General features: G+C 45.1%; 117 protein-coding genes, 3 tRNA genes, 2 pseudogenes, 1 riboswitch and 1 other annotated feature (2 of these 124 cut by a window edge). Of the genes and pseudogenes, 81 read left to right on the plus strand and 41 right to left on the minus strand.

The features are described 5' to 3' along the window. The 7 genes in view from P404_RS0111565 to lysA are tightly spaced (at most 25 nt apart) and all read left to right on the plus strand, a layout consistent with a single transcriptional unit that may run on beyond the window. Positions 1 to 5: the end of an aspartate-semialdehyde dehydrogenase gene (locus P404_RS0111565; RefSeq protein WP_026830862.1), read on the plus strand. Its footprint begins 988 nt before the window's first position; the window shows 5 of its 993 coding nt (coding positions 989-993); the start codon falls outside the window, past its left edge; its stop codon occupies positions 3 to 5. 21 nt (positions 6 to 26) lie between these two features. Continuing rightward, positions 27 to 908 (plus strand): 4-hydroxy-tetrahydrodipicolinate synthase, encoded by an 882-nt coding sequence (gene dapA / locus P404_RS0111570; protein WP_014969497.1) that lies wholly within the window; start codon positions 27 to 29, stop codon positions 906 to 908. Beyond that, on the plus strand, positions 905 to 1,651 hold the full coding sequence (gene dapB, locus P404_RS0111575; protein WP_014969498.1) for a 4-hydroxy-tetrahydrodipicolinate reductase: 747 nt from the start codon (positions 905 to 907) through the stop codon (positions 1,649 to 1,651). The genes dapA and dapB overlap by 4 nt, the downstream gene beginning before the upstream one ends. After that, entirely contained in the window at positions 1,638 to 2,345 is a 708-nt protein-coding gene (gene dapD / locus P404_RS0111580) for a 2,3,4,5-tetrahydropyridine-2,6-dicarboxylate N-acetyltransferase (protein ID WP_014969499.1), read from the plus strand. Before dapB ends, dapD begins: the two co-directional genes overlap by 14 nt. A 25-nt stretch (positions 2,346 to 2,370) precedes the next feature. Further along, complete coding sequence (locus P404_RS0111585; RefSeq protein ID WP_014969500.1) at positions 2,371 to 3,303, plus strand: branched-chain amino acid transaminase; 933 nt, start codon at positions 2,371 to 2,373, stop codon at positions 3,301 to 3,303. Further along, positions 3,300 to 4,358, plus strand: a complete 1,059-nt coding sequence (gene alr / locus P404_RS0111590) for an alanine racemase (protein ID WP_026830863.1) — start codon at positions 3,300 to 3,302, stop codon at positions 4,356 to 4,358. The genes P404_RS0111585 and alr overlap by 4 nt, the downstream gene beginning before the upstream one ends. A gap of 12 nt (positions 4,359 to 4,370) precedes the next feature. Beyond that, complete coding sequence (gene lysA / locus P404_RS0111595; protein ID WP_014969502.1) at positions 4,371 to 5,684, plus strand: diaminopimelate decarboxylase; 1,314 nt, start codon at positions 4,371 to 4,373, stop codon at positions 5,682 to 5,684. 44 nt (positions 5,685 to 5,728) lie between these two features. Here the strand turns inward: lysA and P404_RS0111600 are convergent, their stop codons facing one another. Continuing rightward, on the minus strand, positions 5,729 to 6,748 hold the full coding sequence (locus P404_RS0111600) for a LysM peptidoglycan-binding domain-containing protein (RefSeq protein WP_026830865.1): 1,020 nt from the start codon (positions 6,746 to 6,748) through the stop codon (positions 5,729 to 5,731). Positions 6,749 to 6,954: 206 nt separating this feature from the next. Here P404_RS0111600 and P404_RS0111605 point away from each other — a divergent pair, with 206 nt between their 5' ends. Together P404_RS0111605 and P404_RS0111610 are read left to right on the plus strand one after the other, a co-directional pair. Next, complete coding sequence (locus tag P404_RS0111605) at positions 6,955 to 8,082, plus strand: ABC transporter ATP-binding protein (protein WP_026830866.1); 1,128 nt, start codon at positions 6,955 to 6,957, stop codon at positions 8,080 to 8,082. After that, positions 8,079 to 9,662, plus strand: a complete 1,584-nt coding sequence (locus tag P404_RS0111610) for an ABC transporter permease/substrate-binding protein (RefSeq protein WP_014969505.1) — start codon at positions 8,079 to 8,081, stop codon at positions 9,660 to 9,662. The genes P404_RS0111605 and P404_RS0111610 overlap by 4 nt, the downstream gene beginning before the upstream one ends. A 146-nt stretch (positions 9,663 to 9,808) precedes the next feature. On the opposite strand, the gene P404_RS0111615 is transcribed toward P404_RS0111610, so the two are convergent. Together P404_RS0111615 and P404_RS0111620 are read right to left on the minus strand one after the other, a co-directional pair. Beyond that, a complete protein-coding gene (locus P404_RS0111615) occupies positions 9,809 to 10,006 on the minus strand; it encodes a hypothetical protein (RefSeq protein WP_014969506.1) in 198 nt (65 codons plus the stop codon). Positions 10,007 to 10,114: 108 nt separating this feature from the next. Next, on the minus strand, positions 10,115 to 10,654 hold the full coding sequence (locus tag P404_RS0111620; RefSeq protein WP_014969507.1) for a gamma carbonic anhydrase family protein: 540 nt from the start codon (positions 10,652 to 10,654) through the stop codon (positions 10,115 to 10,117). A 125-nt stretch (positions 10,655 to 10,779) separates the two neighbouring features. Between P404_RS0111620 and ade the strand changes: the two genes are divergently transcribed. Both ade and P404_RS0111630 read left to right on the plus strand, forming a co-directional pair. Then, positions 10,780 to 12,510 (plus strand): adenine deaminase, encoded by a 1,731-nt coding sequence (gene ade / locus P404_RS0111625; protein WP_026830867.1) that lies wholly within the window; start codon positions 10,780 to 10,782, stop codon positions 12,508 to 12,510. A gap of 193 nt (positions 12,511 to 12,703) precedes the next feature. Further along, a complete protein-coding gene (locus P404_RS0111630) occupies positions 12,704 to 12,961 on the plus strand; it encodes a hypothetical protein (RefSeq protein ID WP_014969509.1) in 258 nt (85 codons plus the stop codon). Positions 12,962 to 13,048: 87 nt separating this feature from the next. Here the strand turns inward: P404_RS0111630 and P404_RS0111635 are convergent, their stop codons facing one another. Continuing rightward, positions 13,049 to 14,683, minus strand: a complete 1,635-nt coding sequence (locus P404_RS0111635) for a peptide ABC transporter substrate-binding protein (protein ID WP_026830868.1) — start codon at positions 14,681 to 14,683, stop codon at positions 13,049 to 13,051. 108 nt (positions 14,684 to 14,791) lie between these two features. Next, positions 14,792 to 15,475 carry an MgtC/SapB family protein gene (locus tag P404_RS0111640; RefSeq protein ID WP_014969511.1) on the minus strand — a complete coding sequence of 228 codons (684 nt, stop codon included), beginning with the start codon at positions 15,473 to 15,475 and terminating at the stop codon, positions 14,792 to 14,794. A gap of 119 nt (positions 15,476 to 15,594) precedes the next feature. Here P404_RS0111640 and P404_RS0111645 point away from each other — a divergent pair, with 119 nt between their 5' ends. Further along, entirely contained in the window at positions 15,595 to 16,989 is a 1,395-nt protein-coding gene (locus P404_RS0111645) for a basic amino acid/polyamine antiporter (RefSeq protein ID WP_014969512.1), read from the plus strand. Positions 16,990 to 17,084: 95 nt separating this feature from the next. Here P404_RS0111645 and P404_RS0111650 read toward each other — a convergent pair whose 3' ends face one another. Then, the gene (locus P404_RS0111650; RefSeq protein ID WP_026830869.1) at positions 17,085 to 19,124 is read right to left on the minus strand and encodes a sensor domain-containing protein; all 2,040 of its coding nucleotides are present in this window, start codon (positions 19,122 to 19,124) and stop codon (positions 17,085 to 17,087) included. A 171-nt stretch (positions 19,125 to 19,295) separates the two neighbouring features. On the opposite strand from P404_RS0111650, the gene P404_RS0111655 reads away from it, so the two are divergent. From P404_RS0111655 to nagE, 5 genes and pseudogenes are all read left to right on the plus strand, one after another. Beyond that, positions 19,296 to 20,498, plus strand: a complete 1,203-nt coding sequence (locus P404_RS0111655; RefSeq protein ID WP_026830870.1) for an ornithine--oxo-acid transaminase — start codon at positions 19,296 to 19,298, stop codon at positions 20,496 to 20,498. Between the two features lie 101 nt (positions 20,499 to 20,599). Then, a complete protein-coding gene (locus P404_RS0111660) occupies positions 20,600 to 20,797 on the plus strand; it encodes a CsbD family protein (protein ID WP_014969515.1) in 198 nt (65 codons plus the stop codon). Between the two features lie 81 nt (positions 20,798 to 20,878). Further along, on the plus strand, positions 20,879 to 21,388 hold the full coding sequence (locus P404_RS19115) for a helix-turn-helix domain-containing protein (protein ID WP_051590468.1): 510 nt from the start codon (positions 20,879 to 20,881) through the stop codon (positions 21,386 to 21,388). After that, positions 21,373 to 22,216, plus strand: a pseudogene (locus P404_RS19120) (IS3 family transposase). Before P404_RS19115 ends, P404_RS19120 begins: the two are co-directional and overlap by 16 nt. A 177-nt stretch (positions 22,217 to 22,393) precedes the next feature. Continuing rightward, positions 22,394 to 23,902: an N-acetylglucosamine-specific PTS transporter subunit IIBC gene (gene nagE / locus P404_RS0111675; RefSeq protein WP_014969516.1), complete on the plus strand. Its 1,509-nt coding sequence runs from the start codon at positions 22,394 to 22,396 to the stop codon at positions 23,900 to 23,902. Positions 23,903 to 23,925: 23 nt separating this feature from the next. Here the strand turns inward: nagE and P404_RS0111680 are convergent, their stop codons facing one another. From P404_RS0111680 to yhfH, 5 genes are all read right to left on the minus strand, one after another. After that, positions 23,926 to 24,831 (minus strand): EamA family transporter, encoded by a 906-nt coding sequence (locus P404_RS0111680; protein WP_014969517.1) that lies wholly within the window; start codon positions 24,829 to 24,831, stop codon positions 23,926 to 23,928. A 93-nt stretch (positions 24,832 to 24,924) separates the two neighbouring features. Then, positions 24,925 to 25,575 (minus strand): YkyA family protein, encoded by a 651-nt coding sequence (locus P404_RS0111685; protein ID WP_236624392.1) that lies wholly within the window; start codon positions 25,573 to 25,575, stop codon positions 24,925 to 24,927. Positions 25,576 to 25,608: 33 nt separating this feature from the next. After that, positions 25,609 to 26,022: a hypothetical protein gene (locus P404_RS0111690; protein ID WP_236624393.1), complete on the minus strand. Its 414-nt coding sequence runs from the start codon at positions 26,020 to 26,022 to the stop codon at positions 25,609 to 25,611. A gap of 200 nt (positions 26,023 to 26,222) precedes the next feature. Continuing rightward, positions 26,223 to 27,071 (minus strand): polysaccharide deacetylase family protein, encoded by an 849-nt coding sequence (locus P404_RS0111695; RefSeq protein WP_236624394.1) that lies wholly within the window; start codon positions 27,069 to 27,071, stop codon positions 26,223 to 26,225. A gap of 205 nt (positions 27,072 to 27,276) precedes the next feature. Then, positions 27,277 to 27,423, minus strand: coding sequence for a protein YhfH (gene yhfH / locus P404_RS18265; protein WP_251135546.1), 147 nt, complete (start codon positions 27,421 to 27,423; stop codon positions 27,277 to 27,279). A 192-nt stretch (positions 27,424 to 27,615) separates the two neighbouring features. On the opposite strand from yhfH, the gene P404_RS0111705 reads away from it, so the two are divergent. Both P404_RS0111705 and P404_RS0111710 read left to right on the plus strand, forming a co-directional pair. After that, positions 27,616 to 28,242, plus strand: a complete 627-nt coding sequence (locus P404_RS0111705; RefSeq protein WP_026830874.1) for a nitroreductase family protein — start codon at positions 27,616 to 27,618, stop codon at positions 28,240 to 28,242. A gap of 161 nt (positions 28,243 to 28,403) precedes the next feature. Next, positions 28,404 to 28,476 (plus strand) — tRNA-Val (locus P404_RS0111710). Positions 28,477 to 28,514: 38 nt separating this feature from the next. Here the strand turns inward: P404_RS0111710 and P404_RS18270 are convergent. Continuing rightward, positions 28,515 to 28,661 (minus strand): DUF1541 domain-containing protein, encoded by a 147-nt coding sequence (locus P404_RS18270; protein WP_081809597.1) that lies wholly within the window; start codon positions 28,659 to 28,661, stop codon positions 28,515 to 28,517. Positions 28,662 to 29,036: 375 nt separating this feature from the next. On the opposite strand from P404_RS18270, the gene P404_RS0111720 reads away from it, so the two are divergent. From P404_RS0111720 to P404_RS17655, 4 genes are read left to right on the plus strand one after another with little or no spacing between them, the layout of a single operon-like run. Then, positions 29,037 to 30,398 (plus strand): sensor histidine kinase, encoded by a 1,362-nt coding sequence (locus tag P404_RS0111720; RefSeq protein WP_026830875.1) that lies wholly within the window; start codon positions 29,037 to 29,039, stop codon positions 30,396 to 30,398. A 4-nt stretch (positions 30,399 to 30,402) separates the two neighbouring features. Next, positions 30,403 to 30,843 (plus strand): response regulator transcription factor, encoded by a 441-nt coding sequence (locus P404_RS19065; RefSeq protein WP_312846199.1) that lies wholly within the window; start codon positions 30,403 to 30,405, stop codon positions 30,841 to 30,843. Continuing rightward, positions 30,837 to 31,082, plus strand: coding sequence for a winged helix-turn-helix domain-containing protein (locus P404_RS19070; RefSeq protein ID WP_312846198.1), 246 nt, complete (start codon positions 30,837 to 30,839; stop codon positions 31,080 to 31,082). Before P404_RS19065 ends, P404_RS19070 begins: the two co-directional genes overlap by 7 nt. Positions 31,083 to 31,095: 13 nt before the next feature. Continuing rightward, the gene (locus tag P404_RS17655) at positions 31,096 to 31,656 is read left to right on the plus strand and encodes a histidine phosphatase family protein (RefSeq protein ID WP_034774487.1); all 561 of its coding nucleotides are present in this window, start codon (positions 31,096 to 31,098) and stop codon (positions 31,654 to 31,656) included. A 48-nt stretch (positions 31,657 to 31,704) separates the two neighbouring features. Here the strand turns inward: P404_RS17655 and P404_RS0111735 are convergent, their stop codons facing one another. Continuing rightward, complete coding sequence (locus P404_RS0111735) at positions 31,705 to 33,192, minus strand: phytoene desaturase family protein (protein WP_026830876.1); 1,488 nt, start codon at positions 33,190 to 33,192, stop codon at positions 31,705 to 31,707. Positions 33,193 to 33,214: 22 nt separating this feature from the next. Further along, on the minus strand, positions 33,215 to 33,760 hold the full coding sequence (locus P404_RS0111740) for a methyltransferase family protein (protein WP_014969523.1): 546 nt from the start codon (positions 33,758 to 33,760) through the stop codon (positions 33,215 to 33,217). 231 nt (positions 33,761 to 33,991) lie between these two features. Between P404_RS0111740 and P404_RS17660 the strand changes: the two genes are divergently transcribed. Both P404_RS17660 and P404_RS0111750 read left to right on the plus strand, forming a co-directional pair. After that, entirely contained in the window at positions 33,992 to 34,804 is an 813-nt protein-coding gene (locus tag P404_RS17660) for a D-alanyl-D-alanine carboxypeptidase family protein (protein WP_034774489.1), read from the plus strand. Positions 34,805 to 34,896: 92 nt separating this feature from the next. Beyond that, positions 34,897 to 35,373 (plus strand): hypothetical protein, encoded by a 477-nt coding sequence (locus P404_RS0111750; protein WP_026830877.1) that lies wholly within the window; start codon positions 34,897 to 34,899, stop codon positions 35,371 to 35,373. Between the two features lie 48 nt (positions 35,374 to 35,421). On the opposite strand, the gene P404_RS0111755 is transcribed toward P404_RS0111750, so the two are convergent. Further along, the gene (locus P404_RS0111755; protein WP_014969526.1) at positions 35,422 to 38,529 is read right to left on the minus strand and encodes an efflux RND transporter permease subunit; all 3,108 of its coding nucleotides are present in this window, start codon (positions 38,527 to 38,529) and stop codon (positions 35,422 to 35,424) included. A 174-nt stretch (positions 38,530 to 38,703) separates the two neighbouring features. Here P404_RS0111755 and P404_RS0111760 point away from each other — a divergent pair. Then, positions 38,704 to 38,776, plus strand: a tRNA-Val gene (locus P404_RS0111760). A 95-nt stretch (positions 38,777 to 38,871) separates the two neighbouring features. On the opposite strand, the gene P404_RS0111765 is transcribed toward P404_RS0111760, so the two are convergent. After that, positions 38,872 to 39,894 (minus strand): PTS sugar transporter subunit IIC, encoded by a 1,023-nt coding sequence (locus P404_RS0111765; protein WP_014969527.1) that lies wholly within the window; start codon positions 39,892 to 39,894, stop codon positions 38,872 to 38,874. Between the two features lie 337 nt (positions 39,895 to 40,231). Between P404_RS0111765 and P404_RS0111770 the strand changes: the two genes are divergently transcribed. Further along, positions 40,232 to 40,966 carry a metallophosphoesterase family protein gene (locus P404_RS0111770; RefSeq protein ID WP_026830878.1) on the plus strand — a complete coding sequence of 245 codons (735 nt, stop codon included), beginning with the start codon at positions 40,232 to 40,234 and terminating at the stop codon, positions 40,964 to 40,966. A 60-nt stretch (positions 40,967 to 41,026) separates the two neighbouring features. Here the strand turns inward: P404_RS0111770 and P404_RS0111775 are convergent, their stop codons facing one another. The 4 genes from P404_RS0111775 to P404_RS0111790 form a co-directional block, all read right to left on the minus strand. Further along, positions 41,027 to 41,305 (minus strand): hypothetical protein, encoded by a 279-nt coding sequence (locus tag P404_RS0111775; protein ID WP_026830879.1) that lies wholly within the window; start codon positions 41,303 to 41,305, stop codon positions 41,027 to 41,029. A gap of 72 nt (positions 41,306 to 41,377) precedes the next feature. Beyond that, positions 41,378 to 41,938, minus strand: coding sequence for a TetR/AcrR family transcriptional regulator (locus P404_RS0111780; RefSeq protein WP_014969530.1), 561 nt, complete (start codon positions 41,936 to 41,938; stop codon positions 41,378 to 41,380). Then, positions 41,925 to 44,366, minus strand: a complete 2,442-nt coding sequence (locus P404_RS0111785; protein ID WP_051590515.1) for a YhgE/Pip domain-containing protein — start codon at positions 44,364 to 44,366, stop codon at positions 41,925 to 41,927. The genes P404_RS0111780 and P404_RS0111785 overlap by 14 nt, the downstream gene beginning before the upstream one ends. Before the next feature lie 193 nt (positions 44,367 to 44,559). Continuing rightward, positions 44,560 to 45,546 (minus strand): quinone oxidoreductase family protein, encoded by a 987-nt coding sequence (locus P404_RS0111790; protein WP_026830881.1) that lies wholly within the window; start codon positions 45,544 to 45,546, stop codon positions 44,560 to 44,562. Positions 45,547 to 45,645: 99 nt separating this feature from the next. Between P404_RS0111790 and yidD the strand changes: the two genes are divergently transcribed. Next, entirely contained in the window at positions 45,646 to 45,912 is a 267-nt protein-coding gene (gene yidD, locus P404_RS0111795) for a membrane protein insertion efficiency factor YidD (RefSeq protein ID WP_014969533.1), read from the plus strand. Between the two features lie 80 nt (positions 45,913 to 45,992). On the opposite strand, the gene P404_RS0111800 is transcribed toward yidD, so the two are convergent. Together P404_RS0111800 and P404_RS0111805 are read right to left on the minus strand one after the other, a co-directional pair. Next, complete coding sequence (locus P404_RS0111800; protein ID WP_014969534.1) at positions 45,993 to 46,382, minus strand: tautomerase family protein; 390 nt, start codon at positions 46,380 to 46,382, stop codon at positions 45,993 to 45,995. Between the two features lie 61 nt (positions 46,383 to 46,443). After that, positions 46,444 to 47,928 (minus strand): aldehyde dehydrogenase family protein, encoded by a 1,485-nt coding sequence (locus tag P404_RS0111805; protein ID WP_026830882.1) that lies wholly within the window; start codon positions 47,926 to 47,928, stop codon positions 46,444 to 46,446. A 194-nt stretch (positions 47,929 to 48,122) separates the two neighbouring features. Here P404_RS0111805 and P404_RS0111810 point away from each other — a divergent pair, with 194 nt between their 5' ends. The 6 genes from P404_RS0111810 to P404_RS0111835 all read left to right on the plus strand — a co-directional run bounded on the left by P404_RS0111810 (position 48,123) and on the right by P404_RS0111835 (position 52,731). Then, a complete protein-coding gene (locus P404_RS0111810) occupies positions 48,123 to 49,328 on the plus strand; it encodes a DUF2254 domain-containing protein (RefSeq protein WP_081809598.1) in 1,206 nt (401 codons plus the stop codon). 63 nt (positions 49,329 to 49,391) lie between these two features. Next, positions 49,392 to 49,874, plus strand: coding sequence for a DUF456 domain-containing protein (locus P404_RS0111815; RefSeq protein ID WP_014969537.1), 483 nt, complete (start codon positions 49,392 to 49,394; stop codon positions 49,872 to 49,874). Between the two features lie 143 nt (positions 49,875 to 50,017). Further along, entirely contained in the window at positions 50,018 to 51,403 is a 1,386-nt protein-coding gene (locus P404_RS0111820) for a hemolysin family protein (protein ID WP_110418080.1), read from the plus strand. A 146-nt stretch (positions 51,404 to 51,549) separates the two neighbouring features. Beyond that, entirely contained in the window at positions 51,550 to 51,990 is a 441-nt protein-coding gene (locus P404_RS0111825; RefSeq protein WP_026830885.1) for an Ohr family peroxiredoxin, read from the plus strand. Positions 51,991 to 52,018: 28 nt separating this feature from the next. Beyond that, a complete protein-coding gene (locus tag P404_RS18605) occupies positions 52,019 to 52,189 on the plus strand; it encodes a hypothetical protein (RefSeq protein ID WP_014969540.1) in 171 nt (56 codons plus the stop codon). Between the two features lie 29 nt (positions 52,190 to 52,218). Then, entirely contained in the window at positions 52,219 to 52,731 is a 513-nt protein-coding gene (locus tag P404_RS0111835; RefSeq protein WP_026830886.1) for a type 1 glutamine amidotransferase domain-containing protein, read from the plus strand. Between the two features lie 63 nt (positions 52,732 to 52,794). Here the strand turns inward: P404_RS0111835 and P404_RS0111840 are convergent, their stop codons facing one another. Further along, positions 52,795 to 53,202, minus strand: coding sequence for a VOC family protein (locus tag P404_RS0111840; RefSeq protein ID WP_026830887.1), 408 nt, complete (start codon positions 53,200 to 53,202; stop codon positions 52,795 to 52,797). A gap of 289 nt (positions 53,203 to 53,491) precedes the next feature. Between P404_RS0111840 and P404_RS0111845 the strand changes: the two genes are divergently transcribed. The 7 genes from P404_RS0111845 to P404_RS0111875 all read left to right on the plus strand — a co-directional run bounded on the left by P404_RS0111845 (position 53,492) and on the right by P404_RS0111875 (position 59,918). Next, positions 53,492 to 54,931 carry a murein hydrolase activator EnvC family protein gene (locus tag P404_RS0111845; protein ID WP_026830888.1) on the plus strand — a complete coding sequence of 480 codons (1,440 nt, stop codon included), beginning with the start codon at positions 53,492 to 53,494 and terminating at the stop codon, positions 54,929 to 54,931. A 207-nt stretch (positions 54,932 to 55,138) separates the two neighbouring features. Next, a complete protein-coding gene (locus P404_RS0111850) occupies positions 55,139 to 56,416 on the plus strand; it encodes a murein hydrolase activator EnvC family protein (protein ID WP_026830889.1) in 1,278 nt (425 codons plus the stop codon). A 59-nt stretch (positions 56,417 to 56,475) separates the two neighbouring features. Then, a riboswitch (TPP riboswitch) is annotated at positions 56,476 to 56,586 on the plus strand. A 116-nt stretch (positions 56,587 to 56,702) separates the two neighbouring features. Beyond that, positions 56,703 to 57,512, plus strand: coding sequence for a bifunctional hydroxymethylpyrimidine kinase/phosphomethylpyrimidine kinase (gene thiD, locus P404_RS0111855; RefSeq protein WP_026830890.1), 810 nt, complete (start codon positions 56,703 to 56,705; stop codon positions 57,510 to 57,512). Further along, positions 57,493 to 58,263, plus strand: a complete 771-nt coding sequence (thiM, locus tag P404_RS0111860) for a hydroxyethylthiazole kinase (RefSeq protein ID WP_026830891.1) — start codon at positions 57,493 to 57,495, stop codon at positions 58,261 to 58,263. Before thiD ends, thiM begins: the two co-directional genes overlap by 20 nt. Further along, entirely contained in the window at positions 58,253 to 58,891 is a 639-nt protein-coding gene (thiE, locus tag P404_RS0111865) for a thiamine phosphate synthase (protein ID WP_026830892.1), read from the plus strand. The genes thiM and thiE overlap by 11 nt, the downstream gene beginning before the upstream one ends. A gap of 20 nt (positions 58,892 to 58,911) precedes the next feature. After that, entirely contained in the window at positions 58,912 to 59,358 is a 447-nt protein-coding gene (locus P404_RS0111870) for a hypothetical protein (protein WP_014969548.1), read from the plus strand. 149 nt (positions 59,359 to 59,507) lie between these two features. Beyond that, the gene (locus P404_RS0111875; RefSeq protein WP_371818616.1) at positions 59,508 to 59,918 is read left to right on the plus strand and encodes an ArsR/SmtB family transcription factor; all 411 of its coding nucleotides are present in this window, start codon (positions 59,508 to 59,510) and stop codon (positions 59,916 to 59,918) included. Between the two features lie 312 nt (positions 59,919 to 60,230). Here P404_RS0111875 and P404_RS0111880 read toward each other — a convergent pair whose 3' ends face one another. Further along, entirely contained in the window at positions 60,231 to 60,890 is a 660-nt protein-coding gene (locus P404_RS0111880) for a CHASE3 domain-containing protein (RefSeq protein WP_014969550.1), read from the minus strand. Between the two features lie 167 nt (positions 60,891 to 61,057). Further along, entirely contained in the window at positions 61,058 to 61,873 is an 816-nt protein-coding gene (locus P404_RS0111885; RefSeq protein WP_236624395.1) for a YitT family protein, read from the minus strand. Between the two features lie 194 nt (positions 61,874 to 62,067). Here P404_RS0111885 and P404_RS0111890 point away from each other — a divergent pair, with 194 nt between their 5' ends. Further along, a complete protein-coding gene (locus tag P404_RS0111890) occupies positions 62,068 to 62,676 on the plus strand; it encodes a hypothetical protein (protein WP_236624396.1) in 609 nt (202 codons plus the stop codon). A gap of 184 nt (positions 62,677 to 62,860) precedes the next feature. After that, positions 62,861 to 63,697 carry a formate/nitrite transporter family protein gene (locus tag P404_RS0111895; protein WP_014969553.1) on the plus strand — a complete coding sequence of 279 codons (837 nt, stop codon included), beginning with the start codon at positions 62,861 to 62,863 and terminating at the stop codon, positions 63,695 to 63,697. A gap of 105 nt (positions 63,698 to 63,802) precedes the next feature. Here P404_RS0111895 and P404_RS0111900 read toward each other — a convergent pair whose 3' ends face one another. Further along, positions 63,803 to 64,222, minus strand: a complete 420-nt coding sequence (locus P404_RS0111900; protein ID WP_014969554.1) for a DUF1232 domain-containing protein — start codon at positions 64,220 to 64,222, stop codon at positions 63,803 to 63,805. A gap of 98 nt (positions 64,223 to 64,320) precedes the next feature. Between P404_RS0111900 and P404_RS0111905 the strand changes: the two genes are divergently transcribed. Beyond that, positions 64,321 to 65,544, plus strand: a complete 1,224-nt coding sequence (locus tag P404_RS0111905; RefSeq protein ID WP_026830896.1) for an aminopeptidase — start codon at positions 64,321 to 64,323, stop codon at positions 65,542 to 65,544. Positions 65,545 to 65,607: 63 nt separating this feature from the next. Here the strand turns inward: P404_RS0111905 and murB are convergent, their stop codons facing one another. Then, positions 65,608 to 66,540, minus strand: coding sequence for a UDP-N-acetylmuramate dehydrogenase (murB, locus tag P404_RS0111910; RefSeq protein WP_026830897.1), 933 nt, complete (start codon positions 66,538 to 66,540; stop codon positions 65,608 to 65,610). Between the two features lie 264 nt (positions 66,541 to 66,804). Between murB and P404_RS0111915 the strand changes: the two genes are divergently transcribed. From P404_RS0111915 to P404_RS0111930, 4 genes are all read left to right on the plus strand, one after another. After that, positions 66,805 to 67,320, plus strand: coding sequence for a GNAT family N-acetyltransferase (locus P404_RS0111915; RefSeq protein ID WP_014969557.1), 516 nt, complete (start codon positions 66,805 to 66,807; stop codon positions 67,318 to 67,320). A 31-nt stretch (positions 67,321 to 67,351) separates the two neighbouring features. Next, positions 67,352 to 67,819: a GNAT family N-acetyltransferase gene (locus tag P404_RS0111920; RefSeq protein ID WP_026830898.1), complete on the plus strand. Its 468-nt coding sequence runs from the start codon at positions 67,352 to 67,354 to the stop codon at positions 67,817 to 67,819. Positions 67,820 to 67,875: 56 nt separating this feature from the next. Beyond that, the gene (locus P404_RS0111925) at positions 67,876 to 68,235 is read left to right on the plus strand and encodes a hypothetical protein (RefSeq protein WP_014969559.1); all 360 of its coding nucleotides are present in this window, start codon (positions 67,876 to 67,878) and stop codon (positions 68,233 to 68,235) included. A 116-nt stretch (positions 68,236 to 68,351) separates the two neighbouring features. After that, positions 68,352 to 69,284: a hypothetical protein gene (locus P404_RS0111930; RefSeq protein ID WP_026830899.1), complete on the plus strand. Its 933-nt coding sequence runs from the start codon at positions 68,352 to 68,354 to the stop codon at positions 69,282 to 69,284. On the opposite strand, the gene P404_RS0111935 is transcribed toward P404_RS0111930, so the two are convergent. Beyond that, positions 69,273 to 70,112, minus strand: a complete 840-nt coding sequence (locus P404_RS0111935; RefSeq protein ID WP_026830900.1) for a GNAT family N-acetyltransferase — start codon at positions 70,110 to 70,112, stop codon at positions 69,273 to 69,275. The two genes, P404_RS0111930 and P404_RS0111935, sit on opposite strands and share 12 nt — an antisense overlap. A 112-nt stretch (positions 70,113 to 70,224) precedes the next feature. On the opposite strand from P404_RS0111935, the gene P404_RS0111940 reads away from it, so the two are divergent. Continuing rightward, positions 70,225 to 70,485, plus strand: coding sequence for a hypothetical protein (locus tag P404_RS0111940; protein ID WP_026830901.1), 261 nt, complete (start codon positions 70,225 to 70,227; stop codon positions 70,483 to 70,485). A gap of 66 nt (positions 70,486 to 70,551) precedes the next feature. Here P404_RS0111940 and P404_RS0111945 read toward each other — a convergent pair whose 3' ends face one another. Then, complete coding sequence (locus P404_RS0111945) at positions 70,552 to 71,463, minus strand: hypothetical protein (RefSeq protein WP_014969563.1); 912 nt, start codon at positions 71,461 to 71,463, stop codon at positions 70,552 to 70,554. Between the two features lie 143 nt (positions 71,464 to 71,606). Between P404_RS0111945 and nfsA the strand changes: the two genes are divergently transcribed. The 5 genes from nfsA (at position 71,607) to P404_RS0111970 (ending at position 75,525) form a co-directional block, all read left to right on the plus strand. Then, positions 71,607 to 72,353 (plus strand): oxygen-insensitive NADPH nitroreductase, encoded by a 747-nt coding sequence (nfsA, locus tag P404_RS0111950; RefSeq protein WP_026830902.1) that lies wholly within the window; start codon positions 71,607 to 71,609, stop codon positions 72,351 to 72,353. Between the two features lie 14 nt (positions 72,354 to 72,367). After that, positions 72,368 to 73,591, plus strand: a complete 1,224-nt coding sequence (locus P404_RS0111955; RefSeq protein WP_026830903.1) for an LCP family protein — start codon at positions 72,368 to 72,370, stop codon at positions 73,589 to 73,591. Positions 73,592 to 73,670: 79 nt separating this feature from the next. Next, entirely contained in the window at positions 73,671 to 74,381 is a 711-nt protein-coding gene (locus tag P404_RS0111960) for an NAD(P)H-binding protein (protein WP_014969566.1), read from the plus strand. Between the two features lie 144 nt (positions 74,382 to 74,525). Continuing rightward, a complete protein-coding gene (locus P404_RS0111965) occupies positions 74,526 to 75,071 on the plus strand; it encodes a TlpA family protein disulfide reductase (RefSeq protein WP_026830904.1) in 546 nt (181 codons plus the stop codon). Positions 75,072 to 75,075: 4 nt separating this feature from the next. After that, positions 75,076 to 75,525 carry a hypothetical protein gene (locus P404_RS0111970; RefSeq protein WP_026830905.1) on the plus strand — a complete coding sequence of 150 codons (450 nt, stop codon included), beginning with the start codon at positions 75,076 to 75,078 and terminating at the stop codon, positions 75,523 to 75,525. A 91-nt stretch (positions 75,526 to 75,616) separates the two neighbouring features. Here P404_RS0111970 and P404_RS0111975 read toward each other — a convergent pair whose 3' ends face one another. Then, entirely contained in the window at positions 75,617 to 75,826 is a 210-nt protein-coding gene (locus tag P404_RS0111975) for a hypothetical protein (RefSeq protein WP_026830906.1), read from the minus strand. A 240-nt stretch (positions 75,827 to 76,066) separates the two neighbouring features. Here P404_RS0111975 and P404_RS17665 point away from each other — a divergent pair. Continuing rightward, positions 76,067 to 76,318: pseudogene (locus P404_RS17665) on the plus strand (helix-turn-helix domain-containing protein); the annotation flags it as partial. 67 nt (positions 76,319 to 76,385) lie between these two features. Here the strand turns inward: P404_RS17665 and nhaC are convergent. Beyond that, complete coding sequence (gene nhaC / locus P404_RS0111985; RefSeq protein ID WP_026830907.1) at positions 76,386 to 77,759, minus strand: Na+/H+ antiporter NhaC; 1,374 nt, start codon at positions 77,757 to 77,759, stop codon at positions 76,386 to 76,388. A gap of 493 nt (positions 77,760 to 78,252) precedes the next feature. Here nhaC and argC point away from each other — a divergent pair, with 493 nt between their 5' ends. The 7 genes from argC to argF are packed head-to-tail and all read left to right on the plus strand — an operon-like array spanning position 78,253 to position 87,403. After that, the gene (gene argC, locus P404_RS0111995) at positions 78,253 to 79,284 is read left to right on the plus strand and encodes an N-acetyl-gamma-glutamyl-phosphate reductase (RefSeq protein WP_014969570.1); all 1,032 of its coding nucleotides are present in this window, start codon (positions 78,253 to 78,255) and stop codon (positions 79,282 to 79,284) included. 14 nt (positions 79,285 to 79,298) lie between these two features. Beyond that, a complete protein-coding gene (gene argJ / locus P404_RS0112000; protein ID WP_014969571.1) occupies positions 79,299 to 80,516 on the plus strand; it encodes a bifunctional glutamate N-acetyltransferase/amino-acid acetyltransferase ArgJ in 1,218 nt (405 codons plus the stop codon). After that, complete coding sequence (gene argB, locus P404_RS0112005; protein ID WP_026830908.1) at positions 80,513 to 81,286, plus strand: acetylglutamate kinase; 774 nt, start codon at positions 80,513 to 80,515, stop codon at positions 81,284 to 81,286. Before argJ ends, argB begins: the two co-directional genes overlap by 4 nt. Further along, positions 81,252 to 82,394, plus strand: coding sequence for an acetylornithine transaminase (locus tag P404_RS0112010; protein ID WP_026830909.1), 1,143 nt, complete (start codon positions 81,252 to 81,254; stop codon positions 82,392 to 82,394). Before argB ends, P404_RS0112010 begins: the two co-directional genes overlap by 35 nt. After that, a complete protein-coding gene (locus P404_RS0112015; protein ID WP_026830910.1) occupies positions 82,391 to 83,443 on the plus strand; it encodes a carbamoyl phosphate synthase small subunit in 1,053 nt (350 codons plus the stop codon). Before P404_RS0112010 ends, P404_RS0112015 begins: the two co-directional genes overlap by 4 nt. Further along, a complete protein-coding gene (carB, locus tag P404_RS0112020) occupies positions 83,433 to 86,465 on the plus strand; it encodes a carbamoyl-phosphate synthase (glutamine-hydrolyzing) large subunit (RefSeq protein ID WP_026830911.1) in 3,033 nt (1,010 codons plus the stop codon). Before P404_RS0112015 ends, carB begins: the two co-directional genes overlap by 11 nt. Beyond that, positions 86,435 to 87,403: an ornithine carbamoyltransferase gene (argF, locus tag P404_RS0112025; protein ID WP_034774496.1), complete on the plus strand. Its 969-nt coding sequence runs from the start codon at positions 86,435 to 86,437 to the stop codon at positions 87,401 to 87,403. Before carB ends, argF begins: the two co-directional genes overlap by 31 nt. A 56-nt stretch (positions 87,404 to 87,459) precedes the next feature. Here the strand turns inward: argF and P404_RS0112030 are convergent, their stop codons facing one another. Continuing rightward, the gene (locus tag P404_RS0112030) at positions 87,460 to 88,269 is read right to left on the minus strand and encodes an MBL fold metallo-hydrolase (protein WP_014969575.1); all 810 of its coding nucleotides are present in this window, start codon (positions 88,267 to 88,269) and stop codon (positions 87,460 to 87,462) included. Between the two features lie 172 nt (positions 88,270 to 88,441). Continuing rightward, a tRNA-Gly gene (locus P404_RS0112035) sits at positions 88,442 to 88,515 on the minus strand. A gap of 172 nt (positions 88,516 to 88,687) precedes the next feature. Here P404_RS0112035 and P404_RS0112040 point away from each other — a divergent pair. Together P404_RS0112040 and P404_RS0112045 are read left to right on the plus strand one after the other, a co-directional pair. Further along, positions 88,688 to 89,233 (plus strand): imm11 family protein, encoded by a 546-nt coding sequence (locus tag P404_RS0112040; protein ID WP_236624397.1) that lies wholly within the window; start codon positions 88,688 to 88,690, stop codon positions 89,231 to 89,233. Then, entirely contained in the window at positions 89,230 to 89,649 is a 420-nt protein-coding gene (locus P404_RS0112045; protein ID WP_014969577.1) for a hypothetical protein, read from the plus strand. Before P404_RS0112040 ends, P404_RS0112045 begins: the two co-directional genes overlap by 4 nt. A 56-nt stretch (positions 89,650 to 89,705) precedes the next feature. Here P404_RS0112045 and P404_RS0112050 read toward each other — a convergent pair whose 3' ends face one another. Then, positions 89,706 to 90,674, minus strand: coding sequence for an alpha/beta fold hydrolase (locus P404_RS0112050; RefSeq protein ID WP_026830913.1), 969 nt, complete (start codon positions 90,672 to 90,674; stop codon positions 89,706 to 89,708). 10 nt (positions 90,675 to 90,684) lie between these two features. Next, positions 90,685 to 92,364, minus strand: a complete 1,680-nt coding sequence (locus P404_RS0112055) for a formate--tetrahydrofolate ligase (RefSeq protein WP_014969579.1) — start codon at positions 92,362 to 92,364, stop codon at positions 90,685 to 90,687. Between the two features lie 167 nt (positions 92,365 to 92,531). Here P404_RS0112055 and P404_RS0112060 point away from each other — a divergent pair, with 167 nt between their 5' ends. From P404_RS0112060 to P404_RS0112080, 5 genes are all read left to right on the plus strand, one after another. Next, complete coding sequence (locus P404_RS0112060) at positions 92,532 to 93,422, plus strand: carbohydrate ABC transporter permease (protein WP_014969580.1); 891 nt, start codon at positions 92,532 to 92,534, stop codon at positions 93,420 to 93,422. Further along, complete coding sequence (locus tag P404_RS0112065; protein ID WP_014969581.1) at positions 93,419 to 94,306, plus strand: carbohydrate ABC transporter permease; 888 nt, start codon at positions 93,419 to 93,421, stop codon at positions 94,304 to 94,306. Before P404_RS0112060 ends, P404_RS0112065 begins: the two co-directional genes overlap by 4 nt. 142 nt (positions 94,307 to 94,448) lie before the next feature. Continuing rightward, positions 94,449 to 94,708: a binding site (T-box leader), on the plus strand. Between the two features lie 67 nt (positions 94,709 to 94,775). Further along, positions 94,776 to 95,750 (plus strand): aspartate--ammonia ligase, encoded by a 975-nt coding sequence (gene asnA, locus P404_RS0112070; protein ID WP_026830914.1) that lies wholly within the window; start codon positions 94,776 to 94,778, stop codon positions 95,748 to 95,750. A 182-nt stretch (positions 95,751 to 95,932) separates the two neighbouring features. After that, a complete protein-coding gene (locus P404_RS0112075; protein ID WP_014969583.1) occupies positions 95,933 to 96,154 on the plus strand; it encodes a hypothetical protein in 222 nt (73 codons plus the stop codon). A 17-nt stretch (positions 96,155 to 96,171) separates the two neighbouring features. After that, positions 96,172 to 96,765, plus strand: a complete 594-nt coding sequence (locus tag P404_RS0112080; protein WP_014969584.1) for a DedA family protein — start codon at positions 96,172 to 96,174, stop codon at positions 96,763 to 96,765. 78 nt (positions 96,766 to 96,843) lie between these two features. Here the strand turns inward: P404_RS0112080 and P404_RS0112085 are convergent, their stop codons facing one another. After that, entirely contained in the window at positions 96,844 to 98,307 is a 1,464-nt protein-coding gene (locus P404_RS0112085; RefSeq protein ID WP_026830915.1) for a potassium/proton antiporter, read from the minus strand. Between the two features lie 188 nt (positions 98,308 to 98,495). On the opposite strand from P404_RS0112085, the gene P404_RS0112090 reads away from it, so the two are divergent. Continuing rightward, positions 98,496 to 99,782, plus strand: coding sequence for an ABC transporter substrate-binding protein (locus P404_RS0112090; RefSeq protein ID WP_014969586.1), 1,287 nt, complete (start codon positions 98,496 to 98,498; stop codon positions 99,780 to 99,782). Positions 99,783 to 99,833: 51 nt separating this feature from the next. Here P404_RS0112090 and P404_RS0112095 read toward each other — a convergent pair whose 3' ends face one another. Next, entirely contained in the window at positions 99,834 to 101,126 is a 1,293-nt protein-coding gene (locus P404_RS0112095) for an NCS2 family permease (protein WP_026830916.1), read from the minus strand. A 210-nt stretch (positions 101,127 to 101,336) separates the two neighbouring features. Here P404_RS0112095 and P404_RS0112100 point away from each other — a divergent pair, with 210 nt between their 5' ends. From P404_RS0112100 to P404_RS0112150, 11 genes are all read left to right on the plus strand, one after another. Next, positions 101,337 to 103,094: a cache domain-containing sensor histidine kinase gene (locus P404_RS0112100; RefSeq protein WP_026830917.1), complete on the plus strand. Its 1,758-nt coding sequence runs from the start codon at positions 101,337 to 101,339 to the stop codon at positions 103,092 to 103,094. After that, positions 103,094 to 103,798: a response regulator transcription factor gene (locus tag P404_RS0112105; protein ID WP_034774497.1), complete on the plus strand. Its 705-nt coding sequence runs from the start codon at positions 103,094 to 103,096 to the stop codon at positions 103,796 to 103,798. The genes P404_RS0112100 and P404_RS0112105 overlap by 1 nt, the downstream gene beginning before the upstream one ends. A gap of 25 nt (positions 103,799 to 103,823) precedes the next feature. After that, positions 103,824 to 104,531, plus strand: a complete 708-nt coding sequence (gene deoD / locus P404_RS0112110) for a purine-nucleoside phosphorylase (protein ID WP_014969590.1) — start codon at positions 103,824 to 103,826, stop codon at positions 104,529 to 104,531. Positions 104,532 to 104,632: 101 nt separating this feature from the next. Next, positions 104,633 to 106,015 carry an aldehyde dehydrogenase gene (locus P404_RS0112115; protein ID WP_026830918.1) on the plus strand — a complete coding sequence of 461 codons (1,383 nt, stop codon included), beginning with the start codon at positions 104,633 to 104,635 and terminating at the stop codon, positions 106,013 to 106,015. A gap of 102 nt (positions 106,016 to 106,117) precedes the next feature. Then, positions 106,118 to 107,302 (plus strand): CDP-glycerol--glycerophosphate glycerophosphotransferase, encoded by a 1,185-nt coding sequence (locus tag P404_RS0112120; protein WP_026830919.1) that lies wholly within the window; start codon positions 106,118 to 106,120, stop codon positions 107,300 to 107,302. Beyond that, a complete protein-coding gene (gene tagD / locus P404_RS0112125; RefSeq protein ID WP_014969593.1) occupies positions 107,299 to 107,688 on the plus strand; it encodes a glycerol-3-phosphate cytidylyltransferase in 390 nt (129 codons plus the stop codon). The genes P404_RS0112120 and tagD overlap by 4 nt, the downstream gene beginning before the upstream one ends. Positions 107,689 to 107,762: 74 nt before the next feature. Further along, positions 107,763 to 108,893, plus strand: coding sequence for a CDP-glycerol glycerophosphotransferase family protein (locus P404_RS0112130; protein ID WP_236624398.1), 1,131 nt, complete (start codon positions 107,763 to 107,765; stop codon positions 108,891 to 108,893). A 180-nt stretch (positions 108,894 to 109,073) separates the two neighbouring features. Continuing rightward, positions 109,074 to 109,781: a Crp/Fnr family transcriptional regulator gene (locus tag P404_RS0112135; RefSeq protein ID WP_014969595.1), complete on the plus strand. Its 708-nt coding sequence runs from the start codon at positions 109,074 to 109,076 to the stop codon at positions 109,779 to 109,781. Positions 109,782 to 109,986: 205 nt separating this feature from the next. Further along, the gene (locus P404_RS18405) at positions 109,987 to 110,100 is read left to right on the plus strand and encodes a cytochrome C oxidase subunit II (RefSeq protein ID WP_236624399.1); all 114 of its coding nucleotides are present in this window, start codon (positions 109,987 to 109,989) and stop codon (positions 110,098 to 110,100) included. A 12-nt stretch (positions 110,101 to 110,112) separates the two neighbouring features. Then, on the plus strand, positions 110,113 to 110,583 hold the full coding sequence (locus tag P404_RS0112145) for a cytochrome c oxidase subunit II (protein ID WP_014969597.1): 471 nt from the start codon (positions 110,113 to 110,115) through the stop codon (positions 110,581 to 110,583). After that, complete coding sequence (locus P404_RS0112150) at positions 110,584 to 112,275, plus strand: b(o/a)3-type cytochrome-c oxidase subunit 1 (RefSeq protein WP_034774498.1); 1,692 nt, start codon at positions 110,584 to 110,586, stop codon at positions 112,273 to 112,275. Between the two features lie 135 nt (positions 112,276 to 112,410). On the opposite strand, the gene P404_RS0112155 is transcribed toward P404_RS0112150, so the two are convergent. The 4 genes in view from P404_RS0112155 to P404_RS0112170 are tightly spaced (at most 59 nt apart) and all read right to left on the minus strand, a layout consistent with a single transcriptional unit that may run on beyond the window. Beyond that, on the minus strand, positions 112,411 to 113,040 hold the full coding sequence (locus P404_RS0112155) for a response regulator (protein ID WP_014969599.1): 630 nt from the start codon (positions 113,038 to 113,040) through the stop codon (positions 112,411 to 112,413). After that, positions 113,037 to 114,062 (minus strand): sensor histidine kinase, encoded by a 1,026-nt coding sequence (locus P404_RS0112160; RefSeq protein ID WP_014969600.1) that lies wholly within the window; start codon positions 114,060 to 114,062, stop codon positions 113,037 to 113,039. The genes P404_RS0112155 and P404_RS0112160 overlap by 4 nt, the downstream gene beginning before the upstream one ends. Continuing rightward, positions 114,059 to 114,778, minus strand: coding sequence for a cell wall-active antibiotics response protein LiaF (gene liaF, locus P404_RS0112165; protein WP_014969601.1), 720 nt, complete (start codon positions 114,776 to 114,778; stop codon positions 114,059 to 114,061). The genes P404_RS0112160 and liaF overlap by 4 nt, the downstream gene beginning before the upstream one ends. A 59-nt stretch (positions 114,779 to 114,837) precedes the next feature. Next, positions 114,838 to 115,343 carry the 3' portion of a PspA/IM30 family protein gene (locus P404_RS0112170; protein ID WP_014969602.1) on the minus strand. 118 nt of this gene lie beyond the right edge of the window, so 506 of the gene's 624 nt are visible here — the last part of the coding sequence; its start codon lies beyond the right edge, outside the window — the gene reads right to left on this strand; it ends in the stop codon at positions 114,838 to 114,840.

Genomic DNA, 115,343 nt, shown 5'->3' on the forward strand with positions numbered 1-115,343 from the left:
CTTAAAAAACCGAGGAGGAACCTGATATGTTTAGAGGAGCAGGAACAGCACTCGCCACACCGTTCACATCAACGGGTGAACTGGACTTAACGGTATTTGAACAACTGATCGAACAGCAACTCGCAGCAAACATTCAAGCACTTGTCGTCGGTGGGACGACAGGAGAAGGATCGACGCTGACGAACACAGAATTTGAGACGTTGCTGACGACGGCTGTCCGTGTGACAGCTGGACGTGTCCCGGTCATTGCCGGAACAGGGACGAACAATACGGCTCAAACGATTGAAAAAACACAAACAGCGGCACGCCTCGGAGCAGATGCGGCGATGCTCGTGACACCTTATTACAATAAGACGTCGCAAGCAGGGCTCGTGGCTCACTTTACGGCTGTTGCCGATGCTGTTGACCTACCGATCATGTTATATAACGTCCCGTCCCGAACAGGTGTCGCAATTGCTGTCGAGACGGCAGTGACGTTATCGAAACACCGAAACATCCAAGCGTTCAAAGAAGCGAGTGGGGATGTCAGTTTCATGGGAGAACTGATGACGGCCTTACCAAAAGACTTTGCTGTTTTCTGTGGCAATGACGACCAGATCCTGCCGTACATGGCATGGGGGGCACAAGGTGTGATTTCCGTCTTGTCGAATCCATACCCAGCGGAAACGCAGGCACTTGCAGAAGCCTTGCTCGAAAATGATTACGAAACGGCTCGTCGCCTCCAGAGTGATCTGATGCCCGTCATTTCCGCCTTGTTCAGCGATGTCAATCCGATCCCGGTCAAAGCAGCTCTTGAAGAAATCGGAATTGCCGTTGGAGCACCTCGTCTGCCGCTCGTCCGTCAGTCGGATGCGGGACATGCTCACTTGATTGAGACGATGCGAAGTTATAAAGGAGTGGTTGGATGAAACTTGCCATTCACGGATACGGCGCAACGGGACATTACGTCCATGAACTGGCACCGGACGCGGTCGTTGCGGTAATTGATAAAACAAAGACCGCTGCAGATGTTCCCTCATACGGAACGCTCGCAGAGCTAGAGGAATCAGTCGATGCAATCATTGACTTTTCGCATCCAAGTTTGTTGCCGGACTTACTGGAATACGGTCTGAAGACGAAAACACCACTCGTCATCGCGACGACCGGTTTCTCGGAAGCGGAATTGCAGACGATTCGCGACGCCTCAAAACAGATTCCAATTTTCCAATCGTATAACATGTCGTTTGGGATTGCGATGATGCAACAGTTGTTAAAGACACTGGTGCCGCTCGCCGGAGCATTCGACATCGAACTGCTTGAGAAACACCATAATCAAAAAGTCGATGCACCAAGCGGGACAGCGGAACTGTTGTTGCGGACGATACAAGACCTGCGGGATGTCAAACCGGTCTACGAACGGGAATCGACACGCGAGAAGCGGGAAGCAAACGAAATTGGGATGCACTCGATGCGTGGCGGAACGATCTTCGGGGAACATGAAGTATTATTCGCCGGCGTCGATGAATTGATTGAAATCAAACACACGGCGTTATCAAAAAAAGTTTTTGCTTCAGGTGCCATCAAAGCGGCGGAAGCGCTCATTCAAAAATCAGCGGGACTCTATACACTGGAGACGCTTTACACACAGGAGGATTCACATGTTATTAACTGATGCTTATGAAATTGCGAAATTCATTAAAGATGCTAAAAAACAAACACCGGTCAAACTGTATGTCAACGGGGACCTGGCAGGACTGACGATTGAAGGTGCAACAGCCTTCGGAACGGATCAATCGAAAATTTTCTTCGCCGATGCAGGACTTGCTTCGACATTCTTAGAAGAGAATGCAGACCGGATTACTGAGGTGCACGTCGAATATGACCGTCGCAACAGTGCCGTGCCGATGCTCGATACACGCCATTTGAATGCCCGGATCGAACCAGGTGCATGGATTCGGGATCATGTCGTCATCGGCGATAACGCGGTCATCATGATGGGTGCAATCATTAATATCGGTGCATCAATCGGAGATGGTACAATGATAGATATGAACGCTGTCGTCGGTGCACGCGGGACGATTGGTAAAAACGTTCATGTCGGTGCCGGCGCCGTGGTCGCAGGGGTCCTTGAACCACCTTCGAAAACACCGGTCATCATTGAAGACGGTGTCTTAATCGGAGCGAATGCCGTCATCTTAGAAGGTGTTCGTGTCGGAAAAGATGCGGTCGTCGCAGCAGGCAGTGTCGTCACAGAAGACGTCCCTGCCGGCAGCGTAGTGGCTGGTACGCCAGCACGTGTCATCAAACAGAAAGATGCAAAAACAGCAGAGAAGACGCAACTGGTGGATGATTTACGTTCACTCTGATTGACGTCGAAGAGGAGGAAAACACATGGCAGTGGATACACAGTATGGAGAAGCAATTTGGTTAGACGGGGTTTTTCATGATCCAAAAGAGGCAACTACGAGCGTCATGTCCCATGCGATTCATTACGGAAGCGGATTCTTCGAAGGCATCCGTGCGTATGCGACACCGGATGGTCCGGCGATTTTCCAATTGACGGAACATATTGAACGTCTGTTCCGCAGTTGCGCGTTTTATCATGTGACGATTCCTTATACAGTGGAAGAACTTGTCCAAGCGACGATTGATCTTGTCGCCAAAAACGGCTTTGAATCTTGTTACATTCGTCCATTTGTTTTCCTCGGTACACCGTGGCAAGCATTGATGGCTAAAGATACGACGGTCCACGTCGGAATTTCTTGCTGGGAACTCGGTGAATACTTTGATAAAGGTGTTGGCATCCGGGCGAAAGTCGCTTCATACCGCCGCGTTTCATCGACAATGATGCCGATGCAAGCAAAAGCAGCTGCCAACTATATGAACTCGCAACTCTTAAAAGGAGAAGCACTTCGTGATGGATTTGATGAAGCGATTGCCCTCGATATGAACGGAAACGTCAGTGAAGCGAGTGTCGCGAACTTGTTTATGTTGAAAAACGGAACGATCTATACACCATCGCTCGATTGTTCGGTTCTTGATGGCATCACGCGTCAAGTGGTCATGCGTCTTGCACAAGATCAGGGATATCCTGTCGTCGAACGTCATATCGGTCGGGATGAGTTGTATGTTGCGGATGAAATCTTCTTAACAGGAACGGCTGCAGAAATCACAAGTGTCGGTGAAATTGATCATATCGTCATCAACGGCGGAACACGGGCTGTCGCGGATGAATTACTTGATCTCTACCGTCAAACCGTCTCGGGTCAATTGCCACAATATGCATCGTGGTTGACTTACGTGACGCCAGCCATCGCAGAATGAGTTCAAGAACAATCGTTACAATCGATCGGGAAGCGGTGCGACGAAATGTCGCATCGGTTTTCGCCCGGTCCAATAAGCAGATTTTTGCCGTGGTCAAAAATAATGCCTATAATCTAGGGATGATTGAAATGGTCGCCACATTGATGGAAGCCGGTGTTCGTCATTTTGCCGTCGCGGAAGTCTACGAAGCAATTGAAATTAAAACGAATTTTCCAGACAGTTATGTACTGGCGATGAATCCGGCGTCGCACTTCAAAGAAGTCCGCCTGCACGGTGTTGCCCTTGGAATTCCTTCGCTCGATTGGCTGACACGTCATCAGGCTGATTTGTCGGGAATCGAACTCCATCTCAAAGTGAATGTCGGGATGAACCGTTTTGGTGTCAGTTCGCTTCAAGAAGCGTTATCAGTGCTTGAGACAGTACGCGAACAAGATCTTGCGTTGACAGGTCTCTATACACATTTTCCACTGGCGGATGAACCGGGGGCCGATCACGATGGTCAAGTCGAACGGTTTTTAGAAATCACCGATGTGTTACGAACAAAACAATCGTTCCCTTACATTCATGCAGAAAACAGTGCAACGATCGTCAAACATGATCCACGGCTCGCATTTTGTAATTATGTCCGTCCTGGTATTTTCTTGTTTGGTTACTCACCGATTGAAAAAATGGATTGGTTGATTCCTTCACTCCGGATGACGACGGAAGTCGTTGAGATTCGTCAAGTGGAAGCAGGGGAACACGTCGGATATGGTACGTCTTATACGGCGCCAGAAACGATTCGTGTCGCCGTTCTGCCGGTTGGATATGGAGATGGGGTTGTCCGCGGACGCTCATCGCTTCCAGTCATCATCAACGGGAAAAGATATCCGATCATCAGCAAATTGTTCATGAGTCATACGTTCATCGCCATCGATTCAACGGTTCAAATCGGTGACAAGGTTGTGCTCTATGGGGACGGCATCGAAATCGATGATATTACCCGGACCGGGACAGCCAACAATTCGGAACAGATGTGTGCCCGCTCATGGCGTTTGACACATCGTTATTTATAAGGGGGAATCCAGATGTACGGAAGCCAATATTTGACGGAACAAGAGAATGAATTACAAATCGATGGTGTGGCGGCAACGGCGCTTGCAAAACAATACGGGACACCGCTTTATGTCATGGCAGAACGTGAATTGACAGACCGTCTGGCGACCGTACGGGATGCCTTTTTAGAGAAATATCCGAACACGTATGCCTCGTTTGCTTCCAAAGCGTTGACGATTGGTGCGGTGTACCAGCAAGTCGTAAAGCATGGTCTCGGCATTGATGTCGTCACTGGCGGTGAACTATATATTGCCCGTAAAGCGGGTGTGCCGGCGGAACGAATCTACTTCCATGGCTCGAACAAATCGACACAAGATTTACGGTATGCCGTGGATGAGGGAGTCGGGAAGATTGTTATCGATCATTATGGAGAGATCGCCCAACTCAATCAAATTGCGGCAGATGCCTGTCAAACCGTTCAGGTATTGATTCGGATTGTACCGCAAGTCATTGGCGGTGCGCACACGAAAATTCAGACCGGCGGTGTCGATACGAAGTTCGGTTTCTCGACGCATGATGATTCGTATCTTGAAGCGATCGAAGCGATTCTTGCATCCGAACACTTAGTCTTGCTTGGTATTCATTGTCACGTCGGTTCACAAATTCAAGAGATCGAACTGTTTGAACGGACGGCGCGGACGATGATGGGGTTTGTCGAAACGATCCGGGAGCGGACGTCCTTCGTCGCAAGCGAAGTCAATCTCGGCGGTGGTTTTGGGATTGCCTATACGCAAGACGATCAGCCGCTTGATTTTGAACAAACGATCGAGCGGGTCATGACCATCATCGACGTCGAGACGACACGTCTTGCAATCGACCGACCACGAATCGGCATCGAACCAGGTCGTTGGGTTGTGGCTAATGCCGGAACGACGCTTTACACGGTCGGGGCGATCAAGGAAGTGCAGGGTGTCAGAACGTACCTGTCAGTTGATGGCGGTATGGCCGACAATATCCGTCCTGCTTTATACGGGGCCGTGTATGAAACCGTCATCGCCAATCGAATCAAAGGAGAAACACGACATGTGACGGTCGTGGGTGCAGCTTGCGAGTCCGGTGATCTGGTTGCCGAGTCGGCGAACGTGGCAGATCCGGTCAGTGGCGATACACTGGCTGTCTTTGGGACGGGTGCCTACAACTATTCGATGGCAAGCAACTACAATCAATTTTTACGACCGGCCGTCGTCTTCGTCAACAAAGGAGAGTCCCGCGAAGTTGTTCGTCGACAGACCTATGCCGATTTGATCCAGTGTGATCTCGGACTGGAAAACATTCCATCCTCTTAAAACTAAAAAACACCTTCGTCTTCAACGGACGAAGGTGTTTTTGGTTACTTCGGAATGACGAGGACTTGTCCCACCGAAATCAAATTGACATTGGTGATTTTGTTGGCACTGGCGAGAGCGGTGACGGTGACACCATATTTCGTTGCGATCGAATATAACGTATCTCCTGCTTTGACCGTATAAGTGACGGTCGCAGGCGGAGGTGTCGTTCCCGGAATGACAAGAACTTGACCAACGTTGATCAAATTATAGTTCGTGATATTGTTTGCTTTGGCGAGAGCTGCGACGCTGACATTGTAGAGGTTAGCGATTTTGTAAAGGGTATCGCCCGATTTGACGGTGTAGGTTTTACTGCCACTTGGAGGCAGTTTCAGCAATTCTGAAATCGTGACGAATTTATACCCTTTGGCTTTGAGTTGTGAAATCATCGAAGGTAGGGCAACAGGTGTTCCGGGGGCACCGGCACCAGTATGCATCAGAACGATTGAACCCGGGACGACATTGGGGACGACACGCGCCAAAATAGCGCTTGAACTGATACCTTTCCAGTCTGTCGTATCAATGTTCCACTGAATCGTTTTTGTATAACCGGCATTTCCGACGGCTGCTAAGACGGCACTGTTACTTGCACCAAACGGCGCACGGAAGATTGGTTTGGTTGTTCGACCGGTCAGCGATTTGATTAACGTTTCTGTCTTAGACAGTTCGCTCGTCATTTGTGCGGCGGTCAATTTCGTGAAGTCTGGATGCGTGTAGGAGTGATTTCCGATTTGATGAGTGGGGGTGGCGGTCGCGATGTTTTTAATCCGCTGAGGGTGGTTGTTGGCTCCAGTACCCGTCAGGAAGAAGGTGGCTTTGACATTGTTACTTTTTAAGATGCTCAAAATTTTTGTGATGTTCCCACCGTCTGACCCATCATCAAATGTCAACGCGACGACTTTACTGGTCGTTGAACCTTTCGTGACGAACGTCGAACTTGCTGCATCTGCTGTCAAACCGTAACTGAAGAAAGGAAAAAGCGATATCAGCACGATCATGATGATTCGAATCCACTTCGTATGCATGTGTATTTCGCCTCCTTTTTCTAGGATGACTGTCTCTCACTTGTCTCTACTTATCTATTACCCTTTTTGAGCAATAAAACTAAAAAAGAGGGAAATAATTCCCCAATCATTGTTGGTTCAAACGGAATAAACTGAGATAATTGTTTAATCATGAAATGAACAGGGAAAACATGATATATGGAAATAGTAAAAGGAGTGGAATATGAATGATTGAATTTAAAAACGTTGGCAAGCAATTTAAAGATAACGTTGTCTTAAAAGGCTTGACCCTCGAAATCAAAGAGGGTGAACTGGTTGTCTTCATCGGACCAAGTGGTTGTGGGAAAACGACGTCCCTTAAAATGATCAACCGATTGATTGAACCATCGTCAGGTACGATTTTAGTGAACGGGAAAGATATCATGAAAACGGATACGATTGAATTACGTCGTCATATGGGATACGTCATTCAGCAAACTGGTTTATTTCCACATATGACCGTTCGGGAAAACATTCAGTTGATTGCCGGTCTCGAAGGAAAAGATCATGATCAAATGGACCTTCGGACAGAAGAATTGCTTCAAATGGTCGGGCTGGATCCAAAACAATTCATTGATCGTTATCCAAGCGAATTGAGTGGTGGACAACAACAGCGGGTTGGTTTCGCCCGAGCGTTGATGAATGACCCAGATGTCATCTTAATGGATGAACCGTTTAGTGCGCTTGACCCCGTCACACGAAATGACCTCCAAGAAGAATTATTCAACCTCCAAGAAGAAGTCAAAAAAACGATTGTATTCGTCACCCACGATATGGATGAAGCGATTAAGTTAGCCGATCGGATTTGTATCATGCGTGATGGGGAAATTGTTCAATTTGATACACCGGAAGAAATCTTACGTCACCCGAAAGACGAGTACGTCGAATCATTTATCGGGAAAAATAAGATTTGGAGCAGCCCGGCGTTTATCAAAGCAGAGGACATCATGATTGAAGATCCTGTCTCAATCAGCGGAAAACGAACGTTATTACAAGGGATTGAAATCATGCGTGGACGCAAGGTCGACAGTCTGTTGATTACGGATCGCGACCGGATCCTGCAAGGAATCGTCAAGTTGAAAAACATTCAAACTGCACCTGACAAGGGAGTACGAATCGAAGACGTCATGGAAGGTGAACTCGTCGCCGTCGATGAACAAGACTCGTTGCTTGATGTACTTGAAGTCATGAACCATGAAGAAACAGGTTATTTACCTGTCACCAACAAATCGGGTCAATTACGTGGATTAATTACAAGAAGTAGCTTACTTTCCGTCTTGAGTGAGCAGTTCATTCAGGAGGAGGAAGTACAATGAGTGGATTTTTAGATTATGTGCAAAATAATACCGGTCAGATTTTTGACTTATTACTTGAACACCTACAGTTAACTGTGTTTGCCGTCGTCATTGCGGTCATACTCGGTATTCCAATCGGGATTCTGATTACACGGTATCAGCGGTTTGCAAAACCCGTACTCGCCTTGACGAGTGTCGTCCAAGCCGTTCCGAGTCTTGCTTTACTTGGATTCTTGATTCCATTTATCGGCATTGGATCAACACCAGCCATTATCATGGTCGTCTTGTATTCCTTACTTCCGATCGTCAAAAATACGTATACAGGTTTATCAAGTATTCCAGGAGATATGTTGGAAGCTGCAAAAGGGATTGGACTGACCGAACGACAAGTTTTAGGAAAGGTTCAAATTCCGCTTGCTTTACCAATCATGATGGCTGGAATTCGGATCTCGGCCGTGACGGCTGTTGGTCTGATGACGATTTCTGCCTTTATCGGTGCCGGTGGACTTGGTTATCTTGTCTTCTCGGGTATCCAGACAGTCGATAATAATCAAATCCTTGCCGGAGCGATTCCTGCAGGTATCTTAGCCCTTGCGATTGACTTCATCGTCAGTCGGATCGAATATTCTGTCGCACCAAACGGAATTCAGCTGGCAGACGGTCGAATCAAAAGTAAAGCCCGTAAACGCCGGAAAGCGATGACGGCCGGGAAGAAAATTGCCATCGTGAGTATCATTTTCCTGCTGATTGGTGGAACGGTCGCGTATTCGTTCTTAAAAACGGATAAGATCGTCATCGGTTCAAAAAACTTTACCGAACAATTGATTTTAGGAAACATGTTAGCAGACTTGATCGAGGAGAAAACCGATCTCGAAGTCGAACGTCAACTCAACCTGGGTGGGACGAAAGTTGCCTATGGTGCTTTAGAAACGGGCGAGATTGATGCCTACGTCGAGTATACAGGGACGTTATTGATTGATGTCTTGAAACAGGATGTCGAGACTGATCCAAAAGCCGTTTATGAAAAGGTAAGTAAGATGATCCCGGCGAAAAGTCAGGTCGATGTTCTCGATTCAATTGGTTTTAATAACACGTATGCGTTGGCGATGACAAAAGAAGATGTCGAAAAATACGATTTGAAGACCGTATCCGATATGGCAGCAGTCAGCAATCGTCTTATTCTCGGATCGACGATCGAATTCGCGAACCGTGAAGATGGATACCTCGGATTGAAAGAGAAATACCCTGATATGAAATTCCAAGATGTTCAGCCTGTTGATGGGGGACTTCGTTATACCGCATTGACGAACGGGAAAACGAATGTCATCGATAGTTTCTCGACAGACGGTTTGTTAAAGAAATTTGATTTGACCGTTCTCGAAGATGATAAAGAATTTTTCCCGCCGTACTATGCAGTCCCGATTGTGCGTCAAGAAACGTTGGAAGAACATCCGGAACTGAAGGAAGTCCTGAATCTGTTGAAGGATAAAATCACAGATGAAAAGATGCAAGAATTGAACTTTAAAGCGGATGTCGAAAAAGAGCGTCCGGAAGACGTGGCACGTGACTTCTTGATTGAAGAAGGATTAATCAAAAAGTAACGAAAAGAGAGCCGAGGCGGGAATCCGCTTCGGCTCTTTGTTATGCGCGCTGACGCGCTATATCGTTTTGGAAAATAGGTAATCCGGATTAGATCATTATTTTTTGATTCGACTAGCGAGCCAAGCGCGAACTGTACTTTGTTGGATCATACATGTTCTTCCTCTCTTGATTGAATTATTCCTAAACTCAAGGATTTTTGCTCGGCATCATTAACAATACGGTCTTGTAGCTCTTTCGTCAACCAATCTGTTTCTTGCTCCGGTAAAGTCGGCAAACCGTAACTTGGATTATTTGTGGATGAAAATAGATCTGCCATCAACCGTTCTTCGAATAATGGTGTCATTTCAAATCCCCCTCGGTTTCGAATCCTGTCCTACACTTCTAGTGTAAGGGAGAGATGTAAACAAACGAGAGGCAAATTGTTAAAAACAGGTGAACTTTGTAAGCGTTTTCACATTGTCGTCAAATCTTCTTCGATTATTCGACAATCAGCTGCGTATTGTTGACCCCGTTTGACGTACTTTCGGATGGTTCGCTCCATGATGAACCGATCATGGTCATTGATTTCACGGACGACCTTAGCCGGTACACCCATGACCATCGAATTGGGTGGAACCACCATCTTTGGAGGGACGACACTGCCTGCCGCGATGAAGGAGCCACTGCCAATCTCCGCTTCGTCAAGAATCGTTGCCGACATACCGATCAAAGCTCCTTGGCGGATGATGCCCCCATGGATCATCGCCATATGTCCGATCGTCACGTCATCTTCAATGATGGTCGGGTATCCTTCATACTGGTGAATCATCGATCCATCCTGAATGTTGACGCGTTCCCCGATTGTAATCGGTCCTTCATCCCCGCGGATGACGGTATTGAACCAAACGGTCGAATCCTGACCGATCTGGACTTCACCGATGACTTTAGCTCCGTCTGCGATATAGACACTGGGATCGACGTTTGGGACGAGTTGACCTACACGATATTTCATGCTGAATTCCTCACCTTCTCATTTAAATGTACGTTTTCATCTTGACCTGCCGAAAAATAAATTGCAACTGCTTACAATCTAATTGTAAGATGGTAAAAATACCGTTCACCACAGGAGGAAACAGGATGGATCAGACAGTTCGAGCACGCCTCATCACGATTGCTGCGAAAAAAGAGAAAGCAGCGGTCGTTTATCAAAATATTCAAGTCATCGATGTCATGACACGCGAAACCTATCAGGCAGATGTCGCGGTCGATTCAGGTTACATCGTGGCCGTCGGAGAAGGATACGAAGGGGTCGAGACGATTGATGGAACAGGAAAGTTCATCGCCCCAAGCTTCATCGATGGACATGTTCATATCGAGTCTTCGATGGTGACGCCAAGTGAATACGAACAGGCGATTTTGCCACTTGGTGTGACGACCATCATTGCCGATCCACATGAAATTGCAAACGTAAAAGGAGCAGAAGGTCTTCAGTTCATGTTAGACGACGCAGAAGGGTTGTCGCTTGACGTCCGGATGATGTTACCGAGTTGTGTGCCAGCGACTTCATTTGAGCACGCTGGTGCGTCGTTAGACGCCAAGGCGTTAGAACCGTTCGTGAACCACCAAGGGGTACACGGTCTAGGCGAAGTCATGGATTATCCGGCCGTCGAACGGGCCGATGCGGATATGTTGAAAAAAATCGAACAGATCGAAGCAGCTGGAAAGCTCGTGGATGGTCATGCAGCGGGACTTGGCGTCCGTGAACTGAATATTTATGGAGTAGCGGGTATTCGAACGGATCATGAATCAGTTAGTAAAGAAGAAGCGATTGCCCGAGCGCGGCGTGGGTTGTATGTCGAAGTACGGGAAGGATCTGCGGCACGGAATCTTCGAGAAGTGTTAGATGCCGTCACCGAAAGTAATGCCAGCCGTTTTCTGTTTTGTACGGATGATAAACATTTGGATGATACGTTACGTGAAGGGACGATCGACTATAATATCCGTTATGCCATCCGTCATGGGATCAAACGGGAAACAGCCTATGCGATGGCATCGCTCCATGCGGCTAATGCCTACCAGTTACACGACCGGGGAGCAATCGTCCCGGGTCGTCGTGCCGACTACGTGATTTTGAGTGATGCGAATCAAGTGGTGATCGACGAAGTCTTCGTAAAAGGAGAGTCTGTCGCCCGTAACGGAAAAACAACCGTTTCGTCTGAAAAGACACCTGTTCCAGCAACACTTCGTGGTGAATTGAAAACAAAGCCGATCACGGATCGTCTATTTGAACTTTCCCTAGAGGAACCGAAGGCACATGTCATCGGAATCATTCCGAAAAGTATTGTCACGGAACATTTGATTTTGGATGTACCGCTTCAGGATGGAAAATTCCTAGCTGTTCCGGAACAGGATTTGTTGAAGATTGCAGTGATCGAGCGTCATCATGCGACAGATTTTTCAGCGGTCGGCATCGTCAAAGGATTCAAGATGAAGCGAGGAGCGATTGCTGCGACGGTTGCTCATGATTCCCATAACTTGGTCATTGTCGGAACATCCGATGCAGAGATGAAGCTTGCGGCAGAACGGTTGGTCAAAGCCGGTGGAGGCGTCATCGCAGTGAACGGAACGGAAGTTTTGGCAGAGTTACCACTTGAGATTGCAGGTTTGATGACCAGTCGGCCCTTCCAAGAGGTAGGGGATACACTCGAAGCACTCAATGATGCACTTGATGTACTTGAAGCGGATCGTTCGTTTAATCCGTATTTAACGATGTCCTTCCTCTGTTTGCCAGTCATCCCGAATTTAAAGTTAACGGATAGTGGCTTGTTTGACGTTAAAACGTTCCAACATATTTCCGTTCAAGCTTGATCTATAGGTAAAGTCCAGTACAAATCATCGACTGGACTTTACCTTTTCTTAATAGTTTTCCGGTTGAATCATTATTTGATCCTTGTTATAGTAGGTCTTATCATCTTACTGAAATTAGCTGTTCAGCTGAAACTTTTTATCGTTTTGTTCGTAAAAAGTAATATAGTTTTTAGAATAAGAAAGGATTGATTCAATGGATAAGTCATATTTTGAAGGGCATGAAAAGTTGATTGCTGATGTATATCGTTCTTTCATCGATCAATTTCACGAATTACCAATGAACCGTCGAACGAAACGTCAGTTGCGTAATCTTGCGTTTTCAGTAATACGACAAGCGGGTCCGACCTATCAGGAACGTACCGTCTTGTATGCATTTTTTGCAGAATTTTTCCGCGCTGTCGAAGAAGGACAGCGAGAAGAAATCGAGTTTTATAAACAAATCGCACAGTAAAGACCCCGATCGGCTCCGGCAGAAGGGGTCTTTGTTGTATAGAAAAACCGGTAATCAAGTTCAACTTGATTACCGGCAGGAATCCTCTTATTTCACTTCCATCCACTTGAAGCTCATATCTGCTCCGAACGGGTGACGGTATAATTTATCGATGTTTGCACGTTGCAAGTAGGCTTCACCTTTTTGATAGATTGGAGCAATCGCATAATCGTCCGCTAAAAGCATTTTCTCTGCTTCTTGGAGTGTCGACCAACGTTTCGCTTCATCCGGCTCTGCCTTCGCTTCTTTGATCATTTTGTCGAACTCTTTGTTCGAATACTCCATCCGGTTAAAGCTTCCGTCCGTCAACCACATATCGAGGAACGTCATTGGATCCTGGTAGTCAGGTCCCCAGCCGGCAGCTGAGATATCGTAATCGCCTTTCGCTTCAAGATCGAGGAAGTTTTTGAACGGTTGTTGTTTGATGTTGATCGTCAGACCCGGAAGATTCTTCTCAAGGTCACCTTTTAAGAATTCAGAAACCTTTTTGAAGGCATCTTCATCACGTGAAAGCATATCGACTTCAATCGTTTTGACACCAAGTTCTTTGAGACCGGCATCCCATGCTTTTTTCGCTTCTGTTGCATCGAAGCTTTGAAGATCCGGATATTTTGTACGGAAGTCTTCTCCATCCGGTGTGAACGTAAAGTCTTTTGCGACGATGAAGTTAGCTGGTTTTGAACCATCATTTAAGATGACATCTGTAATTCCTTGTTTTTCAAAACCAAGTGCAAGTGCTTTCCGGATATTTTCGTTTTTAAGAGATTTATTTTTTTGGTTGAAACGCAGGAAGTTGATCCGGGCGTCCGGGCGAGTTTTATAGTCTTCCGACTGTTCGTATTGTGAGACGAACTCGGATGTGATAGGTGCAAAATCAACGTCTTTGGATTCAAACAAGTTAACACCCGTCGAAATTTCCTTGACGACCTTCACATCGATTTTTTCCATTTTAACATTCGCTTTATCCCAGTAATCCGGGTTCTTTTTGTATGTCCATCCGGCGTTCGATTGCCACTTATCAAGGATGAAGGGTCCGTTGAAGATCATCGACTCGACATTGGTCGCGAACTTATCACCTTTTTCTTCAACAAACGATTGCTTGAGCGGCAAGTAAGTAGGGAAACTTGTCAAACCGAGGAAGTAAGGGGCTGGAGCTTCCAGTTGTACTTCAAGTGTTTGATCATCAACCTTCTTGACACCAAGTGAATCAAGTTCAGCTTCACCCGCTAAGATTTTGTTGGCATTTTTTAAATCTTGAAGAATATAGGCATACTCGGCTCCCGTTTTCGGGTCGAGTGCACGTTTCCAAGAATAGATGAAATCGTCAGCCGTGACAGCCGAACCATCAGACCATTTTGCATCTTTCCGGAGTTTGAATGTATAGGTTTTTTTATCGTCAGACACTTCGACACTTTCCGCGATACCAGGAGTCGGTTTATTTTCTCCATCAAGACGGTACAACCCTTCAAAGACGTTGTTCGTGACGATGATGGACGTCGAGTCTGTTGTTTTTGTTGGATCGAGTTGTGGAACATCCGTTGTTGAGATGAGCGTCACTTCTTGCTTCTTTTCTTTTGATGAGGATGATTTTCCATCTGATTCGTTGCTTTGGCCACAAGCTGCTACTGCCAGCAGCGCCATGCTAGATAATCCAGCAAAGGCAATTTTTGTTTGTTTTTTCATGTGAACGATGACCCCCTGATTAAATTAAAATGATTTCAGAAAAGTGTGAACATAATGTAAATTTAAGTGAAAACGAATGAAAATGCAACATAAATTTTCTGACAATTCTCACTGATCAAGGTCTATATGCTCAATTCCCAGTGTTTTCAAGTAGTCATAAAGTATGAAAATCGTCAGTTTATGTGGCGAATACATCCGTAATGTCAACTGTTGCGGATGACCGCGTAACCGAATGTTAGTGATTCGGATCCCTTTTTGTTCCAAGGCTTTTTTAACAGTCTGGGCATCGGTTTCTTTAGATAAAGTGAGATGAGCGACGATCACATTCGCTTCGAAGCGACTATTGTTAAATCGTTTCATGATCCAGGTGATGCCTTCTAACGAGAAAAATAAGAAGAGGACTAGAAACGTCGCTTCCATGATAAAACCGGCGCCGACTGCGATGCCAATCCCACTAGCAGCCCATATAATCGCGGCTGTCGTCAAACCACTGACGATATCATGCGGACGTCTTAAAATCACGCCAGCACCAATGAAACCAATCCCGGCGACGACTTGAGCGACGAGCCGCATCGGATCCATTTGAACATTCGGGGCAATCGTGCTGTAGAGAATGACCGATTTGATGGAAACGATGGTTAACAGACAACTGATCAGGGTAATTACGAGGCTAGTACGTATACCAACGGGCTTATTTTTGATTTCACGTTCAAAGCCGATGATGATTCCAAATATCGCGGCAATCATCAATTTCAGAAAGTCTTCCAGTTGGAACGAATGGATCCAATTCATGATAACCAAATCCTTTCTTTACAATGGTTCTGATTTTGTTATAATGAGTTTTGTGTCTTTCGAATGAATATACGTTTGATATGAATAGATATACAAGAATTAAAGGACGTGTGTAGAGAATGAATCAACAAAAAATTGGCTTTTTCGCATTAGCCGCAATGGTCATCGGTTCAATGGTCGGCGGGGGAGCATTTAATCTTCCTGGAGCGATGGCTCAAAAAGCGAGCGCAGGACCGATTCTGATCGGTTGGGGAATCACGGGTCTCGGTATGATCATGTTAGCACTCGTTTTTCAACACCTTGCGAACAGTAAACCGGAACTTGAAGGTGGCATCTACGCCTATGCACGCGAAGGGTTCGGACGGTTTATCGGCTTCAACAGTGCCTGGGGATATTGGGTCTCCGCTTGGATCGGGACAGTCGCCAACATCACGTTGGTGTTTAACGCACTCAGTTACTTTTTCCCGATTTTTTCATCAGAAAATCGTGTATTTTTACTGGCAATGAGTGTTGTCGTCGTCTGGGGATTGTTCTTTATCGTCTCCAGTGGAATCAAGGAAGCGACACTCGTCAATTTAATTACGACGATCGCCAAATTGGTTCCAATCTTGATTTTTATTTTATTGGTGGCAATCGCCTTTAACGTCAAGACGTTTAACCTCGACTTTTGGGGAGAAGGAACGGAATTAGGAAGTATCTTTACGCAAGTCAAAGGAACGATGCTCGTCACCTTATGGGCCTTTGTTGGAATTGAAGGAGCCGTCGTCTTATCAACCCGTGCGAAAAAACGGAGTGATGTCGGAAAGGCGACAGTCATGGGACTTGTCGGTGTACTCGTCATCTATATCCTGATTTCTGTTTTGTCACTAGGTGTCTTGAGTCAAGCAGAACTGGCCGGATTACAAGAACCGACGATGGCATATGTGCTCGAAGCAGCGATCGGTCCGTTTGGAGCAACACTCATCATGATCGGTCTGATCATTTCTTTGTCAGGTGCTTTACTCGGATGGACGATCCTTGCCTCTGAGATTTCCTATCTCGTCGCAAAAGATGGTGCCTTCCCGAAATTCTTTGCGAAGACGAACCGGAAAGGGGCTCCAGTCGGGGCGTTGTTGATTACGCAAATCGCGACACAACTGGTTGCAGGAATCGCCTTATTCTCTGCGCAAACCTACTTGGTGTTATCAAGTATCGCAGGTATCTGTGCCTTGTTGCCTTATTTACTGTCAGCCATCTACAGTGTCCGTTTCTCAAAAGCAGAACGTAATCAAAAAATGTTGATTTTCTCAACGATTGCGGCACTCTATTCACTTTGGCTTGTTTATGCTTCAGGTATTTGGTATATCGTCATCGCAGCGCTTGTCTATGCGCCAGGCATCATTGCTTACCTGATGGCAGAACGTGAACAAAAACGTGGAGGCATGTCGCGTTATGAAATGATCGCGAGTGGTATCCTTGTCCTTTTAGCGGCAGTTGCCGTATACGGAATGGTCGTTGGACAGATTCAATTGTAAGAAAAACCTGTAGAGACTAACTGAAGTCTAAAGAGAATGCTCCCATCCAACTAGGATGAGAGCATTTTTTTATGCCGAAAACCCGCAAGATTGGCTCAAATTTCAGGAGTCGACGGACCAAACCGCTCTTCAATCTCTGTGACAGACAACGGTTCTGAGAAAATGAAGCCTTGCATTTGCTGACACGCAGTTGCTTCTAGGTAGCGTAGTGCACTTGCCGTCTCGACGCCTTCCGCCACAAGATTCAAGTTCAGATTCCGACCAAGTTGGATGATGGAATCCAGTAAACCGTTTTCCCCTGAATCGATTCCATCAATGAAGACTTTATCGATTTTTAGTTCATCAATCGGAAAGGCACGTAAATATTGGAGAGAAGAATACCCTGTTCCGAAATCATCGATCGAAAGTCGGAAACCAAGCGACTTGATCAACTGCATCCGTTCAACCGTCCGTTGTGTCTGAAGGATGGCGATATTTTCAGTCATCTCCAGAGTGACGAAACGTGGATTGATTTTTTTTTGACCAACGATATGCTGTAACGTCCGAACGAATGAGTCACTTTGGAACTGATGCGGAGAGATATTGATCGCCATCGTCAAATCATCTGAAATACGTTCTTGCCATTTTGCCAGCTGCTCACACGCTTCAAGGACGACCCAGTTATTGATCGGGGTGATCAAAGCAGCTTCTTCAGCTAGAGGAATGAACTCGTCAGGGGGAATGCTGCCGAGAGCGGTATGGTTCCATCGTAGCAAAGCTTCGAATCCGTCGACCTGTTTCGTTTTTAAATTGATGATCGGTTGATAGGCTAAATGGAGAGAGTGATCCTCAAGTGCTGTAAACAATGAGCGTTCCAGTTGCAGTTTCCGTGTGAACTGTTCGTCCATTTCATGGGTCAAGTATTGAATCGTACCTGTCCCGATAGCTTTTCCGGCATATAAGGCCATTTCCGAACGGCGATACAGATCATCTAACGATTTGGCCTCGGACGGGTAGGTGGTGATTCCAAAGGTACACGAAATAATCAAGGAATGACCATTGATATAGTAGGGACGTTGAAGAGCTTGTTGTAATTTTCGCGCATACTGGAACAAACCATTCCGATCCGTGACCACCACCAGTAAACCAAACAAATCGCTTGTCGGGTGAAAGGTCAACTTTTGTTCAGCATGTTGTGAAAGGCGTTTCGCTAACGCCTGAAGCAGCTGATCTCCTACATGGGTCCCAAAAGAATCATTGATGACTTTGAACCGGTCGATATCAAATAAGATGAGCGAGATTGGAGTTTGATCTGTCGCTTCTGAAAATAAAGTATTGCCTTCACGGAGAAATCCACGTTTATTCAACAGATGGGTCATCTCATGATGATGGACAAGAAAATCGAGTTCCTGCTCTAGCTGTTCGGTTTCGGTGATATCAGTACCGATGAAGATATGCTGGAAACGGACGCCGTTCACATCATAGATTGGAATTAGAGTGGCTTGAAGGACTTTTTCTTGATCACCGTTCGTCAGGATGGGCAGCTTTCCGGACCACGCTTTTTTCTGCTTGATTTGTGAGCGGATCGTCGAAAGGACCTCTTCGGACGAATTCAACAACATCGTCCACGGTTGGTCGAGTAACGTCTGCGGACAAAAACCGGTGAGGTCTGTCATGTTGGTATTGGCATATTGAATCGTGCCGCGTGCATCAAGGACGAGGACGCAAGCGATTTGGTCAAAGGCATACCGTAAATCCATCAGTCCTTGAAACAGCGGTTTACTATTTGTCTGCTGATCCGATGAAGGGAGCTGGCAGAAAAACGCCCCAATCACCTCATTTTGTTCATCGAAGAGTGGTGAGACAAGTAACGTTGCCGTCAGCTGTTCGCCAGATTTATGCAGAAATGTCGTGTTCGGCAGTTGCATCGATTGACGTCGTTCTAAAAACGACTGCCAGATTTGTCGACTAAAGGCGGCATCCTCTTGATCGAGGAGGGGAACAAGCCGGCCCGTGATTTCTTGGGCAGACCACCCCCAATAGGATTCAGCAGCTTCGTTCCAAGAATGAACGGTTAAATCCACACGTAAGATGAATGCAGGTAAAGGGAACCCTTGCATGACAGTTTCATAGGAATTGATGATCGGACGATCCATTACGGGCGCACACTCCTTTTAGTTAACAGAGATGACGGTTCACTTGTCTTGTCTATTCCCAATATATTCAATTCTCATGCAAAGAAGTCCTGTATTTCGATTGAAGATTATCGCGTAGAATCTGTTATAATCATCTTGAAAGCGTTTTCTAAGTAAAAAGGGGGACTATTCATGAATCAAACAGAGAAAATCATCACACAGACAGAAAAATTCGGGGCTCACAACTATCATCCACTGCCAATCGTTATTTCAGAAGCAGAAGGTGTCTTCGTCAAAGACCCAGAAGGTCGACAGTATATGGACATGCTCAGCGCCTATTCGGCGGTAAACCAAGGACATCGTCATCCAAAAATCATTGATGCCTTAAAACGCCAAGCCGATAAAATTACGTTGACGTCACGTGCTTTTCACAATGATCAGCTCGGTTTCTTCTATGAGAAGGTCGCACAACTGACAGGAAAAGATATGGTCTTGCCGATGAATACAGGGGCAGAAGCGGTCGAAACAGCCGTTAAAGCGTCGCGTCGTTGGGCATATGAAGTGAAACAAATTCCGGGAGATGCAGAAATCATCGTCTGTGAAGGCAACTTTCACGGACGAACGATGACGGCTGTCTCGATGTCAACGGAAGCAGAGTATCGACGTGGTTTCGGACCGCTCTTGCCGGGAATCAAAACGATTCCATATGGCGATTTAGAAGCATTAAAAGGAGCAATCACGGAAAATACAGCAGCGTTCATCATCGAGCCGATCCAAGGCGAAGCAGGGATCTTGATTCCGTACGAAGGATTCCTGAAAGACGCACAAGACGTGTGTAAGGAACATAATGTCTTGCTTGTCTCGGATGAAATCCAATCAGGTCTTGGACGTTCAGGAAAATGGTTTGCGTCAGACTGGGATAACGTAGTACCGGATATGTATATCTTAGGTAAAGCGCTTGGTGGTGGCGTCTTCCCTATTTCATGTGTCGCGGCGAATCGTGACATCTTAAATGTCTTCAACCCGGGATCGCACGGTTCGACGTTTGGTGGAAATCCATTAGCCTGTGCCGTCTCTGTCGCTTCACTCGAAGTATTAGAAGAAGAAAAACTACCAGAACGTTCACTTGAGCTCGGCACGTACTTCATGAATCGTCTCAAAGAGATCGATAATCCGTTGATTAAAGATGTTCGTGGTCGTGGGTTGTTTATTGGCGTTGAACTGACGGAAGCAGCCCGTCCGTATTGTGAAGCTTTAAAAGAAAAAGGATTACTCTGTAAAGAAACACACGAAACGGTTATCCGCTTTGCACCACCACTCGTCATTACGAAAGAAGAATTGGACTGGGCATTTGAACGGATCGAACAAGTACTCGGTGTATCAGTCGCACAGTAACGGAGAACTCCCTGTCGGAAACGATGGGGAGTTTTTTAGGTTTGAATCTGTTTCAGTTGGGAACATACTATTATGCGGTAAAAAAATAAGGGGGAATGAACATGTCAAACGATAGTGGGTTAAACAAAAAAGCAGATGGTATGGTTGATAAAGTTGCTGGAAAAGCGAAAGAAGCGCTTGGAAAAGCAACGGGGGATAAGTCAACAGAACGTGAAGGCAAAAAAGATCAGCTGAAAGGCGACGCGAAAAAGACAGTTGGGAATGTTCAACAAAACCTTGATGATATGAATCGTCGTTAATGTAGATCCAATAAGGTCCCTTTTCATGAACTGCCCCATAAAAGTTGGACATAAAAATCCAACTTTTATGGGGTGTTTTTTATGGTCAAATATACGAAGGCGTTTAAGATCAAGGTTGCTGAACATTACCTGACGGGACGAGACGGATACCAGATTATGGCGGAGGAATTCGGGATAGCACGTGAACGAATCCGTGAGTGGTCGCGTCTCTATGAGCGATGGGGAGAGACGATCTTCGATCCTTCCTATACAACACACTCGCCGGCATTTAAACTGGAGGTATTAAACGACATGGCGACCAATGAGCTGTCCTACATAGAGGCGGCCATAAAATACAGAATCTCCTCCCCAGGGATGATCTCGAACTGGCGAGCGACGTATGAACGGAAAGGGACCGCAGGTCTGGTCGCCAGACCGAAAGGACGTGCCCCGATGGCGAGACGCAAGAAGAAGGATTTTGAAGAAATGACAGAAGTCGAGAAGCTCAAGGAGCGGGTCGAGTATCTCGAGATGGAGAACGCTGCGTTAAAAAAATTGAGAGCCTTGGTTCAAGAAGAGAATGCGCGACGAACCGGATCAAGGCGCAAGTAATCGACGAGTTGCGGGCGGTCTATCCCGTCCTAGGACTCCTCCGCGTGCTCGGTATGGCCCGGAGCGTCTACTACTATTGGCGGACGCGCCTGACGGGCGAAGACAAGTATGCGGAGGTGAAGGCTGCCATCCATACCCTCTTCCACGAACACGAGGGTCGATGTGGCTATCGTCGCATCCACGCACTTCTCGAACGCCAAGGCTTCCGGCACGATCCGAAGACCGTGCGCCGTCTCATGGACGAGCTCGGGCTCAAGTGTCTCGTTCGCATGAAGCGATATCGCTCTTACAAGGGACGGATCGGAGAAATCGCACCGAATCTTCTCCAACGTGACTTCAAGGCCTCCGGCCTGAACCAGAAATGGGTGACTGACGTCACTGAGTTTCACCTCTTCGGGGAGAAGCTCTACCTCTCGCCGATGATGGACTTGGGAAACCGTGAGATCATTGCCTATACGATGTCGGACCGCCCTACATACCGATTCGTCGGCGAAATGTTGGACCAGGCAATCGGGAAGCTCGACGGGAAGGAACGGCCAATCCTCCATTCCGATCAAGGTTGGCATTATCAGTACCGAGCGTTCATACGAGCACGGCATCACGCAAAGTATGTCCCGTAAGGGCAACTGTCTCGACAACGCAGCCATCGAAAGCTTCTTCGCCGTGCTCAAGTCAGAGCTCCTGTATCTCAAGGAGTTCGATGACATGGACCACTTCAAATGTGAGCTCAAGCGTTATATCGAGTACTATAACCATCGTCGTATCAAGAGACGCCTAAAAAACCTGAGCCCGGTGGAATACCGGACTCAGGTCCTCAAGGTCGCCTGACAAATTATTTATTGTCTAACTTTTTTGGTTCAGTTCATTCAGAGGGATCTTTTTTTGTTAAAAAATTTGTATAAAGGTCTAGTCATTTAGATGTGTATGTGGAATAATAATAATAAGTGTTAAAGCGTTTTCATCGTCATGTCATTATTAGTTTTTTATCCAGAAAGGGTGAAGTGTATGTTGCAGTTTCTTCAACGAATCGGTAAAGCATTGATGTTACCGATTGCCGTTTTACCAGCCGCAGGAATTGTCCTTCGACTCGGATCAGCAGATATGTTAGATGTTCCACTGATGGTTGCTGCCGGTGGGGCGATTTTTGATAACTTGCCGCTGATTTTTGCGATTGGTGTAGCGATTGGTTTATCGATTGATGCAAGTGGAGCCGCTGGTTTAGCGGGAGCGGTCGGGTATTTGGTTCTAAAGACGGGCGTCGACTCGATGAATAAAGATTATTCGGATGCTCAGATTCAGGCGAAGTATGATGCGATTGCCGCCATCGTCAATGATTCCTCGACCAAGGTCGATGGGGCGACCTTGAGTTCCATCGCCAGTCAGGCGACTTTAGGTTCGATGGTCAACATGGCAGTGTTTGGCGGAATCATCGCCGGTATCGTCGCCGGACTGTTATACAACCGTTTTTATAATATTAAATTGCCGGATTGGTTAGCCTTCTTTGGGGGACGTCGTTTTGTTCCGATCGTTACTTCAGCAGCGATGCTAGTTCTAGCATTTGTATTTGGTTACTTATGGCCGTTCATCGAAGACGGGATCAACAATGCAGGAGAGTGGATGGTCAGCCTTGGAGCCGGAGGAGCCGCCCTGTTTGGTTTCTTCAACCGACTCTTGATTCCTGTAGGTCTTCACCATGTCTTAAATAATATTTTTTGGTTCGTCTTTGGTTCCTACGAAAAAGCAGACGGAACGATTGCGAACGGAGATATCGCCCGGTTCTTCGCCGGTGATCCGACGGCCGGTATTTATCAAGCTGGATTCTTCCCAATCATGATGTTTGCCTTGCCGGCCGCTGCTGCCGCAATGGTCATGGCAGCACGGAAGGAAAATCGTAAAGCGGTCGCGGGAGCGATGATTGGTTTAGGATTAACCTCGTTCTTGACCGGAATCACGGAACCGATTGAGTTTTCGTTTATGTTCTTGTCACCTGTCTTGTACGTGATTCATGCTGTTCTGACCGGTGTGTCAATGGCCGTCGTCAACTTACTTGGTATTCTGCACGGCTTCTCCTTCTCAGCAGGATTCATCGATTATGTCTTGAATTTTGGGATTGCGACCAAACCCTTACTGTTACTTCTCGTTGGTCTGGCGTTCGCGGTCATCTATTACTTCCTATTCTACTTCATGATCACGAAGTTTGATCTGAAAACACCGGGTCGTGAAGATGAATCACTCGTAACGGACACGGGACTTGTCGCAGGAGTGTCTGATGACAAGTATGAGCAACAGGCAGCCCGGATTTTTGCAGGATTACAAGGAACGGAGAACGTGACGGCGATTGATAACTGTGCGACACGCCTCCGTCTTCAAGTAAAGGATGCAAGCATCATTGATGAAGCAGCGATTAAAGCTGCAGGAGCAAAAGGTGTCATGAAGATGGGCGCAACAAATGTCCAAATCATCATCGGTACCGATGTCGAATTCGTAGCAGATGCCATGAAACGGCAAAAATAAAAAAACGGCCTTTCCTGATTTTTTCAGGAAAGGTCGTTTTGACGTTGAACAGAAACAGTAGGTTGTTTAAGACTACTCACATAAATCGGGTAGAAGATCCCGATTAAGATGATGATGATCCCGATCCACTGGGAAGCGGATAGGTGTTCACCCAAGATGAGGACCGAACAGATGACAGCTGTCGGGAGTTCTGCAGCTCCTAACAACGAGACACTAGCAGAACTGAGATGTGGTGCTCCTGCAGCAAACAGAAGCGGTGGCAAAATCAAGGCAAACAATCCAAGCGGCAGCGCGTACCAAATCAACCCTTGTTCAAAATTCGAGACAGTCAGGAAGGTTGTTGGGGGATACATAATCATCACGAACAGGAGTCCACCGGTCATCATATAAAAACTTTTTTTGATGACCGGGACATGATTGGCGACTCGACCACTCGCTAATAAGAAAATCGAGAAACTGATGGCCGCACCCAGTCCAAACAAAGTGCCGCGAAGATCAAGTGGACTTGAGTAAGCAGCACTGGCTAAGACTGCTCCACCAATCAATAAGACGGCCGATAAAAAGTGTGGACGTGATGGAAGACGTTTTGTCAAAAGCGAATCAATCACGACACCAATCCACGTGAATTGGAACAGCAGAATGATGGCAACAGAAGCTGAAACCGTTTGGAGACTTTGGTAATACAAGTAGCCGGTCGTCCCGCTTGAAATTCCGATCGTGATTAAGGTAAGCGCCGTTGTCGGGGCTAACCGTAAATTTTTTGTCAGTAACGCTAAGATAAAAATCATCAACCAACCGAAAAAGAATTGGCTGCCAGAAACGGCAGCCGAGTCGAAACCAGCACCATATGCTAGTTTGACGATGGTGGATAAGACACCATAGCTGATGGCACCAATTAAGACGAAAAGTGTTGCTTTAGAACGATTCATATAGGTTCCTCCATGTTTTAGAACGCACAAAAAAGGTTGCAACGGGGCCTTGTCCAGGTTTTTTGGACAGGGTTTGGTTGCAACCTGTGTGAGTTATTTAATGTTGAGTCCAACCTTTTCATAAAAGGCAGGCTTTAATTCGTTGTACCGGACCGTCAGTTGATTAAACGTCTTTAAAGCATCTGTCGCTTGACGAGAAGTTTGGTTTAAATCCGCTGTTGCTTCGTCAATCTTAACGAAATTCGGTTTTTCGGTCAAGTAGGAGAGCACTTTCTTTTCAGAGGTGATCACCGCTTCGTAACGTTTTAAAAAGGTGTTAAAGGCTTTTTTTCTCTGATCAAAAATGTCCAGTAACGCCGTACCATCTTTTTTTGCATCAGCCGGTAAGGTCGCTATTTCATCCGTCAATTCCTGTCGATCGAACTCTTCGAACGCACGGCTCCGGATTTTTTGTTCTTGTTTTAATAGATCAACCCGCTTTTGGTTCAAATCCGTCAGTTCATCACGTTCATTTTGAGCACGTTTGATGTCGTCGGCTCCAGCCTCTAGCACCGCCTGATACGTGTTGACAGAAACTTCATCTTGCCGTGTTCGTTGCTCTGCGATGGTTTCCGCTTTTTGTTCGAGTTGCGCCTGCTTCTCTAACTGGTCGTAAATCGAGGAAGCCGGATCAGTCGAACACGCACTGAGTAGAAGGATGCTGAGACCGGTCAAACTACTAGCTAAAAACATCCGTTTTTTCATTGTTTATAGGGTGGCGGAGACCCGTGACTTCAGTCATGGGAGGAGCCGACCCTCACCTCCTTCTGGTTGGATGTCGACGAGCCATGTCGTCGCTCTCTCAAGTAGTATCAGTTTCTTATGCGAAGCGGATTTATGAACGCGGACTCCTTGTAACGTCCTAAGGTCGAAATAGCCGGTCTTACGTCTTCCGAACACGAAACACGTCTGTCCCTCGTACTGCACCTTGTCGAACAGTTGATAGCCGTGGACAAGGCGCTCCGCTTTGTTCGCCTTTCTTTTACCAGCCTTTCCGATGGTCATCTGATGCAGTTGACGGTTGTTCGCGCGTACCTGTCGGAAAAGATACGACACCTTCGGTGCTTCTGCTAGTCGATTCCCGCTGATGCAACGTGCGTCGACAGCATGACGCTTCTCCAGTCCATTTTCGATGTGTGTGTTCTTCGTCAATGTTGGGAAGGCGTTTTACATCTGCAACACCGTCCCGACCCAACAGGACTTTTAATCACAGACGACAGGGCAATCGGCTAGAACAGGTACCGAGAGGTGTCATGACCCAACCAACGGAGTTCGTAAGAACCGAGACTAGTCCATTTCAGGCTTTCACAAGCCTGTCACTTTAGTGATGGGTAATTGACTATCGTAGCTCCTTACAGATTTGGGTATTTCGAAAAATTATAGGGAATATGGAAGTCTTCATCATAAATCGAGAATTGATAACCTTTTTTCTTGAGACCTGCAATGATTGCCGGTAATGCGCGCAACGTTTGCGGTTGTTCGTGTAACAGGATGATTTCGACGGGATCCTCCGCCCGATCAATGACTGTTTTAGCAACTTCCTTGGCACTGTCCTTGTAGTACCAATCCATCGAATCGATTGACCAGTCCCACACCCGAAGATTTGCTCGTTCGATTTCTTTCGCAATCGATTTGGTAATGCTGGGAGACGAACCGTACGGCGGACGTGTCAGAAGTGGGGCATGACCCGTCAGTTGCTTGATTTGTTTTTGAACACGCAGCATTTCGGGAACATATTGCTTCTTTTCATATAACGTATCGTAGTCGTGCGTTTCACTGTGTAATCCGATGTAGTGACCGTCATTTGACATCGTACGCACCACATTCGCTTGCTGATTGATGTTAGGACCCATCAAAAAGAACGTTGCTTTGGCGTTTTGTTCCTTTAATGACTGTAAAATATCTGACGTCAATGCTGTCGGACCATCTTCAAAAGTCAGGTAAGCCACTTTTTTAGTAATGCCGTTCCATTTTTCGACACGTGCTTTGTCGAGATTTGCAACCGGGACTTCACTTAGTGACTGTACGGACTTTACGGCAGTTTGCTGTTGGTTCGAACTGAGGTATTGATAAATGACATAACCGCCGATCGGAAGCAACAGAAGGGCTAGAAAAATAAAAAGCTTAGCGACATACTTTCGTTTTGGTTTTCGGTGTCTTGGACCAAGTCCAATCGGGTTACCTGAGTTGTATGAGTCCATCGATGTCTGAGCTCCTTTACGGAAAATCGTATGCTTTAACTGTAACATTTTGTCTATTTCATTTGTAACAAAAACATTACAAAAAGATGACTGAGTGGTCTATTTTTTAAAAAAATACATTTAATATAGAAGAAAATCATTTTTTTTAGACAAAAAAAGAAGTCAATCCGCTAACGGAGACTTCTTTTTGCATGTCACTCAGTGATCAGTGTTCTGTAACAGCACACTCGTCACACTCTGTTTTATACGATTCGCACTGTTCATCCATTTCTTTTCCGCAATGTGAGCAGGTTTTGACCGGAAGCTGGCGATAAAATTCGGGCGACGTTTCTTGGTAAAGGGGTTGTTCCATCATGTTTTCCTCCTCGTGTTAGTAAATGTGTCCGCAAATAACACTTAATTTATTTTATTGTACTAGTACAGTTTGATTTAGTCAACCTTTGTTTTATAACAGATGAATTTTAGATAAGTCTTGTCGTATGACAGTCGACACACAGGATGATACGATAACAAAGTAAACAGATAAACTTAGAGGGGGATCATCATGAATCAGACATTACCTGAAACATTAGCACTTTTAACAGAACGTCGTTCGGTTCGTCATTACGACGAGACCTTTAAACTATCCGAACAGGAAGTACAGGAACTTATCGAATTAACGACAGCTGCACCAAGTGCCTGGAACTTACAGCATTGGCATTTCTTGGCGTTCCATTCAGAAGAAGCAAAACAACAACTGGCTCCGATTGCTTATAATCAACCTGCCGTCAGTTCCTCTTCAGTCGTCATTGCAGTTCTCGGGGATCTGCAGGCAAACCGGAACTACAATCCCGTATACGGACCGGCAGTCGAGGCGGGCGGAATGACAGAAGACTTGTTTGATTCCATTAAAGGACAAGTAGAGGGAGCTTATCAAAGCGAAGTCTATGCCCGTGATGCAGCGATGTCGAATGCGAGCCTGGCTGCGATGCAACTGATGTTGGTTGCGGAAGCGAAGGGGTTATCGACGCTCGCAATGGGTGGGTTCAACCATCAAACCTTTACAGAAACGTTCATTACAGATGAGCGGTATGTGCCTGTCATGTTGATTGCAGTTGGAAAGGCAGTCGAAAATGCGAAAAAACGTCCGACACTCCGATTACCGGTTGATCAGGTAACAACGATCTTATAACAGGAGACGGGACTGAAAAAAGCCTGTATTTCTTGATGCGTGGTGTGCTTCAGTCCCATTTCTAGTTCTTTTTCATATTTTTTTAGAAAAGTACTTGTCAGATTGTTAGTTTCTTGCTATATTAATACATGTCCTAGCAAGTACATCACGTACTGCATCATGATTCTGTAGCTCAGCTGGGAGAGCGCTACCTTGACAGGGTAGAGGTCGCTGGTTCGAGCCCAGTCAGAATCATACCAAAAGCCCGTTCATCCTATGATGAGCGGGCTTTTTTAGTTATCTGCCTGCAGGTCGTCCTCTGTGACCCATTTATGGTGTTTGACGGTTTTTCCGCCTGTTGTTGGCTTGAAATCGACCCTGTATACTGTCGTTTGTTCAGTACGATCAATCGTTGCGTCAGCACCGTCCATCCCTTGCATGTGATCGGAAGAGAGGATGACTTTAGCGTTATCCTTAAACTTCGGGTCCTTTGCTTGTTTGAGCCCGTTCGGAATTTTCCATCACTCGAATGCATCATTCCATCATGCGAAGCATTCATATCGTCATGCATGTCATGGGAACTAGACTTTGAATCCGTTCCGCAAGCACCCAGACCTAAAACGGTAGTGAGTGCAACGGTTGTGACAAGTAGTTGTTTTTTTCATCTGCTTTCCCCCCTAAACTGATTTGATTACGTTAGTATTATACCCATGCTTTGTGCAGAGAGCGTGACGATTTAGATTCAGCGTGTCTGATGTACAAGTTCGATTAAAAAATCTTTAAACTTATATCCTAGAAAGACAAGGAGGGGTGACATGAAACACATTTCTCATTACATCGGCTTACTCGTTTTAACGGCGATACTTCTCATCGGAAGTGTTCTGTTTAGTACGTTATATTTGAATCTCGTGAATCAACGCACGGATGAAGTGATATTGGGCTTGCTGAACCGTGGAAACACGCATCGTGACGTCTTGGAAGAATCATTTAACAAAGAAACAATCGAACACGTCAGCCTGATGGAATCTGCTTCTGAATTTATCGTCGTCATTACCGACGAAAAAGGAACCATCTTGAACGCTTCGAATCGTTTAACAGAAGAAATGAGAAAAGAATTGACGCATACTGAAATGAAGAATCAACGTAAAGACATGGTCCTCCAAACACCAACGGAACAAGGGGATTTTTTGATGACGGATAGTCCGATTGAAATCTCGGGTGTTCATCAGGGACATGTGTTTATGTTTGCACCGGAAGCTTTGATTCAACAAGTCGTCAAACCATTAAGACAACAGTTTATTCAAGTTGGTGTCATCGCAGTCTTCTTATCACTGGTCACCGTAGCCATATGTACACGACTGATTTCAAGACCACTCATTAAAATGGAACGGGCGACTGCAAAATTGAGAGACGGACATCTCGAAGTGGATTTGCCGATCAATCGTTCCGATGAACTCGGTGCATTGGCAAGATCGATCACACAGTTAGCAAACGATCTGGATTATGTAAATCGAGAACGAACAGAATTTTTGGCCCATATTTCGCATGAACTGCGAACACCACTGACGTACGTAAAAGGATATGCCGATATATTAAGTCGTCCGAATTTACCGGAATCCGAAAAGACCATGTACCTGTCGATTATCAAAGAAGAAAGTGACCATCTGAGCCAATTGATTGAACAGTTGATGTTCCTGGCTCGGTCAGATGAAAACGAATTTGTAGTAAAACGGTTGCCTCTTGCTCTTGATCAGGTCATCTTATCGATTGCTGAAAAAACAAGACCTGCCATCGAAGAAAAAGGACTTCAGTTTGTTGTTTCCGGTCATCCTGTGCTGGTGACTGGAGACGAAATTCGACTCGGGCAAGTCATTTTGAATCTGTTGGACAATGCACGGAAGTACACAGAAACTGGTGAAATTAAAGTACGGTACGGAACAAATGATATCGGACCTTATTTTACGATCAGGGACACAGGAATCGGGATTGCTGAAGAGGCATTACCGCATGTGAAAAAACGATTGTATCGGAGTGAGCCATCACGTTCAAGAAGTCACGGAGGATCTGGTCTCGGATTAACGATTGCGACGGCGATCGTTCAAGCGCATGATGCGTTACTCGATATAAAAAGTGAACCGAATGCTGGGACGATTGTGACGGTGCAATGGAAGGGATGAAGAGATGGGACGTATATTAATCGTCGACGATGAACAGCGGATGCTGCAGTTGATGAAGTTGTATCTAACACCTCACGGGCATACGTGTCACCTGGTCGATTCTGCGGAAAAAGCACTTGAACTTGTCCGAACAGTACCAATCGACTTGGCATTACTCGATGTCATGATGCCTGAAATGGACGGATGGATATTGTGTCAAAAAATACGGCAGTCAGCTGATTTTCCGATCATCATGTTGACGGCACGAAATCAAAAGGACGATATTTTACGGGGGCATGAAGTAGGGGCGGATGACTATGTCGCAAAACCGATTCATGAAGGAGAATTACTGGCACGGATCGAATTATTGATTGGTCGAGTCAAAAATGAAAGTGAAACATTTCAAGGACTGTACTACGATCCTGCTTCGTATCAATGTACCTTTGATCAGAAAAAAAATTGCTGACGAAAACGGAATTTCAGCTTTTAGGGAAACTGTTAGCTTCGAAAAACAGGATCTTATCAAGAGAACAACTCGTCATGTCGCTTTGGGGAGAGAAACAATTGATTGAGCCGCGGACGATCGATTCCCACATTCGGCATCTTCGTGAAAAATTGCGCCGCTTCGGTTTTCCGATTGACTGTTATTTAGAGACGGTTCGCGGAGTCGGATACCGGTTGATCGAGCGGACGACAGAGGTTTGAGAAGGAGTCCCGTATGACAACAATTTATCTAGTCCGCCACGCCCATTCGACGTATTCGGCAGAGGAAGAAACACGCCCGTTATCTGAACGGGGAATGGTTGATGCGAAACAGTTGCTTTCGCTATTTCGGGAAATCAAAATAGACGACATCTATGCGAGTCCATACCAACGGGCGATTGAGACCGTTCAACCATTAGCGGAACAACGTGAGTTGACGGTTCATGAAGCAGCTGATTTCCGAGAACGCGTCTTGGCGCCAGGAAGACTTGACGATTTTCGACATGCCGTCCAGTTCGTCTGGGAACACCCAACCGAAAACCCATACGGCGGTGAATCCAATGAAGAGGCGAAACAACGTATCGTTCAAGGAATTCGGCAAATCTTGACGAAACATGAAAATGAAACTGTCGTGATCGGCACACACGGGAACATCATGGTGTTGTTGATGCAGTTTTTTGATCCGGCATACGATTATGACTTCTGGAAAACGTTAAAGATGCCAGCGGTTTATCGTATGGTGTTCAAAAACGGAGAATGTCATCAGATTAAAGAAATCGCGCAGCGTTCCTACTAAAAAACAGGAGACCACCCCTTCCGTGAAGGGACAGTCTCCTGTTTTTGATTATGCTTTTACTGGATTTTCGTGTTTTTGGATTAAATCAGCTGTCAGTTGTCCGGACAATGTGACCATCGGGACACCGCCGCCTGGGTGCGTTGAACCGCCGACAAAGTAAAGACCTTCGTAAAGATCACTCTTCGATGGAATCTTGAAGCCACCGTTCTTTTTGCGGTCAGCCGCTACTCCATAAATCGATCCACCGTTTGGACCATAAAGTGCTTTCAAATCTTCTGGTGTGAAACGATACTCAAATTCGATCGATTCACGTAAATCGGTTAACCCCATTCGTTCCAATTTATCCAGTACGACTTCACGATACGCGTCCCAGTCGGTTTGCCCATCTTGTTTCGTCAGTGGCGGCACGTGAGTCAAGACAAATAGATTATCCTTTCCTTCAGGTGCTTGAGAAGGATCCGATTTGGATGAGACACCCACATAAATCGTTGGATCCTCTGGTGGGACACCGTCTTTGAACATCTGAGCAAATTCACGTTCGGGATCATCAGAGAAGAAGAAGTTATGATGTTTCAAGTCCTTGTATTCTCGATTGACCCCAAGTAACAAAACAAGTCCCGAGACAGATGGAACAAACGACTGATTTAGTTTTTTAGCGTGTTTTGGTCCTTTTTTGTCTGCAACGAGGTTTTGGTACGTCGGAATGACTTCAAGGTTCGAGACGACGACGTCCGCGGGATAAAAGACACCCTCTGTCGTTTCTACACCAATCGCACGTTTACCTTCCGTGACGACTCGGGCAACGGGTGTATTGACATGGACCGTCACACGAAGTTCATCAAGAACCGTCTTCATGGCGCGGGCGATATTGTACATACCACCTTTTACGTAATAAATACCGAGACCCATCTGAACATAAATCATTTGGTTGAAGACGGCAGGGGCTTCATATGGATTGGATCCGACATACATGACCATATAATTGAACAGCTGTTCGAGGTATTTATTATTCAGGTGTTTTTTAGTTCCGCTGGCTACCGTATTGAGTGGATCCATCTTAAGTAATTCAGACATCGTATGATATTTTTTTAAGTCTTTTAAGTCTTCGAGACTGTACTTATAGAAGCTATCTAAACAAAGGTCGTACATTTTTTTCGAATAACTGAACAATTCGACGAAGTCTGCTTGAGCGGAGACTTTCTTGAATTCTTCCAACATCCCTGGAAGGTCACCTTTTACGTCAAGTTGTGTCCCATCTTCGAAAAACGTCCGCCATTGTGGTTCAATGCGTTCGATTTCTAGATAGTCATCGAGACGGCGGTGAACGCTCGTGAAGAGTTGTTCGAGTACCCAAGGCATCGTCAGGATGGAAGGACCCGTATCAAATGTAAATCCATGACCACTACGTTGGTTCAATTTGCCGCCGACATTCCCGTTTTGTTCAAGCATCGTGACCTCATAACCATCTCCTGCGAGACGAATTGCTGCTGACATACCTGCTAACCCTGCTCCAATGACAACTGCTTGTTTCTTCAAAAAAATCACATCTCCTTATGTCTTAGTAGATAAACGGAATCAATCGTTTTCTAGCACTGGCCCACTCCGTATAAACCGAACCAAATCCTGCTGTTAAAAGTTGTTCCTCGATTCGAATTCGATGAAGTAAGGCGAAAAACATGATGATTCCGGCGAATACCGTTAAAATTAGATTTCCGAAATAGAGAGGGAAACCGACTGTGATGAACAATAGACCTGTGTAGAGTGGATGGCGCAAGACACGATAGGGACCCGTACTGACAAGTTGATCTCCAGGATTGACGGCGACATGGCGTGTAAACTGATGTTTTAGATGATAAATGCCCCAGTAACGTAAGAGGACGCCGCCGCTTAATAAGAAAAGACCAAGTTGCTTTTGGAAGAGAAGTGCTTCTGAACTGCTAAAGAGAACGGATAACAGAATGGTAACGATCAAAGTAGCTAAAATGAGATAAAAACTTCGTCGTTCTTCGAGTGGAGATGGTTCCTTCTCACGGTTTCGAAACAAAAATAATTCGAGTAACCAAAGAAGAGACACGGCGATGAAGGCATCATCCAAAATGGTCATGTAGATTCGCCCCTGACTGAATACAATCATTATTTAAAGAAAACGCATACAGACAATATTTACCCGAACAAAACAAGATTCAATCATCTAGAACAGATTCATTTGATGAAAATAGGGAATTAAATCATTTTTGTTACACGATGGACAAAAAATGGTTGTGTCTTAAAATGAATGCTATTCTAAAATCAAAGATTAATTACCCTGTTTTGGAAAAAAGGAGTTATGAGACGTATGAAAAACATCAAAAAACCGTTATTGGCTATATTGGCAGTCGCTACGCTGACCGTCAATTTTTCAGTAGCGGCAGAAGCTTCGACCTACCGTCAAGCAAAAACACCACTTAACCTTCGAACCGGTGCATCGACAGAAAAAGCGATCACCACTGTAATTCCGACAGGTGTCTATATTAACGAATTAAGCAGACTCGGAACTTGGTCAAAAGTCCGTTATGGGACAAAGACAGGGTATGCGAGTACAAAATATTTGTTAACCGATCAACAAATCGGAGGAAAGCGGATTGGAAAGACATTGATTGTTAATCCGAATCATCCACTCCGTTCGTCATACGCACCTGGTGAAAGTACCGTCGCACGGGCTGCGTTTGAAAAAATGAGGCTCGCTGCCAAAAAAGAAAAGATAACGATTGTTGCGTTCAGTACATATCGTTCCTATGCGTACCAAAAAGCACTGTTTGAAAAATATGTTGCACGGGATGGTTTTGAAAAGGCGAGCACGTACAGTGCGCAACCAGGTGAAAGTGAACATCAGACGGGTCTCGGGTTTGATATCGGAGGAGCAGATGCTTCGAAATATGCCAAGTTTAGCTTTTCGAGTACAAAAGAAGCAAAATGGTTGGCAGTCAATGCGCATCGTTATGGTTTCCATCTCCGGTACCCGCTCGGCAAAGAAGCTTGGACCGGTTACACGTACGAAAGCTGGCATTTCCGTTACGTCGGTGCGACGCTTGCGACACGGTTAAAAGCAAGTGGCTTGACGATGGAAGAATACTATCAATTGGCGCCGGGAAAACCGATGCTCCCTTAGGAGGTTTCATTTCCGTCATCAAATGGTAAACAATTGGTGTGTCATTCATCGTGCAGCGGTTGCGGTCTGTCTTCTTGAAAGAGGTGGAAGCTGTGGCTAAAAAAGACGAAAAGCATCATATCATTACCTTTACATTTGATGAAGAAGCGACATCGTACCAAGTGTTCAGCGAACTCAAGAAGTATCATGCGAATGGTCAAGTTGATTTTGAACAAATCGCCGTCATTAAACGAAGTGAGAACGGGGCCTTTTCGTTTGAAGATGCGATTGACTTAAGTGGTTCCAATAAAGCGTTTAAAGGTTCCTTGATCGGTATGGCCGTCGGGATTCTCGGAGGGCCATTCGGCATCTTGTTAGGGTCGATGACAGGGATGCTGATTGGTGGCTCAAAAGAGTTAAAAGAGAATCAAGCCATCCAGGAAACGTTTAAGCGGACGCTTGGTGTCATTCCACCGGGAAAAACGGGAATCATTGCGATCGGGGAAGAGTTTGAACCTTCTGTTCTCGACGGTCTTGTCGCCAAACATAATGGAACCATCGATCGGACAGATGAATTACTTGAAAAATAATCCAGACAAAAATCCTTCTCTCGTTCGACATGAGAGAAGGATTTTTTGTTAGGACTGACGTTCTTTTTTCACCTTTTTGAAGAAGAATAGTTCGTAGACGACAGGAACGATGATTAACGTCAAGAGAGTAGAGGTCGTTAATCCACCGATAACCGTCAAGGCAAGACCTTTTGAAATCAATGTTCCGGATGATGTCGTGAGTGCAAGCGGAACAAGAGCCATGATGGTTGCGAATGCTGTCATCAAGATTGGACGAAGTCGTGTCTTACCAGCTTCGATCAAGGACTCACGAATTGGTAGACCACGCGTGACGTTTTGACCAATCCGGTCAACGAGTACAATCGCATTGGTTGTTACGATTCCGATGAGCATCAAGAACCCGATCATGACACTGACGGATAATGGTTCATTTGCTAAGAACAGCGTGACGAGTGAACCGATTGGAACGAAGATCAAGGACGACAAGATGATGAACGGAATCCGTGCTTTTCCGAACGTGATCAACATCGTCAAGTAGACCAGTCCGATGGCAACGACGATCGCGATTCCGAGTGACTGGAAGATTTCGATCGTATCATCATTTCCGCCACCACTCGTTAGAGAAACGCCGTCAGGCAAGTCGATTTTTTCGACGTCTGCTTTGACGTCACTCGAAATGGCTTGAACGTCATCACCTTTTACTTGTCCGGATACACGGGCGTACACTTTTCCGTCTAATTTTTGAACCGACGTAAACGTATCGACTTCATTGACTGTCGCGACATCGTTCAAGGCGACAGGACCAGTAGCGGAGAACAATTGGACATTCTCAAGATCTGCTTTAGATGTCAAATCTTCTTTGTAGGATAATTGGACATCTTGATCCTTGTCATCGAGGTTCAGCGTGCCGACTGTGACCGGTTTAGTCTGGTCATTCACTGTACCGAGGATTTGGAAGCCGGATAAACCACGATCACTTGCTTTTTCAGAATCAATTTCAACGAGGAACTGTTTCTGTTTTTCGCTGAAGTTATTTGTGACATATTTTAAATCGTTGTTTTTGTTCATGTTGTCTTCGACGAGTTTCGCTGCTTGTTGCAGAGCTTCGAGATCCGTTGAGAATAAATCAACATCCACATTATTGTTTGATGGTGGACCACCGGTCGAAAGTTCAGCGATACTGATTTTGACATCCACATCGTCTTCTTTCGCGATATCTTCCATCTGTGTTTCAAGAGATTTAATCGTCTTTTCGACATCAGCGCCGTCTTTTAGATTCAAGAAATAACTCGCTTTGTTATCCAGACGTAAGCCTGTCGTGAAATCACGTGCGCCAACCGAGGTTGTCACATCGGCAATCGCAGTTTCCTCATCAAACATTTTTTCCATGTTGAGCGAAACAGCACCTGTTTTCTCAAGCGAAGTCGCAGCAGGAAGTTCGAGCGAAGCCGTCAATGTTTTAGAGGCTTCGTTGGGAATGAACGTAAAGCCGAGTTGCGGTACGATCGCAAGGGAACCACCAAGCAATAAGAAGGAAACGACCAGGATGATCGCTTTATGCGATAGTGATTTTTCAATCAGTTTTCCATACCAACGTTGTAAGACACCTTCTTTTTCTTCAGCAGGTACCTTTTTGAAGGCGAATTTCGCTAAGATCGGCACGATGGTAATGGCGACGAGAAGCGAAGCAAGTAACGAGAAGATAATCGTCAAGGCGAACGGTAAGAAGAACTTACCTGTAATCCCACCAACAAACCCGATTGGTAAAAAGACGACGACGGTCGTCAGTGTAGAAGACGTGATCGCTTTTAGGATTTCTTTTGTTGACTGTTCGATGATCTCGTTCGTCATACCGGCGTCTGACTTGCGGACACGGCGGAAGATGTTTTCAATGACGACGATACTATCATCGACGACACGACCGACCGCGACCGCCATACCACCAAGAGTCATGATATTTAACGAGATGTCCTGCCAGTTCAAGAAGATCGCTGCGATTAAAAGGGACAGCGGAATCGAGACGATGGCAATGATCGTCGCCCGAATATTACGTAAGAACAGAAGGACGGCCAGAGAGGCAAACAAGGCACCGAGTAATCCTTCTTTTACAAGGGTGGCGACAGATTCCTCAATGTCTTTAGCAGAGTCGATTCCAATCGTATAATCAATCTGGTCATCGTACTTATTCAAGATTTTTGTGACACCATCTGCAATTTCGACGGTATTGGCATCTTGTTTTTTCGTGATGGCCATCGATAATGAATCTTTTAAGTTGTAGCGTGTTTTTTCGCTTTGTTCGGAAACCGCTTCGATTTCTGCGATATCACCGAGACGAATTGGTTCTGCCGGCTGTTCAGCTTCTGCTGGTGGTGCGCCAGGAGCAGTTTCCGGAGCACCGCCTGTAGGCGGTCCAGATTGAGAACCTGTAGCTGGACTCGATGTGACGGTTGAAGTCAACTGGAGATTTTTTAGTTTATCTAAGTTCTCGAGTTTTTCTTCGACCCGAATCGGGATTTTTGAATCGCCTTCTGCGAGCTGGCCAGACGGGAACGACACATACTTTGCATTGATTTGTTCTTTGATGCTTGATAACGATAAACCAGCAGCAGTTGCTTTATCATTATCGACGGTGATTTGGACAAGGTCATCCTTGTAGCCACCAACTGAAACACTGTTGATTCCCGGAATTTTGTTGAGTTCCGGTTCGATTTCATCTTTTAAGAGTGAATCAATCTCTTTTCCATCTTTGCTGAAGAAAGAAATGTTATAGATCGGGAATGAACCAAACGAAAAACGATTCAATTTCGTAGTTGCCTCTTCCGGAAGATTTGCATCTTGGATGGCCGCATCAATTTGTTGTTCGACCTTATCCATGTCGGTATCGAATGGGAATTCGATGTTGATGATCCCGATACTTTCATAAGCGGAGCTCGTAATCTTCGTTGAGCCCTCGATTCCTTTTAGGGCAGTTTCAAGTTTAGAGACGACTTGTTTGTCGACATCATCCGGTGAAGCGCCTGGATAAACAGCTTCTACTGAAATTTGGGGGAATTCAATCTCAGGAAATTGATCTACTTTGAGCTGGGTAAACGAGTACACGCCGCCTAAAATTAAAAGAATGGCAATAATAAACACGGCAACTGAGTTCTTCAAACTAAATCTTGTTAAAAAATTCAACGGGTATCCCTCCTTTATTTTATATGTGCTTATTTACATAGTAGAGGACGGAAGAAAAGCCTGCAACTCTGAATGGTCATCAAACAAGAAAAAAATTAAAAAGAAAATCGGAAAAATCCTTTACAGTTTTCAATATGTTGCTATAATAAACGTATACCCAGTACACATCATCATGATTCTGTAGCTCAGCTGGGAGAGCGCTACCTTGACAGGGTAGAGGTCGCTGGTTCGAGCCCAGTCAGAATCATACCAAAATCCCGTTCATCTTTTGATGGACGGGATTTTTTTACGTAAGAAAAGCTATTCCTTCATTAAACTGAAAGGAATAGCGGATGTCTCTCATCATTGAATTTCTAGTCGAAGATCACCCATCTTCGTCCAACCAGCCATTGTCGTCATCCGGTAAAAGACGAGAGTCAAGATACCCGGAAGCACTACTCCAGTTGCAAAAAAGACGAGGAACGCATTAAATCCTTGATTGACAAAGATATTGAGGGGGGCAATCATCGAATTCAACCCGAGACCTGCTAATTCGTACGGTACTTCTAATGAAAGAACAAGTGTCGCAATCGGTGCCGAAATCATTGCCGCTAAGAAAGGCGCGACGACGAGACGTGGATTCTTCACGATATTCGGGAACTGAACTTTTGGTGTGACAAAAAAGGAAGCAATCAATCCACCGGGATCAGTTTGGCGGTATGCCATTAATGTAAACCCGACGAACTGAGCCGAACAACCAATCAAGGCGGCGGCACTGGCGACAGGGTCGAGTTGAAGTGCAATCGCGAGTGCAGCAGATGAAGCGGGAGACATCAATAAGACGCTAAAGATAAGAGCAATGACAAGGGATGTCGCAATCGGTGAAGTTTCGACGGACGTCGTGACCATAGCACTGAATCGTGTTAACAACGGGGTCGTGACGGCAGCAGCAGCGATTCCTGTCACACCACCGGCAAGGACGGCACTGACTGGAATGACCATCATGTCGAATTTTGTTTTTCCTGTCATCCGTTTACCGACGAACACAGCGACAGCAGCTGCGAGCAACGCACTGATCGGTTGACCCGGGACGAGAACGAGCCCGGCGTCCGTTGGTTGAAGCGCGCCCCCACCGATTGTCGCGGCAATCATGGCGCTGAATAAGACAAGTGTATTCCCACCGAGTTGATAAGCAATTCCGGCACCAAGTGCAGGCGCGAGTAAGACTTTAGCAACTCCGCCAATCGTCAACAGCATCTCGATATGTAATAAGTTACCGAATGTTTCAATCAATAAGCCTACTCCTAACGTCACTAAGACGGCGTTCGCCATCCCGGCAGACACTTTCACCATTCGATCCATCGCATATTCCTTCAACTCACTCATCCTCTCTCTTTTTCGTTTAGCCATTAAAAAAACCTATCCGGTATCGGATAGGCGCCATCATTCCTGCGGGCGCCTCATTCGATGCATCGAAAGGAGGGCCCAAAATCAATCCCGAAAATCAATCGGAAAAGGTTTCAGTCCCTCGTGCATAGAATAATCAGTCGGCCTGCAGTTTGGTGTGAAGACATTAGGTTGTGCCCCTTTCCGTGAATTTTTCTAAGCCTAACACGGCTGAAAACAATAATCAATATTTTCTGACAATTTATTTTCCATGAATTTTCTGCACAAAATCAGGGGAAAGAAAAAAAGGCGTTAAACTGACATTGGAGGCGGTTACATGAAATTTGCAGTAATAACAGATATTCACGGCAACGCGACAGCGCTTGAAGCTGTCTTAAAAAAAATTAGAGAAGAGAAAACTGTTTCAGAGATTTTCTGTCTCGGGGATTTAATCGGAATCGGTCCGCAGACCAATGAAGTGATTGAGTTAGTTCGATCGACTTCCCGCATGACGACGATTAGTGGAAATCACGATGAAAATGTACTGGCGTTACTACATGATCAACCCTATCCAGACAGTTACCGTCATGCACAAGCACATCATCAATGGATAGCGGATCAACTGACGCCAGAAAACCAACACTTTTTAGAGCAACTTCCCCGAACGATTCGAAAGACATTTTCGGGACAAGATGTGTTGTTTACGCATTACGCATATCGCGATGAGTCGAAGGCGATTGGAGAGGAACCGTTGGCAGCAGCTGTCGACGGGACAGAAGAGACATTGCCTGATTTGTTTAAAGGACAACAGGCGAGTCTGATTTGTTTTGGTCATCATCACCCGAAACAACTTGTTCGGACGAAAGGTGTCACTTATTTGAACCCGGGGGCGCTCGGTTGCCAGCCAGAAGCGATTGCTCCGTTTGCGCTAGTTGAACAGATAGAAGGTGGATGGCAAATCGATGTCATGGAAGTCATCTATGACGATCAGCCCTACCTCGAAGCCTTTCATGCTGCCGCTATGCCGGAAAAAGAATTATTGCGGAAACTTTTTTTAGGCGGAAGAACATAAACATTGAAAAAACGATCAGTGTAAAATTTCACTGATCGTTCGGCTTAAAAAGTATCTGCATTAGAAAAAACGATCCGTTAAGAACAGCACGAAAGGTAATCCGACGATGATGAGCCCGATGATTCGTTTGATACGACTGCGTTTCCACTGAAAGACAAGGGATAGAACCGGTGACAAGACGAATCCGACAAACAGTGAGACTAAGGTGACGATGAAAAAGACAAAGTCGGTCGAAGCACTTGTTCGTGTATAGGATCGCCACATATCAACCAGTGAGATGATGACGTACGTCAATAGGACGAGCAAGAACAACGGGGTAAAGACTACCAATTGAGACAAACCAAACACTCCATTCGAGTAAGATGAACGTTACATGAAAACAGCCTCTCGTCTATCCGAGAGGCTGTTTCATTATAACAATTTTAACATCGCTTGACTGATTGTTTTTAAATCAAGTGGTTGACCGATTAACGGCCATTCGGAAATCAAGGCGACGTAGGTCTTGAACAACAAAAAGGCCGTGACTTCGACGGGAATTTCCGGCGAACGTTGTTCCAATTCTAAGCGTGTTTCGAGGAGGTTCTTTATATACTCGACGATATGCTGCTCGATCCGCATCCGTAATTCGAACATCTCTTGTAGTTTTAAGGTATGCGTTTCTTGTGTGATTTGTAAGATGAACAAATGTTCATGTTGATGATTGACGATGGCGTCAATCATGGCCTGTTTGTTTTCTTCGACAGAAGCTGTCATGACGTAAGCATTCTCAGCTTCAGCCTTCATGTCCTGTAAGACTCGTGTAACTAACGTCTCAAATAAATCGAGTTTACTTTCAAACAGTTGGTAGACGGTCGGTTTACCGACATGAGCACGTTTAGCAATCCGTTCAATGGTCGTTCCTTTATAACCAAGTTCAGAAAAACAAGCCATTGCCGCATCTAAAATCAGATATTCCTTATCAGACAGTGTCATGGCGTGTTCTCGCTTTCGTCGAAAGTAAAATCCGTTTTGCGCCTAATGCACCGGCGAAGGTGATCGCAAGGGCAGAGAATAGAATCAATCCAAGTACCTGACTGTTTGAAATCAGTGTATCCGTCACGCCAATCCCAAGTGCTTCTCGGAAGCCGGTGACCGAGTAGGTCATCGGTAAGAAGCGGTGAATCGCTTGGAAGAAGCTCGGCGTCATTTCGACCGGGAACGTACCACCACTACCACCGATTTGAAGTAACAACAGTAAGAACGCACTAAATTGTCCGACACGACCGAAAAGCATCGTTAACGTGAACAGTAACGTGATGAACGTCATGCCGGTCAAGGCAGCAAATCCATACAAAGCAGGTGTGCTTGCGACGTCGGCATCGAGGACATAGACGATGGCGATCGAAGCGGCAATTCCTTGCAGAGCACCGATCGGTAAGACGAGTGATAGCTTTCCGACGAGGAAACGCCATGTCAACGTCTCACCATGTTCCGGACGGATTTGGTAGACGGATGAGAACATCAAGGCACCGGCGAATAACGCGATACTGAGGATGTAAGCCGCTAGACCAGAGCCATAGTTGTTGACGGTCGAATAATCATGTTCTTTTAAGACAACGGGTTCAGCTAACATGTTATCGCGGTCATTGGATGGTTTGACGGTTGCGTCTTTCGCTCCTTTACCGAGTTCCGTTTTTAACGTATTCGCGCCATCAACGAGTTTTGAGTTTCCGTCAGCCAGACGAGAAGCACCATCTGTCAATTGACCAGCACCTGATGAAAGGGCGACAGCCCCGTCGGATAATTGACCAAGACCTGAAGTTAAATCACCCGATGCAGTACTCGCATCATTCGCACCGGTTGCCAGTTGTTGCGCACCAGCCGTTAATTTCGTACTTCCGACGGCTGCTTTGTGAACGCCGTCTGTATAGGCAGTCAAACCTTGAGTGAGCGTACCTTGTCCCTGTTCCAGGTTTTTGGCACCGGTCAATAGTTGTGTTTGTCCTTGCTCTAATTGTTTTGAACCGGCAAGTAGTTTCGTTTGTCCTTGTTCCAATCGTTTTGAACCATCAAGCAACTGTGTTAAACCACCATCGAGTTGTGAAACGGCCGAAGCAATATTTTGCCCACCGACTGCCAGCTGATTGATTTTTTCTGTTGCATCATTGGCTTTAGCAAGACTGGCATCAAGGGAAGATTCTTGCTGCGCTAAATTTTGGACATTTTGTTCCATCGTTGCAATGGATTCCAACAAGGCGCCTTTTTCTTCTTCCGTTAATGTCTCGGACGAAGCGATGACTGCCTTGATATTGGCGACATTTGCTTCGAGTGCCTCACGGCGGGTGCTTAATTCTTGTTTTAACGTATCAGCGGCGTCATTGACGGCTACCAGAGAAGCATTGGCTTCTTGAGCCCGGGCGTTCAGTTGATCGAGACCAGCCGTGAACTGCGGCAGGTTATTGTCGAGCTTCGATGCACCGGCCGAAGCTGTTTCGAGACCTTGTCGGAGTTCCGTCGTTCCGGCAGATGCACTTTCGAGACCTTGACGGAGTTCCGTCGACCCGGCAGATGCACTCTCGAGACCTTGGCGGAGTTTAGTTGATCCGGCCTGTAAATCGGATGACCCCTTAATTAACTTTCCGCTGTTGCCGTCGAGCTGGTTGAGACCGCTCGATAATTCACTAGATTTCTCTGCCAGTGTCTGCGTTCCACCACTTAACGTATTCAGACCGCTTGAAAGCTGTACGGAACCGTCCGCGGCTTTTGTTAAGTTTGTCGATAAATCATTTGTACCATTGGTTAATTTACCGAGATTTGTTGTAAGTGTCTTAGCCCCGTCGGTCGTTTTTTTAGCGCCATCTTCGAGTTTAGCTGAACCTTCAGAGGCATCTTCCAGTCCTTTGGCGATTTTTTTGAGTGATCCAAAAATCGCACTGCTGTATTGTTTTGTTACGGATTTACGGATTTTTTCGTTTAATTGTTTGGCGGCAGCACTGGAAATCTGCGTACCGGAATAGTTTTTAGCTGGATTCAAATAATATTCCAGTTCGATTTTTTTCGGATGATCGTCCAGCAATGTCGTCGCATTGTGCGAAAACTTTTTCGGAATGACGACTGTCATATAGATGTCACCTGAGCGAAGTTGTTTGGCAGCTTCTTTACGTGAAAGATATTGCCAATCAAAATCGTCATTTTTTTTCAGTTTTTTAATAAACTGATCACCGATATCAATTTTTTCTCCTTCGAACTTCGTTGCTTTATCTTCGTTGACAATGGCGACTTTAATATTTTCTGTCTGACCGTACGGATCCCAGAAAGCAGATAAAAAGATCGAATTGTAAAGAAACGGAACGAGGATAAGAGCAAGAATCACGATAATCGTCATCGGACTTTTTAATTTTTTCCATTCTGAGCGAAACATAAATAAAATCTCCTTCTTGAAACTAAAAACTAATTTAAGTTTCTGGTTTTGATGAGATTTACTCTACGCTCTTTTATGAAGGAATGCAACTACTTAAGCAAATGAATTGCTGATAAAGAGAACTGTTTCTTTTTTGTAATCGTTTAGACGAAAAAAACTCCCCCCATACTAGCAGCATGGGGAGTTTTTTGAATTAATCGAGGTCGGATTCATCACTAGGAATCAACAAAATTTTTCCTGTACTTTGACGACTTTCTAAATAATCATGCGCGCGTTTGCCGTCTGAGAGTGGAAATAGAGTAGGCGGAGCTAATCGTAACTGATCGGACTGAATCCAACTGAACAGTTCGCCGGCGCGACGAATTCGCTCTTCTCGAGTCGTCAAGACGTTCCACAAATCGCCGCCTGTCAATGTCTTAGAAGTGTCCATCAAAAAACGTGGGTCAATCGCAACAGGATCACCGCCGGCCATTCCGTAAAAAACAACTGTCCCGTGGACTTTCGTTGCCTGAAAACTCTCCATCAAGGTGGAACCCACCGATTCGTAAACGACATCAACACCACGTTGGTTTGTTAATGTATGGAGTTGACCGACCCAGTCGTCGGAGTAGAGAAAAACGTGTTCACAACCATTTTGTTTAGCGATGGCGGCTTTTTCCTGAGAAGATGTCAAACCGATTGGAATGGCACCACGTAGACGGACGATTTGCGTCAACAGTTGTCCGACGCCGCCAGCTGCCGCGTGAATCAATACCAGATCACGCGGCCGGATATCGTAACTGTCCCGTGTCAGGTAGTGAGCAGTCAAACCTTGCAACAACACGGAGGCGCCCGTTTCGTAAGAAATCGAATCCGGTAACGGAATGATCTTATCCTGAGGCGCAGTCACGAATTCAGCATTGGCATTTGGAACGTCGGCAAATGCAATACGTTGTCCGACATGTAGATCGGTCACAGCATCTCCTAGTCGAACGATGAGACCGGAACCTTCGTATCCTAAAAGATAAGGTGGTGTTCCTTCTAAATGATAATTCCCTTTTCGACGGTAAATGTCGGCAAAATTTAGTCCGATGGCTTTCATCTCAATTAATACTTCATTAGATTGGAGTTCCGGTGTTGGATGTTCCTGGTACGTCAGTACACTAGAATCTCCAAATGAGTGAAACGTAAGAGCTTTCATAATTACACGTCCTTTTTAGTAGTTGTTAGAGGTAGTATAATTCACCAAAGCAGAAAATCCTTTTGATATGCGTTACAGTAAGGAAAAGAAGGTGAACAAATGAAAAAAGTCATGCTGGGTGGCATTCATTTTTATCAAAAAGTCATTTCGCCGATAAAACCAGCGACGTGCCGATTTTATCCGACGTGTTCCCAATACGGGAAAGAAGCGATTGAAAGACATGGTGCCGTCAAAGGTGGATATTTAACAACAAGGCGATTGATGCGGTGCCAACCGTTTCATCCGGGTGGTCTTGATTTTGTTCCAGAGACGTTTGATTGGAAAGCACCAGTGCAACGAGACAATCCGAATGAACATCAAGACTAATTCGAAAGGGAGTCTCAACTCGATGTAGTGTCGAGTTGAGACTCCCTTTTTTTTGATTTGTTGAACGTCTAAAATGATGATTACAGGTCACCGGTCAAAAATTGTGCTTTACCGAGACCAAAACTCCAGTCCGCGGCGTCATTTTCGACGATAGAAACCATTAAATCGCTTGGGGCGAGTCCACAGTTAGCTTCTAGTCGTTCGGCGAGCAACCGATAAAGCGCTTGTTTCTTTTCTTCTGTCCGTGTCTTACTCGTCACGCTAATGAGAACGACCCGATCTGTCCGTTGGAAGCCAAGACCTGTATCTTGGATCACCATCTCATTTGCTTTATGGGTATGAACGATTTGATAACGATCTCGTTCCGGAACATCAAATGCTTCAAGCATCGCCTCATGCGCGGTATCTAATAGAAGCTTCAGTTCCTCATCCGTACGTCCTTCAATGACATCAAAACGAAGTAATGGCATAGTTTTGTTCCCTTCTTATGTAGAAGTACGGGAAACCCCGTACTTCGTCATCGTCATATTGTTATTCGAAAAATGGTTTGTATTGACGGCGTTCGTGCATGACAGACAACCACTGGACTGTCGAGAATTCTTCAAGAACCCATTCGCCGTTGAAACGACCAAGACCTGAGTCTTTTTCGCCACCAAACGGCATATGCGGCTCATCGTTGACTGATTGGTCATTGATGTGGATCATTCCTGTTTCGACTTGAAGTGCAAACTCAGTCGCACGTTCGATGGATGAACCATGAACGGCACCGCTTAATCCATATGGAAGTGAGTTCGCAAGTTCAAGCGCTTCAGCGTCATCTTTGAATGGAATGATGACAGCAACTGGTCCGAAAATTTCATTTTTCGCAAGCGGCATATCGTTTGTCACACCCGTCACGACAGTAGGAGCGATGACGTTACCGTTTGCTTCGCCGCCAACACGAACTGTTGCACCAGCAGCTTTTGTTTTTTCGATTTCTTCCATGATGCGATCAACCTGTGATTGGTTGATCAGCGGACCGACTTGTGTCCGGTCGTTCGAAGGGTCACCGAATTGAAGCTCTTTGACACGAGCGACATATTTTTCGACGAATTCATCGTGAATCGATTGAGCGACAAGAATTCGGTTCGTCGACATACAGATTTGACCTTGGTGATAGAATTTGCTGTAAACAGCGGATTCGACCGCGCGATCTAAGTCCGCATCGTCAAGAACGACGAAGACGTTGTTTCCACCAAGTTCAAGAGCAGTTTTTTTCAGGTGTTTCCCGGCCAGTTCACCGATATGGCGACCGACTTCCGTCGAACCTGTGAAGGAAATCAAACGTGGGACCGGGTGCTCGACGATGGAATCGCCAATTTCTGATCCGCGACCGACGATGACGTTTAAGACACCTTTCGGAAGACCCGCTTTTTCAAAGAGACTTGCAAAGATCAAGCCGCCTGATACCGGTGTATCGGTTGCCGGTTTAACGACGACCGCGTTTCCGATTGCGATAGCCGTAGCGATCGAACGGATAGCAAGGTGGAACGGGAAGTTCCATGGGCTGATGATGCCGATGACACCAAGTGCCTTCCGGTAAATCCGGTTTTCTTTACCAGGAACGACCGATGGACGAATCTCACCGTGCATCCGGAGTGGGAAAGTAGCTGCTTCTTTAACGATCAAGACGGACGCCAGGAATTCACCTTCCGCTTTGATGCGTGTGCTGCCTGACTCTTTGATGAGCCATTCGACAATCGTTTCTTTTTCTTCATACATGACTTTTAAGAACTGTTCGATTAATCCTTGGCGTTTTAGTGCCGGGGCTTTCGCCCATTCTTTTTGGGCAACTTTCGCAGATTGATAAGCATCATCTAAGTCGTCATTATTTGCTGCCGAAATCTCAAATAATGTTTCTCCTGTGAAAGGATTCGTATTTTTCATATTGCTGTCACTTGCGCCTTTGCGCCACTGACCATTAATAAAAATTTTAGTGAAGTCGGTATTGAGTGTTGATTGTGTTTGCTGTTGCATGGATATTCATCTCCAATTCGTTTTGATAACACTTAAGTTATTCACGTTATGTGGAGAAGTAAAACACAAACTTACACTTTCACAAAATGAATTGACTTGGTATCTTCTGAAAAAATTACGAGAATACGTTTTACTAGATGTGGAAACAGGAATTAAAAATATACCGGTATATTTAAGAGTGGAGTGGATGAGGAATGCAGAAGTTGAAGTTATTGTATCGAGAAACCAACTGGTGGTGGCCCCTCCTTTACGGACTAGGTGGAGCGATGTTGACGGCAATCGTCTTAACCATCGATTTATATGCAAAAGAGTTGTTTCCGAGCGATTGGAAAACGACTCTCGGATTGGCACAAACCATTCACAGTGCAGTCTTTACGGGGCTGTTGACGATGATGACGTTTACGTTTTCGACGATTTTAGTGGTCTTGACGACCTACTCCTCTCAATTTTCTCCGCGGACGTTGCCGAATTTCATTGAGAATCGGCAAGTACAACATATCTTTGGGGTTTTCATCGGGACGGTCACGTATTCGATCACAATGCTCTTTTTTATGCGTCCTTCCTTAAAAGATAGTGTCGTTGCCTCAGCAGTTGCCGTGATTGTCGTTTTGATTGCGATTGTTGCGTTTGTTGCATTTGTGCATATTGTCAGTCAGTCGATTCGCGTGACGACGTTACTCGATCGGCTGCATGAAGAAGGATGTATGCTGATTGAAGAACACACCGACGCCATTGAAGCGGGACGTTACCAGCTCGTGTCCGACAACGGGACGAACCATCCCTTCGGTGTGACTGCTACTCAGACCGGTTATTTGCAGGCAGTTGATTATGACTTATTGATAAAATCGGATCGGCATGTCGTGATCGATGTTGCAATCGGGAGTTACGTCACACAAGGACAACGAATCGGGAATACGACGCAACAAGATGTGGAGCAAGGGATCATCATCGGACCGACTCGATCAGCCGAACAGGATTTTCCGTTTGTGATTCAAAAATTAACGGAAGTGGCGTTGCGGGCTATTTCACCCGGCATTAACGATCCTAACACCGCTCGTCATGCGATGCGGCAAATCGGAGATTTATTGAGACGTTATACCGTCTTAAAGGATGGTCATCTGTTAGTCTCTGGAACGGGAACGGTCGTGATGAGTCGCCTGACGTTTGCTGAACTTCTTTACCTGACCTTCTATCAACTACGCCATTATGGAAAAGAGGATATTTCCGTTCTGGCGACGATGCTTGAATCGCTTGAAATCATGAAGCGGAGTGCACTTCCGGAACATAGAATCAGCATTGATCAATTCATCCCGTTTGTCTGTTCAGAAGTTGATTGGTCGTCGTTAAATGAGTGGGATCGCCGTCATCTTGAACAAGCCGAGCAAAAAGCAAGTTTGTGAAACCTCTCCACGGATTTTGACGTAATCGTAGGAAGGAAAGAAATCAGAAAGTAGGAGATATGCATGACCATCGTATTATGGACATTGATTGCCGTCTGTTTCTTGGCGGCGTTTGCCGGACTTGTTTATCCTGTCATCCCAAGCGCGCCATTACTTGTCATTGGATTTTTAATTTATGGATTTGGATTTAGTTTTACAGAATTGACGATTAGTTTTTGGATCATCCAAGCGGTTTTCATTGTCTTGTTGTTTACATTGGATTATTTAGTCAGTTCGTATACGGTCGATCGGCGTGGTGGATCACAGGCTGCGAAAATCGCGACGACCGTCGGCTTGATCACGGGACCGTTCATCATTCCAGGAATCGGTCTACTGATTTTTCCATTTGTGTTTGCGATTCTGACCGAAAAAATCATCAGTAAAAAAACATGGAAAGATTCGGTATCAATCGGGATCGGAACCGTCCTAGGCATTCTTTCAAGTGCGCTCTTAAAAGGAATCGCGATGTTGTTGATGATCGTTGTTTTCATCATGTATGTCGTGTAAGTGAAAAGAAACGTCATCTGCAAGTACACATTTCGTGAGAGTTCCGTTATAGTATGAATATGAAAAAGTAGAGAAGCTTGTTCGTTAAAAAACAAGCTTCTTTTTGATGGAAAAGACCGACAAGATGTTGCCGGCTTAATTAAATGGAGGTGAATCCCCTTAGTTTGGGGAAACGATTGGACAGTACACACGCAGTGGAAACATTTGATACAACAACGATTATCATTCGGCTTTTGATTATTGCACTCTTGATTGTGTTGACCGCGTTTTTTGTTGCAGCAGAATTTTCGGTCGTAAAAATGAGGATGTCCCGAATCGATCAATTGATCACAGAAGGTAGCAAAACGGCGAAGACGGCTAAAAAATTAGTAGAAAACCTCGATTATTATTTATCAGCTTGTCAACTCGGGATTACGGTGACGGCACTTGGGTTAGGGTGGTTAGGTGAATCGACGGTGGGCGCGATCCTGGAAATGGTGTTTAAGGAAATTGAGCTTCCTGAATCTATTTCAACTGTCGTTTCGTTTACGTTAGCCTTTTCCGTCGTGACGTTTTTGCACGTCGTCCTCGGCGAACTCGCACCAAAGTCGTTAGCGATCCAAAAGACAGAAGCCATCACGATGTTGCTTGCGCCACCACTTTATTGGTTCGGGAAAGTCATGAAACCGGTGATTTGGTTGTTAAACGGCTCAGCCCGTGTGTTCTTGCGTCTATTTGGAGTTGAACCGGTCGGACATGAAGATGCCCATTCGGAAGAAGAAATCAAAATCATCATGACTCAAAGTTACAAGAGTGGTGAAATCAACCAAACCGAGTTGTCTTACATGCAAAATATCTTTTCGTTTGATGAACGGATTGCGAAAGATATCATGTTACCGCGGACGGATTTAATTACTATTTCAAATGATGCCACGATGCAGGACATCATCGCATTAGTCGAGGAATACCAGTTTACCCGGTATCCGGTCGCGGAAGAAGGCGATAAGGATAAGATTTTAGGCTTCATCAATGCGAAACAACTGTTCACCGACCATATGGCGAACAAAGGGAAGGCATTAAGTTATTACGTCCACAACTTACCGATTGTATCGGAATATTCGCCTTTACAAGACGCGATGCTGAAAATGCAAGTCGAACGGACACCGATGGCACTTGTCATTGATGAATACGGTGGGACTGCCGGTGTCATCACGATGGAAGATATCTTAGAAGAAATCGTTGGTGAGATTCGCGATGAGTTCGACAAAGATGAAAAAGCAGACATCGAGCAGATTCATGAACGACTGTACCGGATTTCCGGTCGTGTCTTGATTGATGATTTAAACGAACGTTTCAATTTAGGAATTGAAGAAGAAGACATTGATACGATTGGTGGCTGGGTCATGGCGCAGGATACGGAAGTATCAAGTGGTCAGGAATTCCGTTATAAAAATCATACGGTCAAAGTCATGGAAGTCGACAATCACCAAGTCAAATCGATTTACCTGCAGTTACCTGAAAAAGAACCAGTGACAGAAGAAATTATCTAAGCGTCGAGAAGGCGGCTACACTTCGGTGTAGTCTTTTTTTGTGAGGAAGAATCTTTTTAGTTGTTTATTCTTCTGCAGACAGTGGTATTACTGTCTATGTGGCCAAAACAAGCTACTAAAATTAGCTGACAAAGGGGTTCTTATTCATGACGAAAACAATTCTTACTTCACGCGCAACTGCAGTAGGGGGACGCGATGGAAAGGTCGCCTCTGATGATAACGTAATTAATTTAGATCTCGTAATGCCTGGTACAAAAGGCAAAGAAAATATACCAACGTCTAACCCGGAGCAGTTATTTGCTGCCGGATACGCTGCATGTTTTGATGGCGCCTTTAACTTAATGGCACGTCAAGCGAAAAAAAGAGTCGAAACACGGACAAATTCTGAAGTCAGCCTGCTCGAAGATGAAGAAGCTGGTGGTGTAAAAATCGCTGCCAAGCTGGTTGTTGAAGTCGTAGGTGTGACAGAAGAAGAAGCGCAGGACCTACTCGAAAAAACACATCAATTCTGCCCATATTCAAAAGCGACACGTGGCAACATCGATGTTGATTTATCCGTAAAAGTAGTCGAAACGTTAAGCAACTGACTTGTCCTTGATAAGGGAGGGAAGCTACATGGCTCCAAAAGAAACGGACCGACCGAACGAAAAGTTTGAAGATGAACGAAAACGTTTGACGGATAAGGAACGTGAGCTTTCACCCGAACAACAAGAAGAAGTCCTTAAAGGAAAAGATCAGATGCCGGATGATCCGGTGTCATCTCGAGATCGAGGATTAGATAAGTAACGTAAACTTTATTTTGGGGGATCAATCATATGAGTAAAAAAGTAGCTGTCGTACTCGCTAATCACTTTGAAGATGTAGAATTTACCGGACCGGTTGAAGCGTTAAAAGAGGCAGGTCATGAAGTGACAGTCGTTGGAACTGAAAAGGGAACGGTACTTGTTGGAAAACAAGAAGAAGCAAAAGTGACAGTCGATCTTACAATCGACGAAACGTCTTCTTCTGATTTTGACGCATTATTGATTCCGGGCGGATTCTCACCGGACTTGCTTCGGGAAGATGCTCGATTCGTGACGTTTACAGAAGAATTTGATGCCTCAAAAAAACCGATTTTCTCGATCTGTCATGGTCCACAATTGATGATTAATGCTAAAATCGTCAAAGGACGTAAGATGACAGGATATAAATCGATTCGAATCGACCTAGAAAATGCAGGGGTGACGTTTGAAGATCATGAAGTAGTCGTAGATGATAACTTCGTTTCAAGCCGTCAACCAGATGACATTCCGGCATTCAATCGTGAAATGTTAGCAAAACTTGCTTAACTTGGGTTCTTACTAAAAAAACGAGCGTCTCCGCCTTTTTAGGTTGAGAAACGCTCGTTTTTTTTAGTTTTCTGGATAATCACATAGCTCCGTGATGACACCATGTGAATGGCGCGGATCCATGTAGATTAACCGTCGTCCGAGTGGAGTTTGGCGATACGTATCTTCTAAAAAGGTAATGCCACGTTCTTTTGCTTCGTGGATTGCTTGGTCTAAATCATCGACACGGTAGGCAATATGATGCACACCTTTTCCGCTTTGTTTTAAGAAACGAGCAATCGGACTTTCGGGACTTGTTGGAGTCAATAGCTCGATGTGTGCATCTTCAAAGGCGATGACAGCAATGTTTGATGCAACACCAGGAGTCGGATTGCTGTACTCCCGGATCAGTGTTCCTCCTAGAATGGTTGTATAGAACGTAATCGCTTCTTGCATATCGCGAACGGCAATACCCGTATGATCCAAATGCATAGATAGTTCCTCCTTTACTTCGATAGTTACAGTGTGTCAAACTCTTCAACAACACGCAATGAAGACGCCCCCATAAAAATTAGACATTCCGGTCGAAAAGAGAACTTATTAAAAATGACATATCACTGAAATATAATAGAGGTAAAATGAATGCTATAATCAAAAACGTTCTTATAATTTTTAAAAACTATTATGAAATTTAAATAATATTACCATATTACTTAAAAAAATTACTATAAACTACCCAGAAAAGTCTATACAAATTACACAGAAAAAGAGGGAATACTACATGAAAAAAACGTTCGCGTCGCTCATCGTTTCCGCACTTATTCTTTCATCCACTCCTCATTTCGTAGCAGCAGATGACTTAAGTGAACAAAAAGCCAAAAACGAACAAAAACAACAAGAAAATGCAAATACGCAAAAAAACTTAGAGTCTTCTGTTAATCAAGAAGGACAAAAAATCTCTAAAACACAGCAAGAGGTCAATCGGTTGGACGAAGCATTAAACGAAAAGATGTTTGCCGTTGAAGCAAAAGATCGTCAAATCAAAGCAACGGAAGCAGAAATCGTTGAGCTTGGGAAACAAATCGAAAAATATAAAGCGAAATTAAAACGACAAGAAAAATTACTTGGTGACCGTCTTCGTGTTATGCAAGAAAATGATGGGAATTCTATTAAATGGGAAGAAGTCATTTTTGGGTCAAAAGATGTCGGGGATCTCGTCAGCCGTGTGTTAGCTGGAAAATCGATTTCACAACAAGATGATAAAATGATTACTGATTATCAAAACACACAGAAAAAATTAGCACGTGCCCAGCAGCAATTAAAAGATAAAAAAGCGAAATTAGTTGTTGAAAAACAAGATCTTAAACGTCAACAAGCAGAACTTGAGCAACAAATCAAAGAACGGAACAAACGCTTAAAAGAACTCCGGAAACAAAAAAAGAAGTTTGAAACACAATTGATGGATGCAAAAGAAGTCCAACAAATTTTGATTGCACAAGAACAAGCGATTGCAGCTGAAAAAGCAGCCCGTGAACGTGAAGCACGGATTGAAAAAGAACGTCAAGCTCAGGCAGCCCGTGAAGCAAAAGCGCGTGCAAAAGCACAAGCGGCTCAAGCGGCAGCGGCAGAACAAGCAGCCGCTGAACAACAGGCAGCGGAAGCAGCAGCGGCGAAAGCAGCAGCAAAAGCGAATCAGAAATCATCAGCACCTGCTACCGGTTCAACAAAACAATCTGCACCAAAAGCGACACCAAGTGTACCGCAGGCAGCACCTGCTCCGACACCAGCACCACCTGCTCTATCATCATCTTCGTTGTTCATTCATCCGACAAGCGGAGGAATCACGCAAGGATATGGTTCGGCAAGTGGATCAAACGGTTATTCATTCCATAACGGAATCGATTTTGGTGCTCCAGTCGGCACACCAATCGTTGCAGCAGCAACCGGAACGGTCATCACAGCATCAAGTGGCGGTCCATATGGTAACCACGTCATGATTGCTCACCAGTTAGATGGAAAAACGTATACTACAGTTTACGCACACATGAGTTCGTTGAATGCACGTGCAGGTCAACGTGTCAGTCAAGGTGAACAAATTGGAGCTCTTGGAAGTACAGGGAATTCAACAGGCCCACACCTACATTTTGAAATTCACGTAGGTGGTTATAGCTACAGTGCTTCAGGTCCAGCGAATACCGTTAATCCGATGTCAATTTTATAAATAACAGGAAGAATCATTGCGATAGCAGTGATTCTTCCTTTTTTAATGTCATAAAAAAGAAGTTTATATTACAAAAAAACGGTTTCACTTGAAACACAAATGAAATTTTACTGAAACTATTACGATGCTATAATCAATTTCAGACGGAAATACTTTGAATTAAATACTTTTCAAATAAGAATTCATACATAAGTGAGGAAACTGACCATGTTAAAAAAATTGCTTTCGACAGTATTGTTAGGAACATTACTTTTGGCAACTGCGCCGAATTCTGGTCATGCTGCGACGATTAAGGAAAAGAAATCTCAAAATGCGACAGAACAGCGTCAATTGGAAAAAGCAATCAAAAAACAAGAAGCTAAAATATCAACGGAACAGCGAGAAATCAATAAAATTGATGCTGCGATCAATGAAAATATTTTCCGGATTTCAGAAAAAAATAAACAGATTCAGCAACTGAATCTTCAGATTAAAGATCTCGAAGCGGAAATTGTTCGATATGAAGCGATGTTGAAACGGCAAGAAGAACTGTTGGGGGATCGTTTACGTGTCCTTCAAGAAAATGATGGAAATTCAATTAAATGGGAAGAAGTCATTTTTGGATCGAAAAATCTAGGGGATTTATTTAGTCGCGTCATGGCAGGTAAAAAGATTGCTGAACAAGATGACAAGATGATTTCTGCCTACCTGGAGACACAAAAAAAACTAGCCGAAATGAAACGTAATCTTATGGCTAAAAAAGAAGAACGTGTTCAAGAAAAAGAAACGTTGTTAGAGCAGAAAAAACAGCTGAAGAAGCAAATGAAGGAACGGAGTGCGACCTTAAAGAAGTTGCGTAAAGGGAAAACGAAGTTCACGACGAAACTATTGAACGCCAAAGAATTACAAGCGACACTAGAAGCACAAGAGCGAGCGATTGCAGCAGCGAAAGCAGCGGCAAAGGCAGCAGCTGAACGTGCTGCAGCTGAACAAGCAGCGGCTGAACGTGCGGCAAAAGAGGCGGCAAAAGCGACGAGCGAATCAAATAAATCCGCAGTCAGTCCTTCTCCGGTCGTTAGTGTTCCAACAGGCTCAGCGAAGTTCATTCGTCCAGCTTCAGGTGGTGTTTCACAAGGATTTGGACCGGCGAGTGGGGCAAACGGGTATACTTTTCATAATGGAGTAGACTTCAGCGGACCAGTGGGGTCGCCGATTCGAGCAGCCGCTTCCGGAACAGTCATTACAGCTGGAAGTGGAGGACCTTACGGAAACCATGTCATGATTTCGCATTTCCTGAATGGTCAAGTCTATACGACGGTGTACGCTCATATGAATTCGTTGGCAGTTCGTGCGGGTCAGACGGTTTCACAAGGTCAATCGCTTGGTACGCTTGGAAGTACCGGCAACTCGACTGGACCACATCTTCATTTTGAATTGCATATCGGTGGATATCAATACAGTGCGACAGGACCGGCAAACACGGTTAATCCACTTGGATATTTATGAAAACGAGCTTCGGCTCGTTTTTTTGATAACGCTATGCTACAGTAAAAAGGAATTAAATTACGAGCAACTAGGGGAGCTGGAGGAGTCCGGCTGAGAGGAAAACTATTCTGTTTTCGACCCTGTCACCTGAACTGGATAATACCAGCGTAGGAAAGTTGAGATCGAAGACATGAGATATAAAACCTAGATGAGGGTTTTTCATGGCGTCGTCTGCTTTTTTACAGCGGACGGCGCTTTTTGTCGTCCGTTTTCTCCTAATTGGCTCATAAGAAAGGGAGGAAGCGATATGAAACATGTATTGACGATTGCAGGATCGGATTCTAGTGGTGGAGCGGGCATTCAAGCAGATTTAAAAACATTTTCTGCCCTCGGCGTGTATGGGATGAGTGTCCTCACAGCGATTACGGCACAAAATACATTAGGTGTCCAAGCCGTCGAGGATGTGTCACCTCGTCTTGTAGAAGCACAATTGACATCTATCTTTTCCGATATTCGTGTTGATGCTGTCAAAATCGGGATGGTCTCTAATCAAGAAACGATTCAAATCATCGCAAAACAATTAAAACAATGTGATGCTCCAATCATTTTAGATCCAGTCATGGTCGCAAAAGGTGGACACGGCTTGTTACGGAAAGATGCAGAACAAGCCTTGTTAGAACATCTGTTACCGCTCGCGACACTCGTCACACCGAACATCCCCGAAATCGAGCGGATGATTGGGAGGACGGTTCAATCGCTTTCGGATATGGAACAAGCAACGGTGGAACTAGCGAAAAGACCCGGGGGAGCCATTTTGCTCAAAGGTGGTCATTTGGAGGGACAACAAGCAATCGATTTGTTATATACGCAAGGAAATCATTACGTGTATGAACAGAAACGACTAACTCGTCAGCACACACATGGTACAGGATGCACGTTGTCTGCTGCGATTGCAGCCCGACTCGCACAAGGTGACTCCTTGTACGACAGTATCATGTATGCGAAACAGTACGTGACGGAGGCGATTCGCCACGGTTTTGCGCTCGGACACGGAATTGGACCAACCCATCACTTTTACGAACTTTGGAGGGAAAATCATGTTACCGATTATTCATGACAAAAAACCACTGATTCATCATTTGACGAACACGGTCACGATCAACGACTGTGCCAATATGACGCTAGCGCTTGGAGGATCCCCAGTCATGGCGGAAGATGTATTAGAAGTAGAAGAGATGGTTGGTCTTGCTGACGCTGTCGTCATCAATACAGGCACGCTGCATCCATCGATCCGGGAGGCGCAACTGTTGGCAGGGAAAACCGCTAATCGATTGGGCAAACCAATTATTCTGGATCCGGTCGGAACAGGCGCGACGACATTACGTACGAATTTCATAAACGAATTGATGCATGACATTCAGTTTACGGTCATTAAAGGAAATGCCTCAGAAATCAAAACGCTAATCGGGCAAGCGACGACGACAAAAGGAGTAGATGTTGCGGAAGGGGAATCACTCGATTTTCAAGCAGTCCATACCTTTGCAGCACAAACCAACCAAGTCATTGTCGTGACAGGTCCGATTGACTTTGTGACGGACGGAAGCCGTCAATGCCGTCTCGATGTCGGGGCAAAGCGGCTTGGGCAAGTGACCGGGACGGGGTGTATGACAGCTTCGTTGATTGCGACGTTTTTAGGAGCGGGATATGGCCGATTCGAGGCAGCCGTATATGGGACATATTTGATGGGCAAAGCAGGGGAGCTTGCTGATCGACAAGCAGGGATCGGTGATTTTCGGACGGGTTTGTTTAATGCAGTCAGTTTAATGACGGAAGAGACGCTTCAGGAGGTGCAAACCGATGGAAACTGATTACTTCGTGTATGCCGTGACCGATCGACGGTTTCACCCTGAATTGAACTTGATAGATGCGGTAGAAGCAGCGCTCAAAGGTGGTGCGACGATTGTTCAATTACGTGAAAAACAAACATCAGGAAAAACTTTTTTAGAAGCGGCCATCGGACTGAAGGCGTTGACGGAACGTTACGGCGTGCCACTGATCATCAATGATCGGATTGATATTGCGATGCTCGTAGGCGCTGGTTTGCATATCGGACAGGAAGACATCCCTTTGCGTGAAGCTCGTCGTCTTCTGCCTACAGCGATGATTGGTGTCTCTGTCTCGACGGTAGAACAGGCACTAATCGCGGAACGGGAAGGGGCGAATTATTTAGGCGTCGGTTCACTTTTTCTGACGACGACGAAACGAAATGCTACTTTCATGCCGAAAGAAACGTTAAAGGCGATTCGTCAAGCTGTTCAGGTTCCGTTGGTCGGGATTGGCGGGATCACCCAAGAAAACATCGGTGAACTAGGCAGTTTAGTCGACGGATATGCTGTCATCTCCACACTGTTTGCGAAAAAAGAAATCGAACGGGCGACACAGGAATTCAGAGAAGCCGCAAAACAAGCGCGTCAGAGCATTTCAGACAGGGTATAGTCATCAAGAGGTGATAAGTCGTGAAATGGCAGTCTATTCGATTTCGGGGACGTTGGATTCGATATAAAATCGAACCACAAATCATTCGAGTCGATAATCGAGGGAAATATCATTTAGGAGCAGCTTTGTTCCCTTTTCCTAATCGGTATTCGTATCAACTAGCTGTTCTATTAAAAAATAAATACCAACAACGTTATAAACGTTCCTTGCTGATTCAAACGAGCTCCATCGCGACTGAGATTTGGGGACACACACATCTCGATCTTTTTTACCGGCTGATGTTGCATCTTCCGTTACCGAGGTTGTTACGGAAACGGTATCGTGAACGCCTATACAGTACAGGTATCATTGATATCGGTGTTCGTGCCGTCGACAATAATCGGATTGTCTGGGATATCGGAAATTTTTTGGGTGGTTGGTTCTTTTACGCGATCACAAGACGAAATCAACACAAATCAGAACGCTGATTGTTCATTTTTTTCCGGATAGCGTCTAAAAGGGTTCTCTTCTGTACTTTAAGAAGAGAACTTTTTTAATAGGAGTCGAGCAGGGGAAACTAGTTATTTTTTGACGGATTTAGAGGTAGGTCAGAGGTCAGGAATGGATTTTCTTGCAATTGATCCGAATCGATGGTGCAATTAAAAGGAAAGAGGTGATTGCGTTGGATGCCCCACGTTGTGAAACGATTGCCATTGATATAAAACGTGCGCAGGAAATTGGGCACGTCGTCGATACGATTCCGACGATGGATATCGGAAAGCTGTTTAAAGTATTATCAGACGCAACGCGTCTGCGAATCGCCTATGCGCTGACGATAGAAGAAGAACTTTGTGTCTGTGACGTCTCCGCTTCAGTCGATTGTTCCATCGCGACAGCGTCCCACCATCTGCGGACCTTGTTGAAACAAGGGTTAGTAAAATATAGAAAAGAAGGAAAAGTCGTCTACTATTCCTTGGATGATCATCATGTGTCCTCTCTTGTGCATCTTGCGATGGAACACGTGAATGAAGGAAAATTCTCGTCCTGAATAAAAACAAAAACAAACACGTACCGTCCATGTGACCGTCACGTGTTTGTTTTTGTTTAGGAGACAGGTTTAGAACGTTGATCTTGTCCGTTTCTTTTATACGGATGCCTACTCTGCTTGGTTTTCGCTACTTCGGTCATCCGCAAGGTGAACGTTGAAGATTTTACGTGACAGACGAACTTCCTGTCACAACCCTACTATCTTCAGTTTTCAAAGAACATGACTCTTTTTTTATTCCTGATTTTAATTGTTTTCAAACCAAGAGTGTCGGACAATTGACGTGTCGCAAGACACGCCTTGCCCGAAGACGATTCATCTCCCACTTGCACTAGGGTTTCGCCCTGAACGTTTAGAAGTGGGAGTATTCTCGTCTAATTTTGATAAAAAGATGGTTGCGGCAATTAACAAAAAAGATAAGATCGATAAACTAATGCACATCCGTTTATAATTCGCCGTTAATTCAGTTGTTAATTCGAGCTTTTGTTCCAATTCACGATACAACTTCTCTTTGATTTGTGAGAGGTCCTCGAGAATCGTTTGAGTGGTTTGAGTCGTCTGCCTAGCTAATTTTTTGGCATTCTGTGGGTGATCGGTTTCATAGACAGTGAACACTTCCTCGATTTCCTCTTCCCAAGCGCTGTTACGTAGCAATAAATCTTTGATTGCACCTGGCGTCTGATTGGATGCATTCAGTAAGCGTCGTAAGTCATGGACTTTTGAAGTGGAAAAATAATACTGTTCGATGTAACGTTCATCTTCGTATAACAATAATCCACGGACGGCATTTGCCCGGTCGCGATTATGTTCTATCAACTCGTCGACTTGCTTGATCATTGGAATATCTTGTCTATGCATTTCTTCCGTCAGTTTAGAAATAGCTCGGTATCCATTCAAGGCATAAAGCAATGGGATTGAAGCGAACAGACTGACAATCAGAATGAGAATGATGCGGTGACGCCACAGCTGATTCATACAATTCATCCTTTTTTACTAATACGTAATGTCATTATCTTAACCACTATTTCCCAAAAAGTGAAGGATTATGCAAATAAAGATGGAACATTTTCTCTTATCTTGCGTATTGTACACAAAAAACCGCTACATAAAATTTATGTAGCGGTGAAGGTACTTCACGAAGATTAAAAAGAATACGAGTGTTCTTTATAATTTCCGAAAACCGTATGAATCTCGGAAAATGTGACAAAGGCATTGGATTCGACAGAGGAAACGATTTCTTGTAGTTTAAGGATTTCATTGTTTTGGACAACGACATACACCATCTTTTTCGTTCGGTTCGAATACCCACCACGCGCATCAAGAATCGTCACACCACGTCCAAGTTCTTTTGTGATGACCTCATTGATTTCATCTGCTTTTTCACAAATGATGATACATTGCTTAGAAGCAGAATAAAAACTATAGACGGTTTGAAGTGCTTTTGCACGAACAAAACTCATGATCAGTGCATACATGACGTGCTTCAAATCAAATACAAACCAGACGAGTACATAAATCACTAAGTCCTGCATTAAAAAAATACGTGGGAGCGGCCAATTATGAAAACGTGCATAGAAAAATTTCCCGAGAATATCGAGTCCGCCTGTTGAGGCACCGCCAAAGAAAATCAAGGCCATCGCTAAACCAGAAACAAGACCGGCAAAAATAGAAGCGACGAGAGGATCATTTAAAGACTCAGGTACGATTTGTGTTGGAATCCAGTCAATCAAAAAAGAAGAGACCAGGACGATGATACCCGATAAAAACATAAATCGTTTGGGTAAAAAACGAAAGCCGAGTAAAAAAAGTGGGATGTTTAAGACAAGTTGTGTCAAGCCGATGGGTGTATGAAACAATTCTTGGGCAATGAGCGTAATCCCCATGATACCACCGGATCCGATATCGTTAGGTGATAAGAGAAGGCTGATATACAACGAGTACAACAATGTTCCAACCAAAAGGAAACCAATTTTTTCTGTTCGTTTTTTCTTTGTAGGTCGTTTAATTTTCATGGTGAATGATGAGAAATCTCATGCTCCTCCTCTGTAAAAGTATCTGCCTGCAAGAGTACGCTGATATCAGGAATAATTCAACCCCTGATTTGAAAAAGGTTAACAAAACGACGAGTTTTTTGAGAAAGGGGACCATTTTTTTGAAAAAAATCATACTGATCATTTTCTGTGTCGGAATCGGGTTATCGACCGGTTCATGGGTGGTCTTACAGCAGCAAAAACAACCGGAAGAAGAAAGTTGGAAAGACGGTCATGTGATTACCCGTCATGTCGGCACGTCCATTTCAAATACGGCAGCCATCGAAGAATTGGTCAAACAGTTTCCGTTCTCCGAGTCCTTAGACGACGTTTCAATTACAGGGACAACCGTACGGATGACGTATCGCGTGACGGGGAAAGAACGAGTAGCGTGGACAGGGAGCGATACGGAGGATATTAAACGTGGAAGCCCATTCTTTTTAGAAAGTCGTTTGCCAAAGCTCATCATGCACCATACGTTAGGTCTTTTTTTGAGTGTATCGGATCTCTCCGAACTCCGGATCGAGTACAATGATCCGTTCACTGAAGTGGTATTTGACGTGGACCGTTCGAAGTTTGAAGAGTATACGCCGAAAGATATCGACCGAGCCAGTTCTTCCGCAGATCGGTTTAATCGTGTCGTCGTGGAAGACTATATTCTTGTTGATTCAAGGCGGGCCGCATTTTTCGAAAAGTTTGTCGATGCGCTCCGCATCACACCTGAAAACTAGTTGTATCTAACAATGAAAAGGCATTTTTCACAAACTTGACACAATGATATCGTTTTCACCTTGTTCTTTTGACAAAACGCTAAATAAGGTCTATTCATCACTTGAACATCTTATAAGATGGAAGTATGATAATAAGTGAACAGACATTGTGAAGTTTTGAACAAAAGAAAGCGAGGTTTCTACGATGAACGAGGTAGAAGCATTAGAAGGATTAAGAAAAAAAGCCGTCAAATCGACGCAAATGTTACAGTTGCGTCCACTAGAATATTTGGTTCGAGCGATGCTGGCTGGCGTTTTCATTGGTTTTGCAATCATATTTACACTTAAATCAATCAACGGTTTTTATTTAAATGAATCACCTGTCACGACACTTGTCGGTGGATTGACGTTTGGTGTTGCGCTCGTCTTGATTGTTTATGGCGGAGCAGAATTGTTCACCGGAAACACGATGTACTTTACGACATCGACGATGCGTGGTTATACATCGAAAATGGATACGTTTAAAGTATGGACGCTTTGTTTTATCGGAAACGGACTCGGCGGATTGGCATTTGCTTTACTGTTTTCACAAACGGGAATCATTCAGGAACTCGGGATGGACAACTGGTTGTTTGCCGTATCGGAGACGAAGATTCACCATACGACATGGGAAATCTTTACCCGAGCGATTTTTTGCAACTGGATGGTCTGTCTAGCGATTTTCATTCCAAAAAACATGAAAAATGAGTTAGCACAAATCATGATGATGATGATCCTCGTGGCTGTTTTCTTTGCCTCTGGATTTGATCATGTCATTGCTAACATGGCATTGTTCTCACTTGCTTTAGTCGTACCGCACCCAGAAGCGATTTCGTTTGCTGGAGCAATCCACAATCTGATTCCTGCCTTGTTTGGAAACATCATCGGCGGAGCACTTTTCATGGGAATGATCTACACATGGCTCAATAAATCAAAATTAGAAGTCGATCAATCGGATCAAGAAGCAGCAACGATCAATATCGCTTCAAAACAAAAAGCTTAAAAAATGGCCCGGGTTCGATGGGCTTGACCATACACAAAGAAGGATCCGATGAAAAAATCGGATCCTTCTTTGTTATGAATGGGTGTAGGACATGATCTGATTCGGTTACTCCAGATGCTGAAAACGATCGACATCTGCCGCCAGTTCTTCGTAGATGGCTTCGACGATTTGTGCATCGTCGAATAATCCTAAGATGTTTTCATCTGGTAAGGCATCAACCGGAGACGTGAAATATAGAACGGCTGTCAATAACAATTGTTCTTGCTCAGGTTGCATCTCAAAACGTTTCGTATATAGCGCCCGTAACATTTCAAGTAATTGTTTGAGTTGGAAATAAAGGACAAGTTCCGCTTCACGTTCGATATCCGAACCATCTTCTGACGCGATATCCGTTGTGAGTCGCGCCAATCCGAGTTCGCCTTGAATCAATAAGTCTTCCTGTGCTTTCGTATTTCCGACAGCTGTTAATGCTTGTCGGTGAAAATAGGTGTAAGCAGATTTAAAATCGCCTGGTGTAAATTCCATCATCAACACTCCTTCTGTATCTCTAGTTTCACCTTATTTCTTGCAAAATTGCAACTATTTCGTGAAAATAAGAGTAATAGTTGAAAGGGGATTACATAATGCCGACTCAAGAACAGTTAAAAAAGTATGCCGCACTTGCCGTACGAACAGGAATTAACCTACAAGCAGGTCAACAATTGGAAGTTCGTGCCGGAATCGAAAATGCACCGCTCGTCCGTGAAATCACGCGTGTTGCGTATGAAGTGGGAGCTTCTAACGTATATGTGCAGTGGTCTGATGACGAAATGACGAAAATCCGTTACTTCGACGCACCGGAAGATTCGTTTGACGCCTTCCCGGATTGGTTAACAGCACGATTCGATCAGTTGGCAGAGGAGAAAACAGCGTTTCTATCCGTCGTCAGTGAAGATCCGGATTTATTGAACGGAGTCGAATCGAGCCGGATTGCCCGTGCCAACAAAGCAGCAGGTGTTGCATTAGCTAACTGGCGTAAATTCGTCATGAGCGATAACGTAAGCTGGTGTGTCATCGCAGCGCCTTCGGATGCTTGGGCGGCTAAGGTATTCCCGGACTCTGAACACGCTGTGGAAGACCTGTGGGATGCTATCCTGAAGGCGACACGCGTTGATCAAGCCGATCCAGTCGCAGCGTGGGAGCAACATGACACGAACTTGCGGACAAAGGCGACGTTCCTAACTGAAAAAAAATATAAAAAATTACATTATTCAGCACCGGGTACAGAATTGACGATTGAATTACCAGAGCGTCACGTCTGGCTTGGCGGTGGTGGACCAAATGCCGATGGAGTTGATTTCATCGCGAACCTGCCGACGGAAGAAGTCTTCACATTACCGAAAAAGACAGGTGTGAACGGTCATGTTTCGAGTACGAAACCGCTCAGCTACAGCGGGAATCTGATTGATGGGTTCACATTATGGTTCGAAGACGGAAAAATCGTTAAAGCCGAGGCAAAACAAGGACAGGCAGCACTGGACGAATTGATTTCACTGGACGAAGGTGCACGTTACCTGGGCGAAGTAGCCCTCGTTCCACATCATTCACCGATTTCAGACTCCGGGATTTTATTCTATAACACGTTGTTTGACGAAAATGCATCGTGTCACTTGGCGATCGGCCGTGCCTATTCGACCTGCCTTGAAAACGGACCAAGCTTATCGAATGAGGAATTGGCTGATCAAGGTGCCAACGACTCGATGACACACGTCGACTTCATGATTGGTTCAGGTCAGATGTCGATCGATGGAGAACTAGTGGATGGAACCCGTGAACCATTGATGCGCGACGGAAACTGGGCAATTTAATCCATTCCAAAAAAGGGAGTAGGCGGACACGTTAATTGTGTTGGCCTACTCCCTTTTTTTGATTCAACTGTGTAATTCTTCGCCAATGATTTTTACTTCCGGTTCCAGTAAGATTCCGAATTTTTCTTGAACGGTTTCCTGCACGTGTTGGATGAGCGAAATGTAGTCTGTTGCTGTCGCATCTTTAATGTTGACGATGAATCCGGCATGTTTTTGAGAAACTTCAGCACCACCGATCCGTGCGCCTTGTAAACCGCTGTCTTGAATCAATTTACCGGCAAAATAACCTTCCGGGCGTTTGAAGACACTTCCACAAGATGGATACTCAAGTGGTTGTTTCGTCTCACGTTTATGCGTCAAGTCATCCATCATTTCTTTGATCAAGGCAGGATCACCTTCTGTGAGTAAAAAGCGTCCTTCTAAAATGATGTACTCTTTTTTCGAAAAACAGCTTGATCGATACCCAAGCTCAAGTTCCTCGTGTGAGATGTTCAACAGTTCGCCTTTACGCGTCAAGACCGTCGCGCTGTGGAGGCAGTCTTTTACTTCGCCACCGTAGGCTCCGGCATTCATGATTAAAGCTCCGCCAATCGTACCGGGAATACCACAGGCGAACTCAAGTCCACTCAAAGCATGGTCATACGCAACACGTGATGCTTGGATGATCGCAGCGCCGCTTTGGGCAACGAGTTCATGTCCTTCAACAGAAATATCGGTTAGTTTTTCGAAAGATAAGACGATTCCACGAATACCACCGTCACGAACGACAAGATTCGAACCGTTTCCGAGCATCGTCAGAGGGAGTTCGTGTTCATAGGCATAACGAACAGCAAATGCTGTTTCTTCATATGTCGACGGAATGAGGAACAAATCCGCCAGCCCACCCATTTTAGTGTACGTATGGTTTTTTAAGGGTTCATTAATCAAAACGGCTTCTTTTGCGATACCTTCATATAATCCAGCTAATAATTGCTCTAATAATTGCTCAGTCATCATGTCTCAGTCCTTTTTCATAAATTCCATTCAGCTAAAAACGCTCAAAATATATTTTACACTAATTCTATGATTGATGTTTAGCATACTGTCCCCAAAATACAGACTTGACAGATAAAAAGCAAGCTGTACTTCAGAAATAGGAGTGAATTTTCATCAATATATGATGATTTTCTTTAAAAATAAAAATAATAGGATCAGGAATGAATAAAAGAAAAAAGGGGAAAAATAAAATGAAGGCCTGGTATTTAAAAAGGGGGATTTCAGATGGAAAGTGAACGGTTAGAGATGCGACCATTTTCAGAAGCAGATTTTTCCTTTTATAAAACACTTGTCCAAAATGAACGCGTCATGCGGTATATCAATGGCGGGACGGCACTAGAAGAGGCGGAAGCACGAAGTTGGTTCGAACGACAATTCGGACGATATGAAGACGACCGCCAAACCGGTTTTCTATTGTTGGAAAAAAAAGAAACACGCGAACCGGTCGGATTTGCCGGACTCATTCTTCAAGAAGTGGACGGTGTCGAAGAATTAGAAGTCGGATATTGGTTGACACCGATTCATTGGAAGGTCGGATATGGTCGAGAAGCAGCAAATCGGTTGATGCGCGAAGCGTTTGAAAGAGGACACGATCGTTTGATTTCGATTATTCATCCAGAAAATAAATCTTCCCAAAATGTCGCGCGGGCGAATGGGTTACAATGGGAAAAGGACACAGTTTTCAATGGAATTCCAGTCGTCATCTATTCCTGTCGCTTATCTCGGCTGTTTAGAGGATGACCTATGAAATGATAGAGGAGCGAAGTCATTCATGTACCAGACCACGTTGATCACATTTAATGAGTTAACTGTCTCAAGCTTATATCAGTTACTGAAGTTACGAACCGATATTTTCGTCGTTGAACAAGACTGCCCGTATCCCGAGCTCGACAATCGTGATCAAGACGCGTTACATGGTCTTGCTTATGAGGGAGAGAAATTAATTGGTTGCTTACGGATTTTACCGAGAAAGTCGTCCGGAGCAGTTGCGATCGGACGTGTTGCCGTGCAAGTCGATTACCGATCGCATGGAATAGCAAGAAGACTGTTAAACGAAGCGATCGCGTATCTTCAAGAGCAAGGCGAGGTTTTGATTGACCTTCAAGCGCAGGCGCACCTGAAAGAGTTTTATGGTTCATTTGGATTTGAAGAGAAATCAGAGATTTATCTAGAAGACGGCATCCCGCATCTGGATATGCAGATGCAGTTAAGTGAAGTTCCAAAAAGACTTCAGGAATAGGGTGGACGAACCGATGATGATAGCAGGAAGAACTCTATCTGGAGGTGAGTCAGTCATTGAAAAAAGTACTGGTCATTCTCGCGTTAAGTCTGATCGGGGTGTTATCGTTTGCTGTCGGTATCTCCTATGCTGAACTTCAAATTAGCCAACGTAGTTCGGAAGAACAATTGGCTAAGATGTTACAAACCCGGCATGGCATCGATCAGACATCATTGTTAGAAGTGAAGGCCTCGTTTTCATTTCGACATCGGCAAGTGATTCAGGTCCGCTTACGTGGTGAACCCGCCGTCACCTATGAATTCATTCAACCTGAACGACAACTTGAGTATGTCGGTTCGGTTGGGACAAGTGTCGAAAAAGTCGGAAAGCAGGATGAAGCTTTTCGAAATTCGCACTTGAAAGTGAGTGAAAAATAAAAAATCTTGGTGCTATTCTCGAAGCAGAGAAACACCAAGATTTTTTTTGAGTCTTTCAAGAAGAATCGATATTGCGTACACTACGAAGAGAGACATCATTCAGGAGGAAACTTATTATGAGAAGATTTATAAAAAACGAAGCAATCGCCCCTGCGATCCACGCCTTTCGGACGCTCGAGCGAACGGACTTTCATACATACAATCAGCAATTAACACCAGAAGAACGCCGCGCACTGAATTTTATCGGGCGAGCAATCTCTCTACAATCGAGTGAACACCTCGCTTTGGCACTTGAAACAAAGCAGCCGATGATGGACGTAGACCGTCTTCTGGTCGATTTAATCCAGACGGATCAAAGGACTTCTCTATTTCGACAGTTACTTGCGAATGGCTTAGATCTTAACCAATTGGTGACGATTGACGGACATCGTTCGCTTGTCAGACAGCCGCTCTCTTTCCCGGTAGGCTTATATACAGTCTACAATCATGAGTTATTTACGATAGCTCTTCAGGCCGGACTAGATCTTACGTATACGACGACATTACAGCGGAGCGATCGTTTTCTCGAGACCGATGAAATCAATACGCTCGACATCGTGTTGTTACTGACACATGAAGAGGAACTGGACGAAAAGAGCCTCCAGATGTTCCGGCACTCGACGACAGTAGGCTTGGTCGAACGATTACACCGTTCAAAGTCTAAAAATTTGCAACCGATTATTGAGGACACCAATTACGTGGTCTCTTTCCGCTATGCCAAACATTTCCCGTTGTTTTATGCCATCGTTGGTCGCCAGACGGATCAGTTCCCCAAAATGTTGGAAGACGCATTGAAGGATCCAAATCAGCCAGACATCATCAAGGATGCCTTACTTGCCTTTCATAATTATCAACCAGGTCTTGCGGCGAGTTTAGGGAAGACCTATTATGAGAGCTTATTTGAAATCGGGAATCAATTGAAGTCACGCGGTCATGTTGATTTTAATGCAGTAGACGATCAATATGTGTTAGCGGAGTATTTCGATATCGTGCAACGATTACGTGGTTAAGAGGGCACCTTCGCACGAATAACGATGCCAATTGGAAAAGACTTGAATATCGCAAAAAGCATCAGGCTGATAAAGGCGGAGAGCATCTTGATGAGTCGAAAAGCAATACACTTCAAAAGAAAAGATATTCTTTTTGTGGAGTTTCGTCTGAAACGTGTCTAAGATACGCCGCCCATACCCTTGGTGTTTGAGTTGAGGTAGACAGGTGATTTCCAAAAGTCGGACGGTTTGTTTATGTTTTTCAATGAGAATCGTTCCGACGATGGTTTTATCATCATAAACGAGATAGGGTAAAGCACCTTGATCGACTAAGTAGTCGAGATGTAGAGTATCATAAGGAAATAGGAACTCGGAGTCACAAGTCGCATCGTTCCGGATGGTCAAGTATAACTGACGATTACGTAGTGTGAGTGGTTTGAACTGGACGGAAGGAACCCGATTATGGGTGAGACCGATTAAACGAAACTGTTCACTGGATAACTGGTAACCTAACGATGTCCAGGTGGAGACGAATCCGAAGTCATGTGGAGGTATGATTTGTACATCGATGTGTTTAGGGGAGAGAAAAATCGCTTCGGAGTGTACGTGTCGTGCGAGATAGCGAAATGCGTGTAAATCGGTATAAGCCGCATTCAAGATCTGGATCGAGTGTTCGAGGACATGGAAACCAAGTGTAGCTGAGACCTGATCCTCTTTCCAAACGGTCCATTGGTGATGTTCGGTTGGTTGACAGGACAACGATAAGGGGAAAAAACGATTGTTTTGGAGCAACCGATGCACTAAACGACGCTGCTGATGAGACAATTGTCGGTAAGACAGAATATTCATATCCTAGACGCCCTTTCAAAGAAAATGAAAGCCAGTACCTATAGTATACAAATAAATAAGTGTTAAATGGTTTTAATTTGAAATTTAAGGTAAATATTTAGGTGGTGAAGAGATGAAAAAAACATTGATTGCATTAGGCTTCTTTTGGATCATGTTAGCGATTCCGATACAAGCGCAGGAAATCGAAAAAAATGAAACGAGTGTCCGAGAATCGACTACGTACGGAAGTTACGGGACGATGGATGAAATCATCACCGATCAAAAGGAACCAACGTATGACGGTTTTGATTCACCTAATGACATGGCTTTTTTGTTTGCCTGTATCGCATTACTTGCGACGGTTGGATTAGGAATTGTCAACGCAACAGACTAATGTGAGAAAAAGACGCAGGCCTCTCTACGATATGCAGAGTCCTGCGTCTTTGTAGTTGATGTTTCATCAAAAATGAATGTGTTTTCTTCGACCGACGCGCTCGATTCGTTCATGTTCTTCCTCTAATCCAGCTTGTTCAAGCAGGTCGAGATAATAACGAAATGGCGTCGACCGATGCGAAAAGTAAGGAATGTATTCTGTGAATAACATGGCCTCGGCCCGTTCGAGTTCACGTAGAGCAATCAAGGCGTGCAGTTCGGCGAAGCGGATTTCTTGATACAGCAATAACATGTCAGCATCCACACGGACTTTCATCTGTAATTTTTTAGCGTGGTTATTCAATAACGCGACATAGGATTCGCGTTCCGAGTTATTCGTACAGTGTGTGAGGACAGCGAGGAACAGGTCGCTCCGTTCTGTATCGACATCGATCGGCACCTTGACGGCCGTATAGATGGCGCGTTGCATCCACGTCTGATCGGGTGCTTCGAGCTTATAATAACCGACAAGCTCTTCGAACAATTCAACTTGCGTGACTTTAATCAGTCGAAACGGATCGTTACTCAAAAAGAGGGGTTCTTCTCCAGCTGCAGAGGAGAGTAAAAAAAAGAATTCCTCAAAGGCGACACGTGTCCCGTTTTTTCGACCGATGTAATGCCGTAAGTGTTTGAGTAAACGTTTGGCTGTCACATACCAATTTTTTTGTTCACGAAGCGAAACGAGTTCGTTTGGCTCCAGATAATGAAGATCATAAGCAAGCTGAATAAATTGTTCCGTTTGTTCAATCGTCTGCTCGACGGTCGGTTGTTCTTGTTCCTTCTGCAAGCCTTTATACTTAGCGAACTGAGATAACATCAAATCGAGTTCTTTTTCTTCGATAACTTGTTTAGGGAGTTGGCGATAGATTTCTACGATGATGTCGCGAAGGGTCGTATCGCCATATTGTTCGAGTAAAAGACGTAGTTTACGAATTCTCATGATCGCCCTCCTTCGACAAAAAGACACAATACTTCTCTTATCCCTTTCCCGATTTTTTTATAAATCGAACATCTTTCATTTGCACTTTGAGTTCATGTTTGCCTATCGTTAAGAGAATCATTAATTCAAAGGGGCGATTATTCATGAACGAAACTATTCAACATTTACTTAATCATCGGTCGATTCGAAAATTCAAGACCGACCAATTGGACCAGGAGACAATTAATATTCTAGTCCGTTCAGCGCAGGCAGCCTCGACATCTTCCTATCAACAGGCGTATGCCATCATTGGAGTCGAAGACGACACCATTAAACAACGACTAGTCGAAGTAGCGAGTGGTCAAACATATGTCGCGGAAAATGGATATTTCTTTGTCTTCTGTATCGATTATCACAAACATGTCTTAGCAGCTGATCTGGCATCAGGGGCAGTCGATCGGACCGTCGAGACGACGGAAGCACTGATTGTCGGAGCAGTCGACGCAGGACTTGCAGCCCAAAACCTGGTCGTGGCAGCAGAGTCGTTAGGATACGGTACGGTTTATATCGGATCACTGAGAAATGATGCGGCGAAAGTAAGTGAACTGCTGGCTTTACCAGATCATGTCGTCCCGTTGTTTGGTGTCGCGGTTGGTGTACCGGACCAAGAGCCGGGTAAAAAACCCCGCCTTCCGATGGATGCGGTCTTCCACCGGAATACGTATACTAATGACGAGACGATGCGTCAATTGTTGACTCAATATGAAGAAGAGACATCTGCTTATTATGGAGACCGGACTGACGGGCGACGGACGGAAGGCTGGGTCTATCAGATGGCAGCTTCGATGAAGGAACCAAAACGGACGTATCTCCGTCATTTCTTACAGGAAAAACACTTATCGCGCGATTAAAACGGAGGTAGCTTATGGAAGAATTTCACTCGGGACGTTCTCGATTAGAACGAAAACGTCAAGAAGGGTTACATGAATCAGAAGAGCATCCTCATGGGGAGCAAGAACATGAACCGAACGAGGCTAGTCCGAGGCAAGAACGATCTGCGAGTCAGCGTTATTTAGATGATCCGCCAATCGAACGGAAAAAGCAGATGGAAAATGCGCGACAAACAACAGGAAAACGGCGCCTTCAGGTCGGATTCGGCACAGTGCTTCGCTCGGGAAATCGGTTCGCGGTTGTGGTCAAAAATCGGTTGAATCAACGGCGTTCGTCACGTAACCGCCGGACGGACGAACCGATTACTTCGCGTTCGTCCGATCGTGCTTTAAAAAAACAGCCGGTCGCAAAAAAGAAACGGCGTTTTAAAGGGAAAATAATTGGTCTAATCATGCTTATTTTAATCGGACTCATCGTGTTCGGTTCACAACCGTTTACATTCCTGCTGATTGGTAGTGATGCACGACCAGGAGAATCGTTACGGGGATCGCGGTCAGACTCGTTATCCGTCATGCAGTTCGTTCCCTTATCGCGGACGATTCAACTGACGTCGATTCCGCGAGATACGTATACACCGATTGCTTGTGAAGACGGGAAAAAAGATAAGATTACACACGCGTTCGCCTATGGAGGTGAAGACTGTACAAGTAGTGCCGTCAGCGAACTGCTCGATCAAGACATCGATAGTAAAATCGTCATTTCCTTTGATAGTTTTATCGGTCTGATCGATGAGATTGGTGGAATCGACCTTGTATCGACAGGAACATTCTCCGAACAAGATGCCAGTGGAAAAGCCAATCAGTATACGTTCCAAAAAGGAAAAGAATATCATATGGACGGAGCGATGGCACTGGCCTACTCCAGACACCGGAAATCGGATACCGACGTCGCCCGTGCGAATCGTCAATCTGAAGTTATCCAAGCCGTAGCGACAGATTTGATGAAGCCGACAGGTTGGTCAAGTATTCCTGACGCAAACCGTTACATGAAGGAAGAGATGAATCTAGACGTCAGCGTTCGTCAAATGATGACGGCTGGCTTGTCACTTGCCTTGTTGTCGGAGCGCGAACACCTTGAAGTCGAAGGTGTCAGCGAACGGATGAATGGTATCTTCTATGATTTCCCGAAGAAAAAAGAACTGAAAGAACTGCGTGTGAAACTCGATACGACATTTTACGGGACACTAAAAAATGATTAATTTTTCAAAAGGGGTTTGTTCTTTCTCGAACAGTGGAAATTACTAAAGGTGACTAATCTATCGAGGAGGGACCTATCATATGAAAGTATTAGTTGTAGGTGCATCAGGTACAATCGGAGCTCGTGTCGTCAAGTCGCTAGCAAAAGGTCATCAAGTCACTGTCATCGTACGACATCAACATTTAGTCGAACGATTTGAGAAACTGGGTGTCAAGGCGCACTATGTCGACATCGAAACAGAACTTGAAAAAGTCATCGAACATGGCGTTTCCGGGCAAGATGCTGTTATTTGTGCGGCGACGGCCGGTGTCGACGGAGAAGCGACGGAAATCGAGTTGCTCGACCGGACGGTGGCCTTGAAAACGATTGATGCTGCGAAAAAGGCGCGTGTTCGTCATTTCGTCCTCCTCAGTGCCTATGGCGCTGATCGTCCAAATCAGTTTAAAAAAGAAATGTATCCGTTCTATGCTGCGAAAAATGCGGCTGAAGAGCAGGTCGAACATAGTGGCCTGACGTATACAATCATCTGTCCGGTCGATATCGTCGATGGAGAAGGCCGCGGATTGATTGAAGCAGATGAAGACTTAAAGGATGTCAAAGAAGCAACGATTTCGGAAACGGATGTCGCTTCGATTCTTGTCGCTTCTGTCGATAACCGGGCTGTGTTCAATCGCCGCCTGGAAGTCAAACAAGGCAAAACAGCGTTAAACGAAGCACTTGGTGGAGATGAAGCAGTAGGTAGTGTCAAGGATAACCGACAAGTGAAAAAACAATTACCACGTTACAACTAATAGCAATTTAGGATAAAATCCATGAAGTTCTATAGGATTCACAAATAGAGTGTCCGATTCCGATTAGGAATTTGGACACTTTTTTTGTCGCAAATGAAGGGAACGATTCTGCTACACTAGATAAATAGAGGAGTGGAGAAATCAGTGAAAAAATATGTATTGTATCTTCTGATGGCAGTTGTCGTTTCAGGTATCGTCTACACCAGTTATAGCACATACGAAACCAAACAAAATCAGCAACAAATTCAAGCGAAGCAACAGGCGGAGGGGGGACTTGAAACAGGAATGAAAGCACCTGACCTCGAATTAGAACAAGATGGTCAACCCGTCCGTTTAAGCGACTTGACGGATCAACTCATCGTCATTAATTTCTGGGCAACCTGGTGTCCTCCGTGCCGCCAGGAAATACCAGAGTTAAATCGGTTTTCTGAATCTACGAACATTCCTGTATATGGGATTAACGTGACGACTGCAGAAAGGCGATTGACGGACGTCGAACAGTTTCTAAAGCAAACACCCATCACCTACTCTGTCCTTTATGATACGAAGGGACAGTCTGAAAAAGCGTACCGCTTAGTTGCGATGCCTGCGACCTATATCATTGATCGGACAGGAAAGATTGTCGGCAAGCATGTAGGACCGGTTACGGAAAAGATGTTACAGGAAATGGTGCAGAAGATCGGAGGATAAAAACATGGAACTGTACTGTCGTGTCTGTACGTATCACCAAAGCATTGAAGTGGGACAAAAAGAAGAATGGAAGTCTTTTCCGTCCATGTTGACATATGGGATTGAACATTATACTTCTGCCTTGCCGTTTTTATTCGTACCGCCTTATCAGGAACCGTTAGTCAGTCGTCAGCAGATTGATGACCGAATGCGGGCCGATCTCATTCGCGCGTATCATGCGCATATTGATGAGATTGAAGAAGGGTGGGTCCCCCATCAATATGATTTATTCCAATGCCCATCCTGTCACGCGATTTCGACTCGTTTTTGGTGTGCATTATTTTTGAAAAAAGAAATCATCGAACCGATGCATCAATGCGAACGGGATGGATTCGTGTTAACGCGACTATCGTTGGATGATGTTGCGCATACGCCTTGTCCGAACTGTTGTGAACAAGCGCTTCATATCCGTTAAACACCAAAAAAGCCACCTGTATGCAAGAAAGGACTAACAAGAGACGAATTGTCTATTAGTCAATTCTTACGGACAGAAGGCTTTTTATGTGTCAACCCATTTGCCGAAACGAAAATGTTTGAAAGGAAGACTGCGTAGAACTAGATACATCAATTGAGTAACTTGAACCGTCGAATAATATTGTATCACCAAGCCTTGCCTCAGTCGGCAGATAGCGGCGTGGGATGAAACTTGAACCGTTCTCCCAGAGAAGAACAGCATATTTTCCATCAAGCCGTTCCAGTGTGCCACGTTTGATCATAATCGAACTCCTCCTACAAAATTACATCGAAGGCATCCCAAAAGTCGGGTGCAAATTTCTCTCTTTATAATTCGTTGTAATTTTTTAATCTTATGTTTGGTATATTCCCATTTCTCTTTAGATCTACACATCTTTATCAAAATTAGGCGAGAATACGCCCACTTCTAAACGAAGTGAAAGTGGGAGATGAATCGCTAGCCTGCCTTTCGGGTATATTCCCTTTGAAGGAGGTGAAAAATCTTGTTGAAGCACAAGGCCTACAAATTCAGAATCTACCCCACAAAAGAGCAGGAAATCCTGATCGCGAAGACGATCAGGTGTTCGCGTTTCGTCTTCAACCACTTCTTATCGAAGTGGGATGAAACGTACAAGACCACTGGAAAAGGACTGTCCTACGGTTCTTGTTCTAAAGAAATTCCTTTGTTGAAGCAGGAGTTCGACTGGTTGAAGGAAGTCGATAGCACATCTGTTCAGATCAGCGTCAAACACGTTTTTTCTCCAAAAAAGTAGAACTGAATAAACAGTTCTACTCAGAAAAATTATGAGTTGAAGGCGCGAATTAAGCGACCAAATCTTTTGCAGGTTTCTTAGTGGGACGGGTGAAAGCAAACACGAACGTAAAGAATGGTGAAAGCAGCAAGAAAAACGCAAACGGCACGTACGCTGTGACCGGGACACCAAGTGTCGATGCGAAAAATGCGCCGGATACGCCCCAAGGAATCAACGGATTGACGAGCGTCCCACCATCTTCTAAGGCGCGTGACAAGAAGCGTAGATCAATCGAACGGTCTTCAAAAATCTTTTTGAATGCTTGTCCTGGCAACAAGATAGACAAGTATTGTTCCCCCGCCATGAAATTGACACCAATGGAAGCGAGAGCAGCGGATGAGATGATGCTCCCGTCGCGTTTCAGTCTAGAAACAGTGTGTTCGATGATGACATCGATGACACCGATCCCGCGAAGAACACCACCAAAAGCCAAAGCTAGCATGACAAGAGAGACGGACCACATCATCGATTGAAGACCACCTTTACTGATGATGCTGGAAACGGTCTGATTTTCAGTTTCTAACTTCAAACCATTTTGAATGACACTCATCCATTGTCCGATATTCCAATTTCCTTGTGTCAGCCCGGTTAACAGCAGTCCACTCAACACACCAACGATTAGTGTTGGGACGACAGCCGTCTTACGTAAAGCGAGGATCATCACAAGAAGCGGTGACAGCAGTGTCCACGGTGATAAATCAAACAACCGAGCTAGTTCTTGTTGGGTCGAGCCGATCGTTTCTGAATCAATCGAACCGTCACCTCGTCCGAAAATAAAGAACAAAATAAAAGTGATGGTAATCGCTGGAATGGTCGTACCCATCATGAAACGGATGTGATCAAACACCGAAACATTGACGATACCCGGTGCAAAATTTGTCGTATCCGACAATGGAGACATCTTGTCGCCAAAACAAGCTCCACTGATGATGGCACCGGCGGCAAGTGCCGGGTTGACACCAAGTGCAACGGCAATCCCCATTAAAGCGACACCAACGGTCCCAATCGTCGTAAACGAACTACCGGTAAACGTTGACACAATCATTGTGATGATCAAAGCGCTTGGAGCAAACCAGGTAGCAGACAGCGTTTCAAGTCCAAAATGGAGAAGTGTCGGAACGGCACCACTCATCATCCAGACGGCAATCGTCATCCCGACGAGTAACATGATTAAAATCGGTTTGATGGCTTCACGAATCCCGCTGATCATATGTTGTTCAAGCTGTTCGTATCCAAAACCACGGAAAGCGGCATAACCTGTGACGAAAATCAAACTCGATAAAATGGCAAGATGCGGTTCGGCTTTGGCACCGAATAATACAGATAATAAGATGATGATACTGATTCCTAGGATAGCTGCGGACTCACGAAAGGATATGCGCATGCTTCCACCTCCTTAATTCTATGTTGCGTTTATGCTTGTTTGCTTTTACGTGCGAAAGTGAAGAACAGTTGTTATGTTATCGGATATGAGAGTATTCGTCAACTATCTAGATTTTGCTGGAAAACTGAAAAATAAATCGAAATGTGACGATTTTTTGTCGTAAACGCTTTCTTTTTTTGGAGAAATCTTGCACAATAGGAAATAAGAGATGTCTATTTTGTGAACAGGAGGGATTACATATGTTTACTGCAATTTTTGTCGTCGTCATCGCTTTAATGGGAGTGAGTGTTTTTGGGATCGATCATCTAGTCGCGCAACGAGCAGAAAAAAGATAAATAAAAAAGCGTAAAAAAGGCTTTGATCAATGAACATCGAGTGAGATGTCATTGATCAAAGCCTTTTTTGTGTCTTTAAATAAATAAAAATACAATTGACAGTATAAATATGCATATGTTTAAATCGAGTTATCATTTATTACAAAGGAGTTCCGAAGATGAAGTGTACGATTATTGGAGCAACGGGATACGCTGCGATTGAACTGATACGAATGATTGAACTTCATCCTTATCTAGAAATCGTCTCATTGATCAGCGACTCGATGACAGACCAAGATATTAATCTTTTATACAGTTTTATGAATGAAAACAACTATTCACGTTTGGCTAAGTTTTCGGTGGAACATATTGAAGAGGTCGAGACGGATATTCTATTTTTAGCGACACCAAGCGGCATCTCGATGAACTATGTGAAACAGTTAGGCAATTGGAAAGGAACGGTGATCGACTTAAGTGGTGATTTACGTCTGGAAAAAACACTGTATGAAAAATGGTATGGCCACGAAGGGATCGACCGTTTGATCCAAAGAAAAGCGACATATGGCTTAACCGAATGGAAACGAGATCAAATCAAGCAAAGCCGGCTCATCGCGAATCCAGGATGTTATGCGACGGCAATTTTACTTGGCTTGTTGCCGCTGCTTGCGGAAGAAATGATTGATCCGGCGCAAATCATCGTTCATGCGAGCTCCGGATTATCCGGTGCAGGAAAAACATTGACGGAACAGACCCATCACGTTCGGTCAAATGAAAATGTTCGATTATACAAAATGAACCGTCACCAGCATATTCCGGAAATCGAATCCATCGCCGAGGACATCACCGGTCAAAAAATCATGATCTCGCTGGCTACGTATTTAGTCCCCCTCAATCGGGGAATCATGGCGACGATGACGTTACAACCACTTGTCGAGAAAACAGAAGCAGCATGGCGGGCGTGGTTCAGTGAAAAGTATGAAAATGAGCCGTTCATCCGGATCGGACAAGCAGAACCGGAAATCAAATCGGCAGCCGGTAGTAATTATTGTGACTTGTCCGTGTATGTCGATCCGAGAACCGGAAGATTGACGGTCGTATCTGTCATCGACAACATGCAAAAAGGTGCAGCGGGACAAGCAATCCAAAATGCCAATGTCGTATGTGGATATCCAGAGACATCAGGTCTGACACAACAGCCATTCTTTATATAGAGGGGATCATGACTATGTTAAATGTACAACTGACATCACCGTTGACCGTAACGACACCAAAAGGGTTTAAAGCAACAGGGATCCATGTCGGACTTAGACGCAAACGTAAAGATTTAGCACTTTTATTATGTGAAGGGGGCGCTGAAGCAGCAGCCGTCTATACGACAAATCAAGTTCAGGCAGCGCCCATCACGGTGACGAAACAAGCGATGGCAACTTCAGGGGGGAAGGTACATGCTGTTTTGGTTAACAGTGGGAATGCCAACGCGTGTACAGGACAACTCGGACTCGAGCATGCCTATGCCTCGCAACATGCCGTTGCGGAACAGTTTCACTTGGCGCCGGAACATGTTGTCATTGCCTCAACGGGTATCATCGGTCAGCCGATGGCGATTGATACGTTATTACAAGGGATTGAACAGCTGAAACCGGATACCGAGGAAACACAGGCGGAAGACTTTGCGACAGCGATCTTAACGACCGATACGGGGACTAAGACGGCTGGGCGGCAAGTGTTACTCAATGGCGAGGTCGTCTCGATTTGTGGAGTCGCTAAAGGTTCTGGCATGATTCATCCGAACATGGCGACGATGCTTGGGTTTTTAACGACGGATGCTGCAATTGATGCCGGTTTTCTCCAAGATGTTCTAAAAACGGCTGTGAATCGGACATTTAATTGTATTACGGTCGATGGTGACAGTTCGACGAACGATATGGTGATGATCCTCGCGAGTGGTGCTGCGCAAACAGAGGCGATTGAACAGGGAACAACAGAGGCGGATCAGTTCCAACAAGCCGTGGATCAAGTCTGTCAGGATTTAGCGAAACAAATTGCGCGTGATGGAGAAGGAGCCACGAAACTGATTGAAGTCAAAGTTAATGGTTCAAAAGACGAGTTGCTCGGTCGAAAGATTGCGAAACAAATCGTAGGCTCATCGCTCGTGAAGACGGCGATTTTTGGAGAAGATGCCAATTGGGGACGGATCGTAGCTGCGATCGGGAGTATCGATGAACCGATTGATGTCAGTCAAATCGACATCCGGATCGGGTCTCAGACGGTGCTTCGTCAAAGTATGCCGGTCTTGTTTGACGAGGCGTTAGCGTCGAACGAGTTAGCGGCAGACGTGGTCGAGATTGAAGTGAACTTGAATCAAGGGACGAAAAGCGGACATGCCTTCGGGTGTGACCTGACGTATGACTATATCAAAATCAACGCGAGTTACCGCACATGAAGAAACGAAAATTAATCAAACTGGGTGGAAGTGTGTTCGAACAATTGGATCCTCGCTATTACGAGGAGTGGTCCGAGTGGTTGGCCGAAAAAAATGAATTGATTGTCATGCATGGTGGTGGACCGGCGTTATCTGCTTACTGTCGGGAACTCCAAATTGATTCCATATTCCAAGCGGGAGTCCGAGTGACGACGGCTGAAGTGTTGCTCGGGGCAGAACGTGTTCTTGGCGGGGAAGTACAATCAAAAATCGTCTATACGTTAAATCAATACAAGTTACCAGCGGTTGGTATAACGGGGATTGATGGAGCGAGCATCCGGGGTGAAAAACAACCGGAGTACGGAGCAGTGGGACAAGTCACGAAAATCGAAGATAAACTGTTTCACACACTGATGCAAACGGGTTTCATTCCCGTTGTCACGTCATTGATCACAGGTTCCGAGGGCACGCTGAACTGTAACGGAGATACGTGTGCCGTCGCGTTAGCAACTGAGTTAGCAGTAGATGAATTTGAATTGTTAACCGACGTGGCGGGAATCAAGCTAAACGGTTTGGATCAGTCGGAGGTGACGATTTCTGACTTACAGGCAGGACTCGAATCGACCGAAATCAATGGAGGAATGATTCCGAAGGCGGAGGCACTCATTGAAGCAGCACGACAAGGAATCAAACATGTCCGGATTCGCTTCGGACAAGATGTGACGAGCCCGGGGACGCAGGTGAAGGAGGAGAAAAATGAGCGCATTACTACCAACGTATCAGCGTCATGACATCGAACTAGTGGAAGGGACCGGATCCTTTGTAACGGATACAAAAGGACAGAGATATCTGGATTTCATGATGGGGATTGCTGTTTGTAATACCGGACACCGTCATCCGTATGTCCAACATGCGGTAGAAGAACAGCTTCAAAAGTTGTGGCACACATCGAACTTGTTTATCAGCAGTAAGCAGGAACGTGTTGCGGAATTATTGACGAAGGGTAGTCACCTCAGCCATGTCTTCTTTTGTAACAGTGGGGCGGAGGCAAACGAAGGGGCTTTTAAGCTGATTCGAAAATGGACCCAAAAAACGGAAATCCTGACATTCAGCCAGTCGTTTCACGGTCGGACATTCGCCATGATGGCGGCGACGGGTCAAGATAAGATAAAAGCCGGATTTGGAGAAATGGTTCCGGATTTTAAGCATCTCATGTTCAATGATTTTAAGAGTCTTGAGCGGATTACGGAACAAACTGCTGCTGTCTGGCTAGAAGTCATTCAAGGAGAAGGCGGCGTGATCCTGGCCGATAATGATTGGTTGCAGGCTTTGATGGCACAAGCTAAAAAATATGACGTCAAAATCGTCATCGATGAAGTCCAGACCGGTATCGGACGAACTGGATCACGTTATGCCTTTGAACAAACACCACTCCAGCCGGACATCATCACTGTCGCCAAGGGACTCGCAAGTGGGTTTCCGGTCGGAGCGATCATTACGACACCGGTTGCTGCTACAGTTTTTACTCCCGGTACACACGGATCGACGTTCGGCGGAAATCCGCTCGCAATGACGGCAGCGGAAGCGACACTTGAATTGTTACTGCCGGATGAACAGATGCAACAGGTGCAGCAAAAAGGAATGTACTTGATGGAACAGTTAAGCGAATTAACGGGAACGATGATTCGTGAAGTAAGAGGACGTGGATTGATGGTCGGGATTGAATGTCGTCAAGCTGTCGCACCATTGATTCAAGCACTGCAACAAATAGGATTATTGGTCGTCAGTGCCGGACCAAACGTCCTCCGGTTGTTGCCATCACTATTCGTCACCGAGTCAGAACTCGATCTGGCGATTGAAAAAATCAAGTCAGTATGCCAACAGGAGGTCATGATGTGAAAACAGTAGGAACATTACAACTGGCAGATGGACAAGCATATCCGGGCGAACTGGTCGGTTCTTCGTCTGTTCAAGGAGAGGTCGTGTTTTTTACCGGCATGACCGGTTATCAAGAAGTATTGACCGATCCCTCGTATCGCGGACAAATCATCGTGTTTACGTATCCGTTGATCGGACAATACGGCATTTCCGCCATGGATTCAGAAAGTCAACAGATTCAAGTGGCGGGGGTTGTCGTCCAGACACTTGCGAATAACGGGACACGATCGGATTTAGCCGACTGGTTAGCGGCATCCGGTATTCCCGTTCTCGGTCAAGTCGATACACGGGCTCTTGTGCATCATTTGCGGACCCATGGCGATCAAGTCGGTCTAATTGAAATGAACGAACAACCGTCTCCACAACCGTCGGATTTGATTGCCGCAGTCTCGACACGAACGCTTCAAGTCTATGATGTCGATCAGGCGGACGGCCATGTCGTCTGCATCGACTATGGTGTGAAAAAATCGATGATTGCCGCGTTGAATGCACGACAGATGAAAGTGACGGTCGTCCCGTTTGATACACCGAAATCCGTCATCGACGAACTGAAACCAGATGGATTACTCTTTTCAAACGGACCGGGTGATCCGGTGCAACTCGATCATCTGACGGCTGACATCAAACAGTTGGCAGTAGCATATCCGACACTTGGCATCTGTATGGGGCATCAAATCATTGCTAAGGCTTTTGGCTGCCAAATCGAGAAGCAGCATCATGGTCACCGTGGCGCGAATCATCCGGTCCGCGAACTGACGACGGGCCGTGTATTCATGACCTCACAAAATCATGGCTATGTCGTTCAGGCGACGAGTGTCGAAGCGTCTGAACTTGTTCCCGCCTATCGCCATATCAATGATGGTTCGATCGAAGGGCTTGTACACCCGGCTTATCCGATTCTGACCGTCCAGTTTCATCCGGAAGCCCATCCAGGACCCGTCGAGGCGATGGTGATTTTTGATCAATTCGTAGCGAGTATTTTAAAACAGGAGGTAGAGTATGCAGGATAATAAAAAAGTCATGGTCATCGGATCGGGTCCGATCGTGATCGGGCAAGCAGCGGAATTCGACTATTCAGGGACACAGGCCTGTCAAACACTTCGGGAAGCGGGATGCGAGGTCATGCTGATGAATTCGAATCCGGCTACGATCATGACGGATCCGTCTACAGCGGACCATATCTATATCGAAGCGATGACCCTTGAGAAAGCAACTGCCATCATTAAACGGGAACGTCCGACACACTTGCTCGCGACAGTTGGTGGTCAGACAGCACTGAATTTGGCTTTATCGCTTGAAGAAGCGGGCGTACTCGACCAGTACAAAGTCAAGCTTCTTGGCACGTCACTCGAAACGATTCGTGACGGAGAGGACCGGGAGCGGTTTAAACAACGGATGCTTGAACTTGGTCAGCCGCTCCCGATCAGTCAGACGATCGAGACACTGGCTGAACTAGAAGGATTCATGGAAACGTCAGGTGTTCCGCTTGTCATTCGTCCTGCCTTTACGTTAGGGGGAACGGGCGGTGGCATTGCCGAGACAAAAGCAGAAGCACGGGCGCTTGCCGCAAACGGGTTACAGGCGAGTCCGATTTCGCAATGCCTGGTCGAAGCAAGCATTGCGGGATATAAAGAAGTCGAGTATGAAGTGATGCGGGATGCATTTGATACGACGATCATCGTCTGTAACATGGAAAATATTGATCCGGTCGGCGTCCATACGGGCGATTCCGTTGTTTTTGCACCGATTCAATCGATTTCTGATCAGATGAATCAACTGTTACGGACAGCTGCCCGAGAAATCGTCTCTGCACTAGGCGTCGTCGGGGGATGTAACATCCAATTTGCGATTCATCCGACCGAACAAAAATATTATGTCATCGAGGTCAACCCACGGGTCAGCCGTTCTTCCGCACTGGCTTCCAAAGCAACCGGGTATCCGATTGCGAAATTAGCGACACGCCTTGCACTGGGAGAACGATTAGATGATTGTATCAATCCCGTAACGAAAGAGACAATGGCGAGTTTCGAACCAACGATGGACTATATAACAGCAAAAGTCCCTTGTTTTCCGTTTGATCTATTTCCGGAGAGCGACCGGGCGCTCGGAACCCAGATGAAAGCGACCGGCGAAAGCATGGCGATGGGGAAAACGCTGGAAGAAGCGTTGCAAAAAGCTTGGCGGGGTGCAGGGATCGAACAGGCTCCGCTTTATCCGCATTGGATGAAGCAAGCCGATACGACGGAACTGTGGAATGAAGTGAAGCAGATCACGGATCGTCGTCTGCTCGCGATAACCGCGTTACTCGATCGGAAAGAAACGACCCTTGAACAAGTCGTCGAACTGACTCAGATTCAGCCGTTGTTCATTACGGTGCTCGAAACATTGTTGTCGATTCAGGAGACATTGGATCTTACTTCCGAAGACTCACTTTTAAAAGCAAAACGTCACGGATTTACGGATCAACAAATCGCGGATGTATTAGAAGTACCGGTTGATTCCGTCCAACAGAAACGTCAGGAATTTGGCATACAACCAGCATTTCAAATGATCGATACGTGCGCAGCAGAATTTTCAAGTCCAACACCCTATTTCTATGGCAGTTGGTCAGGGCAGACAGAAGTCACGCCATCGACTCAAAAAAAGGTGACCGTTCTTGGGGCAGGTCCGATTCGAATCGGTCAAGGAATCGAATTCGATTATTGTTCGGTTCATGCCGTCCGCGCGCTCCAAAAAAGTGGGTACGAGACGATCATGATCAATAACAATCCAGAAACGGTTTCAACGGATTTTGAAGTCGCTGACCGACTGTATGTCGAACCGTTGACACTCGAAGATGTGGTGCATGTGCTCGAGGCGGAAGACTGCCAAGAGGTTTTGGTTCAATTTGGCGGACAGACGGCAATCGCCTTAGCGGCTGAACTGGAACGACGTGGTTATCATCTACTCGGAACGACGGCAGATACGATTGATGAGATGGAAAACCGGGATCGTTTCTATCAATTTTTAGATCGACTCGACATAGCGCATATTCCGGGTCAAGAAGTCTCGAGTCATGCGGAATTAGCGACGGTCGTGACTCAGCTCGGTTATCCGTTGATGATCCGCCCTTCCTATGTCATTGGTGGAAAAGGCATGCATCGTTTGAAAACAGCAGCGGACTTGGAAGCGTTGTTGCCTGCACTGTCGTTTCCGGTTTTAGTCGATGCTTACATCGAAGGAAAAGAATTCGAAGTGGATTGCATCTCTGATGGAATCACGACGTATGTTCCCATCATCATGGAACAGATTGAAGCCGCTGGTGTGCACTCTGGTGACTCGACGATGATCTTACCGCCGGTTTCGGCTGCGCTGACGTTACAAGACGAAATCGAAGAAATTGCTAAATCCATCGGGCAACACCTCGCTTACAAAGGGGCGTTCAACATCCAGTTCGTCGTCAAAGAGAAAAATATTTATGTCTTGGAAATCAATCCCCGTGCGTCGCGGACATTACCGATTGTTGCAAAAGTCACAGGACAACCGTTACTCGAATGGGCAGTCCAGGCGGCGAGCGGGCAACATGTGCGTGCATTACCTGGACAACGGATGAGTTTACCGTTCCACGCGGTGAAGAGTCCGATTTTCTCGACGCTGAAATTACGTCACGTTGATCCGATGACGGGACCCGTCATGCGTTCGACGGGCGAAACATTACAGTGGACGTCAACCGGTTTGGCAAAAGAACGTTTTACGCATGATGAAACAACAAAAACAATGATGCTGAATCGGACTCTTCGGATTGCCGGTAAAGGAACGGAAGGATGGGCAGACGCAGTACCGTTAGACAACGAGATTGATTTTGATCGGTGTCAAGTGTTCTTCTCAATCAGCGAAGAGGAACAAGCACAACGCGCATTGGCTTTGACCAAGGGAGTTCTCGTCATCACCGAACAACACCTGGCTCAGTATTTTGAGAGCATCCAGAAGATCGACATGCTCCCTGTGAAGCCGTTGGCGGAATGGATGACACGAAAGGAGCAAATCAAGTGACGAACACGAAACAGCAGTTACGACATTTATTGACTTTGGAAGAATTGACGGCAGAAGGATTAACCGATTTATTAGAGTTGGCAAAAGCGGTCAAGCAAGCTCCAACGACGTACGCACACACGCTTAGTGGAAAAAAGGTAGCGTTGTTGTTTGAAAAAGCCTCGACGCGAACGCGTATTTCGTTCGAAGTGGGTGTCATCGAGTTAGGGGGACATCCGATTGTATTGAACGGTTCAGACATGCAAATCGGGCGAGGCGAGTCATTGGGTGACACGATTCAAGTGATGAGCCGTTATGTCGATGCCTTGATGATCCGGACGTTTGCCCATGAAACGGTCGAGACACTGGCGGAACACGGAACGATCCCGGTCATCAATGGGTTAACGGACATGCACCATCCATGCCAGGTCTTGGCGGATTTACTGACGATCGAGGAACACTTCGGGCAGCGGACGGGAAAGGTATTGACCTATATTGGTGATGGGAACAATATGGCACATTCGCTATTGATTGGTGGAGCTTTAAGTGGGATGACGATCCGGATTTGTAGTCCTGCTGCTTACGCACCGGATGAGATGATTGTGGAACAGGCGAAGCAACTGGCGAAAAAGACAGGTGGGAAAATCGAACAATATACCGATCCGGAAAAAGCTGTTGTAGGGACGGATATCATTTACAGTGATGTGTTTGCTAGTATGGGACAAGAAGAACAAGCAGGAAAACGTTTGGAGGCTTTCGAGGGGTATCAAGTCAACCAAACGTTACTGAAGTTAGCCGCTGACGATGTGATTTTCTTACATTGTCTCCCTGCACATCGCGGGGAAGAAGTGACAGCGGAAGTCATTGATGGTCCGTACTCCGTTGTTTTTGATCAGGCGGAAAATCGTCTGCATGCCCAAAAAGCATTGATGATTGAATTAATTGGGTCTACTCAGTAAATAGGATAACAGATCACGTCGGTCGCTGATGAGAAGCGGCAGACGTGATCTGTTTTTTAATCATATTGGCGACGGGCGAGTTGTTCTGCATGTTCTTTTTTGACTTGTCGTTTATTTTTTTCATGTAAGCGGGTCATGAAAGATGTCCGTTGCCAAGACGGAGACCAGTTCGATTCCTTTCCGGCACGCAGGGCTAAGATATAGTCGTAGCTGAGATGAAGCCGTTCGATCATCTCGGTCCGGACGTCACAAATATGCCCATGACCGGGAATGAGTAACTTGACTTCATATTCGTAAATAAACGATTCGAGTAATTCGAGCGTCGTCAAATATTCACTGGAATCATGTTCAATCAATGGGATTTCGACATCCGATGCATAATCGCCGCAGACAAGAATATGCAGGGGCATGACGACAAAAGAGAGGTGTGTCGCCTCATGACCGGGTGTCAGGAAAAAAATCAGCTTGGTTTTACCAATCGTCAACGTGGTTTCTGACTCTTCGATGACATGCGTGATTTTTGGAAACAGGACGGGGGATTCGATGTAATATTCATCGTTAAAATGTTGGACTTCTTCCAGAGCAGCAGTTTGATCGACATCGAGGAACCGACGGGATGAAATCGCAATCGCATCTTTGAAGGCGTAAGCACCTAATATGTGATCAAAATGGGCGTGAGTATAGACGATATAAAGAGGACGATCATGCCGGATGATTTCGACGTCCCGGCGAATCGTCGCAATCTCGTCCGGTAGCCAACCTGGATCAACGACGATCAGACAGTCGGGTGTTTCAATCAACGTCGAAGTCGTTTTCATTAACGTGCTTTGGTAGACTGTCACACCGGGCATCTTCATCTGGATCATGGAATTCCTCCTCTTTCTTAGATGGAAACTTTTATAACGAACTATACCCCAAAAGGTGTGGTATGTATCCTGGGACACAAAAAAAGACGACCCGCATCGTTGCGAGTCGCCTCCCCTCTAGAGGGATTAGGGTCGTTGACCTATGTGTCGTGACCTATGTTATGTCATAAGTTGGAGCGGGTGAAGAGAATCGAACTCTCATCATCAGCTTGGAAGGCTGAGGTTTTACCACTAAACTACACCCGCAAAAGTGTCTACATGAGATATAGTAGCATAGCAAAGCGATTATTTCTACGACTTTTATGAAAAAAGGTAATTCTTTTGATTTTATGTGTACAATAATAATAGCTAAATCGTTTACATGAGCTTCCTGTAACGAGCGTAAATGGCTGAGGATGGAAAGAGGAGCGAATGACTGGTGGACAAAGTTCGAGTTTGGAGCGAACAGCCGATGGGAAAAGGATGGGTGGCGACATGTCATCATCAAATCGATCGTTATCGCTTCACGACAGGAGAGTGGTTTCTGAACGCAAGCTTACTTGCCTTTTCAATCGAACAGGATGCGGATATGTTACCGGACGTGCTTCCGAACGAGTTGAATATCCCGCTGGTATCTGAACGGATGAAACGGGCACTGGAACGGTTGACACCGTTTTCTATACAGTGCCTTCGTGTCCAACTAAAGACACGGTCGGGATTAAACAATTACTATCTCATCAATATACTAGCGGTAAGACGGGTGGAGCATCTACATAAGACGGAGATTTTCCGGACCATTCGGAAAAGACAGGTCTATTTCATGACGGAGCGCATCGTCAGTGAATCGCTTGGTCCCCACCACATCTTACGGGATGAACGTACGAATCGTATTTTCCTCTCGAATACGCTAGCGCGGTATTTGGAACAACTAGCCGTGACAGGCGTACATTTTGGCGAGATAAATCGAATGGAGGAAATCATATGAAACAGTACACGGTCGATAATTGGATCACACTTCAATATCCACAAACGTTTGAATATCAGGAAGAGGAAACGTTCGTTAGTTTTTATTCGACGGAAGAAAATGCGATGGGAACGTTACAGTTATCCATCTATGAGTCGGATACGGAAGAACTGACACCGTTTGAAGCAGCCGAGCAAGAAATCAATTTGTTGGTAGAAGAGTTTGGGATCGAACTGACCGGACCCCTCGAAGCACGTCGGAACTCATCAAAAGAAGCACTTCTTGCTGTTGATGGGAAAGAAGAAGAAGTCTTCATCCGAATTTTTGCCTATTCGGATGGCGAACGTCTTGTTCTGTTGACATATTCTGCTGACCGAGAGTCATTGGAACTAGAAGAAATCGAAACAATGATCTTATCTTTGAACTGGATTCATTAAGATTAAAAGCGGGGCGTCCTCTAAGTTAGAGGGCGTCCCGCTTTTTGTTGTGATTATTAATGTCCTTGTTTTCGGACGGAAGAAGGATGACGCGAGCCGACTTGTTTATTCAGCCAACCGGCGATATCCGCAAACACACGAATTCGTTCGAATTCATGAAATAGTTCATGACGCAAACCACGATAGATAGTGAGCTGAACCCCTTCGACACGAACGCGATTGTAGGCATCAAACAGTGTATGGATTCCTTTCCCGTCAAAAGCGACTGGATCATCTTCTCCGGCAGTAAGCAGCAAAGGCAAGTGACGGGGATGTTGATACAGATAGGCGAGGGAATTGACGGCTTTCGTTGCCGCTAACAATTCATAAAAGAATCCAAGCGTCACCGTCTGACCCGACAACATGTCTTCATCGTATCGTAAGACCGATTGGGGATCCGAGGATAACCAGGCATTCGGAGAGAGCGCTGGGAAAAACCGTAAGTTGTACCGACCGAAAATCAATTTACTCATACCTTCCGCTGGATGACGCGAAGACGTTTGTTCCATCAAGCGTTGTACGATTTTTTTGCTGAGCGTTCCGAGAAGTCCGCTGTCCGTAGGAGGACCACTTGCGATGACGCCTGCTAGCTCATGACCAAGTGTTTGACCGAGTCGTCTCGAAATCAAGGAACCAAAACTATGACCAAATACAAAAATCGGTAAGTCTGGATAACGGTCCTTGATGTCGTAAACTAATTCTTCAGCATCTTGTACTAACTGATCAAATCCTTCATTAGGTTCTAAGTGCCCAAGCGAATCCAATTGTTCTGCACGTGTACCAAAACAACGTAAATCCGGAATGATGGTGTGGTAGTGGTGGGCATAAAGAAATTCGGCAAATTCTTGATAACGTGCGCCGTGTTCCATCATTCCGTGAAAAACGATGACAACACCCTTCGGCGCCGTAGCTTCAAGCAGATGCATCGTCGTCGTATAACCGTCTGATGCAATCCAGTGTGTATGGTCGATTGTCACATCTATCATCCTTTCTTGATTAAGAAAGCCCGAATATCGTTCCATCTTCAGAAATTCCCATCGTATTAGCAGCCGGTGTTTTAGGTAAACCTGGCATGGTTAATACATTCCCGGTCAAAGCGACAATGAACCCAGCTCCGATTGCCGGTCTGATTTCGCGAACCGTGATGGTAAATCCTTCGACGCGGCCGTATTTACTTGGATCGTCCGTCAATGAGAAGGGGGTTTTCGCCATACAGATTGGTAAATGACCTAATCCTTGTTCCGTGCAACGCTCAAGTTCGCGTAAAGCTTTTTCTTCAAAATGGACACCTGCCGCACCGTAAACACGTTTTGCAATCCGCTCGATTTTTTGTGTGAGCGGTAAATCTGCTGGATAAAGGGGAGTGAACTGGCTGTCTTCTTCGATTGCTTCGAAAACCTGTTCGACTAGTGTTTCTCCACCAGCCCCCCCTTGACTAAACACTTCGCTTTCTGCTACCCGAATCTTACGTTCCCGGCACCACTCGAGTACGGTTTGGCGTTCAATATCCGTATCGCTTGAAAAGCGGTTCAGTGCGACGACCGCAGGAACACCAAACAAATCCATCGTCTCAACATGTTTCTCGAGCAAAGCAAGTCCCTCGACTAATGCAGATAAGTTTTCTTCTGCCAATTGATTTTTTGCAACACCACCATGCATTTTTAACGCCCGGACAGTTGCGACTAGAACGACGGCATCCGGATGTAGATCGCCAATTCGTGATTTGATATTAAAGAATTTTTCTGCTCCGAGATCCGCTCCGAATCCAGCTTCTGTGACGACATAATCGCTTAATTTGAGGGCGGTTCGCGTCGCGATCAGCGAATTACATCCATGGGCAATGTTGGCGAACGGTCCACCATGAATCAACGCGGGAGTCCCTTCGACGGTTTGGACAAGGTTTGGACGGAATGCCTCTTTTAAAAGTAACGTCGCAGCACCAGAAGCCTGGATATCTTTCACCGTAATCGGTTGTTGTTCGTACGAGTACGCTACGACGATTCGGCTAATACGCTCTTCTAAATCAGCGATGGAATCGGCGAGGCAGAGAACCGCCATGATTTCTGATGCGACCGTGATGTCAAAGCCATCTTGACGGGGAATCCCATGAGCCGCTCCGCCGAGGCCAATCGTGATATTACGTAACGCCCGGTCATTCAGATCGAGGACACGTTTCCACGTGATGCGACGTGGGTCAATCCGTAAGTCGTTTCCTTGATGGAGATGGTTATCCAGCAAGGCACTGATCGTATTATGGGCCGAGGTGATGGCATGCATGTCTCCTGTAAAGTGGAGGTTGATTTCTTCCATCGGTAAGACTTGGCTGTAACCTCCACCACAAGCGCCACCTTTTAATCCCATCGTTGGTCCGAGTGACGGTTCCCGTAAACAAATCATCGCTTTATGATTGAGGCGATGCAAGGCCTGACCAAGTCCGACCGTGACAGTCGATTTTCCTTCACCGGCAGCCGTCGGATTGATGGCTGTGACGAGAATCAATTTTCCATCGGCTTTCGTCGCTAACCGTTCGGCTAATCCATCTGCTAACTTGGCTTTGTACTTTCCGTACGTATCGTAATCCGCATCGGTCAGCCCGACTTGCTTAGCGATTTCAGAAATAGGTCGTAACGTCGTTTGTTGGGCAATCTCTAGATCAGAACGAATGGTTTTCTCCATGGCATACTCTTCCTCTCAAGATGAATTTCTCTATATTTCTTTATAGTAGCTTATCTGAAACGAGCACGCCAAACAATCGTTCAATATTTTCCACCCAACGTGTCAAATGGTTACGTTTTCATTTTGCTTTGAATTCCGTACTGTTAAAGGTAGAGGAGGGATGATCGATGGCAGTAGGCAATAAGAAAAAAGTAAAACGTGGACTTGAATTCTGGATGTTCGTCGGACCGGTTTTTTTAGTTTTTGCAGTGATTGTTCTCGTACCTTTTTTTAATGGTGTCATGTACTCATTCACGGACTGGAACGGGATTACAGGAGAATTGAACTGGATCGGGTTGGATAACTATGTACGACTCTTTACGGTCGATGAACAGTTCCAGCAGTCGTTTTGGTTAACGACAAGATACACCGTCGTTGCAGTCATCTTGACTAATTTAGTCGGATTCATCTTAGCGTTTTTACTCACACAAAATATTCGGACGCGGAATTTTTTACGGACAATCTTCTTCATGCCGAACTTGATTGGCGGATTGATTCTCGGATTCGTCTGGCAGTTCATTTATGTTAAAGGATTTGCCTCGATCGGAGAGCTGACAGGGTGGAGTTTATTTGAACTTCCATGGCTCGGTGACGCTCAAACCGGATTTTGGGGAATTGTCATCGTTTCGGTCTGGCAGGGCGGTGGCTACATCATGGTCATCTATATCGCTGCCTTACAGAATGTCCCGCAGGAACTGGTTGAAGCAGCGAAAATTGATGGGGCGAACCGGTTGTCGACGTTACGGAACATCACGATTCCACTCATCATGCCGTCGGTTACAATCTGCCTATTCTTAACGATTTCATGGTCGTTCAAACTGTTTGATACGAACTTGTCCCTGACAAATGGTGGACCATTTAAATCAACAGAAATGCTGGCCTTGAACATCTATAAGGAATCATTTACAAACAATAATCTCGGACTTGGTTCGGCCAAAGCGATCATCTTCTTTGTTGTCGTCGCAGCGATTACCGTGACACAAGTCTACTTGACGAAAAAACGGGAGGTGGAAGCATGAGTACGGCCCAACCTTTACCGAAACCAGAACTGAAGCCGGAGCAACCGGCACCGAAAAAGCGTGGACGTTATTCAGTCCGTCTAGGAACTGTTGAAATTGCCGCGGTCTTGATAGGGTTACTCTACATGATTCCGTTTTATTACGTCATCTCCAACTCGTTTAAGACACAAGGAGACATCTTTACCAATACGTCTGGGCTTCCGAAAGAATGGATTACGTCCAATTACACGGATGCGTGGGAAGCGATGAATTTCGGGAAAGTTTTCTTGAACTCTGTCATCATCACCGTCGGCGCCAATGCCGTCATCGTCATTTTCTGTTCGATGGCTGCTTGGAAGCTGGTCCGAACGAAAAGCCGTCTATCAACCATCGTCTTTTTCCTGTTCGTCGCAGCGATGATCATTCCGTTTCAGTCGATCATGATTCCGTTATCGAAGTTATCTGGTGATTTGGGTCTGCAAAACAGCTACTGGGGCTTGATCTTGATGTATCTTGGTTTCGGCTCCGGCTTATCGATTTTCTTATATCATGGATTCATGAAGTCGATTCCGGAAGAGATCGAAGAGGCTGCAATCATCGATGGTTGTTCGCAGTGGGGTGTCTTTTGGCGAATCGTCTTCCCGTTACTCAAACCAATCACGGTGACGATCGTCATCTTGAATACACTTTGGATCTGGAATGACTTTTTACTGCCGTCATTGATGTTGCGTGACGTTGAACTGCGGACGATTCCGCTCGCGACGTTCTATTTCTTTGGTCAGTATACGAAGCAATGGGATTTAGCGCTTGCCGGATTAATTCTCGGTATCATTCCGCTCTTGCTCTTCTTCTTTGCGATGCAAAAACAAATTATTCAAGGAATTACGAGTGGTTCCATCAAATAAGATGTAAGCGCGTTCTCGCTTCGGCGGGAACGTTTTTTGTTGGGATAGTTAATCTGATTAGTCAGATTATTTTATTTTTTTTTGAAAAAAAGGCTTTTCAAATGCTTTGCGGATGGTGTACGATGTTCTCAATTCAATTGTAACAACGACGTTGAAAGGAAGAGTAACATCTTGTAAGACCGGATTAGCGAGCTGGGGACGGTGAAAGCCCAGTCGGACACAAGTTGCGAAGAACATCCTGGAGTCGCTACCCGAACACAAAAGTCAGTAGGCGTAGCCGGAGTTGCCTGTCCGTTATCATATGGCCGAAGATTGAGATGATAAATGATCATCAGTCTTTTGAGTGAGCAGCTGAGCTGTTAACATGGGTGGTACCGCGGAACCGAGTCTTTCGTCCCATATTCTTGGGAGAGAAGGGCTCTTTTTTATGGCTTCTTTTTCAAACACACAATTGAGGAGGAAGAATACCATGACAACACTCGTATCGATGAAACAGACACAGGAAGCGATCACACTCGTAAAAAAACGCTTTGAGGAGCAATTCTCATCCCAACTCGGATTGACACGCGTCGAAGCCCCGTTGTTCGTTGAAAGCACATTAGGGGTCAACGATCATCTCAACGGAATTGAACGTGTCATTCGCTTTGATGCGATTGACCATCAGGCAGAACTTGAGATCGTTCAATCCCTTGCGAAGTGGAAACGCCAGGCGCTCCATACGTACGGATTTGCAAAAGGTGAAGGGTTATACACGTTGATGCACGCAATTCGCCGGGATGAAGTGTTGGATGCAACGCATTCGATTCACGTTGATCAATGGGACTGGGAACGAATCATTTCTAAAGAAGAGCGGACGATTGACTACTTGCAAACGACAGTTCGTGCGATTTATCAATCGATTCACCAAGTAGAACGTGAAGTCGAAGAACAGTTTGGAATCGAGGCGATCTTGCCCGAGACGATTCATTTCATGACGACACAAGAACTCGAAGATGCCTATCCGACCCTTTCAAGCAAAGAACGGGAGACGGAAGTGACGAAAGAGCACGGAGCGGTCTTCTTGATGCAAATCGGTGGTGCCTTGGCATCTGGTGAAAAACATGATGGACGAGCGGCAGATTATGATGACTGGACGCTCAACGGTGATATCCTGGTTCACCACCCGGAAATCGGCGCATTCGAACTTTCGTCGATGGGTATTCGTGTCGACCGGGCAACGTTACTTGCACAAATCGAAACGACAGGCGAACATTCGAAACTTGATTTCCCATTCCATCAAGGTGTGTTGGACGAAGCTTTACCACTGACGATTGGTGGAGGAATCGGTCAATCTCGGATGGCGATGTTCCTGTTGAAGAAGCGTCACATTGGTGAAGTCCAAGCATCTGTTTGGTCAGAAGAGACACGGACGGAGTACCGTCAGCAAGGTGTCCACCTCTTATAACGGCGAGTTGAGTGATTGATTTATAGAGCAGACAATCGATCGATGTTTCCCGGCATATCATACATGCCGGGAAACATCGATTTTTTTGTCGATAAAACAAGTTCATGAGACCTCAGACGGAGGGAAGACGTGTGAAAGTAAGGTATAATGGGGATACTAACTAATAAGAAAGAGGTGGAGACATGTCAGCAATACTCATTACAGGATTAGTATTTGCTTTACTTTTCGTAGTTTTCCTTTGGTTCAACATCAAAGGGTTGCGGACGATGTGGCGTGATTATAAACGCACTGGATCGATGATGGCACTTGGCTTCTTTATCGTCGGAATCATCGGGATCTTTACAGGTGTCTGGACGACGCTCGTCGTCATCATTTATTATCTTCTTCGTCCTGCACGAGGCTGATTCAGAGGAGTGGTTGGATGTTAGAATGGTTATTCTCAGCCGGAGAATCGAATCTCTGGCTGTTTTTAGGAATCATGATCTTAGGACTCGGAACGGAGTTGATTCCGGCTGAAGTCGGATTACCTTTACTTGGTCTCTACGTTTCAAATGGAACGCTAGGATGGACGGCAGCGGTTCTAATCGGCTTTGTCGGAAGTTTGATGGGGGCGACACTGTTTTATTTTCTTGGGCGTTATGCCGGTCGGCCTTTATTGATTCGTTATGGAAAGTGGTTGATGATCAAAGAACGTGAAATCGTCCAAGGTGAGCGAATCGTTTCGAAATACGGTTCATGGTCAGCACTATTTGGTCGCTTTTTCCCGGTCATTCGGTCCGTCGTCTCGATTCCATGCGGTTTGTTCAACTTGTCCTTTAAACGTTACTTAATCGCATCCAGTATTGGGCTGTTTCCGGTTTCCTTGTTCTATGTCTGGTTAGGAGAGCGGTTTGGCGTTGAGCGAGCAGAATCGATGCTGAAAGGGTTAGAACAAGAGTTATGGTGGATTCTTGGAATCATCGTTTTAGGGATTGCCGGGTATATTCTGTATCGTCGATTAAAAGCAAAACGATAATCATCAGGGCTGACTTAATTGTTGGTCTCGAAACAGAACAGGGGTGACGGATTTCAAATCCGTCACCCCTGTTCTGTTTCATGAAGTTTTAGGAAATAAAAAGCGTTTCAGCGTTTTAATACGATGTTTTGGTGTTAATAGAAGCAACTGGTCACGTCCTTCAAAAATTGTATCTCCCCGAGGTGTGACGATTTGATCCTCTCGAATAATCGCCGTGATTAAAAACTCTTGTGGAAGATCAATCTCCGAAATCGCTTTCCCGACGAATGGATGAGAGGTTGGAATCGTCAGTTCAATGATTTCAGCATTCGGTTTACCAATCGACATGAACTCAATGACCGTTTGAATGGTCGAAGAACCGGTTTCGTTTAGATTCAGTCGTTCTGCTAAAAAGGTTAAGACACTTCCTTGAATGAGCGTGGACAGAAGAACGGTAAAAAAGACGATATTAAAGATCATTCCGGCATTATCAATACCCGCAACAAGTGGATAGGTCGCGAGTATGATCGGGACAGCTCCTTTGAGCCCGGCGAAGGAAATAAAGACTTTTTCTTGCCACGAATATTTAAAGGGTAACAAGCTCAGCCAGACAGAAACAGGGCGTGCGATGAAGATCAGAATCAATGCTAACGCAATCGAGGATAAAATCACGCGTGGATCAAGTAGTTGTTTTGGGAATACGAGTAATCCGAGCACGATGAACATCCCGATTTGAGCAAGATGTGCCATGCTCATCGTGAAGCGGACAAGCGTTTGGCGATAGACCAACTCATGGTTGCTAATATAGATGGCTGTGACGTAAACGGCTAAAAACCCACTCGCATGGACCGTATCGGCAATGCCGAACGAAAGAAAGGCAAACGACATCAAGAGAATCGGATAAAAACTAGATGAGCTTAAGTCGATTCGGTTAAGTAAAGTAGAGGCGATCCATCCGAGCAGTAGTCCGAGCAGTAATCCCACTACCATTTCCCAAACAAGTGAGGAGAGACCGGAAACAAGCGAGGCATCTTTCGGATTCGTGACGAATTCAAGGAAAAAGACGGTCAGGAAAACAGCCATCGGATCATTTGTGCCTGATTCGAGTTCTAAGGTCGAACCGATTTTCCGCCGAACCGATTGTCCGCTGAGGACCGAAAAAATTGCGGCGGCGTCCGTCGATCCAACGATTGCCCCTAACAAAAAGGCATTGGCCCAACTGAAGCCAAGAATGTAGTGGGAAGCGACTGCGACGATCGTCGTAGCAGTGAAGACGCCGAATGTAGCAAGTGAGAGCGAAGGACTGAGTTCTGTTTTGACTTCTTTCCAAACAGTCTGAAGTCCACCCTCGAATAAAATGATGATTAATGCCACCGTACCAAGCAATTGTGCCAACTCGGCATCGTCGAATCGGATGAATCCGGTAATATCGCTTCCGGCAATCATTCCGAGGGCGATAAAAATCAAGAGTGCCGGAATGTTGAGACGACTGGATAACTTCGTCGTCCAGACGGCGATGAATAACAGTAAACCAATCAGTAAAATCGTAAATTGTAGGGACATTGCATCAAACTCCTTCGTAAAGTAGTATCTACTTTTATCATACACTAATCCCGAGTTTTTCTGTCGGATAACGATTGTTCAATATTTTCCACCACACCGGACAAAATTATCCGTTTTTATTGCAAGCGTTTTCATTTAATGTAAAAGCGTAGCACGATTATCAACTCGAAAATCAGGGAGGTATCCGAATGCGTAAACGTAAATGGGCAGCACTACCGGTTGCCGCGACGGCAATGGTCGTAGCACTTGCAGCATGTGGTGGCGGTGGAACACTCAATAGTGATGACTCAAAGGACAGTGGCTCTTCCAAGGACGGAAAGACCCTCAACGTATTCCAATTTAAAGCTGAAATCGCAAAAGACATGGAGAAGATGGCGAAGGCCTACGAAAAAGAAACCGGCGTAAAAGTAGTCGTTCAAACGGTGGGTGGCGGATCGGATTATGGCGCTGCCTTGAAATCACAGTTTGCGTCAGGGAACGAGCCGGACGTCTTTAACAACGGTGGATTTACAGAAGCGAAAACATGGCAAGACAAGCTAGAAGATTTGTCAGATGAAAAATGGGTCAGTGATTTGACGGATCTGTCGAAAGAACCGATGACGATTGATGGAAAACTGTACGGTATGCCGATGAACTTAGAAGGTTATGGATTCATCTATAATAAAGAAATCTTCAAAAAAGCAGGGATTACCGAGTTACCGAAAACGTTGACTGAATTGACAGAAGCATCTAAAAAGATTAAAGCAGATGGTGTCACACCATTTTCAATCGGATATGGTGAATGGTGGATTCTTGGAAACCACTTGATGAACATCCCGATGGCGCAACAGGATGATCCGGATCAGTTCATCGCGGACTTAAACGCTGGAAAAGGGAAGTTTGAAGACAACAAACAATTTAAAGAGTTCATGAATCTGTTTGATCTAACGATCGAATACGGCAACAAAAATCCGTTGACGACGGATTACAATACACAAGTCTCCCAGTTCGCTGAAGGAAAAACAGCGATGATTCAACAAGGGAACTGGGCACAACAATTGATTACGGACGTGAATCCGGATATCGAAATGGGCTTCATCCCGATGCCGATCAATGATGATAAAGAAAAAATGGACCGACTTCCGGTTGGCGTACCGAACAACTGGGTCGTTAACAAAAACTCGAAAAATAAAGAAGAAGGTAAAAAGTTCTTGGAATGGATGGCGACATCTGAGACAGGAAAAGATTATATGGTCAACAAATTCAAGTTCATTCCTGCTTTCAAATCGATCGAAGCAGCGGATCTTGGACCACTCGCTGACGATATCATCAAGTACTCTAAAGAAGATAAAACAATCTCATGGAACTGGTTTAAATACCCGGACGGCGCTGTTAATGAATTTGGTGCCATCATGCAAGCCTATGTAGGGAAACAAAAAACATCGGAAGAGATGTTACAAGACTTTACGAAGACATGGGAAAAAATGAAGAAATAATAAAAAACGTGTTGTTTCCAAGAAAAATTGGAAACAACACGTTTTTTATTATTAATGTAGGAAAAACAATTGAATGAAAAACAGAACAGCAAACAGATAAATCAAGAAGTGGACTCGCTGTTTTTGCACAGCTTTCATGATGGGATAGATGATGAATCCAAAGGCGATTCCTGTCGCGATACTGCCAGAAAGAGGCATGATGATGATGACCATGAAGGCCGTAAATGCTTCGCTGAAATCATCCCAGTCAATCTGTTTGATGTTTTGGAGCATCAAGGCACCGACCAACAATAAAGCAGGTGCGGTAATGGCAGGGACGTTAGAAATCGACTGAACGATCGGACCGAAGACCGCAGCGAGTGCAAATAAGATGCCGACCGTGACAGACGTTAAACCTGTTCGCCCACCAGCTGCGACACCGGAAGCTGATTCGACGTAAGCCGTCGTTGGACTGGTTCCGAACATTGATCCGACAATCATCGCCGTCGAATCGGATAACAAGGCCCGTTCACTGTTTTTTAAAGTACCATCTTTTTCAATCAGACCAGCTTGTTCGCCGACTGCGACCATCGTACCGGTCGTATCAAACATCGTCACAAGGACAAAGGACAGGACTCCGCTGAACAAACCGTATTGGATGACATCTTGGATAGCCGATAACGGATTCGCGACAAGGATTCCTTCCGGTAAGGTCGGGAAAGCTACCAACGTTTTAGAAAATGTCAGCTCTCCCGTAAAGAAAGCGAGTAATCCGGAGAGTAACATCGCGTAGAGGAGACCGCCGGGTACACGCTTGACCGTTAAGATGGCGGCAACGAGCAGACCAATCAATGTGATGAGTGCTTCCGGTGACGTCAATGATCCAATGGTGATCAGTGTTGCCGGATCAGCAATCAGAATGCCAGACATTTTTAAACCGAGTGAGGCGATGAATAGACCAATCCCGCCTGTGATGGCTAGTTTAAGTGTCGCCGGAATGACCTCGATGAGTTTCGTCCGTAAAGGTGACAAGGACAAAAGAAGAAAAATCAGTCCCGCTACAAAAACGACAGACAAAGCCGTTTGATAAGGAATTTTTTCACCGATGACGAGGGTATACGTAAAATAAGCATTTAACCCCATACCCGGTGCAACAGCAATCGGAAGATTGGCATAAAAGCCCATCAGTAACGTTCCGACAAGTGTCGCGATGATTGTTGCCGAGAAGGCTTGATCTTGAGGAATTCCCGCTTCCGATAAGATGGTGGGGTTAACGAAAAGAATGTAGGCCATCGTAATGAAGGTAATGAAACCCGCCTGGATTTCACGTTTGGCTGTTGTATGGTGTGCAGAAAGTTTGAACATGTGTCAGAAACCACCTTAATCTAAAAAAGTTTGTTAAAAACGAACATTAACGATGTTATAGCAATATTCATTCGGAATCAAGCATTCTTTTTTGATGAAGGGAATTCTGGTGAAACAAGCAGGGAGCTAAACTAATAAAAGACATGCATGTAAGCGGATACAGCTATGCTATACTACTTATTAGAAGAAAAAGGATGGAGGGAGACGGCAGTGAAGAGCATCCGAACACGTTTGATTCGACTTGTCGTCTTGGCGATTCTGATCCCTACAACGCTTGCTACGTCAGCTTCTTACGTATATGTCCGCCACCAAAATGTAGAACAGGCCGAACGCTCGAGCCTGAACGCTTTAAAAAGAGGAAGCAACCAAATCAGTCATTATATGGAAGATGTGCGACGTTTACCGACGAGTCTCTATGCCAATCGTTCGCTGATCAACATCATGACTGTTGGGGCAGATGCAGAACTGAGCGAATCAGAAGGTGTGATTTCACGAGCGTTATTAGGTCTTTTTTTATCGAGGCAAGACATCGAGCAGCTTCATTTCGTCATCTTAAAGGGCAACTCCGAGTACTCCGTCTACAATATGAAAACCTCGAGCAGAGGAAAGTTTGATTGGTTACAAGAAACGGATTATTTTCGGTTGATGAAACAAAAAAATGGATGGTTGATTGATCCCGCTCACCGGATTGCTGCTTATAATACGCATACGATGATTCTTGATGAGGAAGAAATCGTAAGTTTTCGCTATCGGATCAACCGAGTCGAAACGGACGAGCCCCTTGGTTTTCTGTCGGTCGACATCCCGACAAGTGTGTTTAAACAACAGTTAAAGTTGTTTGAGAATTTTCCGGATGAATCACTTTGGCTGATGAATGGAAATCAACTGATTGCGAAAACAGGACAAGAACTGCCGGTCACGAACGATCGATTCACGGGGACGAACGGCAGTATGCGGGTCGGTGATTCCTTCATCGTCTACGCTAAAACAAACACACAAGGTGTCCCGATTACGTTAGTAAAGGCGATTCCCTATGCTTCAGTCGTCAAAGGGGCCAATGAAACGGCCTTGATTTTAATCTTGATTGGTGCCGTCTCCTTGATTTTAATGATCATGGCAGCGAGTCTCGTAGCCCTTGAAATCACGAAACCGATCAAACAATTGACGGCGAATGTGTGGCGAGTCGAACAAGGGGATTTATCAGCACGATTCGTAGCGACGACAAATGACGAAATTGGATTGTTGAATCGGCAATTCCAACGGATGATCCAGCGGATTGATCGATTGATCAAACGTGAGTACCGCCTTGCTCTTGAAAATCGGACGAACGAGTTGCGGGCGCTACAATCACAGTTGAATCCACACTTTTTATTCAATGCCTTACAGTCAATCGGAACAACGACATTGCAGGGAGACCGTAAAGTCGCCTATCGTTCAATCACTGGCTTGTCGCAGATGATGCGTTATTCGATGAACAACGAGCAGACGATTGTGACCTTGAAACAAGAAGTCGATCATCTTCAATCCTATATGCGTCTCCAACAACAACGTTTTCCAAATCGTTTTCGTTATATCGTCGATGTGCCGTGGCACATGAATTCGATTGAAGTCCCGAAAATGATTTTGCAGCCCTTTGCGGAAAATTACTTCAAACATGCGTTCAATCAGCAAATGGATGCGACGGAAAATTATTTGGCCTATAAAGTCAGAAGTGATGGTGACCAACTCATCATTCAAGTTGAAAACAGCGGTGTGATCATGGATCCGCCTGTGCTCGATACGATTGATCAAACGATGCGGATGCACCGGAGACCGGAAGATCGGCAAACGTCTGGAATCGGGCTACACAATATCTACGAACGCTTACTCATCTTTTATGGGGATCAAGCAAGCATGGTGCTGCAATCTCCGGCAGAAGGTGGTTTTAGAATCGTCATTCGTATTCCCGTTGAACAGGAGGAACTATGATGAATGTATTGATTGTAGACGATGAACAACATGTACGAGATGCCGTTAAATTACTCGGAGAATGGGATGAATGGAAAGTCACCAATATTTTTGAAGCAGACAATGGTATTACGGCAAAACAATTTTTGAATCAGGAAAAAATAGATTTGATGCTGACGGATGTCGAGATGCCTGGACTAGACGGTTTAAGTTTACTGGAATGGACAAAAAATCATCATCCAAAGGTCGTCACGATCGTACTGACAGGGTATGATGATTATACGTATATGCGTCGTGCGATTTTACATCAATCTTTTGATTACTTACTAAAACCGATCGACCCGGACATCTTAAACGATGCACTTGCTCGGGCGATGGAATTGCTGTGTCCTGTTCAAGAACAGGGGGAGGCGATTGATCAGATTGCAAAATACATTGCGACACATTATGCGGAAGAACTAACACTTCAACTCATGAGTGAACGCTTTTACTTAAGCCGAGAATACATTTCCAGACGGTTTAAACAACGTTTCTCCGTTAATTTATCCGATTACATTCAAACGATTCGCTTGAATCGTGCCAAGGAATTGCTCGGGGAGACAGACGCCCGGATTTATGAGATTGCGCTTGAAGTCGGGTATCATGATGACAAATATTTTCGGAAAGTGTTTAAAAAGCAGTTCGGGATGACCCCGAATGAGTTCAGAGAGTTGTTGTCTGTTTAGTCGACATTTCAAGGAGGAATCGTACATGAGCGTACACATTAACGCAACAGAAGGTCAGATTGCAGAAACGGTTTTACTTCCAGGAGATCCACTCCGGGCAAAATACATCGCCGAGACATTTTTAGAGGATGTTGTTCTCTATAACGAAGTTCGTGGGATGTACGGCTTTACAGGAACGTATAAAGGGAAAAAAGTATCGGTTCAAGGGACGGGGATGGGTGTTCCATCAATGTCGATTTATGCCAATGAATTGATTCAATCGTATGGTGCGAAAAACCTGATCCGTGTCGGGACTGCCGGTGGAATTACACCGGACGTGAAAGTCCGTGACGTCGTCATCGCGATGAGTGCTTCACACGATATGGCACAGAACCGTGTCCGTTTTAACGGACTCGACTATGCACCTACGGCATCGTTCGATCTGTTGTATAAAGCATACAACACAGCAAAAGAACACGGGATTGATGCGAAAGTCGGTCAAATCTTCACGACGGATCAATTTTATCAAGATGATTTCCATCACTTTAAAAAATGGGCGGATTTCGGTTGCCTCGCAATCGAGATGGAAGCAGCCGGTCTCTACACACTTGCTGCGAAACATAAAGTCAATGCCTTGACGATCTTAACGATTTCAGATCATCTGTTGACAGGCGAAGAAACGACAGCGGAAGAACGTCAAACGACGTTCAACGATATGATGAAGGTCGCACTCGAAACAGCGATTCAACTGTAAAGGGAAAGCGGAGAAAAGACTCTCCGCTTTTTTTGTTTGCTTCAACAGCTATGGTAGAATGAGAAGGAAGAATTGGAAGACATGACAAGGGGGAACAATCGATGGGATTGACGGTAATTGGATCAGATCTATCAAGTCGTATCGGCGTACAACGAACATTTTTCAAGACCGGTGCCACGCGGAGCGTCGCCTTCAGATTAAGTATGCTGACGTTTTTAAAACAAGCGATTGAAACGCACGAGGAAGCGATCTATGAAGCGTTGGAAGTCGACTTGAATAAAGGACGACAAGATGCGTTTACGACGGAGATTGGGTTTGTTTATGGCGAACTGAATCGAATGGAAAAACAATTGCGACGACTCGCAAAACCACGCCGTGTCGGAACACCGTTATTACATTTTGGATCAAAAAGTGAAATCCGTTTAGAACCGTACGGAAACGTGCTTGTCATCGCCCCTTGGAACTATCCATTCCAATTGGCGCTTGCCCCAGTCATTGGAGCGATTGCAGCCGGGAATACGGTTGTCCTGAAACCATCTGAATTGACGCCGAATGTCTCACGTGTCTTACGCGAAGTATTTGAGACGGCGTTCCATCAACGGTTTGGTTTAGTCATCGAAGGCGATGCCGATGTGAGTGCAGCCGTTTTAGAAGAGAAGTTTGACTATATCTTCTTTACAGGCTCGACGCGTGTCGGGAAAATCGTTCACCAGGCAGCCGCAAAACATTTAACACCGGTCACGCTTGAACTGGGCGGGAAGTCTCCGACGATCGTTCATAAAGATGCGGACTTGCGACTGGCTGCAAAACGAATTGCCTGGGGGAAATGGTTAAACGCTGGGCAAACGTGTATCGCGCCAGACTATGTATTTGTCCATCAAGACGTCCGGGAAACCTTTTTACGTTTAATTGAAGAGGAAGCATTTTCTCAGTATGGGAATGGTGTTGGTGTTGGTTCTTATGTCAAAATCGTATCCGACGGTCACTTGGAACGATTGACGAGTTACCTTGCGCAAGGTGACATTCAATTTGGTGGGCAGGTCGATCCGGAATCAAGAAAGATGGCGCCAACCGTCATGACAAACGTTTCAGCCGATTCGAAATTGATGCAGGAAGAAATCTTTGGTCCGATTTTACCGGTTTTGGTATATGAAGAAATCGAAGACGTCATCACGTTTGTCACGGATCGAGACAAACCTCTAGCACTATATCTGTTCACAGAAAATGAATTCATCAAGGAGCGGGTCTTGAACCGGATTTCCTTTGGGGGTGGTTGTGTGAACGATACATTGATGCATGTCGCTCAGCATAATTTACCGTTTGGCGGCGTTGGTGCGAGTGGAATCGGCGGCTATCATGGCAAATATAGTTTTGAGACGTTCAGCCATCAAAAAGGACTTGTCCATAATACGACGAAGTTCGATTTACCTTTCCGCTACATGCGTTCAAATACCGATTCCAAATGGATGCGCTTTTTGTTATGATGGTTGAGGTTTGATAAATATGAAGTGTCATAAAAAGTAAATTTTTTGTTGAAATAAGGAGTATGACTTTTGAAACATCATTTACGTAAGTGGATCAAGAAAATCAAACTAATTGAAACGATGTTGCATCTATTGATGCGATTGTTTGCTTGTCTGCCCGTTCGCCAACATCGAATAGTCTTCGAAAGTTTTTTGGGGAAACAGTACAGTGATAATCCACGTGCGATTTATGAAGCTTTCCAACAGGAACATCCGGAATTCGAATTGCTGTTCAGTAAAGACCGCCGGAGTACGTTTGATGATCCTGCTGTTCAAACGGTCAATCGAATGACGATTCGTTGGGTGTATCTATTGGCAACGTCACGCGTTTGGATTTCGAACAGTCGTCTTCCGTCGTGGTTATATAAACGAAAAGAAACGATTTATTTACAGACGTGGCACGGAACGCCCTTGAAAAAGCTGGCGCTCGACATGGATGAGGTTCAGATGGCGAATGCAACGACAGAACGTTATAAACAGGACTTTGCGCGTGAGGCATCGAAGTGGGATCTGTTAATTTCACCGAATGCTTATTCGAGCAAAATCTTCAGACGGGCATTTGATTTTACAGGAACGTTGCTCGAAATCGGTTATCCGCGGAATGATCTGTTTTATCAGATGACTCGACATTCGGAAATTCTCGATCGTGTCTACTCCCGTTATCACATCGACCGGACTAAAAAAATCATTCTGTACGCTCCGACTTGGCGGGATAATGAGTACGTGGCACAGGGCTCCTACTCCTTTACACTCCCGTTTTCGCTCGAACAGTTCGAAAAACGATTTGGTGCGGAATATACATTATTGATTCGGATGCATTATTTAGTAGGTGATCAAGTAGATACGTCATCCTATGAGTCAGTACACAATGCATCGGATTATCCGGATATTTCCGATTTGTATATCGCGGCGGATGCCATGATCACGGATTATTCTTCCGTCATGTTTGATTATGCGCATTTGAAACGACCGATGTTGTTTTATACGTATGACTTGGAACATTATCGTGATCACTTACGAGGATTTTATTTTGATTTCGAACAAGAAGCGCCTGGTCCACTCGTCTTAGAGGAACAACGATTATTTGAAGAAATCGATCAGTTGTCGGAATGGAACAGTCGATATGGTGTACGGTTTGCGGCATTTGAAAAGAAGTTTTGCCAATGGGATGACGGAACGGCTTCTCAGCAGGCATGTCACCGTATAGTACAACTTGTCAGTAACCAGCATAAAGGAGAATCATCATGAAAAAAATCATCACGTACGGAACATTTGATTTATTGCACTGGGGACATATCAATATCCTCAAACGGGCAAAAGAAATGGGAGATTATTTAGTCGTTGCGATTTCAACGGATGAGTTTAACCGTTTGAAGCATAAAGAATCGTATCATAGTTTTGAAAATCGTAAATTAATTTTGGAATCGATTCGGTATGTAGATGAAGTCATTGCTGAAAACAATTGGGATCAAAAAATCAGTGATGTACAAGAACATCAAATTGATACGTTTGTCATGGGAGATGACTGGGCAGGTGAATTTGACTTCCTGAAAGAATATTGTGAAGTCGTTTATCTCAGCCGGACGGAAGGTATCTCGACGAGCCAAATCAAAACCGAATTAGGTAAGGGATAATAAACAAAGAAAGACCACACGATTCGTGCGGTCTTTCTTCTTGGAAGGACAGGATAAACGTGAGAGAGAGTATCGTGCAAATCTATTTGCTACTTTTTCGGATTTTCTATCGTATCTTCTGTTTGTTACCCGTGAAGCCGGTAACGCTCTTTTGGGTCACATACGGTGATAATGTAAAACCGATTAATGATGCACTCCTGACGGCATTCCCGAAAGAAAAACGTTATTTAGTTTATGATAGAAAATTTGTGAAATGCGCAGAACGATGGGCAACAGAAGATCGGTTGCCTTATCGGCGACTTCGTTTCATTCGATTGGCTTATTTATTAGCAACCTCTAAACATATCTTTATTGATAATTATATCGGTGAGTTTAGTGTCGCGCCGATTCGAAAAGGAACACAACGGGTACAGCTCTGGCATGCTGCCGGGACATTAAAACAATTTGGTTTGTCTTCGTCCAGAAGCTTACTGGTTTCTAAACGGACACGCAAACGTTTTAAGCATGTCTATCAGCGGTATGGTGATTTTATTGTACCAGGAGAACCATGTGCGACCCAGTTTTTGGCGCCACATGATTTGCCGAAAACCGTCTTTAAGCCGTTTGGAGTACCACGGACAGACTATTGGTTCGACGAACAGCATCAGGAAATCAAAGAACAATTAAAAAATGCCTATCAACAGGTCGGACGACGGATTATATTGTATGCTCCGACTTACCGGGAACATGATGGAATGGAAGGTCAGACGGTTCATCAGTTGGAACGATTGACGGATCAAGGGTGGACGATTCTTGTCAAGTTACATCCGACCGTACGCTCGGCATTTATGCATCAAATGGAGCATATTCACTTTGTAACAGATGAATATTCCATTAATGATTATCTGCTTATTACAGATGTTCTCGTCACGGACTATTCGTCCATTCCGTTTGAAAGTTGTCTGCTTGAAATTCCGACGATTCTCTATACGCCGGATATCAATACGTATCGCCAGCTACCAGGAATTATTGAATCGTATCCGGACCCACTACCTGTAGTAGCTACCGATCGAATCGAGACGGTGTTCGACTGGATCAGTTCGGATCGTGCTCTGGACGACAGCCGGATTGCGATGAGAAATTTTAAAATGTTCTGGTATGCAGAAACACCTGGGCAAGCGACGCAACGAATTATTGAATTTTATTACCCGGAAACGACGAATTAATCGTCTGGACTCATTAGAGGGATGGATTTGAAAGGAAAGAACTTTTGAATCCATCCCTTTTCATTTAAAATTAAAATGTGAAAAGGTGAACAATGTTTGACAATCTTTTGAAAAAACGCCTTTTGTGCGTGTGATGTTCTATACTGAGGTCAGAAGGAATCCAGGAAAGGAGAATGCGACATGCTTGCTTGTGGGACGACAGAAGCCAATACCTTTGTTTTATCGACGGAGACACGAATGATACTTGAAGATTTCATGACCGAGGTGACTTTCAAAAAGGATGCGATCGTTTGTTGGGAAGGGGAACTAAACGATAAGCTGTTTTATGTGAAGCAAGGCGGTGTCAAATTGTCGAAGTTGACGAAAAAGGGAAGTCCTTTGATGATGTTTTTGTATTTTAAAGGGGACTTATTTGGTGAATTTGATGTCGGAGAGGCATTTCCAAGTTCGTATAGCGTCGAAACGATGGAAGACAGCGTACTTGGTGTCATCCCTAAAAGTAAGTTAGAAGAACTGATGAAACGCGATGGAGTTTTTGCGTTAGAAATCATGCGCTGGCAAGCACTCATGCGAAAACAGTCAGAAACGAAATTACGAGATCTTTTATTATTCGGAAAACAAGGTGCCCTTGCTTCGACCTTGCTCCGCTTGATTGCGATGAACGGAAAACAAGTTGGAGAAGACTATATACTTTCGGATCGACCGTCAGATAGTGAACTCGGACAATTGATTGGCGCACCACGTGAAACCGTCAATCGGATGTTTTCCCAGTGGAAAAAGGACAAAGTCATTTCATCAACCACTACTAAAATCATCATTCATGATGCCAAGTATCTAAGGGACCTATGTCACTGTGAAGGTTGTCCGGTAGGCGTTTGCCGGATTTAATAGTTTTAGGATCAATCCTCTTGTCTTTGAGACAGGAGGATTTTTTGATTTGTTGTATTACAAAATGTGAACTTTATGTGTGTTTTTTAAATGGAAACAGCGAAATTGTCACAACTACTGTGATTTTTATCACGGTTTCTTGATGCGAGTCTTATTTAAAATAAAGGTACATCACCGAGGTGAAATGAGAAAGGGGTTTTACGTCATGAGTACTAAACCGGAATCGAATTTACATGGAACACTGGTCGCCGTCTTCATCGTTGCCGGAGTCATCATCGGCATGTGGGGATCGATTTTTCTATTATTTAGTTCAAGATGAGGAGGAAAGACAATGCATATTCATCGTTTAGAGAAAATTTGGTTAGGATTTGGTTGCGTGATGTTAGCTGTTTTCTTATTGATCATCGGAGTGTCTGCCTTTGCTTCAGGAAATCAGCCACCCTCTGATGCCACATTGATTGATCCAACTCAAGTCGATCAGACAAAACCATTCGATAAGCCAGGACTAAAAAAAATTGACGATAACAAATACGAAGCGGTCATGGTTTCGCAAGCCTTTCAATTCACACCTCAAGACATGGTCATTAAAAAAGGGGCAACCGTTGATTTTCTCGTCACATCAAAAGATGTGGTTCATGGATTTGAAATTGTGAAAACAAACGTCAATATGATGGTCGTACCGGGGCATATCAATTCACTGGAGTATACATTTGAAAAAGCCGGTGACTACTTGATTGTCTGTAATGAATATTGTGGTACAGCCCATCATATGATGTCGACAAAAATCAAGGTGGTGGATTAAATGAATGCCATTTCTAAAAAATTAAAAGAATTTGAGATGGAGCGGGGGATACCTGCGACGGAATTAGGCGTAAAAGAAGCGAAACTAGCATTTGCACATGTCAGTTTTTCGCTCGTCGCATTGTTGATCGGTGGATTATGTGGGTTGTTACAGACGCTTGTGCGGACAGGAGTCATTCCGGAAATCGCCGGAATCGGGTATTACGAATTATTGACAGCACATGGACTGATGCTAGCCATTGTATTTACGACATTATTTATCTTTGGATTATTATTCTCATTTTTAGGCCAATCGTTTGGTCGTTTTGAAGAATTTCCGAGACGACTGGGATGGGTTGGTTTTTGGTTGATGATGCTTGGAGTCGTGCTCGTCACCTGGATGGTCCTTGCGGGTGAAGCCTCGGTCTTATACACTTTTTATGCGCCATTAAAGGCACATCCTGTCTTTTATATTGGTCTTGTTATTTTTGTCGTCGGGACTTGGATTTCTTCCGGTGCGATGTTCCGGATGTACGCTGATTATAAACGGGAACACCCGGGTGTTCATCCGCCACTACAGGCATACATGAGCATCATGACCGTGTTGTTATGGGTTGTTGCGACGCTAGGTGTTGCTGCTACGATTTTGTTCCAACTCTTGCCGTTGTCACTCGGTTGGACGGATAAAGTTGGGATCGAGCTATCACGGACACTGTTTTGGTATTTTGGTCATCCCCTCGTCTATTTTTGGTTATTACCAGCATATATTGTGTGGTATACGGTGATTCCTAAAATTGTCGGAGGAAAGATTTTTTCCGATGCCTTAGCCCGGATGTCATTTTTATTGTTTTTATTGTTTTCTTTCCCTGTTGGCTTTCACCATCAATTATTAGAACCTGGTATTTCAGCATTTTGGAAATACATTCAAGTCGTTTTGACGTTTCTTGTCATCATTCCATCGTTGATGACGGCATTTTCGATGTTTGCCACATTTGAATTAGCGGGAAGACGAAACGGAGCCACCGGCTTATTCGGATGGATCAAGAAGATGCCGTATCGAGATGTTCGATTTTTAGCTCCATTCGTCGGGATGTTATTTTTTATTCCGGCTGGTGCGGGCGGCGTCATCAACGCTTCCCACCAATTAAATATCGTTGTTCATAATACGCTGTGGGTGACGGGACATTTTCATATCACGGTCGGAGCAGCTGTCGCCTTGACGTTTTTTGGAACAGCGTATTGGCTGGTTCCGTTGTTAAGAGGGCGGACACTGACGAAGCAACTCAATCGTATCGGTCTTATTCAAACAGCAACGTGGACGATTGGGATGCTCTTTATGTCAACCGCGATGCATATCTCAGGCTTACTCGGAAACCCAAGACGGACTGGTCCGGCAGCCTATTTTAAAGATTCATTGGTAGCCGACTGGATTCCCTATCACGCTGCGATGGCAATCGGTGGGACGATTTTGTTCATCTCGATCCTGTTGTTTTTATTCGCGATGTTCCAACTTGCTTTTCGGGCTCCAAAAGGAATCGAGGAATTTCCGGTTGCTGAAACAGAAGAAGCGGCGATGCAGACACCACTTTTCTTTGAGAATTGGAAACTTTGGATTTTCGTGACGTTTGCATTGATTGCTTTTGCGTATACGGTCCCGATTTGGCATATGATTGAGAATGCGCCTCCTGGGGCACCTGGATGGAAATTGTGGTGACAGATTGTGCCATACAAAAAACGAACAAATTTCTCCTGTATCTCGGAGGAACTTGTTCGTTTTTTTGGATGGAAAATCTATCACATCGAACTTTTTAAGTATAAAAAAAGAAAAAACGAGTTCAACAATCAAAGGTTATTTCACAATTCCGTGCTTAAAGGCATAAACCACCGCTTGTGTCCGATCGACGACATCAAGTTTCGATAAGATGTTTGAGACATGTGTCTTGACGGTCTTCAACGAAATGAACAGTTCATCGGCGATTTCCTGATTCGCCATGCCACGTGCCATCAATTGCAGGACTTCCTGTTCTCGCTCCGTCAGATCGTCATGCAGGTGGCTCGTTGGTCTTCGTAATCGTTCCATCATTTTACCGGTGACTTGAGCAGCCATGACGGATTGTCCGCTCGCAGTTTTACGGATGGCCTCCGCGATTTCAAACGCACTAGCTGTTTTTAAGACATAACTCATGGCTCCTGCTTCAATGACCGGGTAGACTTTTTCATCGTCTAGAAAGCTTGTGACAACAAGAATTTTCGCTTCTGGCCAGTCTTTACGAATCAATCGTGTTCCTTCAACGCCGTCAACCGGTTCCATGACTAAATCCATTAAAATCACATCAGGCCGATGCTTTAAAGCCAGTTCAGCTCCGACCTGTCCATCTGATGCTTCTGCCACAACTTCAATATCTGCTTGAGTGGACAAAAAGGCAGATACACCTGCACGAACCATCTCATGATCATCGACTAATAACACACGTATCATACTTGCACCATCCGATCTTTTCTCAATTTCACTTCAATTTGTGTACCTTGTCCGGGGACACTGACAAGGCGGATCGTTCCGCCCATCTCTGCCGTTCGTTCGCGCATTGAATTGATACCGTAAGAAGCAAGCTTCTTTTCATCCACGATGAAACCGACACCATCATCGTTCATGCTCAAGATGATCGTATCATTGAATTGACGCAACTCGATATCCATATGTGACGCCTTCGCATGACGTAACGCGTTGGTCAAACCTTCTTGGACGATCCGGAACAGTTCATTTTCAATCGGGCGTGGTAACTCAATTGCTTCGAGCTTCCAACTCAGTTCAGTGGATTGTTTTCTAGAGAGTTCTTCAAGAAGTTGAGTAAGTCCTTGTTGTAAGGTCATCCCTTCGAGTTCAACGGGACGCAACTGCAGCAATAAGGAACGCATTTCTGATTGGGCTGTCTGGGCCATCGTCTCAACGAGATCAATTTGTTTAGCAGCTGTTTCAGGTTGCGTTAAAATCGTTTGTTTGGCAGCGGTCGTCATCATCGAGATTGCATACAGTTGTTGGGAAACGGAGTCGTGCAGGTCACGAGCAAGCCGTTTTCGTTCCTCGGTAATCGCTTGAATCCGGACTTGTTCGATATGTTGTGGACGGGTACTGATTTTTTGGACAGTCTCGACTTGTTCATCAATCCGTTTGCCGATTCGGGATAGGCGTGTCAGCGTGTGGAAATAGGGACCGTTGACAATCGTCACTTCTTTTCCTTGTTCGAGTTCGATGATAGCTGTCGTGACTTTTTTAAAATCACGCCGTAAAAAGAAATAATGAATACTGCCAACCGCTAAAGGGAGTAGTAAGGAGAGACCGATGACAAGCAGGAGGACCGGAAAGTCCTGTTGACGGACGAAAAGTACATGCCAATCGACTTGGCGTGTACTTAAAAATAATAACGTCGTCAAAATGGCGGTCAAAAATCCGGTCATGACTTGAAGGGCGATGACACCAAGTGGGAATTGGTCACGTTTCATATCGATGTCACCTCCACGTTTCCGATACCGAGCATGACATGAATCCGTACTTTTCGTACCGCCTCGTCATATTCAGGAGCCCGGTATTGAATCCGTCGATTGAAAAACGTCGGAATCCGACGGACATCGGTTTTGACGCTTCCGAATCCGATCGACGTATCGAGCGTATAATCGTAACCCGACGGTAACAAGATCCGGACGTCTCCGACGACACCACTGACGACGATCAAGGTTTCGCCTTCAGGCACATAAGCATGAGTCAAATCAATCTCTAAATCACGAACGATGAACTGTTCACTTAAATCCTTTAGGACATAGGGAAGTTCTTGTTGTGTCGTAAACGAATATGCCGGTTGAATTTTGATGCCTTCTTCCTCATACAGACTAGGAGAAATCTTCGAAAAGAAAAATTCTCTGACCGAGTGTCGTGTGACGAGAATGATTCCGAGATATAGTAGGATTCCTGCAATGACGAATCCGATAGCGGCCGAACTCAGAACGACACCAGCTAAGATGATTGTACCAACGACATAAAACAAAATGGCGAGTTTTTCATGATTTCTTTTACGGAAATAGATTCCGACATAGTACAGTAAAAACGGAAACAGGACTCCGAATAACACATTCCCGGCACCTGTCGTCAAATCATAAAATAATCCGAGGGCGAACAGGATCGACACGTAACCGACTAATTGTTTTGTACTTAATCGTCGCACGAGGAATCTCCTTCCTGACATGACAAAGGGAGGCAACGATGCCTCCTTCATCAAAACACTTATTTTTGGAAACGACGTTCGAGTTCGGCAATCCGTGCATCGATGTCATCTTCTGCGATGGTCGCTTCTTCTACCTTCGTTTCATCTTCTTCAACTGTAAATGGATGTTGCTCTTCCTTAATAGTAGCATTTGGTTCACGTTCTAGCACCTGGTTCATCTTTGATTTTAGATTCGAGACGTTTTCACGCATCATCCATTCATACCGTTTGTTTTGTAAATCTTCTAATTTCAGTTTTAATTCAAGTGCTTCCCGTTCCAGTTGGTTCAATTCCCGTTTCGTCTCTTCGATCAATTCTTCAAAGAAACGGAACTGCTCGCCATAATGTTTGGATTCAATTGCAGCCCGTTCGGCAAGCTCTTGTTCGCCTGCTTCTTTGGCGATTTCGACCTGCGTAAAGCGTTTGTCTGCCAACTCTTTGGCTTCATCTTGTTTATGTGTCAGTTCGACGAGTAACGTCCGTTGGCGTTCGAGTAGCCGGTCGATTTCTTTTAGGTCGGATTCAG

The sequence above is a fragment of the Exiguobacterium antarcticum DSM 14480 genome, assembly GCF_000685865.1.
GTDB classification, from domain to species: domain Bacteria; phylum Bacillota; class Bacilli; order Exiguobacteriales; family Exiguobacteriaceae; genus Exiguobacterium_A; species Exiguobacterium_A antarcticum.

Coding starts and splice junctions, on each gene's coding strand:
- dapA (WP_014969497.1), top strand. CDS start 27: ATGTTTAGAGGAGCAGGAACAGCACTCGCCACACCGTTCACATCAACG.
- dapB (WP_014969498.1), top strand. CDS start 905: ATGAAACTTGCCATTCACGGATACGGCGCAACGGGACATTACGTCCAT.
- dapD (WP_014969499.1), top strand. CDS start 1,638: ATGTTATTAACTGATGCTTATGAAATTGCGAAATTCATTAAAGATGCT.
- P404_RS0111585 (WP_014969500.1), top strand. CDS start 2,371: ATGGCAGTGGATACACAGTATGGAGAAGCAATTTGGTTAGACGGGGTT.
- alr (WP_026830863.1), top strand. CDS start 3,300: ATGAGTTCAAGAACAATCGTTACAATCGATCGGGAAGCGGTGCGACGA.
- lysA (WP_014969502.1), top strand. CDS start 4,371: ATGTACGGAAGCCAATATTTGACGGAACAAGAGAATGAATTACAAATC.
- P404_RS0111600 (WP_026830865.1), bottom strand. CDS start 6,748: ATGCATACGAAGTGGATTCGAATCATCATGATCGTGCTGATATCGCTT.
- P404_RS0111605 (WP_026830866.1), top strand. CDS start 6,955: ATGATTGAATTTAAAAACGTTGGCAAGCAATTTAAAGATAACGTTGTC.
- P404_RS0111610 (WP_014969505.1), top strand. CDS start 8,079: ATGAGTGGATTTTTAGATTATGTGCAAAATAATACCGGTCAGATTTTT.
- P404_RS0111615 (WP_014969506.1), bottom strand. CDS start 10,006: ATGACACCATTATTCGAAGAACGGTTGATGGCAGATCTATTTTCATCC.
- P404_RS0111620 (WP_014969507.1), bottom strand. CDS start 10,654: ATGAAATATCGTGTAGGTCAACTCGTCCCAAACGTCGATCCCAGTGTC.
- ade (WP_026830867.1), top strand. CDS start 10,780: ATGGATCAGACAGTTCGAGCACGCCTCATCACGATTGCTGCGAAAAAA.
- P404_RS0111630 (WP_014969509.1), top strand. CDS start 12,704: ATGGATAAGTCATATTTTGAAGGGCATGAAAAGTTGATTGCTGATGTA.
- P404_RS0111635 (WP_026830868.1), bottom strand. CDS start 14,683: ATGAAAAAACAAACAAAAATTGCCTTTGCTGGATTATCTAGCATGGCG.
- P404_RS0111640 (WP_014969511.1), bottom strand. CDS start 15,475: ATGAATTGGATCCATTCGTTCCAACTGGAAGACTTTCTGAAATTGATG.
- P404_RS0111645 (WP_014969512.1), top strand. CDS start 15,595: ATGAATCAACAAAAAATTGGCTTTTTCGCATTAGCCGCAATGGTCATC.
- P404_RS0111650 (WP_026830869.1), bottom strand. CDS start 19,124: ATGGATCGTCCGATCATCAATTCCTATGAAACTGTCATGCAAGGGTTC.
- P404_RS0111655 (WP_026830870.1), top strand. CDS start 19,296: ATGAATCAAACAGAGAAAATCATCACACAGACAGAAAAATTCGGGGCT.
- P404_RS0111660 (WP_014969515.1), top strand. CDS start 20,600: ATGTCAAACGATAGTGGGTTAAACAAAAAAGCAGATGGTATGGTTGAT.
- P404_RS19115 (WP_051590468.1), top strand. CDS start 20,879: ATGGTCAAATATACGAAGGCGTTTAAGATCAAGGTTGCTGAACATTAC.
- nagE (WP_014969516.1), top strand. CDS start 22,394: ATGTTGCAGTTTCTTCAACGAATCGGTAAAGCATTGATGTTACCGATT.
- P404_RS0111680 (WP_014969517.1), bottom strand. CDS start 24,831: ATGAATCGTTCTAAAGCAACACTTTTCGTCTTAATTGGTGCCATCAGC.
- P404_RS0111685 (WP_236624392.1), bottom strand. CDS start 25,575: ATGAAAAAACGGATGTTTTTAGCTAGTAGTTTGACCGGTCTCAGCATC.
- P404_RS0111695 (WP_236624394.1), bottom strand. CDS start 27,071: ATGGACTCATACAACTCAGGTAACCCGATTGGACTTGGTCCAAGACAC.
- yhfH (WP_251135546.1), bottom strand. CDS start 27,423: ATGGAACAACCCCTTTACCAAGAAACGTCGCCCGAATTTTATCGCCAG.
- P404_RS0111705 (WP_026830874.1), top strand. CDS start 27,616: ATGAATCAGACATTACCTGAAACATTAGCACTTTTAACAGAACGTCGT.
- P404_RS18270 (WP_081809597.1), bottom strand. CDS start 28,661: ATGCAAGGGATGGACGGTGCTGACGCAACGATTGATCGTACTGAACAA.
- P404_RS0111720 (WP_026830875.1), top strand. CDS start 29,037: ATGAAACACATTTCTCATTACATCGGCTTACTCGTTTTAACGGCGATA.
- P404_RS19065 (WP_312846199.1), top strand. CDS start 30,403: ATGGGACGTATATTAATCGTCGACGATGAACAGCGGATGCTGCAGTTG.
- P404_RS17655 (WP_034774487.1), top strand. CDS start 31,096: ATGACAACAATTTATCTAGTCCGCCACGCCCATTCGACGTATTCGGCA.
- P404_RS0111740 (WP_014969523.1), bottom strand. CDS start 33,760: ATGACCATTTTGGATGATGCCTTCATCGCCGTGTCTCTTCTTTGGTTA.
- P404_RS17660 (WP_034774489.1), top strand. CDS start 33,992: ATGAAAAACATCAAAAAACCGTTATTGGCTATATTGGCAGTCGCTACG.
- P404_RS0111765 (WP_014969527.1), bottom strand. CDS start 39,894: ATGAGTGAGTTGAAGGAATATGCGATGGATCGAATGGTGAAAGTGTCT.
- P404_RS0111770 (WP_026830878.1), top strand. CDS start 40,232: ATGAAATTTGCAGTAATAACAGATATTCACGGCAACGCGACAGCGCTT.
- P404_RS0111780 (WP_014969530.1), bottom strand. CDS start 41,938: ATGACACTGTCTGATAAGGAATATCTGATTTTAGATGCGGCAATGGCT.
- P404_RS0111785 (WP_051590515.1), bottom strand. CDS start 44,366: ATGTTTCGCTCAGAATGGAAAAAATTAAAAAGTCCGATGACGATTATC.
- P404_RS0111790 (WP_026830881.1), bottom strand. CDS start 45,546: ATGAAAGCTCTTACGTTTCACTCATTTGGAGATTCTAGTGTACTGACG.
- yidD (WP_014969533.1), top strand. CDS start 45,646: ATGAAAAAAGTCATGCTGGGTGGCATTCATTTTTATCAAAAAGTCATT.
- P404_RS0111800 (WP_014969534.1), bottom strand. CDS start 46,382: ATGCCATTACTTCGTTTTGATGTCATTGAAGGACGTACGGATGAGGAA.
- P404_RS0111805 (WP_026830882.1), bottom strand. CDS start 47,928: ATGCAACAGCAAACACAATCAACACTCAATACCGACTTCACTAAAATT.
- P404_RS0111810 (WP_081809598.1), top strand. CDS start 48,123: ATGCAGAAGTTGAAGTTATTGTATCGAGAAACCAACTGGTGGTGGCCC.
- P404_RS0111815 (WP_014969537.1), top strand. CDS start 49,392: ATGACCATCGTATTATGGACATTGATTGCCGTCTGTTTCTTGGCGGCG.
- P404_RS0111820 (WP_110418080.1), top strand. CDS start 50,018: ATGGAGGTGAATCCCCTTAGTTTGGGGAAACGATTGGACAGTACACAC.
- P404_RS0111825 (WP_026830885.1), top strand. CDS start 51,550: ATGACGAAAACAATTCTTACTTCACGCGCAACTGCAGTAGGGGGACGC.
- P404_RS18605 (WP_014969540.1), top strand. CDS start 52,019: ATGGCTCCAAAAGAAACGGACCGACCGAACGAAAAGTTTGAAGATGAA.
- P404_RS0111835 (WP_026830886.1), top strand. CDS start 52,219: ATGAGTAAAAAAGTAGCTGTCGTACTCGCTAATCACTTTGAAGATGTA.
- P404_RS0111840 (WP_026830887.1), bottom strand. CDS start 53,202: ATGCATTTGGATCATACGGGTATTGCCGTTCGCGATATGCAAGAAGCG.
- P404_RS0111845 (WP_026830888.1), top strand. CDS start 53,492: ATGAAAAAAACGTTCGCGTCGCTCATCGTTTCCGCACTTATTCTTTCA.
- P404_RS0111850 (WP_026830889.1), top strand. CDS start 55,139: ATGTTAAAAAAATTGCTTTCGACAGTATTGTTAGGAACATTACTTTTG.
- thiD (WP_026830890.1), top strand. CDS start 56,703: ATGAAACATGTATTGACGATTGCAGGATCGGATTCTAGTGGTGGAGCG.
- thiM (WP_026830891.1), top strand. CDS start 57,493: ATGTTACCGATTATTCATGACAAAAAACCACTGATTCATCATTTGACG.
- thiE (WP_026830892.1), top strand. CDS start 58,253: ATGGAAACTGATTACTTCGTGTATGCCGTGACCGATCGACGGTTTCAC.
- P404_RS0111880 (WP_014969550.1), bottom strand. CDS start 60,890: ATGAATCAGCTGTGGCGTCACCGCATCATTCTCATTCTGATTGTCAGT.
- P404_RS0111895 (WP_014969553.1), top strand. CDS start 62,861: ATGAACGAGGTAGAAGCATTAGAAGGATTAAGAAAAAAAGCCGTCAAA.
- P404_RS0111900 (WP_014969554.1), bottom strand. CDS start 64,222: ATGGAATTTACACCAGGCGATTTTAAATCTGCTTACACCTATTTTCAC.
- P404_RS0111905 (WP_026830896.1), top strand. CDS start 64,321: ATGCCGACTCAAGAACAGTTAAAAAAGTATGCCGCACTTGCCGTACGA.
- murB (WP_026830897.1), bottom strand. CDS start 66,540: ATGATGACTGAGCAATTATTAGAGCAATTATTAGCTGGATTATATGAA.
- P404_RS0111915 (WP_014969557.1), top strand. CDS start 66,805: ATGGAAAGTGAACGGTTAGAGATGCGACCATTTTCAGAAGCAGATTTT.
- P404_RS0111920 (WP_026830898.1), top strand. CDS start 67,352: ATGTACCAGACCACGTTGATCACATTTAATGAGTTAACTGTCTCAAGC.
- P404_RS0111930 (WP_026830899.1), top strand. CDS start 68,352: ATGAGAAGATTTATAAAAAACGAAGCAATCGCCCCTGCGATCCACGCC.
- P404_RS0111935 (WP_026830900.1), bottom strand. CDS start 70,112: ATGAATATTCTGTCTTACCGACAATTGTCTCATCAGCAGCGTCGTTTA.
- P404_RS0111940 (WP_026830901.1), top strand. CDS start 70,225: ATGAAAAAAACATTGATTGCATTAGGCTTCTTTTGGATCATGTTAGCG.
- P404_RS0111945 (WP_014969563.1), bottom strand. CDS start 71,463: ATGAGAATTCGTAAACTACGTCTTTTACTCGAACAATATGGCGATACG.
- nfsA (WP_026830902.1), top strand. CDS start 71,607: ATGAACGAAACTATTCAACATTTACTTAATCATCGGTCGATTCGAAAA.
- P404_RS0111955 (WP_026830903.1), top strand. CDS start 72,368: ATGGAAGAATTTCACTCGGGACGTTCTCGATTAGAACGAAAACGTCAA.
- P404_RS0111960 (WP_014969566.1), top strand. CDS start 73,671: ATGAAAGTATTAGTTGTAGGTGCATCAGGTACAATCGGAGCTCGTGTC.
- P404_RS0111970 (WP_026830905.1), top strand. CDS start 75,076: ATGGAACTGTACTGTCGTGTCTGTACGTATCACCAAAGCATTGAAGTG.
- P404_RS0111975 (WP_026830906.1), bottom strand. CDS start 75,826: ATGATCAAACGTGGCACACTGGAACGGCTTGATGGAAAATATGCTGTT.
- nhaC (WP_026830907.1), bottom strand. CDS start 77,759: ATGCGCATATCCTTTCGTGAGTCCGCAGCTATCCTAGGAATCAGTATC.
- argC (WP_014969570.1), top strand. CDS start 78,253: ATGAAGTGTACGATTATTGGAGCAACGGGATACGCTGCGATTGAACTG.
- argJ (WP_014969571.1), top strand. CDS start 79,299: ATGTTAAATGTACAACTGACATCACCGTTGACCGTAACGACACCAAAA.
- argB (WP_026830908.1), top strand. CDS start 80,513: ATGAAGAAACGAAAATTAATCAAACTGGGTGGAAGTGTGTTCGAACAA.
- P404_RS0112010 (WP_026830909.1), top strand. CDS start 81,252: ATGAGCGCATTACTACCAACGTATCAGCGTCATGACATCGAACTAGTG.
- carB (WP_026830911.1), top strand. CDS start 83,433: ATGCAGGATAATAAAAAAGTCATGGTCATCGGATCGGGTCCGATCGTG.
- argF (WP_034774496.1), top strand. CDS start 86,435: ATGGATGACACGAAAGGAGCAAATCAAGTGACGAACACGAAACAGCAG.
- P404_RS0112030 (WP_014969575.1), bottom strand. CDS start 88,269: ATGATCCAGATGAAGATGCCCGGTGTGACAGTCTACCAAAGCACGTTA.
- P404_RS0112045 (WP_014969577.1), top strand. CDS start 89,230: ATGAAACAGTACACGGTCGATAATTGGATCACACTTCAATATCCACAA.
- P404_RS0112050 (WP_026830913.1), bottom strand. CDS start 90,674: ATGATAGATGTGACAATCGACCATACACACTGGATTGCATCAGACGGT.
- P404_RS0112055 (WP_014969579.1), bottom strand. CDS start 92,364: ATGGAGAAAACCATTCGTTCTGATCTAGAGATTGCCCAACAAACGACG.
- P404_RS0112060 (WP_014969580.1), top strand. CDS start 92,532: ATGGCAGTAGGCAATAAGAAAAAAGTAAAACGTGGACTTGAATTCTGG.
- P404_RS0112065 (WP_014969581.1), top strand. CDS start 93,419: ATGAGTACGGCCCAACCTTTACCGAAACCAGAACTGAAGCCGGAGCAA.
- asnA (WP_026830914.1), top strand. CDS start 94,776: ATGACAACACTCGTATCGATGAAACAGACACAGGAAGCGATCACACTC.
- P404_RS0112075 (WP_014969583.1), top strand. CDS start 95,933: ATGTCAGCAATACTCATTACAGGATTAGTATTTGCTTTACTTTTCGTA.
- P404_RS0112080 (WP_014969584.1), top strand. CDS start 96,172: ATGTTAGAATGGTTATTCTCAGCCGGAGAATCGAATCTCTGGCTGTTT.
- P404_RS0112085 (WP_026830915.1), bottom strand. CDS start 98,307: ATGTCCCTACAATTTACGATTTTACTGATTGGTTTACTGTTATTCATC.
- P404_RS0112090 (WP_014969586.1), top strand. CDS start 98,496: ATGCGTAAACGTAAATGGGCAGCACTACCGGTTGCCGCGACGGCAATG.
- P404_RS0112095 (WP_026830916.1), bottom strand. CDS start 101,126: ATGTTCAAACTTTCTGCACACCATACAACAGCCAAACGTGAAATCCAG.
- P404_RS0112105 (WP_034774497.1), top strand. CDS start 103,094: ATGAATGTATTGATTGTAGACGATGAACAACATGTACGAGATGCCGTT.
- deoD (WP_014969590.1), top strand. CDS start 103,824: ATGAGCGTACACATTAACGCAACAGAAGGTCAGATTGCAGAAACGGTT.
- P404_RS0112115 (WP_026830918.1), top strand. CDS start 104,633: ATGGGATTGACGGTAATTGGATCAGATCTATCAAGTCGTATCGGCGTA.
- tagD (WP_014969593.1), top strand. CDS start 107,299: ATGAAAAAAATCATCACGTACGGAACATTTGATTTATTGCACTGGGGA.
- P404_RS0112135 (WP_014969595.1), top strand. CDS start 109,074: ATGCTTGCTTGTGGGACGACAGAAGCCAATACCTTTGTTTTATCGACG.
- P404_RS18405 (WP_236624399.1), top strand. CDS start 109,987: ATGAGTACTAAACCGGAATCGAATTTACATGGAACACTGGTCGCCGTC.
- P404_RS0112145 (WP_014969597.1), top strand. CDS start 110,113: ATGCATATTCATCGTTTAGAGAAAATTTGGTTAGGATTTGGTTGCGTG.
- P404_RS0112150 (WP_034774498.1), top strand. CDS start 110,584: ATGAATGCCATTTCTAAAAAATTAAAAGAATTTGAGATGGAGCGGGGG.
- P404_RS0112155 (WP_014969599.1), bottom strand. CDS start 113,040: ATGATACGTGTGTTATTAGTCGATGATCATGAGATGGTTCGTGCAGGT.
- P404_RS0112160 (WP_014969600.1), bottom strand. CDS start 114,062: ATGAAACGTGACCAATTCCCACTTGGTGTCATCGCCCTTCAAGTCATG.